The organism is Rubritalea spongiae, assembly GCF_042652385.1.
Lineage (GTDB): Bacteria > Verrucomicrobiota > Verrucomicrobiia > Verrucomicrobiales > Akkermansiaceae > Rubritalea > Rubritalea spongiae.
This window is the reverse complement of the sequence record NZ_JBHSJM010000001.1, coordinates 1,953,779-2,069,121: the sequence shown is the minus strand read 5'-3', so window position 1 is coordinate 2,069,121 and position 115,343 is coordinate 1,953,779. Positions and strand designations below refer to the sequence as shown.

General features: G+C 47.8%; 84 protein-coding genes and 2 pseudogenes (2 of these 86 running past the window's edge). 45 read left to right on the top strand and 41 right to left on the bottom strand.

Annotated features, from left to right (window positions below; all coding sequences use genetic code 11):
- A protein-coding gene (locus ACFPK9_RS09330) for a TonB-dependent receptor (RefSeq protein WP_377094598.1) crosses the window boundary here: on the top strand, positions 1-292 show its 3' end. The gene continues 1,775 nt to the left of window position 1, outside the view; 292 of the gene's 2,067 nt are visible here — the last part of the coding sequence; its start codon lies beyond the left edge, outside the window; the stop codon is at positions 290-292.
- Between the two features lie 72 nt (positions 293-364).
- Here the strand turns inward: ACFPK9_RS09330 and ACFPK9_RS09325 are convergent, their stop codons facing one another.
- Positions 365-526, bottom strand: a complete 162-nt coding sequence (locus tag ACFPK9_RS09325) for a hypothetical protein (protein ID WP_377096599.1) — start codon at positions 524-526, stop codon at positions 365-367.
- Between the two features lie 68 nt (positions 527-594).
- Here ACFPK9_RS09325 and ACFPK9_RS09320 point away from each other — a divergent pair.
- Both ACFPK9_RS09320 and ACFPK9_RS09315 read left to right on the top strand, forming a co-directional pair.
- Positions 595-1,040, top strand: a pseudogene (locus ACFPK9_RS09320) (RNA repair transcriptional activator RtcR family protein); the annotation flags it as partial.
- A 62-nt stretch (positions 1,041-1,102) separates the two neighbouring features.
- Positions 1,103-1,264 carry a hypothetical protein gene (locus ACFPK9_RS09315; protein WP_377096665.1) on the top strand — a complete coding sequence of 54 codons (162 nt, stop codon included), beginning with the start codon at positions 1,103-1,105 and terminating at the stop codon, positions 1,262-1,264.
- On the opposite strand, the gene ACFPK9_RS09310 is transcribed toward ACFPK9_RS09315, so the two are convergent.
- The 3 genes from ACFPK9_RS09310 to ACFPK9_RS09300 all read right to left on the bottom strand — a co-directional run bounded on the left by ACFPK9_RS09310 (position 1,261) and on the right by ACFPK9_RS09300 (position 4,032).
- Positions 1,261-2,235 carry an MDR family NADPH-dependent oxidoreductase gene (locus ACFPK9_RS09310; RefSeq protein ID WP_377094597.1) on the bottom strand — a complete coding sequence of 325 codons (975 nt, stop codon included), beginning with the start codon at positions 2,233-2,235 and terminating at the stop codon, positions 1,261-1,263. The genes ACFPK9_RS09315 and ACFPK9_RS09310 overlap by 4 nt on opposite strands.
- Positions 2,232-3,494, bottom strand: coding sequence for a Glu/Leu/Phe/Val family dehydrogenase (locus tag ACFPK9_RS09305; protein WP_377094596.1), 1,263 nt, complete (start codon positions 3,492-3,494; stop codon positions 2,232-2,234). Before ACFPK9_RS09305 ends, ACFPK9_RS09310 begins: the two co-directional genes overlap by 4 nt.
- A gap of 130 nt (positions 3,495-3,624) precedes the next feature.
- Complete coding sequence (locus ACFPK9_RS09300) at positions 3,625-4,032, bottom strand: DUF4259 domain-containing protein (protein WP_377094594.1); 408 nt, start codon at positions 4,030-4,032, stop codon at positions 3,625-3,627.
- Between the two features lie 159 nt (positions 4,033-4,191).
- On the opposite strand from ACFPK9_RS09300, the gene ACFPK9_RS09295 reads away from it, so the two are divergent.
- Positions 4,192-4,758, top strand: a complete 567-nt coding sequence (locus tag ACFPK9_RS09295; RefSeq protein ID WP_377094593.1) for a hypothetical protein — start codon at positions 4,192-4,194, stop codon at positions 4,756-4,758.
- Positions 4,759-4,875: 117 nt separating this feature from the next.
- On the opposite strand, the gene ACFPK9_RS09290 is transcribed toward ACFPK9_RS09295, so the two are convergent.
- The 4 genes from ACFPK9_RS09290 to pdhA form a co-directional block, all read right to left on the bottom strand.
- The gene (locus ACFPK9_RS09290; protein ID WP_377094592.1) at positions 4,876-6,159 is read right to left on the bottom strand and encodes a pyruvate dehydrogenase complex dihydrolipoamide acetyltransferase; all 1,284 of its coding nucleotides are present in this window, start codon (positions 6,157-6,159) and stop codon (positions 4,876-4,878) included.
- A gap of 188 nt (positions 6,160-6,347) precedes the next feature.
- A complete protein-coding gene (locus ACFPK9_RS09285; protein ID WP_377094591.1) occupies positions 6,348-6,689 on the bottom strand; it encodes a hypothetical protein in 342 nt (113 codons plus the stop codon).
- A 194-nt stretch (positions 6,690-6,883) separates the two neighbouring features.
- Entirely contained in the window at positions 6,884-7,867 is a 984-nt protein-coding gene (locus tag ACFPK9_RS09280) for an alpha-ketoacid dehydrogenase subunit beta (protein WP_377094590.1), read from the bottom strand.
- A 35-nt stretch (positions 7,868-7,902) separates the two neighbouring features.
- A complete protein-coding gene (gene pdhA, locus ACFPK9_RS09275; RefSeq protein ID WP_377094589.1) occupies positions 7,903-8,967 on the bottom strand; it encodes a pyruvate dehydrogenase (acetyl-transferring) E1 component subunit alpha in 1,065 nt (354 codons plus the stop codon).
- A gap of 256 nt (positions 8,968-9,223) precedes the next feature.
- Here pdhA and mnmG point away from each other — a divergent pair, with 256 nt between their 5' ends.
- A complete protein-coding gene (gene mnmG / locus ACFPK9_RS09270; RefSeq protein WP_377094587.1) occupies positions 9,224-11,095 on the top strand; it encodes a tRNA uridine-5-carboxymethylaminomethyl(34) synthesis enzyme MnmG in 1,872 nt (623 codons plus the stop codon).
- The gene (locus ACFPK9_RS09265) at positions 11,088-11,528 is read left to right on the top strand and encodes a DUF1499 domain-containing protein (protein WP_377094585.1); all 441 of its coding nucleotides are present in this window, start codon (positions 11,088-11,090) and stop codon (positions 11,526-11,528) included. The genes mnmG and ACFPK9_RS09265 overlap by 8 nt, the downstream gene beginning before the upstream one ends.
- Position 11,529: 1 nt before the next feature.
- Here the strand turns inward: ACFPK9_RS09265 and ACFPK9_RS09260 are convergent, their stop codons facing one another.
- A complete protein-coding gene (locus ACFPK9_RS09260) occupies positions 11,530-11,943 on the bottom strand; it encodes an acyl-CoA thioesterase (protein ID WP_377094584.1) in 414 nt (137 codons plus the stop codon).
- Between the two features lie 120 nt (positions 11,944-12,063).
- Between ACFPK9_RS09260 and ACFPK9_RS09255 the strand changes: the two genes are divergently transcribed.
- From ACFPK9_RS09255 to ACFPK9_RS09245, 3 genes are all read left to right on the top strand, one after another.
- On the top strand, positions 12,064-13,884 hold the full coding sequence (locus ACFPK9_RS09255; RefSeq protein ID WP_377094583.1) for a hypothetical protein: 1,821 nt from the start codon (positions 12,064-12,066) through the stop codon (positions 13,882-13,884).
- A 64-nt stretch (positions 13,885-13,948) separates the two neighbouring features.
- On the top strand, positions 13,949-15,451 hold the full coding sequence (locus tag ACFPK9_RS09250; RefSeq protein ID WP_377094582.1) for a trypsin-like peptidase domain-containing protein: 1,503 nt from the start codon (positions 13,949-13,951) through the stop codon (positions 15,449-15,451).
- Entirely contained in the window at positions 15,452-16,333 is an 882-nt protein-coding gene (locus ACFPK9_RS09245) for a hypothetical protein (RefSeq protein WP_377094581.1), read from the top strand.
- A gap of 5 nt (positions 16,334-16,338) precedes the next feature.
- Here ACFPK9_RS09245 and ACFPK9_RS09240 read toward each other — a convergent pair whose 3' ends face one another.
- The gene (locus ACFPK9_RS09240; protein WP_377094580.1) at positions 16,339-17,715 is read right to left on the bottom strand and encodes an FAD-binding oxidoreductase; all 1,377 of its coding nucleotides are present in this window, start codon (positions 17,713-17,715) and stop codon (positions 16,339-16,341) included.
- A 92-nt stretch (positions 17,716-17,807) separates the two neighbouring features.
- Positions 17,808-18,350: a hypothetical protein gene (locus tag ACFPK9_RS09235; RefSeq protein ID WP_377094579.1), complete on the bottom strand. Its 543-nt coding sequence runs from the start codon at positions 18,348-18,350 to the stop codon at positions 17,808-17,810.
- A gap of 412 nt (positions 18,351-18,762) precedes the next feature.
- On the opposite strand from ACFPK9_RS09235, the gene ribD reads away from it, so the two are divergent.
- Positions 18,763-19,851 carry a bifunctional diaminohydroxyphosphoribosylaminopyrimidine deaminase/5-amino-6-(5-phosphoribosylamino)uracil reductase RibD gene (gene ribD / locus ACFPK9_RS09230; protein ID WP_377094578.1) on the top strand — a complete coding sequence of 363 codons (1,089 nt, stop codon included), beginning with the start codon at positions 18,763-18,765 and terminating at the stop codon, positions 19,849-19,851.
- A 58-nt stretch (positions 19,852-19,909) separates the two neighbouring features.
- Here the strand turns inward: ribD and msrB are convergent, their stop codons facing one another.
- Positions 19,910-20,428 carry a peptide-methionine (R)-S-oxide reductase MsrB gene (gene msrB, locus ACFPK9_RS09225; protein WP_377094577.1) on the bottom strand — a complete coding sequence of 173 codons (519 nt, stop codon included), beginning with the start codon at positions 20,426-20,428 and terminating at the stop codon, positions 19,910-19,912.
- Between the two features lie 121 nt (positions 20,429-20,549).
- On the opposite strand from msrB, the gene ACFPK9_RS09220 reads away from it, so the two are divergent.
- On the top strand, positions 20,550-21,590 hold the full coding sequence (locus ACFPK9_RS09220; RefSeq protein WP_377094576.1) for a tRNA dihydrouridine synthase: 1,041 nt from the start codon (positions 20,550-20,552) through the stop codon (positions 21,588-21,590).
- Between the two features lie 21 nt (positions 21,591-21,611).
- Here the strand turns inward: ACFPK9_RS09220 and ACFPK9_RS09215 are convergent, their stop codons facing one another.
- A complete protein-coding gene (locus ACFPK9_RS09215; protein ID WP_377094575.1) occupies positions 21,612-22,175 on the bottom strand; it encodes a DNA-3-methyladenine glycosylase I in 564 nt (187 codons plus the stop codon).
- A 142-nt stretch (positions 22,176-22,317) separates the two neighbouring features.
- Here ACFPK9_RS09215 and ACFPK9_RS09210 point away from each other — a divergent pair, with 142 nt between their 5' ends.
- The 5 genes from ACFPK9_RS09210 (at position 22,318) to ACFPK9_RS09190 (ending at position 27,744) form a co-directional block, all read left to right on the top strand.
- Positions 22,318-24,363 (top strand): TonB-dependent receptor plug domain-containing protein, encoded by a 2,046-nt coding sequence (locus ACFPK9_RS09210; protein ID WP_377094574.1) that lies wholly within the window; start codon positions 22,318-22,320, stop codon positions 24,361-24,363.
- A 95-nt stretch (positions 24,364-24,458) separates the two neighbouring features.
- Positions 24,459-25,343: an NAD(P)-dependent oxidoreductase gene (locus ACFPK9_RS09205; protein ID WP_377094573.1), complete on the top strand. Its 885-nt coding sequence runs from the start codon at positions 24,459-24,461 to the stop codon at positions 25,341-25,343.
- Positions 25,340-26,056, top strand: a complete 717-nt coding sequence (locus ACFPK9_RS09200; RefSeq protein ID WP_377094572.1) for an alpha/beta hydrolase — start codon at positions 25,340-25,342, stop codon at positions 26,054-26,056. The genes ACFPK9_RS09205 and ACFPK9_RS09200 overlap by 4 nt, the downstream gene beginning before the upstream one ends.
- Before the next feature lie 66 nt (positions 26,057-26,122).
- Positions 26,123-26,494: a hypothetical protein gene (locus ACFPK9_RS09195; RefSeq protein ID WP_377094571.1), complete on the top strand. Its 372-nt coding sequence runs from the start codon at positions 26,123-26,125 to the stop codon at positions 26,492-26,494.
- Between the two features lie 80 nt (positions 26,495-26,574).
- Positions 26,575-27,744, top strand: a complete 1,170-nt coding sequence (locus ACFPK9_RS09190; RefSeq protein WP_377094570.1) for a S16 family serine protease — start codon at positions 26,575-26,577, stop codon at positions 27,742-27,744.
- 4 nt (positions 27,745-27,748) lie between these two features.
- Here the strand turns inward: ACFPK9_RS09190 and ACFPK9_RS09185 are convergent, their stop codons facing one another.
- Positions 27,749-28,126, bottom strand: a complete 378-nt coding sequence (locus tag ACFPK9_RS09185; RefSeq protein WP_377094569.1) for a hypothetical protein — start codon at positions 28,124-28,126, stop codon at positions 27,749-27,751.
- Positions 28,127-28,144: 18 nt separating this feature from the next.
- Complete coding sequence (locus ACFPK9_RS09180) at positions 28,145-28,561, bottom strand: RNA-binding S4 domain-containing protein (RefSeq protein ID WP_377094568.1); 417 nt, start codon at positions 28,559-28,561, stop codon at positions 28,145-28,147.
- 231 nt (positions 28,562-28,792) lie between these two features.
- On the opposite strand from ACFPK9_RS09180, the gene purE reads away from it, so the two are divergent.
- Both purE and ACFPK9_RS09170 read left to right on the top strand, forming a co-directional pair.
- Entirely contained in the window at positions 28,793-29,275 is a 483-nt protein-coding gene (gene purE, locus ACFPK9_RS09175; protein ID WP_377094567.1) for a 5-(carboxyamino)imidazole ribonucleotide mutase, read from the top strand.
- Between the two features lie 12 nt (positions 29,276-29,287).
- Positions 29,288-30,445: a 5-(carboxyamino)imidazole ribonucleotide synthase gene (locus ACFPK9_RS09170; protein WP_377094566.1), complete on the top strand. Its 1,158-nt coding sequence runs from the start codon at positions 29,288-29,290 to the stop codon at positions 30,443-30,445.
- Positions 30,446-30,449: 4 nt separating this feature from the next.
- Here the strand turns inward: ACFPK9_RS09170 and ACFPK9_RS09165 are convergent, their stop codons facing one another.
- Together ACFPK9_RS09165 and ACFPK9_RS09160 are read right to left on the bottom strand one after the other, a co-directional pair.
- A complete protein-coding gene (locus tag ACFPK9_RS09165; RefSeq protein ID WP_377094565.1) occupies positions 30,450-31,175 on the bottom strand; it encodes a substrate-binding periplasmic protein in 726 nt (241 codons plus the stop codon).
- A gap of 60 nt (positions 31,176-31,235) precedes the next feature.
- Positions 31,236-32,387 (bottom strand): BamA/TamA family outer membrane protein, encoded by a 1,152-nt coding sequence (locus ACFPK9_RS09160; protein ID WP_377094564.1) that lies wholly within the window; start codon positions 32,385-32,387, stop codon positions 31,236-31,238.
- A gap of 120 nt (positions 32,388-32,507) precedes the next feature.
- Here ACFPK9_RS09160 and ACFPK9_RS09155 point away from each other — a divergent pair, with 120 nt between their 5' ends.
- Entirely contained in the window at positions 32,508-33,563 is a 1,056-nt protein-coding gene (locus tag ACFPK9_RS09155) for a hypothetical protein (RefSeq protein WP_377094563.1), read from the top strand.
- 59 nt (positions 33,564-33,622) lie between these two features.
- On the opposite strand, the gene ACFPK9_RS09150 is transcribed toward ACFPK9_RS09155, so the two are convergent.
- Both ACFPK9_RS09150 and ACFPK9_RS09145 read right to left on the bottom strand, forming a co-directional pair.
- Positions 33,623-35,248: an esterase/lipase family protein gene (locus ACFPK9_RS09150; protein WP_377094562.1), complete on the bottom strand. Its 1,626-nt coding sequence runs from the start codon at positions 35,246-35,248 to the stop codon at positions 33,623-33,625.
- Positions 35,249-35,250: 2 nt separating this feature from the next.
- Positions 35,251-36,414, bottom strand: a complete 1,164-nt coding sequence (locus ACFPK9_RS09145; RefSeq protein WP_377094561.1) for a carbohydrate porin — start codon at positions 36,412-36,414, stop codon at positions 35,251-35,253.
- A 332-nt stretch (positions 36,415-36,746) separates the two neighbouring features.
- Between ACFPK9_RS09145 and ACFPK9_RS09140 the strand changes: the two genes are divergently transcribed.
- From ACFPK9_RS09140 to ACFPK9_RS09095, 10 genes are all read left to right on the top strand, one after another.
- Positions 36,747-38,378 (top strand): arylsulfatase, encoded by a 1,632-nt coding sequence (locus ACFPK9_RS09140; RefSeq protein ID WP_377094560.1) that lies wholly within the window; start codon positions 36,747-36,749, stop codon positions 38,376-38,378.
- A gap of 86 nt (positions 38,379-38,464) precedes the next feature.
- Positions 38,465-39,433, top strand: coding sequence for an AAA family ATPase (locus ACFPK9_RS09135; RefSeq protein ID WP_377094558.1), 969 nt, complete (start codon positions 38,465-38,467; stop codon positions 39,431-39,433).
- A gap of 25 nt (positions 39,434-39,458) precedes the next feature.
- Positions 39,459-40,421, top strand: coding sequence for a DUF58 domain-containing protein (locus tag ACFPK9_RS09130; RefSeq protein ID WP_377094557.1), 963 nt, complete (start codon positions 39,459-39,461; stop codon positions 40,419-40,421).
- A gap of 24 nt (positions 40,422-40,445) precedes the next feature.
- The gene (locus ACFPK9_RS09125; protein WP_377094555.1) at positions 40,446-40,862 is read left to right on the top strand and encodes a DUF4381 domain-containing protein; all 417 of its coding nucleotides are present in this window, start codon (positions 40,446-40,448) and stop codon (positions 40,860-40,862) included.
- 53 nt (positions 40,863-40,915) lie between these two features.
- A complete protein-coding gene (locus ACFPK9_RS09120; RefSeq protein WP_377094554.1) occupies positions 40,916-41,869 on the top strand; it encodes a VWA domain-containing protein in 954 nt (317 codons plus the stop codon).
- Positions 41,862-42,770 (top strand): vWA domain-containing protein, encoded by a 909-nt coding sequence (locus ACFPK9_RS09115; protein WP_377094553.1) that lies wholly within the window; start codon positions 41,862-41,864, stop codon positions 42,768-42,770. Before ACFPK9_RS09120 ends, ACFPK9_RS09115 begins: the two co-directional genes overlap by 8 nt.
- A complete protein-coding gene (locus ACFPK9_RS09110) occupies positions 42,767-43,423 on the top strand; it encodes a tetratricopeptide repeat protein (protein WP_377094552.1) in 657 nt (218 codons plus the stop codon). The genes ACFPK9_RS09115 and ACFPK9_RS09110 overlap by 4 nt, the downstream gene beginning before the upstream one ends.
- On the top strand, positions 43,416-44,663 hold the full coding sequence (locus ACFPK9_RS09105; protein WP_377094551.1) for a BatD family protein: 1,248 nt from the start codon (positions 43,416-43,418) through the stop codon (positions 44,661-44,663). The genes ACFPK9_RS09110 and ACFPK9_RS09105 overlap by 8 nt, the downstream gene beginning before the upstream one ends.
- Positions 44,664-44,695: 32 nt before the next feature.
- On the top strand, positions 44,696-47,458 hold the full coding sequence (locus ACFPK9_RS09100; protein WP_377094550.1) for a hypothetical protein: 2,763 nt from the start codon (positions 44,696-44,698) through the stop codon (positions 47,456-47,458).
- Between the two features lie 73 nt (positions 47,459-47,531).
- Positions 47,532-48,062 (top strand): NADPH-dependent FMN reductase, encoded by a 531-nt coding sequence (locus ACFPK9_RS09095; RefSeq protein WP_377094549.1) that lies wholly within the window; start codon positions 47,532-47,534, stop codon positions 48,060-48,062.
- 9 nt (positions 48,063-48,071) lie between these two features.
- Here ACFPK9_RS09095 and ACFPK9_RS09090 read toward each other — a convergent pair whose 3' ends face one another.
- From ACFPK9_RS09090 to ACFPK9_RS09065, 6 genes are all read right to left on the bottom strand, one after another.
- Positions 48,072-48,668: an HNH endonuclease gene (locus ACFPK9_RS09090; protein ID WP_377094548.1), complete on the bottom strand. Its 597-nt coding sequence runs from the start codon at positions 48,666-48,668 to the stop codon at positions 48,072-48,074.
- 150 nt (positions 48,669-48,818) lie between these two features.
- Positions 48,819-49,547 (bottom strand): DUF2071 domain-containing protein, encoded by a 729-nt coding sequence (locus ACFPK9_RS09085; protein ID WP_377094547.1) that lies wholly within the window; start codon positions 49,545-49,547, stop codon positions 48,819-48,821.
- Between the two features lie 10 nt (positions 49,548-49,557).
- The gene (locus ACFPK9_RS09080) at positions 49,558-50,292 is read right to left on the bottom strand and encodes a LamB/YcsF family protein (protein WP_377094546.1); all 735 of its coding nucleotides are present in this window, start codon (positions 50,290-50,292) and stop codon (positions 49,558-49,560) included.
- Between the two features lie 14 nt (positions 50,293-50,306).
- Positions 50,307-51,203: a 5-oxoprolinase subunit C family protein gene (locus tag ACFPK9_RS09075; RefSeq protein ID WP_377094545.1), complete on the bottom strand. Its 897-nt coding sequence runs from the start codon at positions 51,201-51,203 to the stop codon at positions 50,307-50,309.
- A complete protein-coding gene (locus ACFPK9_RS09070) occupies positions 51,200-51,832 on the bottom strand; it encodes a 5-oxoprolinase subunit B family protein (RefSeq protein WP_377094544.1) in 633 nt (210 codons plus the stop codon). Before ACFPK9_RS09070 ends, ACFPK9_RS09075 begins: the two co-directional genes overlap by 4 nt.
- Before the next feature lie 131 nt (positions 51,833-51,963).
- Positions 51,964-52,641 (bottom strand): DNRLRE domain-containing protein, encoded by a 678-nt coding sequence (locus tag ACFPK9_RS09065; protein WP_377094543.1) that lies wholly within the window; start codon positions 52,639-52,641, stop codon positions 51,964-51,966.
- A 222-nt stretch (positions 52,642-52,863) separates the two neighbouring features.
- On the opposite strand from ACFPK9_RS09065, the gene ACFPK9_RS09060 reads away from it, so the two are divergent.
- Both ACFPK9_RS09060 and ACFPK9_RS09055 read left to right on the top strand, forming a co-directional pair.
- A complete protein-coding gene (locus ACFPK9_RS09060) occupies positions 52,864-54,858 on the top strand; it encodes a hypothetical protein (RefSeq protein ID WP_377094542.1) in 1,995 nt (664 codons plus the stop codon).
- A gap of 1 nt (position 54,859) precedes the next feature.
- Positions 54,860-55,522 (top strand): response regulator, encoded by a 663-nt coding sequence (locus tag ACFPK9_RS09055; RefSeq protein WP_377094541.1) that lies wholly within the window; start codon positions 54,860-54,862, stop codon positions 55,520-55,522.
- A gap of 44 nt (positions 55,523-55,566) precedes the next feature.
- Here ACFPK9_RS09055 and ACFPK9_RS09050 read toward each other — a convergent pair whose 3' ends face one another.
- Positions 55,567-61,302: a tandem-95 repeat protein gene (locus ACFPK9_RS09050; RefSeq protein ID WP_377094539.1), complete on the bottom strand. Its 5,736-nt coding sequence runs from the start codon at positions 61,300-61,302 to the stop codon at positions 55,567-55,569.
- 452 nt (positions 61,303-61,754) lie between these two features.
- On the opposite strand from ACFPK9_RS09050, the gene ACFPK9_RS09045 reads away from it, so the two are divergent.
- The 4 genes from ACFPK9_RS09045 (at position 61,755) to ACFPK9_RS09030 (ending at position 72,229) form a co-directional block, all read left to right on the top strand.
- The gene (locus ACFPK9_RS09045; RefSeq protein WP_377094538.1) at positions 61,755-68,267 is read left to right on the top strand and encodes an Ig-like domain-containing protein; all 6,513 of its coding nucleotides are present in this window, start codon (positions 61,755-61,757) and stop codon (positions 68,265-68,267) included.
- Positions 68,268-68,442: 175 nt separating this feature from the next.
- Positions 68,443-70,557, top strand: a complete 2,115-nt coding sequence (locus ACFPK9_RS09040; protein WP_377094537.1) for a sensor histidine kinase — start codon at positions 68,443-68,445, stop codon at positions 70,555-70,557.
- 59 nt (positions 70,558-70,616) lie between these two features.
- Positions 70,617-71,252: a response regulator gene (locus tag ACFPK9_RS09035; protein WP_377094536.1), complete on the top strand. Its 636-nt coding sequence runs from the start codon at positions 70,617-70,619 to the stop codon at positions 71,250-71,252.
- A gap of 176 nt (positions 71,253-71,428) precedes the next feature.
- Positions 71,429-72,229: a PEP-CTERM sorting domain-containing protein gene (locus tag ACFPK9_RS09030; RefSeq protein WP_377094535.1), complete on the top strand. Its 801-nt coding sequence runs from the start codon at positions 71,429-71,431 to the stop codon at positions 72,227-72,229.
- Positions 72,230-72,519: 290 nt separating this feature from the next.
- Here the strand turns inward: ACFPK9_RS09030 and ACFPK9_RS09025 are convergent, their stop codons facing one another.
- Positions 72,520-77,379: an Ig-like domain-containing protein gene (locus tag ACFPK9_RS09025; protein WP_377094534.1), complete on the bottom strand. Its 4,860-nt coding sequence runs from the start codon at positions 77,377-77,379 to the stop codon at positions 72,520-72,522.
- A gap of 406 nt (positions 77,380-77,785) precedes the next feature.
- Here ACFPK9_RS09025 and ACFPK9_RS09020 point away from each other — a divergent pair, with 406 nt between their 5' ends.
- Positions 77,786-79,213, top strand: a complete 1,428-nt coding sequence (locus ACFPK9_RS09020) for a hypothetical protein (RefSeq protein ID WP_377094533.1) — start codon at positions 77,786-77,788, stop codon at positions 79,211-79,213.
- Between the two features lie 85 nt (positions 79,214-79,298).
- On the opposite strand, the gene ACFPK9_RS09015 is transcribed toward ACFPK9_RS09020, so the two are convergent.
- Entirely contained in the window at positions 79,299-80,897 is a 1,599-nt protein-coding gene (locus ACFPK9_RS09015; protein ID WP_377094532.1) for an RICIN domain-containing protein, read from the bottom strand.
- Between the two features lie 412 nt (positions 80,898-81,309).
- Between ACFPK9_RS09015 and ACFPK9_RS09010 the strand changes: the two genes are divergently transcribed.
- Positions 81,310-83,286, top strand: a complete 1,977-nt coding sequence (locus ACFPK9_RS09010) for an ATP-binding protein (protein ID WP_377094531.1) — start codon at positions 81,310-81,312, stop codon at positions 83,284-83,286.
- A 20-nt stretch (positions 83,287-83,306) separates the two neighbouring features.
- Positions 83,307-83,936, top strand: a complete 630-nt coding sequence (locus ACFPK9_RS09005; protein ID WP_377094530.1) for a response regulator — start codon at positions 83,307-83,309, stop codon at positions 83,934-83,936.
- Positions 83,937-84,006: 70 nt separating this feature from the next.
- On the opposite strand, the gene ACFPK9_RS09000 is transcribed toward ACFPK9_RS09005, so the two are convergent.
- The 5 genes and pseudogenes from ACFPK9_RS09000 to ACFPK9_RS08980 all read right to left on the bottom strand — a co-directional run.
- Positions 84,007-86,982 carry a carbohydrate-binding protein gene (locus ACFPK9_RS09000; RefSeq protein ID WP_377094528.1) on the bottom strand — a complete coding sequence of 992 codons (2,976 nt, stop codon included), beginning with the start codon at positions 86,980-86,982 and terminating at the stop codon, positions 84,007-84,009.
- Between the two features lie 349 nt (positions 86,983-87,331).
- Entirely contained in the window at positions 87,332-88,534 is a 1,203-nt protein-coding gene (locus ACFPK9_RS08995; protein ID WP_377094527.1) for a putative glycoside hydrolase, read from the bottom strand.
- Between the two features lie 170 nt (positions 88,535-88,704).
- Positions 88,705-89,817 (bottom strand): redoxin domain-containing protein, encoded by a 1,113-nt coding sequence (locus ACFPK9_RS08990; protein WP_377094526.1) that lies wholly within the window; start codon positions 89,815-89,817, stop codon positions 88,705-88,707.
- Between the two features lie 240 nt (positions 89,818-90,057).
- Positions 90,058-91,044 carry an HAD family hydrolase gene (locus ACFPK9_RS08985; protein ID WP_377094525.1) on the bottom strand — a complete coding sequence of 329 codons (987 nt, stop codon included), beginning with the start codon at positions 91,042-91,044 and terminating at the stop codon, positions 90,058-90,060.
- Positions 91,045-91,347: 303 nt separating this feature from the next.
- A pseudogene (locus ACFPK9_RS08980) lies at positions 91,348-91,692 on the bottom strand (sulfatase-like hydrolase/transferase); the annotation flags it as partial.
- Positions 91,693-92,472: 780 nt separating this feature from the next.
- Between ACFPK9_RS08980 and ACFPK9_RS08975 the strand changes: the two are divergent.
- Both ACFPK9_RS08975 and ACFPK9_RS08970 read left to right on the top strand, forming a co-directional pair.
- Positions 92,473-94,419, top strand: a complete 1,947-nt coding sequence (locus tag ACFPK9_RS08975; RefSeq protein ID WP_377094524.1) for a histidine kinase — start codon at positions 92,473-92,475, stop codon at positions 94,417-94,419.
- 4 nt (positions 94,420-94,423) lie between these two features.
- A complete protein-coding gene (locus ACFPK9_RS08970; protein ID WP_377094523.1) occupies positions 94,424-95,086 on the top strand; it encodes a response regulator in 663 nt (220 codons plus the stop codon).
- A gap of 207 nt (positions 95,087-95,293) precedes the next feature.
- Here the strand turns inward: ACFPK9_RS08970 and ACFPK9_RS08965 are convergent, their stop codons facing one another.
- Positions 95,294-96,655 (bottom strand): sulfatase family protein, encoded by a 1,362-nt coding sequence (locus ACFPK9_RS08965; RefSeq protein ID WP_377094522.1) that lies wholly within the window; start codon positions 96,653-96,655, stop codon positions 95,294-95,296.
- 251 nt (positions 96,656-96,906) lie between these two features.
- Here ACFPK9_RS08965 and ACFPK9_RS08960 point away from each other — a divergent pair, with 251 nt between their 5' ends.
- Positions 96,907-97,965: an IS4 family transposase gene (locus tag ACFPK9_RS08960; RefSeq protein ID WP_377092544.1), complete on the top strand. Its 1,059-nt coding sequence runs from the start codon at positions 96,907-96,909 to the stop codon at positions 97,963-97,965.
- 172 nt (positions 97,966-98,137) lie between these two features.
- Here ACFPK9_RS08960 and ACFPK9_RS08955 read toward each other — a convergent pair whose 3' ends face one another.
- Both ACFPK9_RS08955 and ACFPK9_RS08950 read right to left on the bottom strand, forming a co-directional pair.
- Entirely contained in the window at positions 98,138-98,986 is an 849-nt protein-coding gene (locus tag ACFPK9_RS08955; RefSeq protein ID WP_377094521.1) for a GH25 family lysozyme, read from the bottom strand.
- A gap of 208 nt (positions 98,987-99,194) precedes the next feature.
- Positions 99,195-99,902: a platelet-activating factor acetylhydrolase IB subunit gene (locus tag ACFPK9_RS08950; protein WP_377094520.1), complete on the bottom strand. Its 708-nt coding sequence runs from the start codon at positions 99,900-99,902 to the stop codon at positions 99,195-99,197.
- 259 nt (positions 99,903-100,161) lie between these two features.
- Between ACFPK9_RS08950 and ACFPK9_RS08945 the strand changes: the two genes are divergently transcribed.
- Positions 100,162-101,523: a mechanosensitive ion channel family protein gene (locus tag ACFPK9_RS08945; RefSeq protein ID WP_377094519.1), complete on the top strand. Its 1,362-nt coding sequence runs from the start codon at positions 100,162-100,164 to the stop codon at positions 101,521-101,523.
- Positions 101,524-101,578: 55 nt separating this feature from the next.
- On the opposite strand, the gene ACFPK9_RS08940 is transcribed toward ACFPK9_RS08945, so the two are convergent.
- Positions 101,579-103,129: a glycogen synthase gene (locus ACFPK9_RS08940; RefSeq protein ID WP_377094518.1), complete on the bottom strand. Its 1,551-nt coding sequence runs from the start codon at positions 103,127-103,129 to the stop codon at positions 101,579-101,581.
- 292 nt (positions 103,130-103,421) lie between these two features.
- On the opposite strand from ACFPK9_RS08940, the gene ACFPK9_RS08935 reads away from it, so the two are divergent.
- The 3 genes from ACFPK9_RS08935 to ACFPK9_RS08925 all read left to right on the top strand — a co-directional run bounded on the left by ACFPK9_RS08935 (position 103,422) and on the right by ACFPK9_RS08925 (position 109,775).
- Positions 103,422-105,503 carry a M3 family metallopeptidase gene (locus tag ACFPK9_RS08935; protein WP_377094517.1) on the top strand — a complete coding sequence of 694 codons (2,082 nt, stop codon included), beginning with the start codon at positions 103,422-103,424 and terminating at the stop codon, positions 105,501-105,503.
- Positions 105,504-105,901: 398 nt separating this feature from the next.
- Complete coding sequence (gene rnr / locus ACFPK9_RS08930; RefSeq protein ID WP_377094516.1) at positions 105,902-108,058, top strand: ribonuclease R; 2,157 nt, start codon at positions 105,902-105,904, stop codon at positions 108,056-108,058.
- Positions 108,059-108,455: 397 nt separating this feature from the next.
- Entirely contained in the window at positions 108,456-109,775 is a 1,320-nt protein-coding gene (locus ACFPK9_RS08925) for a hypothetical protein (RefSeq protein ID WP_377094515.1), read from the top strand.
- 341 nt (positions 109,776-110,116) lie between these two features.
- On the opposite strand, the gene alaS is transcribed toward ACFPK9_RS08925, so the two are convergent.
- From alaS to ACFPK9_RS08905, 4 genes are all read right to left on the bottom strand, one after another.
- Positions 110,117-112,945, bottom strand: coding sequence for an alanine--tRNA ligase (alaS, locus tag ACFPK9_RS08920; protein WP_377094514.1), 2,829 nt, complete (start codon positions 112,943-112,945; stop codon positions 110,117-110,119).
- Between the two features lie 140 nt (positions 112,946-113,085).
- A complete protein-coding gene (locus tag ACFPK9_RS08915; protein ID WP_377094513.1) occupies positions 113,086-113,520 on the bottom strand; it encodes a hypothetical protein in 435 nt (144 codons plus the stop codon).
- A gap of 27 nt (positions 113,521-113,547) precedes the next feature.
- Positions 113,548-114,279: a DUF4339 domain-containing protein gene (locus ACFPK9_RS08910; RefSeq protein ID WP_377094512.1), complete on the bottom strand. Its 732-nt coding sequence runs from the start codon at positions 114,277-114,279 to the stop codon at positions 113,548-113,550.
- Positions 114,280-114,378: 99 nt separating this feature from the next.
- Positions 114,379-115,343, bottom strand: the 3' portion of a protein-coding gene (locus tag ACFPK9_RS08905; protein WP_377094510.1) for a sodium:solute symporter family protein. 859 nt of this gene lie beyond the right edge of the window; the window shows 965 of its 1,824 coding nt (coding positions 860-1,824); its start codon lies off the right edge, out of view; its stop codon occupies positions 114,379-114,381.

Genomic DNA, 115,343 nt, shown 5'->3' with positions numbered 1-115,343 from the left:
CGACATCGGCTGGTTTGGAGCCCTCCGTGGTCGCTACTTCTCTGAGCGCCCACTCACCGCAGACAAATCCGTCGAAGCCCGAGCGTCCTTCCAAGTCAATGCCCGTGCCGGCTATCGCGCCGAACAATGGGAACTCGCACTCGATGTGCTCAACGTCCTCGACCGAAACGACAACGACATCGAATACTTCTACGAGTCACAACTCCCAGGTGAAGCTAGTAGCTCTGAAGACATCCACTTCCACCCCGCAGAGCCCATCACCGTCCGAGCCAACTTCACTTGGTGGTGGTAGGTACTACCTCTCCCTCCCCCACGACTTCCTAGTACGAAACCCTCACTTCACTGAAGTTGAGGGTTTTTTAGATCATACAGCTTCTGTCATTTGTATAGATAGCACCAGAGCATCACTTTCAGGGTTCTCGACCCTGACCTTCACCTTCAAAAACTGCTGAATCACCTCAATATTTGTACGCAAATGATTGGTAAATTTCACAGTGGTGAAACATCCTTCTCCCGCCAACGCCATAGGCAAGAGCAGCAGATCTGCCAAATGTTCTCCAAGTACCGCATTTGAATGGTTAAGGTAGTCTCGGTATGGCTAAAGAAAATGTCGTCTATGACTTCTTGAGCAGCCAAAGTTTCAAACTAACCGAATCCAACTACTATGCCCATATGACTACGGGCACGCACGTAGCACAGATCTGTTTGTTCCTTCTCACAGAAACTCATAAACTCCTAGGCAAACTCCTTCAAACCAGCCCAACAGGAAAAAAGATGCTAACCACACCTCAGGGAGCCACCAAATTATCGACCTCGATCTCTCGAAATACGATAAACTAGCTACCCGCTTCGAAGAAGAACAGTTAGAAGCGCAAGACTTCCTCAAATCAGGGATTAATACTCACAATATAGCCTTCAATAAACTGATAAAAGAAATCAAACTCGTCTCACTTCGCTCTACAGCACCCATACTACTCACCGGTCCAACAGGCGCAGGAAAAAGCCACCTCGCCGGACGCATTTTTGAACTTCGCCAACAACCCAACGCGCTCGGAGGTAACTTTATTGAAGTCAGTTGCGCAACCTTGCGGGGTGACATGCCATGGGAACTCTTTTCGGCCACAAGAAAGGTAGTTTCACGGGTGCAACCTCTGAACGCAAGCTCTTTGCTGTCTCCAGAGAAAAGCGTAAATCCACCAATGATAGTGACCGCCTTCGTAAATACCTCTCAAAGTTTGACCTGAGCTTTGATGACATCAACTAACGCCAATCAAGCAGCACCTTACCATTGCGCTCTCCTTGTTGGGCGTGTGTTAGAGCTTGGTGGATGTTTTCTGGTTTGTAGAGCGTGTCGATTGCTTGGGTCAGCTTGCCGTCGACCACGAGCTGGGCCAATTTTTGGTACACCTTTGCGACTTCTTCAGGTGGACTGTTAGCGATCCACTTGGTGACCCAGAGACCGCGTAGGCTAATCCCCTTGAATATAAGAAATTTGTTCGGGACTTTAAGAGAACGCATGCTCATGGCACCGAATGTGACTTGAGTCCCCTGCTCTGCGAGTGCATCCATTTGACGCAAGGCGCTATCGCCGCCGACGGCGTTCGAGGCGAGCTTTGGCAAGTTGTCTCCACAGATTTCGCGCACTTTGTCCACGAGATCTTTCTCGTCTAACAGCACATGGTCAGCACCGAGAGCTTTGAGTTGATCCGCCAGCCCTTCGCGGCGGACTGTATTGAGAGTCTTCAGACCCATCTGCTTGGCAATTTGAATGAGACACTGCCCGACTCCCGAGTTCGCCGCATTTTGAATCACCCAATCACCGACTTGTAAATCGACGTAGTGATGCAGTAGGCACCAGGCAGTGGCTGGGTTCACTTTGAGCATTGCGGCTTGTTCTGGGTCAATTTCAGAGGGTACACGCAAGGTTTTGCTAGCGTCACAGACAAGATGGCTTTGCCAAGTGCCAACGCGTTCGACAAAAATGACTTTATCACCCTTTTCGAACCCTTCTGCTCGGCTTTCTAACACCTCGGCACAACCCTCGATTCCAGGAGATTCGGGAAGCTCAGGTTTTACACCGTAGTTGCCTTGAATAAAATTAATGTCCGCCGGATTGATCGGCGCGACTAACATTTTCAATTTCAGCTGCCCCTCCCCCACTGCTAGGAGCTTGGCTGGTTCTATCTGGGTAACTTCTTCGGCCTTACCAAAACTATGGAATCTAACTGAAATCATGGGAATAGTCCTCGTTGTTCTTTGACATCGGCTACTTCTTTAATACCGAGTGCGAGTGCAGCAACACGATGCGGCAGTTTATTGTATTTGGAGAATGCGATGACGCGATCGAAAGCTTTCGCCATTTTAGTGTCGAGCTTAGTCAGCACTTCTTGCTCGCTCCACTGGAAGCGCTGGAGATTCTGCACCCATTCAAAGTAGGAACAAGTCACACCGCCAGCATTGCAAAGAATGTCAGGAATGAGGAAAATATCTCCACGCTCTTCGATGATCTGATCAGCTTTCGTTGTGGTCGGTCCATTTGCGGCTTCAGCTAAAACTCGACATTTCAGATGCGCCGCATTTTTCTCTGTAATTACACGCTCTAGGGCTGCAGGTATGAGTACATCGCATTCTTGCACAAGTAACACTTCAGGATCAATTGGGGCTGCACCAGCGTAATTTCTAACTCCACCAGTTTGCTCGACGTGTTCAGCAAGCTTTCTAATATTGATGCCTTCAACAGAAAAGATTGCTCCAGTTACATCTGAGATTCCAGTAATCTTCACGCCAAAGCGTTCTAGTGTTAAAGCTGCATGATAACCGACGTTGCCGAAACCTTGAATCACTGCAGTAGCGGTCTCGTGCTTGATTTTACATTTAGTTAATGCTCTCGCAGCGAGAAAGGCAACGCCATGTCCAGTAGCTGCGGTACGCCCTTCTGATCCCATTAGCTTCACTGGTTTCCCTGTGACAATACCTGGCACCATATGACCAGCATGGGTCGAGTAAACATCTAACATCCACGACATCGTTTGCTCATTAGTTCCCATGTCTGGTGCCATCACATCAGTTTCAGGACCAATAAATGGAAGCATTTCTGAGGTATAACGTCGTGTTAGATTTTCTAACTCCGCTTGGCTCATGCTGCGCGGATCACAAGCCACCCCCCCTTTTCCACCACCAAAAGGTAATTCCATAAGAGCACATTTCCAATTCATCCACATTGCAAGCGCTGCTACCTCTCCTAGCTCCACATTCGGGTGAAAGCGCAGGCCGCCCTTTACTGGCCCACGTGATAACTGATGCTGCACACGGTAGCCATAGAAGACCTCTGTCTCTCCATTGTCTAACTTGATCGGAATACTCACTGTGAGCAAGCGCATCGGCCACTTACAGCGTTTGCGTATTTCTACGGAAAGGTTTAAAAAGTCGGCTGTGCGATCAAATTGATCAGCCGCCATACGGAATACTGGATTAGCGAGGAGTTGCTCCTTCATACTCTATAATCAAACATGAGATAAGGTGAGGAGAAAGCAAAATCCGTTAGATTAAGGGCCTGAATCCGCAACAAAAATGCCCCAGCGGAAATCCGTCTGGAGCATTTTAAAAATTAATTAGGCAGTACTCTTACATTGTGCTGAGAGAAGAGAGAACTTCTCGCATCTGCTCGACGTTTTCTAACCATTCATCGAAGTCCTCAGCTTCAGACCAAATTTGGCGGATTTCGGATTCTTCACCAAGCACTCGATCAATAGACTCGACGGCTGTCTCAGGAAGGTCACTGACATCGTCGCACTCGTTGTCGCCAACCCAATCCACCAATTCACCTGGAACACCCACACGAGGCTCATCTAAGAGCGCTATGAGAGTTTCACTAGCTGCGAGTACAATGGAGCCTTGGTCAGCTTCGATAAAACCAGGTTCCGTACTAAGGGAGTCGATAAGAAATTCACGTGCGTCATCCGCATCGATCAGTTCTTGAATCCAATCGTTCGCGGTATCCTCTTCAAATGTTTTTGTTCCCCAAGCAGCCATAATCGTGTTCCTTTGTTCAGCGTGTTAACTGGGATTTAGTGTATCCATTTCGTGTGGTCAACCTCTCTTGCTGGTTTTTTTTCAAGGATTGAATAGGAATACAGTTCTCGCGCAATGTGTCATTGATTCTCTAGGACATAATGCACATAATTTCGCTTCATGGAAGCTGACAGCATCTATAAATCACCATCCAATGTGGCTCGAGATCTCGCTACACTCAGTGATAGTGAGCTCAGAAGTTACTACGCCCAAGACGAAGTCTGCGTTTTGGCTGTAGGCTGGTTCTATCTCTTTTTTGGCAGCCTCCTGTTCAGCGTTTCAAGTTTTGGCTTTGTCGTGAGCTACCTTCTTCAAAGCCTCGCACTAGGCTTCATCAGCTTCTGCTTCTTTATGGTTTCCTTTGCCTACATCTTACTCGGCTGGGGAATGCGCTACTTTGACCCCTGGTCACGGCTACCAGCACGATTCGCAGCCCTTGTAATGATGTTTATATTTCCCGTGGGAACCCCGACTGGGCTCATCTGCTATTATTTGCTCAAGACACGCTCTCACGAAGACGTTTTCAGCGTCAAATACCGTTCCCTGCTACTGGTAGACCCTTCACAAGACAAGTACCACGCTACTTGGATTCCAATCATCACGGGAACTATCTCCGGCTTGACGCTCCCTGCTTTTTTTTACCTATTTCATGAGACCTTAATCCAACTCTTAAACAACTGGATCTAGTGCAATATTTACTAACAAAAAAACGTGAATTCTTTTCCGAAGATAAAAAAAGCGTGCACCATATAGGGTACACGCTCTTGAAATAGAATTAATCTAACGAATCGTTAGAAGTCTTTGTTAGACGAGCATCAATGTTGGTTGCTCAACAAACTTCTTCACAGCGTTGAGGAAGGTTGCTGCCACAGCACCATCGATCACACGGTGATCGCAGCTAAGGCCAAGATTCATGCGCAGACCAGATTTGATCTCGCCATTCACTGAAACAGCTTTCTCAATAATGCCACCCACACTGACAATCGCAGCCTGCGGAGGATTCACAATCGCATCAAAGCCCTCTACGCCCCATGCACCGAGGTTTGAAATAGTGATAGTGCCACCGTCGAACTCAGATGGTTTAAGCTTCTTGTCGCGTGCACGTGCAGCCATATCCTTAATTTCTTGAGAAATAGTGAGAAGTGATTTGTTCTGTGCATCTTTAACTACTGGAGTCACGAGGCCGTCTTCAACCGCAATAGCTACAGATACTCCCACATTGGCGAACTCAACTATGCTGTCGCCATTGTATGCTGCATTTACTGCTGGAACTTCTTGCGCGGCATTGATCATCGCCTTCACGATGAAGTCATTTACAGTGTACTTATTACCGCCAGTATCAGCTGTCTGTGCGTTGATTTGCTTACGTAGAGCCATCAACGGTGCCGCATCACATTCAACATGAAGGTAGAAATGAGGAATGGTAACTTTCGAAGTCAGCAAGCGATCAGCAATAATCTTACGCATGCTTGAAAGTGGAACCACTTTGTCATCAGGTCCTACAGAAGGAAGAATTCCCTGTGGTGCAGGGCTTGCAGCTGGCGCAGACTCTGAACTTGCTGCAGGTGTCGAGCTTTTAGCCGGTGCAGCTTCCGCAGCTTCGACATCCTTAGCTACGATACGGCCACTTGGACCACTACCTGAAATGGTTTTGAGATCGACTCCTTTTTCTGCAGCGATCTTTCGTGCAAGTGGAGAAACGCGTAACCGTGTGCCATCATCCGCTACTGGTACTGGTGCTGGCGATTCTGAGGCACTGGACTCTTCTTTTTCAGACTCTTTCGCTGGCTTAGATTCTTCAGCGCTTTCATTTGATTTTTCAGCTGGGGCCGAATCAGAAACTTCTTCGTCTTCTTCAGCGAGAACGGCAAGCACTGCGCCTACAGGAGCTTTAGTCCCTTCTTCCACGCGAATTTCAGTGATAGTGCCTTCATCAAATGCTTCCATCTCCATGGTCGCTTTGTCTGTCTCGATCTCAGCAATGATATCGCCGATTTCAACTTCGTCTCCGACCTGCTTGCGCCAGTTGACGAGTGTACCCTCAGTCATCGTGTCCGAGAGCTTTGGCATTTCGATATTAATAGGCATAATTTTTTAAAATGGTGATTGAGGAAAGTGGACACACCTGTTTTCTCCATTCTCTTACGTTGAGCAAGTCGAATATGAAGTAATCCCACAACTTTTTAACTCAAATCTTTTTCATCATAAAAAAACCCGACTCGCAAGGGTGCTAGTCGGGTTTTCAAATTGTGTGAGTTTTTATAAAATTTCCTAAATTAAGGCGCGAGAGTCTTCATGGTTGGGATCAAACCGAGTTGCGGTTCACCAGTCCCACCTTGCATTGTAGCGCGTGAAAGTACATTTTCACCGACTGTTCCACAGCAACCAGGTTTAGGACAGAAGGAAGAAAGGCATTTCATACAGGATTGCTTCTCTTTTTTCTGCTTCTTTACAACAACCGGCTCAGGCGCAGGTTCTACAAATTTACCTTTAGAACTCATTTCCGACGAATGAGTCACAGAATTACCACTGGCATCATAGTAAATAGCTTCCTGTGAACAGGAAGAAAAGAGCATTGCCACCAATGCGAGCGATAGGATTTTTAGTGCGGATTTCATAGATAAGCTCAGATGTTAGTTTCCTCAATAAATCTTTCAAATAAATTTTAAAGAAATATCAAACAATACTTCTAAAAAACTAATACACACAACTTAAAGATAATATTTACTTAACATGTAAATATAAAAAGGGCACCCATAATGGGAGCCCTTTAACTATAAAATTAGATGATTAAAAGAACTTGCTTAATTTACTAAGCAATACTCATCACAGCTTTAACTACTTTTTTCACCGTCGGAAGTTGCTCAAGCTCTACTGCAGGAGAATAAATCGCTGGAGCATCAAGCGTACAGACACGCTTGATCGGTGCATCAAGATAATCGAAAGCATGTTCTTGAATCAAAGTCGTAATCTGTGCAGAAACACCACAAAATGGTTTAGACTCGTCCACGATCACTGCACGGTTCGTTTTCTTAACAGACTTAATAATCGCTTCCTGGTCAAGGGGACGAATAGAGCGAAGATCAACAACCTCAGCATCAATTCCATGCTCTTCTTTAAGCTTTTCAGCAGCTTCCAAAGCAATCAACACACTGCGGCCATGTGCAATCAATGACACATCCGAACCTTCGCGTTTAATGTCAGCTACGCCAAGAGGAATGATAAAATCACCTTCTTCTGGGTCAGGCACATGCCCTTTGTTGCCGTATAGAAGCGTGTTTTCCATCACGTAAACAGGATCGTTATCGCGAATAGCCGACTTCATAAGGCCTTTCGCATCCGCTGGAGTAGCAGGGGAGACAACTTTCAATCCTGGGAATGCAGCAAATAGACCTTCAGGAGTGTGCGAGTGCGTAGCACCTACATTGGTACCACCATTTGCCGGACCACGTACAACAATAGGGCAGTTACAGAGCCCACCAGACATGTACCGCACATTTGCGGCATTATTCACCAATTGATCAAATGCTACTGAGTGGAATGACCAAAACATAAGCTCCATCACTGGACGAATGCCGAGCATAGAAGCTCCAACCCCCATGCCGATGAATCCCGCTTCAGAGATAGGCATATCCATCACGCGCTTGTCGCCCCATTTGTCCCACAGTCCACGTGTGACCTTGTAAGCACCATTGTATTGGGCAACTTCTTCACCCATAAGTACGACGTTCTCATCACGTGCCAACTCTTCGTCAAAGGCTTCGTTGAGTGCGTTTCTATATTCGATTTCTCTCATTGTAAAAGAATGGTTATTAGTTAGGTGAAATTGGATTAATCGTTAAAGAAATGGCGGCCAGTCTTACCAGATTCGGTATCGTTATCGACCTCCCAGTACACATCATCGAAAACATCCTTTACGGTAGGATAATCTGACTCGTCTGCGAATTTTACAGAGGCTGCAGCTTCTTTCTTGGCGTCTTTATCAATCGCTGTCGCTTCTTCCTCCGTAATAATTCCTTCAGAAATAATCTGCTCTCTCCACAGAAGCACTGGATCGTGATTTTTCTTATAGTCTTCGATCTCTTCAGGCGTGCGGTACTTTTTGTGGTTCGCATCTGCCACTGAGTGTCCGTAATAACGATAAGTGACAATTTCTAGAACGGTCGGTTCGCTCTTTTCATGAGCACGTTCAAGCGCCTGCTGCGTCTTAGCACGGACTTCGTAAAGGTCTTCACCGTTCACCACATCCCATTCCATATCGTAGGCTTCAGCGCGCTGTGCGAGGCAATCCTTGTAGGCGGAAGAGCGTTTCTGGCTGGTACCCATGGAATATCCATTATTCTCAATGATGTAGACTACAGGTATACTGAAAAGTTGAGCAATGTTGAGAGATTCATGGAAAGCGCCTTGGTTGATCGCTCCATCTCCCATGTAACAGAGACATGCACCTTTATTTCCTTTGTACTTCTCACCAAAAGCGAGACCAAGACCGAGTGGAGTCTGACCACCAACGATCCCATGACCTCCCCAGAAGTTCTTATCCGGTGCAAAGAAGTGCATTGAACCACCTTTACCCTTAGAACAGCCAGTCGCTTTACCGAAAAGCTCAGCCATACACTCATTCATTTCCATTCCGCATGCCAAGGCGTGTGCGTGACAACGATAAGCAGTAATTACATGGTCATGTTCACCGCACAGCGAAACTGTCCCAACAGCCACCGATTCCTGACCGATGTAGAGGTGGAGGAATCCACCCATCTTGCCTTGCGAATATGGCTTCTGCGTAGCCTGCTCAAATCGACGAATGCGTGCTAGTTGCCTAAAGAGGCCTATCTTATCTTCCGCAGTGAGCTGCTGGTTAATAGGTGCCTGAGAATAATCAGTAGTCGTTGCCATAATTACTTATGAGTTAAAGTTGAATCTCATCCGAGATAGTCTTTGTCGCACTTGATTAGACCTTATAGACACTATTCGCAAGTACGAATCTAAACCTATCTACGCCTATTTCATACTATAGGATGAAATCTTTTCATCGTTCCACGTGGAACAAATTAAAACTAAGTAAATGGTTGGTAGAACGTTCCACGTGGAACACCTAACTACATGAATCCCTGCTTGCCTTCTAAAACCTCCAGAGTAAGTTTCTGCCGCTATGTTCCGCTATCCTAAAGAATACGACGTACTCGTCATTGGTGCTGGTCACGCAGGTGTAGAAGCTGCGCTGGCTGCTTCGCGTCTTGGTTGTTCCGTGGCTATGCTCACTCAGAACCTCGACACCATTGGAGCCATGTCTTGCAACCCAGCTATAGGCGGATTAGCGAAAGGGCACATGGTGCGAGAAATCGATGCACTAGGAGGCGCGATGGGATTGAATACAGACGCTACGGCGATCCAGTTCCGTATGCTGAACGCGAAAAAGGGTCCTAGCGTACGTGCACCACGTGCACAATGCGACAAGAAAGCTTACCAATTTCGGATGAAGCGCGTCATCGAGGGCCAAGAGAACCTCGACCTTCATCAAGGCAATGTCGCCGAAATCCTCGTCAAAAACGACAAAGTTTACGGAGTACGCACGAGCCTCCAGATGGAAATCATCGCAAAATCCGTCATCCTCTCAGCTGGAACATTCATGCGTGGGCTCATGCATGTCGGTCTCAAAAATGAAAAAGGTGGCAGAATGGGGGACTCAATCTCAACTGTTAGCGACAGCCTCAAGCATCTTGGATTTGATGTTGAGCGATTCAAAACAGGAACACCGTGTCGCATCAATGGTCGTTCGATCGACTATACCAAATGCGAGCGCCAAGACGGTGACACACCAGCTCCAAAATTTTCCTACATGGCACACACGATTACTCGCGAGCCAGATGATATTTTTACACTCAATCCGTGGGGTGACCCAGCGTTCCACGTGGAACAAGTTCCTTGTTGGATTACTTACACCAACCCTAAAACTCACGAAATCATCGGCGACAATCTCCATCAATCGCCAATGTATTCAGGAAAAATCGAGTCAGTAGGCCCACGCTATTGCCCATCTATTGAAGACAAAGTCGTCAAATTCGCAGAGAAAGAACGCCACCAGGTATTCATCGAGCCAGAGGGTCGTCACAGCCTCGAATGTTACATCAATGGTGTCTCTACATCCTTGCCATACGACGTCCAACTTGACTTCATTCATTCAATTGTTGGCATGGAAAACGCAGAGATTATCCGTCCAGGCTACGCGGTCGAATACGACTATTGTCCACCGACGCAACTGCTCCCAACACTCGAAACCAAGCGTATTGAAAACCTCTATTTTGCCGGTCAGATTAATGGAACCTCTGGTTATGAAGAAGCAGCAGCCCAAGGTCTGATGGCTGGAGCCAATGCCGCATTTAAAGTCCGTTGTGAGAACCCCTATATTCTCGGTCGCGATGAATCCTATATCGGAGTAATGATCGACGATCTAGTCACCAAAGGTTGTAATGAGCCTTACCGCATGTTCACCAGCCGAGCTGAATATCGACTTCTTCTACGCCAAGATAATTCCGATATCCGCCTCACTCCAAGAGCCGCTGAAAGGGGGTTAATAAACGAAGAACGTAAGGCATTCACTGAACAGAAAATCGCTAACATCGCAGAAGCTTCTGAGTTCGTTCGCCAGACAACGCACGAGCAAACACGACTCGATAAATGGTTCCGCCGCGCTGAAAATTCATGGGAGGATTTACCTCAAGAAATGCGCGATAAATGGTCTGATGACCTCTGGAGAATTGTCGAAACCGACTTTAAATACGCTGGTCATCTCGACCGCCAACAAAAGCAAGTCGAGCGTCTTTCCAAGATGGAAAACAAGAAGATTCCGGATAATCTCGAATACAGCAATATCGCAGGTTTAAAACGTGAGGCTAAGCAAAGTTTCTCAACTATCAAACCGCAAACTCTGGGCCAAGCTGGACGCATAGCAGGCATCACACCTGCCGACGTTGCCCTCCTATCCATCTGGCTCGATAAACAAAAGAAAGAGTCCAATGTCTAGTATTCTAGAGCTGCTTGCTGTCGCCACTGGTGGGGGAGTGCTATCACTCAAACTCCTCGCTGTGTGGTCGCATACCCGCAATGCCGCTCGCGGAATCATCGATGGCAAGCTTGCTCCTAATAACCCATCCCCGAATAGCGTCTGCAGTGAAGGTGAGACCGCTAACATCACTCCCTTAGAAGTAAAAGAGCACGATGCCTGGGAAAACCTTCAAGACGCCATAGAAAGCCTCTCAGGGCGCTTTATGAGCATTCAGCAAGATTATCTCCATGCTGTCTTCAAAACTGCTCTCTGGGGTTTTGAGGAAGATCTTGAAGCTCGCTTCGACCGCGATGCAAATGTGATTCACCTACGCTCTGCCAGTCGCGTGGGCTATTCTGACATGGGTACCAATAGAAAACGTGTTGAAACTCTCAAACGACTTCTTGAATAAACTAACCCCACTTCTCGCGCCATTCTTTGGGCAATCTTTGCGGTCGCCCCTCGGGCATTTTAACCATGGCAAGAGCTTGCCGGCAGGTGATAAGACAGCGTTCAATTCCCTCAGCATACACTTCAAAGCTCACCCAAAACTTCGCGCGATCTAGACGTTCGAGTTTCCCCTTAATTGTCAATTTATGACCCAATGTTGCTGGATATTTATAGTCAATTTCTGTACGCACAACGACAGGAAATAATTGGCTATCTGCCATCGTTTTGAGATCCATTCCCATAGCTTCTGTGGCCATCTTAGTTCGGCAGGTTTCGATCATTCTCAGATACGCCAAATTGTGAACCACACCTCCGATGTCCGTATCAAAAAACATCACCTCTTCCTCGGTTTCGTAGCTGGGTAAAAGATCTGGCATGTCCTATCCATAATCTCGAAGGAAGATGAGAGCAAGAGTCCTTCGAAACATCTTGTAACTATTCTTGCTTGATCCACGTAGTTCTCAGTAGGCTTGCTCAATCAAGGCTCAGAACACAAAATGAAATCCTTAGCTCTCACCATACTCATCAGTAGCACCCTTTACGCGAGTGCGGCAGAGACCGCTGTGTATGTGCCTCCATCGGACACTGTCTTTCTTAAGGTGGATCAAATTCCATTAGATGTCGAAAGAATGCATGAGCTCGCCTCAACTTTACTTGAAGTTGCTGCGTCACCTCGCGAGCGTACAGCTGAGGCACTCCAAGCATGTGCCAAGCTCGTAGCTATTGCTGCCCAATTGGATCCCAAAAATGAGAAGATCGAACCAGTCAACACGACTCTCCTCACCCTCAGCCCAAACCCTTCAGACGAGTCAAACCAGAGCTTCAATGACGCTCAACTTGCTCTAACCTTTCATTTTTTAAAACAAAAAGAACAGGGGTCTGAAGCTAAGCAACTCGCTGACCGACTCAATACTAGTTTGCATGTTTTATATCCAAATAACCCACACTTTAAAAACGACACAACAACATCAGTCTCCTGGGAAAATATCGTCGCTCCACTGGCTGAATTTACTGTCGATCCTGAACTCGACCTCATCAACACTCAACGGGTCAAGCATAGTGAAAAAGCCCCGCAAGAAGAACTGCTTTCCAATAGCTCAACGAGCGGCGACGAATTTATCAAAAAACTAGACAAAGTACCGAATCCTCCAGCGCTCAAAAAATGGAGAATACAAACACAAAACGTTCAAGCTCCCGTAACATTCCTTGAGAACAAACAAGCTCATCATTCCGTCAGTAAGGTGATGGTCTCAATGATACCCATATCTGGAGGCTCCGCTAATAAAATTACCATTTCCTCCGATAGTCTTAGTTCACTTTCTTCAGAAAGATCAAAGCTCGCTGAAAAATTATCCAAAATCTTCAAACAACAATGGCCAAAAGGCTTCCAAAGTGCGGAATTAAAAATATTTTATGCGAAACAAGTAAATAAGAACTTCGACTTTAGTGTCCTCACTGCTTTGAGTTCTATCGTATTAGATGCCTCATTGCTCAACCGAAAGCTCTCACCCGACCTCATCGTCGCCATGGGACAAAACGACTCTGGCGAATTTGTCCGCAATACACGCTTCTGGGACTACTTACCAAGTCTCACTCAATTATCAGACCAGCATCGTATTTTAGTAACCAGTGACTCTGAAGGCGATCTCCAACAGTTACTCGTGACAACCGATGCCGAGTTCTTCATTCGCCACGAAATATTCGCGGTCAATGATCTCGAAGACTCGCGCAACTATCGAACTATAGAATTAGAAGGGGACATCGCAAAAGCATCTGAACTATTTGCCACAGTCCAAGAAGTCTTAGAGGGAAAATCGATTCGCTCAATGGCATCGAATACCCACGTTAGGTCGAAGCTGAAAGAAATCTACACTCTCAATCCACATCACCTTTCTGCAAAAATGCTGCTTATTTTAGGTAGTGAGATGAAACCTAACACTATCGCAACTAAATATCTCGGCTATGAAATACAAAGTATCCTCAGAGAAGTAAAACCTTCGATCTCAACTGGTTTGAGCACTATTGATCAATCTAATAAGATCATTGCGAAAGGAGACATTCTTGCAGAAAGAATTAGAGAGCTAAACCGCCATACTTCTCCAGAAGATCGCGAGGTATTTGTAATGCTAAAAGACTTGGCTGACACACTGCAATCAGCTGGAAAGTCACATTTGAAAAGCTTAGACTATTATTCTAACAGGTCAGAATACCACGCAAAGTCATACAGTGACGACATGCTTCAACTCAAGCAAATCGAGGCGGACTTAACTACTAAGGCCAAAGAATTAATCGCTAACGATCCACCTAAAAAAGAGTAGAAATGGAGAGTCGTCGGAAGTGGCTTGCCCCTTGGCGTAATTAGCCACAGACTGCCATTGCGCTATGAAAGATGGATACAGACGCTTCCTCATTATTACTATTGTGATTTTGAGTTCATTTCTAATTGTAACGGTCGCCCGTAAACTTAATGAATCAACAGGACTGTTAGAATTCATCAACCATACTGGTCCTGACTTTACAGAGGAAAAAATTAAAAATGTCACACTCGCTGATGGACCAATCATCGAGCGCAAAGACATCGAACTTTTAGCTCAACTCAATAACGAATATTCGCGCATTAGTTCAGCGGTCATGCCGTCAGTGGTAAGTATTAACACAGCTGGTACTAAAAATGCCCACATCCGAGATAGATTTGGTAGAGTGCAGACTCAAACTTCTAACACTTCAGGCCAAGGTTCTGGAGTCATCGTCAGCGAGGAAGGTCACATCATCACAAATTACCATGTGATCAGTAACATGCAGGAAATCCATGTGCAGCTCGCAAATGGCATCACACACGAAGTCAGTATCATTGGAACTGATTCATCACTCGATATTGCCGTTTTAAAAATAAAAGCTGAAGGACCATTTCCTGCACTTCCATTTGGCGACTCTGACGAAGTAAGGGAAGGCAACATCGTCCTCGCATTTGGCAATCCGTTTGGCATCGGTAAATCCATTACTCAGGGGATGATCTCTGCGAGAGAGCGTTCCATATCTGATCTCCAGGGTGAACTATTCCAAAGCTCTGCTGCCATCAATCCTGGCTATTCAGGTGGGCCACTGGTCAATATTTACGGTGAAATTATAGGAATCAATTCGAACATTTATAAAAATGACGAAAAGAGTCCGAACTCCCAAGGGATCAGTTTTTCAATCCCATCAAACATTGTTCAACGCACCTTCATCAACATTTGCGAACGCGGAAAACCGATTCGGGGATTCCTGGGTGTAGCCTCTCAACCCTTGGTCGATGACATGCAAAAAAAGCTAGGCTACACCAAAGAATACGGGATCCTCGTCAGTAATGTGGGACCTGGAACTCCAGCCGCTAAAGCAGGTATCCAACCTGAAGACATTATTCTTAACTTTGATGGTCGAGCAGTGCGTGATGCCAAGCACCTTCGGGGGATCATCGAGCGTTCAGAAATTGGCAAACCATACAAAGTTCTCATCTGGCGTGATAAAGCCCAAAAAGAATTAGAAGTCACCATTGAAGAATTCAACAAAGAGCTCGCCATCATTCCTGCAGCATCTGAAATTAGTAAAACGGAGCGCATTCTGCTCAATGTAGGCATTGAAGTTACCTTTCTCAACAACACTCATCGTCGCCAAGGAATCATGGGCGTGCGTGTCACCCGCGTCTTCGACGACTCACTAGCATACGGCCTAATCCAACCTAACGATATCATCTATCAGGTGAATCAATACCGTATCAACCAGCCCAACGAGTTTTATAGTATCATCGAAATGTCTGCTCCCAAGCAAAGTACTGAATGCTTCGTTCTCAGAGCCGGACAGGTACTACCTGAGCCAATTATCATTCCTCAATTAAAAGAAGAATAGATGAAGAAATGTATCCTCACCTCTCTACTTATCGCTTTGCCTGCGCTTGCCATCCAAGCACAAGAAACACGCGACTGGACCAAAGCTGATTCAGCAAAATCAGTAGAGGGAAAATACATCTCACAAGATAGCTCCACAGTTACTGTCGAAATCCGTGGCACGTCCTATACCCTCAAAAAATCTGAACTCAGCACCGAGGACCAAAATTACTTGAAAAGCGTTTTCCAACAAGAGAACCAACCCAAAAAAGCGCAATTCAAGCAACATTTAGAACCAAAATGTAAAGTAGGAAAATGGTATTCCTACCTACCATCAAGCTATAGCTCAACTGGCGAAAAAGTGCCTGTCTGCTTCATCTTCTCAGCTGCTGGAAAAGCCAAAAAGCTCGTCGATAATTTCAAACCAACAGCAAATGAACTCGGCTGGGTACTTATTGGGATCGATGCCTACAGCAATACCCGTGTAAAAGGTAAAGGAGGTGCTGAAGCCATCACAAACGACTGCAAAATTATTTACGAAAAAGTACTGCAAGAATTCAACGTCGATCCAGAAAAGGTCGTTTTCTCAGGAAGTTCAGGCGGCGGTTGGTGGTCATTCCGATCTAGTAGAACCTATGCCAAAGACACAGCTGGAATCATTAGTCAAGGTGGCTGGATGAGCAATGAATACGATTATCGCTATCCACGCAATATGGCAGTGGCCATGGTAAATGGTGAGAAAGACGATGGCGCTATCCAGTTTGAAAAACCAGATGGTGACTTCTTGAGCAAAAAATACCGAGCCACCATTAAAGTCTTTAGATTCAATGGCGGCCACATGCCCTCACCACCAAAAGCTCTCGTCGAAGCCGCCCGCTGGGTGCACACGACCAAAGGCTTTTAAGCAGCTCACTCGTCTAAGAATTTCCCAGGATTGAGAATACCTTTCGGATCGAGCGCTGTCTTGATCTGCTGATGCATTGCATAACTAACAGGACCTAGCGCTTGTTTAATCCACGGCTTTTTCGCCAAACCCACACCGTGCTCACCCGTGATGGCTCCATCATGTTCTAACACCCAAGTAAAAAGCTTATCCACCGCTGCGTCAGCCTTCGCTTTAATCACCGGATCTGAATAATCTTCGACCATCAAATTCGTGTGAATATTACCATCGCCTGCGTGTCCAAAACAGGCCACGGAAATACCAGTATCCTGCTGCAGCTGACGCGCGAAATTCACCAGATCTACCAACTTACTACGCGGCACCACGATATCTTCATTGAGCTTAGTCAATCCTGTATGCTTGAGCGAATAGGAGAAATCCCGTCTAAGCTGCCAAATTTGCTCACAGGCGGCTTCGTCAGCAGCTTCGTTGATACGGAGTGCACCCAAGTCTTCCAAGAGCATTTTCAGGCCTTCTAGCTCGCTTTTGACAGAACCGACTCGACCATCGATCTCAACCATCAAATACGCATCACCAGGAGGTAGATTCTCTTCACCCAGATAATCACGCGCCGCAGCGAGTGTGAACGCATCAGTAATCTCCAGAGCGCTTGGCAAAATGCCCGCATCGAGTATCGCTTGTACTGCGGCCGCTGCCGCCGAGAAATCAATAAAAGACGCACCTAACATCGCCCTCGTTTCAGGGTGGGGGATAATGCGCAAGGTCCCTTCGGTTACGATCCCTAACATCCCTTCCGAACCACACATCAAAGTCGTCAAATCGAAGCCAGTCTTATTCTTATGGCAACGCCCACCGACACGCATAATTTCACCTGTTGCAGTCACCACTTCTAAACCTAACACATACTGCTTAGTCACACCGTATTTGAGACAACGCGGACCACCGGCATTCGTCGCTATATTACCTCCGATCGAACATTCTTTTAACGATGCCGGATCGGGTGGATAGTACCACCCCTTTTCTCTCGCTGCCTCCTGCAGGTGACCGGTAATCACACCTGGCTGAACCACTGCGACACCGTCACCCGTGTTCACTTCCAAAATCTTGTTCATTTGCGCCACAGAAAGGGCGATACCGCCTCGCACTGGTACACAACCGCCAACATAGCCAACACCTGCTCCACGCGTATATACGGGAACCTCGTGCTTGTTAGCATAGCACATCACTGCCGCCACTTGTTCAGTAGTCTGGGCAAAAACGACAACATCCGGATCCGCGGACGCATACCACTTATCGATACGGTGGACATCGATGTCATTTTCAGAAATAGAAACGTGCTCAACGGGCACTAGCTGACAGAGATCTTGGTAAAGTTTACTCACGCGACGCATCCTAGTGATTCTTATCAGAAAGTCAAAAGCCACTCACCCGAAGATGAATGGCTCTAAAAAATTCGCAATGTACAGAGCGCTACTTAATCCACTGGTCGAATTGTAATAGAATATTGATCATACTTCGCTCTCGCTCCGGCCATATTTAAAACATAGTCCAACACCACCGTAGCGGGCACTTGCTTCATGGTCAAAGTGATCTTCTTGTCTTTGATTGAATTATTCTTATCAATCAAAACTAGATTCGGCGTAACCACTCCATCAGTTGTTTGCTCAATCAAATCATTTAAGTCACGTAATGCATCTTCAAAGGCGAGCTCATTGAAATCAACTTCAGCCAAGATCACTTTTGCCAATTCTTTCTGACGCGCTTGAATTCCAAACTTCGAGCGATTCTGACGCGTCTTTATTGCTAGCGCATAGGATGGTCCATGTTGAGGATCGAGAGCTAATGAACGCTGGAGTGCCTGTTGAGTTTTCACCAGGTCACCATCGACATACGCTTTTTCAGCAATGCGATAATACTCTTCGACTTTTTGTACGCGTTCTTGAGTGCTTAGTTCTTCTTCTGCGATACTACTAAGTGGCAATCCTAAGACAGCCACCATGAGTGTGATGGTTTTCATAATATAACAATTTTTTGGGTTAGGTGTGTGCTACAGAAATGGATACCATAGCATCGAGAACACTAGCAGAACCTCGTGGTTCTCAAAATAGAAAAATGATTCCATGTTTAGACTTTTTCCCAAAGCAAGTTCACTAGAAAAAATGGCTCTTTGTTCACACGGTATATTATATTCTTTTTTATAGTATCAAAAATATCTTCTTCTTAAGCGTGTGAATAAGTCTCTGTGAGATGCGTAACTCATTTATTTTTATGTTCAAGGTGAGTGTTAAAACGATGTGAATAACTTTGGAGGTGTCTCAACAGTTAAAAAAAAGAACAAAAATGAACACTAAAACTTATTCACAGTTATTGCCAATTCACAGATTATTCACAACACTGAGAACTCTTACTAACACTTATTCACATCAAAAATGATGAGCCAATTTAGCCAAAATATAGCAAAACCTAACAACAATACTGAACTTTTTTCAGACCACGAAAAATGGATGGCAAGAGCGCTTGAAGAAGCTTGGAAAGGTGTTGGTCTAACGAGCCCGAATCCCGCTGTCGGTGCCGTAATTGTAAAAAATGGCGAGGAACTGGGGGCTGGCTATCATCGTAAAGCAGGCTTACCGCATGCGGAACGCGAAGCGATTGCTGATGTCGTAGCAAGACACCGCGAAGATGCACTGAAAGGAGCGACCATTTACGTAACGTTAGAGCCATGTTCTACGGCTGGTCGCACACCTGCATGTACTGACGGAATTTTAGAAAATGGCATTGTCAGAGTTGTTTACGGAGCAGTGGATCCAAATCCTGATCATGCTGGTGCAGCAGATACTGTCTTGAAAGCAAAAGGTGTTGAGGTTCATTCTGGAGTGTTAGAAAAAGAGTGTGAACGCTTGCTACGTCCCTTTGCCAAACGCATAACCACAGGTTTACCATGGGTTATTGCGAAAACTGCCATGAGCCTAGACGGCCGGATTACCCGACCACCGAGTGAGGGCCAGTGGCTCACAAGCCCTGAATCGCGTGAAATTGTACATCAGCTGCGTGCACGGGTGGATGCAATCATCGTTGGAGGTAAAACGGTGCGTCGCGATAACCCACGCTTAACACTGCGTAGTGAGCAGAGCTCAGCAGAGAAAGAACAACCTTGGCGCGTAGTACTTACCTATTCTGGGAGAGAGTCGCTTCCCCAAGACTTTCATTTGTTTACTGATGAGCACAAAGAGAGAACTCTAATTTATCAGGACAAGCCGCTAGATGAAGTTCTGCGAAACCTCGCTGAGAAAGGCTGTAACAGCGTCCTGTTAGAGTGCGGTGGAAAACTCATGCGTCAGTTCGCCGAAGCGGAATTGATCGATGAATACCAACTTTTCTACGCTCCTATCATTACTGGTGGAGAAGATTTTGGTTTCGGCCTCGGCGACCATTTTAAATCCAGCTTAAAGCTCAAAGAAGTCAGCAGCCAAAGCATCGGCCAAGACACCCTTATTCAGGGAGTGGTGGAACGCTGATGCATGAGATAGAGCGAACACGCTGCTGGACATGGGACGTCGTCGCTACTGAGTGCAATTATTTATCGGCTACAAACTTAAGTACGATTCCGTTGATGCAGTAGCGTTTGTCTGTGGGTGTATCGAAACCTTCACCTTTGAAAACGTGGCCGAGATGGGCATCGCAAACGGCGCATTTCACCTCTGTGCGCACCATACCTCCTGAGTAGTCGGCTTCAGTTTTTACATTCTTTGCATTGGCTGGATCGTAAAAAGATGGCCAGCCGCAGCGTGAATCGAATTTTTCGTTAGAGCTAAAGAGTTCAGCGTTACAGCCCACGCAGTAGTATGTGCCGGCACCTTGTTCCTTGAACTGCTTGTACACCTTGCCATTGGGCGCTTCGGTTCCAGCCTGGCGGGCGACTCTGTATTGTTCAGCGGTGAGTTCAGCCTTCCAAGCATCATCAGACTTTTCGACTTTTTCAGTAGGTTGGGCAGGTTTTTCGGAGGCAGTTTCCATGGGTTCTTTTGGTTTGGATTCGCAAGCTACAATCGTGAAGGCTAAGGTTGACAGGGTGATGAGGAGTTTGTGCTTCATAGAGGTAGGATGCTTGATGAGAGGAGTTTATTCGATTATTGCTTATAAATCGAGAGAACATCTGCAGTGTTTTGTGAGGCTTGCTTACCGTGGGGTTTTTGCTACAGGCTGAGGCAGAGCCATGCAGTCGCTAATTCCAGAGAATCGTCCCGCACTTATCCTCGCGCCTATGCAGGACATTACCGATCTCGCCTTCATGGGCGTGGTCGATAGTTATGGCGGTCCCGATTATTACGTGACGGAGTATTTTCGGGTGCATCGCGATTCGACCTTGGAAAAGAAAATCCTGCGTTCAATTAGCGAAAACCAGACTGGCAAGCCAGTATTCGCGCAGATGATTGGTGAAAATATCCCCGCGCTTGTGCGTTCTGCTACACAGCTGATGCATTATCCAGTGGCGGGAGTGGATCTTAATCTCGGTTGTCCAGCTCCTACAGTTTACAAGAAAAATGCGGGTGGTGGATTGCTGCGGTTGTTAGATCATGTAGATTCCATCCTTGGAGCCTTGCGCGATGCGATTGATGGTCGTTTTACTGTGAAGACTCGGGTGGGTTTCGAAACGCACGAAGAATTCGATGCAATCCTCGCGATTTTTAAAAAGCATGCAATCGACGCGCTTACGATTCACGGCCGAACTGTACGTGAGCAGTACAAAACGCCAGTGCATGCCAATTTGGTGAAACAGGCTGTGGAGACTATGAGCTGCCCGGTAATAGCTAATGGAAATGTAGTAAACGTGGCGACTGGAAAGGCGTATCATGCGCAGACAGGAGCTGCAGGGTTGATGGTCGGAAGGGGTGCGATTCGCAGTCCATGGCTCTTCCAACAATTAAAAGATGCTTATGAGAGAAAGCCTGTTGTTCAACCAACGCGCAAGGATCTTCATGGATATATTACCAAGCTTTATTTTGCTGTCGCTGAAAATGCTAAGGATTACGTTGAGCAAAGTCATGTGAACCGCATGAAGAAGTACATGGCTTATATCGCTCAGGGAATTGATGAAGAGTTTGAATATCAAATTCGTCGGGTGAAGACTCAAGTCGATTTCTTTGCTACTTGCGATCACTTTATGCTAGATGATCGTAAACTTCCAGATGCTCCACCAGTGGAATCAAAGCTTTTTTCAGGATTCAGTAAATTATTAGAAGACCAAAAGAACTAAGGTCCAGTAAATCGGCCGAGATTAACTTTTGTGCATTCTTATAAAACAATCTGTCGTGTGGTCGTCGACCATGCCGATGGACTGCATATAGGCGTAGATGATGGTGGAACCTACGAAGTTAAAGCCGCGTTTTTTTAGGTCTTTGCTGAGCTGGTCTGAGAGTTCGGTAGTGGCGGGGACTTCGCTGAGATCTTTCCACTGATTGATGATGGGATTATGGTCTATCCAGCCCCAGAAGTACGCATCGAGTGAGCCACATTCTTCGATGAGCTTAAGGGCTGCAATTGCATTGCGGCGGGCGGAATAGATTTTCAGGCGGTTGCGAATGATGGCTGGGTTGAGGAGGATTTTCTCGAGCTCAGCATCGCTCATGGCGGCCACTTTTTTGATGTCGAAGTTGTGAAAGAGTTCGCGGTATGCTGGGCGCTTTTTGAGGACGGTAATCCATGAGAGTCCAGCCTGGGCGCCTTCTAAGACTAGCATTTCGAAGAGTCGTCGGTCGTCGTGTAAGGGGACGCCCCATTCATTATCGTGGTAGTCAATGTATACTGGGTCATCAGAGCACCAAGCGCAGCGTGTTTTCATATGAGAACTTTGAGGGTTATTCATTTTTGTTAGATGATCTAAGTTTTTTCTGGATAGATGACAATCGAGCTTGTAGGCCTGCAGAAGCCCTCATTCATAAGTAAGAAAAAATCTAACAATGCGTCTAACTCTTTCTACCCATATGCCGTTCGTACTCTTAGTGAGTTCTCTCCATGCACAAGATTTCTTAGAGCCTACTGTTGTTACTGCCTCACGTGTAGAACAAAAACAACTGGATACACCTTATAGTATTTCTATAATTTCGGAGGATCAGATTATTGATGAACAGCTACGTACTGTGCCTGAATCATTAAAAAACACTTCGGGGGTGATGATTCAAAAAACTACCCATGGTCACGGTAGTCCATTTATTCGTGGTTTTACAGGTCGTCAGAACCTTTTGTTAGTCGATGGTGTGCGGATGAATAATTCGACTTGGCGCAGTGGGCCGATTCAATATTGGAATACTTTAGATGTGTATTCGGTGGATCGTATGGAGCTCGTCAAGGGGCCAGGATCGGTAATGTACGGATCTGATTCCTTAGGTGGAACGTTGAATCTTTTGAGTAAAGGTGCGGACTATTGGTTGGAACAAGGGTCATTCCAAAATGGTGGTGTTTACTACCGCTATGACACTAACAGCCAAAGCAATGTTGGGCATTTAGAGCAAAATATAGGAGAAGGTGGAAAGTGGGGGCTGCACTTGGGTGCAAGCGTGAAAAGCTTTGGAGACATTCGCGATAGTTTCTTTGGGCAGATGAACCGCACAGGATATCAAGAGCAAAATGTGGATGTAAAATACAGCCAAGCCCTAAGTGAGACCACTCAGATGGATTTGGCTTTTCAGTATTTAAATCAAGACAATGTTTGGAGGTGGCACAGTACGACATTAAGTGAAAGAGGGGGGAGTGGGCTGAGTTGGCAACACGGTGATCATGTCACTCAAGCTGGTACCCTAGATTACCGCATTTACGATCAAGAACGTTACCTGACTTATGCAAAGTTTTCTGGGTCGAATGGAGTTGGATTGTTAGAAGAATGGGCCAGTACGGTTTCGTATCAGAAGTCGCAAGACTCAGAAACACGCAGTGACCCACGCTGGGGAGTGACGAATGTGCAGACCTTTGGTGTGAGTTTTCAAGCAAGTGGCGAGACGGGTCCTGGGCGTTTGGTTTGGGGAGCTGACTTTTACCATGACAATGTAGATTCAGATGCTAGTGACCCGAGTCGTAGACCAGTGGCTGATGGTGCGCGCTATGATTCGTTAGGCGCATTTACTCAGTATAACTGGGATGTGGTGGAGAATTTCCAGTTAGAGCTGGGTGCTCGTGCTAGTTATTTCGATTCCGCGTGGGATAGCGTGTACAATCGCAACTTAGGACATGATGTTTCCGGTGACGGAAACTGGGGAGACATTTCGTTTAGTGTCCGAGGAACTTATGATTTAAGTGAAGATTGGGTGTTGTATGGAGGTGTTTCTGAAGGTTTCAGAGCACCGAACCTAGCCGATCTCACCGGTTCTACGGTATCGCGTTCGAGCGATGAAGTGATTGGTTCATCAGACTTGGATGCTGAGAAAGTGGTGAGCTTTGAGTTGGGGTCAAAAGCTGATTGGCGTGATTTATCGTTCAGTTTTGCTGGCTTTTACACTTGGATTCGCAATCCGATCACCAGTGCGCAGCAAACTATTAGTGGAGTGGATTACCTGCGTCTGACTAATGGTGAAGAAGGATACATTTGGGGGTTAGAAGCGGATGCTGCGTGGCGAATTGCTGCGCAATGGGAAATTTTAGGAAATCTAACGTATCAAGATGGTAAGCAGAAATCACAGGCAGTGATTGATGGTCCAGTGGTAGAAGATACGGTTTCGAGGTTGGCTCCATTTTCTGGCAATGTGCGTTTACGTTGGACTGAAGAAGGTGGAAAATACTGGATCGAAGGTCAGTTGCTCGGTGCGGTTACGCAGGATAACCTTTCTCAAAGTGATCTTGGCGACGATCAACGGATTCCTAGCAATGGGACTCCAGGTTACCTCGTTGGTTCTATCCGTGGTGGTTGGCAGGTACAGGAGAACTTGTTAGTGACTCTTGGGCTTGAGAACCTGACTGATGAAGATTACCGAGTGCATGGCTCTGGCGTAAACGAGCCTGGGATCAATGCATTGTTAGGAATCAATGTAGATTGGTAGACGCTACGAATAGGATTCAAAGTGTTTATTCGCTCTTCTGATTTGACTACTCTCCTCACCCTTTACATTGCCAATGGCTGTGCTTTAGTCAGCCTATGAAACCGAAAATTGGCATTGTTGGAGCGGGGAGAATGGGAGCGAATATGGCGCGTCACTTGAAGGACGAAGGGTATCAGATTTCTGCTATTTATGATGTCTATCAGCAGGTTGCGGAAGAGGTAGCTCAAGAACTTGGTGCACAATGTGCGTCAAATTTACCAACAGTGACGGCAAGTTCCGATGTGGTGATTACGGTTGTTACGGACGATGCCGCGATGCGTGACATTTTTAAAACTCAGGGAGATACTTTGTTAGCTGACGCGGAGGGCGTTACTTTTATCAATTGCGCGACATTGAGTCCAGAAGTGCATCAAGATGCAGCTCAGGCGGCGCAGGCGGTGGGTGCGAAGTCGCTGGAAGCAGCGATGGCTTCGAGCATCACGCAAGCGCGTAACGGCACGCTCTATCTGATGATCGGTGGAGAGAAAGCTGTCTTTGAAGAACATAAGGAATTGTTAGAATGTCTGTCGACTGCGCTGCGCTACGTCGGTCCGACAGGTTCTGCAGCTAAAGTGAAGGCACTGGTGAATATGGTGATGAACATCAACACGGCGGCTCTCGCAGAAGGTCTTGGACTTGGTGAGGCGCTTGGGTTGGATCTTGAACTGCTTCGCGAGGTGTTTGCGCAGACGGGGGCAAATTCGCGCGTGTTAGAGACGGATGCAGAAGACATGCAGATTCGTGACCACGAATGTTATTTCTCTGCGGCACACGCGGCTAAGGACAGTGGTATAGCTAATGAGCTTGCAAAGTCTACGGGCATTGCTGTTCCGCTTTCTGAGGCGACTGAAGCGCAGTATAAAAAGATGATCGATTTGGGACTCGGAGATTTAGATAAATCTGGAATCGCTGAACTCACCTTTAAAGGACGCGGAGTATGATTGTGAGAAATAAGCATGGAGAGAAAATTGATTACGTGCTGCATGATGCGGAGCGTGATGATGTCTTGGTCATTTTAGGTCATGGCGTGACTGGAAATAAAGACCGCCCCTTGTGTATCGGCGTGGCAGAACGCTTGGCTGCTGCTGGTTGGCCGACGATGCGGCTTTCATTTGCTGGCAATGGTGATTCAGATGGAAAATTTGAAGAGGCGACCATTCCCAAAGAAGTAGACGATCTCCATGCAGTGTTAGATCAAGTCAAAGGTTCGAAAAAGATCGTTTATATTGGGCACTCGATGGGGGGAGCTGTAGGGGCGCTGGCTGCGGCAAAAGATGACCGTATTAGCGTGTTGGTTTCTCTTGCGGGGATGGTCCGCACTAAAGCATTTTGTGAAGCAGAATTTGGCGATGTGACGCCAGGTGAGGGCTATATGTGGGACGATGAAGATTGCCCGCTTTCCCAAGAGTATGTGGATTCAATGCATTTGATAGATACCACACTCACTGCGGCGAGAGACATTCGTGCTCCGTGGTTGATTCTGCATGGCGATGCTGATGACGTGGTATTACCGCAGGATAGCGAAGACCTCTTTCGCACTCTCAGAGGAAAGAAAAAGCATGTGGTGATCGAAGGTGCGAATCACGTTTTCGAAGGCTGTTATGATCAATTAGCTGAAGAGATCGAGACGTGGTTACAGCTACATGTAAAATAAAATGCATTTCTTTGAATAGATTTGAAGAAGTGGACGTCGAAGTAAGCGAAGACAAAAATATTGCTTATGAAAACGTTCAAAAAAATCACACCAATAGCCGCTCTTGTGGCGGCAATGTTCGCCGTAGCTCCACAACAAGCTGAAGCTCGCGGAAAGGGCCATCATCACAGTCACACTTATGCCAGTGGTCGCACCAGCTGTGGTTGCGCTATTTACACTAAACGCGTGGTGAAAGGCCACGACCGTCATGGTCGTCCAGTATACGCGTATTATCGCCAGCCGGTAAAACATCACTGTAACAGTGTTCATTATCGTTCAGTTCCTCGTACCTATAGTAGTTGTGGGACACATCGTACCGCTTCTCGTTCTACATATCACCATAACTATCGAGGCAGTAGCCGGAGTGGGATTAGTGTGACATACCGAAGTGGTTGGTAGGTTTCAATAAGCGGATGCTAGAAATGGCATCCGCTTTTCCTATTTGCCAATGATCAGGATATTTGGCATCTGTGTACCTGATGAAGAAAAGTTTTGTGTGTTCGTGTTTGCTGGGAATTTACGTAGCAGTATTTTCGCCAACAAATAGTACTGCGGGAGAAATTGGCCGCAAGCAAGCAGAGGTCAAAGGCTTGCTGGTGATGGATCTAGGAAATGGTAAATTCGCGGGGACAGCATCTCAGATGAATGCGACTGCGATGAGCAAGACGGGTGTCAAAAACCTCGAGTTAGCATTTAATCAAGATGTCGGAGCTATGATGGATCAAGCCACCAGAGAAGTGGTGAAATTCATGAATGTGCGTCACGCTGATCTACCTGAAGGCTATCGCGTGGAATTTGCTTTCGCAGATAAGTATTCGCCAAAAGATGGGCCATCGGCTGCTGTGGCAACGGCACTATTGTTAGATTCTATTATTACTGGGAAGGAGCTCAATAATGACTTTGCGGTGACTGGCGACATGAATGCCACAGGTGAAGTTCGTCCTGTAGGTGGAGTGAGGGCTAAAGTGAGAGGAGCAGCCAAACGTTGTAAGTTGGTAGCTATTCCAGAGCAAAATGCGGACGCGATCTCCGATGCTTATGTCCTTGAAGGGATACCCTATCTCACCGCTGTGCAGATTTTTTCTATTGAGAATTTTGATCAAGCCTATGCCCTTGCGGCTGAACAAAGTCCAGAGACGCAGCAAGCAATAACTGATTTCGCTGCGGTACAGGGCGCTTTGGAGCGCAATGAGAAATTCGTCTATAATCCCAAGGTAAGAGAAAAGCTGAGGGAGGTGGTGGAGGCCTTACCAAATCATCTATCAGCTCATTTACTCTTACGTCACAGCTATAATAAAGGGCCTAAGTCTTTGTCACTGAATGGTTCTATTTCAGCGATCGATACTGCATCTTTTGAGTTTTCAAAAATGCTTCAAAATCAGTCATTTCTGGAGAGAGGTGGAGAAAACGATGTGCTTGCTGGTTACATCAGTGATATGCGCGATCTCAGGAAGATCGTTGATAATCGTGTGCGCAATTATTGCGATAGCTATATGGAGCTCGCTGAGTACATCAAATCTGTGCGACTCAAGCGAACCTGGTCGCAGCAAAACGCCTCTGAATTTGCGATGAAAGTGAATGCGATTAGAGCAGAGCGAGAGGCTCTCATTGGCAATCCAGAGGTTCAAGAAGAGCTAATGATGGATTAGCGGCCTAGCGGATAAAAAATCCTGCGACCTTGCCGTTGGCTATGGTCATTTCTGCGAGCATGTCAGGTGCTTGTTCGGTGTTGAAATCGATTTTCCAATAGTAGGTTGTGTGAGAGAGTTTATTGAGGTCTCCCATGAAGTCTGATTGGTAACCCGCTTTCAACAATGGACTCACTTGTTTTGAAACTTGTTCGAGTACCTGCGGAGTCATGGCTTCCTGCATTTTTGCATCGCAGACAGATTCAAATTTTTCGAGATCGTTTTCCTGAGTCGCTTCAATCAGAGTTTTAAACTGAGTGGCGACGTCTTTAGGAGCTTCTTCAGCGAAGGCTGTGAATGGGAGAGTGAGCGCGCTGAGCGTTGTGATGGTGGTGGTTTTCATGACTGTTAGGTTAAATGGTTAGAGGTCTCCGCGTTCACGTTTATAGGATTGGAGGCCTTTTTTCCAGTCGCGCATTTGTTTTTTTGTCATACGTCCTTGGTCGCCTTCTTTTCGGTGGAGGCGGTTTTCTCTTTTCTCTGCACGTTTTATTTTAGCGGCTTCGAGGACGTCATCGCTAGTGTGATCGACGTAGGCTGCTTGAGCGAGAGGCGCGCTGACGCGAGTGTCGTAGAGGCCAGTGACTTCGATGTGGCGCTTGTAGAGGCCATCGTGGGTGGGAACATCGAGGTGGTCGCCAATTTGGACTTTAGTTGCGGCTTTGATCGATGCGTTAGAGCGTTTTACTTTGCCAGAATTACAAGCGCGAGCTGCGAGGCTGCGGGTTTTGTAGAGGCGCACTGCCCAGAGCCATTTATCGATACGAACTGATTCCATTTCTTCCACGAACATTAATTTCTCTGAAATTTTTTCCAATGGCAAGGATACAAGGAGATGGGAGATTTCGTTTAGGATTTTTTACTAAATGAAAAGGGGCTAGTTTCTCAGATTTCGAGAGAAAAGCTCATTACTGAATGGCTTCAGCGGGCAGTGGAATGAGCCTACATAAAAGTCGTGCATTTCGTGGTTTGCTGGTTAGGGTGCCGAACTAAACAACGCATTTAGCAGATGAAAAAAGTAGCAATCGTGATGGGCAGTAATTCGGATTGGCCGACAATGAAGTTGGCAGCTGAGGCTTTGGATAAATTCGGCATCTCTTACGAAGCCAAGGTAATCAGTGCACACCGTACGCCGCTCGGCATGGTGAAGTTCGCGCAAGAAGCTGAGGAAAAAGGTTTTGAAGTAATCATTGCAGGTGCAGGTGGCGCGGCGCACCTTCCGGGAATGATCGCGGCGATCACCACTCTTCCAGTGCTTGGTTGTCCAGTGAAATCTAGCGCTCTCAATGGCCAGGACTCCCTTCTTTCGATTGTTCAAATGCCAAAGGGTATTCCAGTCGCTACTTTCGCGATCGGTCCAGCGGGAGCTGCGAATGCAGGTCTTTTTGCCGTGAGCATGCTTGCTGGCAATGACCCTGAGCTCAATGCGAAGCTCAAGGCCTACCGCCAAGAAATGGTGGAGATGGTAGCAGAAATGAAGCTCGAAGATTAATTTTTTTACCTCATGTCTGATCAGGTATTTCTTCCCGGTTCTACGATTGGCATTCTCGGCTCTGGCCAGTTGGCTCGTATGATGTCGCAGGCTGCATTACCGCTTGGATACAAGGTGGTGGCGTGGTCAGGTGGCGCAGATAGCTCAGCGGTTGATCGCGAGGTCGACTTGGTGATAGACGGCTCTTACGATGACGAAGCGGCGAAGGCCAGGTTCCTTGAAATGGTCGACGTCGTGACTGTGGAGACCGAGAGCTTGCCGCCTGCACTTCTCGAGGATGTAGAGGCTAAGGTCGAGCTTCGGCCGAATGCGAAGTCAGTACAGATCACTGGTAACCGCGAATTCGAACGCGGCTTTTTGAAATCGATCGATGCCGCTCAGACTGAGTTTAGGGTGGTAGATACTGCTGAACAGTTAGAGCAAGCATTTCACGACCTTGATGGGGATTGCGTAGCGAAGACAGCTACTGATGGATACGATGGCAAAGGCCAATGGCGTTTGAAGTCGGTGGATGATTTAGAAAACTGTAAAGCTGACTGGAATGGTTCCTGTCGTCTTGTGGTGGAGGGTTTCATTCCTTTTGTTATGGAATGCTCTGTCGTGGTGGCGCGCAACGCGGCTGGCGAGGTAAAGGCATTTCCTATTGTAGAAAATATTCATCGCCACCATGTGCTGGATGTTTCTATCTTGCCGGGTCGCGTCGATGAAGCTGTGGCTGAGCGTGCTAAAGTGGTCGCTGAAAGGGTGGTCTCAGGGCTTGATTATGTGGGGATTCTTGCGGTTGAGCTTTTCGTATTGGAAAATGGTGAGGTGCTTGTAAATGAGATTGCTCCTCGTCCTCACAACTCAGGTCACGCGACTAATGATGGTTGTGTGACCTCACAGTTCGAGCAACACGTACGCGCTATTTGTGGATTATCATTAGGCGACACGCGACCCCATGGAACTACAGTGATGGTTAACCTGCTGAGCGACATTTGGAAGAGTGATAAAGATGCTTTTGAGAATCCAGAGATTGCGGCGCTCAATTCTGCGAAATGGCACTTCTACGAAAAGGAATGGAAGGCTGGTCGTCGGAAGCTTGGCCACGTGAACTTCGTGGCACCTACGCTCGATGAGGCACTCGCTGAGAGTGAGAAACTGCGTTCTGTACTTTTTGAAAAGATTTAAAAGTCTAGTAATCTATTTTTGGAACGCGATCAGCGCAAAGATTATGTTTCAGGAAGAGCTTTTTTAGTTTTCCAGATTGATAAAGCTTTTTGTATTCGGCATCGAAACGGGCTTTGAGATCGTTTCGGCTCGTGGCGAAACCAAAGTAGACGAGCTCAGGAATGACTCCAGTGATGAGCACGTAGTCGTCGCCGAGTTGGCTGTCTTTCCATAGCGCTTGAATATCTTTTTCGTAATCTAGAACCGCATCGGTGCGACCACGTTTGAGCATGAGAAGCATGGATTTTACAGAGGGAACCTCAGTGTAGCTGGATGTTTTTGGCAGATATTTATCGAAGTTATATCCAAGTCGCGCTACGACACGTTTACCCGCTAGAGAATTCGTTCCTCGCCATTTTTCAGAGAGTCGTTTGCTCACTGCGGCGCTAATGTTGTCCGCTTCGACAGGGTGGGTGGATTGGTATTTTCTCGGGATATCTTCTGGGTAGGCGCCTAATAACATATCCACTTGGCCAGATGTGAGTAAGTGCACTGAGCGTTTAAAGGGGACAAAATGAACTGTTAGTGTGTACTCAGGACTGGGGTAGATCTTTTTAAGCAGGTCGTAGTAAAAGCCTTCTTCTTGCTTGTTGATGTAGCCTTCCCAAGCTTCGGTGGCGATGGTGATTTCTTCTGCTTGAATGAGTGAGCAAAAGACGAGGGGGCTGAGGAATTTTAAAAGAGCCTTCATGGCATCTGCTAGGATAACAGATCGTGGCGAAGATGCAGAATCAAATATGCGCGTGCGTGTTTATGGCCGAGACCAAGCGCTGCCGAATTGAATATAAACTGCGGGGCCTTCTTCACCATAGGCGAGGTCGACGCCGACATGCATGCTGTGATCTTTTGCTAGCAGATAGCGTAAGCCAGTGCCGCCAGTGAAGGTGGTATTGGCGTCATCGAATTGGGAATTTTTACCCCAGCTAGCGCCGACACCACCAAAGCCTAACACGCTCCAACGAGGATGAAATTGCCAGCGCAGTTCAGACTCGCTGTACGCTACGGTTGTTCCTTGGTACCTAGTACGTGGTGCGCCTCGAAGCTGGACTGAGGGGAGGGCGTAAAATGGAGAGTCTCCCATGTTATGTTTGGCCTCAGATTTGATGCCGAAGAAAAGGGTATTTTCGACGATAGGTTGATAAAAATAATAGCTCGTAGTGAGGCGTTGGAAACTTTCCGTTGCGCCAATGAGTTCATCATTCCAGAGCAAGGAAAGCTCGGCAAAATGCCCGTCGAGCGGAGTGAAGACATTGTCTCGGGTGTCATGGGTAAGCTCAAAGAGAATGGAGCTGAGTGTGTCTTGTCGGCCAATACCACGGAGAAAGGTTCCATTGGGAAGAAGGTGAAAGTCGTGTTGGTTTTGCAACTGGGCATCGACTTCTCCGTAGAGGTAGCGTGCCCCAATGTACCATTTGCTGTCTTTAATTCTCCATTCAGCACCGAGTAAACCTCCCACGATGTCGAGGTTGTAGTGTAGAGAGCGACCATCTAGCAGGTCGTAGGCGCCGAACCCATAAAAATCGAGATTGAGAGAAGTCGAAGTGGCGCCGGCAGTGATGCGGAGTTGTTCATCGAAAAAATAACCAGAATAGCCGCCGAAGAAACCTTTGGTGCCGTTATTGGTTTTCATGGCTCCGAGGGCGGTGAAGTTAGGCCTGTGCTGACCTTCGGGTCTCGATACGAACATAGGAATGAGCGCGAGTCCTTCGCCGATAGCTGGCTCGGTGATGGGATTGACGATCGGAATGAAGCCATAGGGGTGATCGAGGAAAGAGCTTACGTCGAAGTAGCCATCGCTCGGGTCGATGAAGCTGACGTCATCATTTTTAGCTACTTCTTTAGTGAAGTCTTGAGCCACTAATAGACTGCTAGAGATCAAGAGCGTGGAGAATATTCGGAACATGAGAGTAACACATCCTAACTGATTGAAGTGGCTAGGGGAATTGCTGTTTTAGGGGAATAACCAAAATCGTGCGTGATATTGAGATTGCACTCATAGGGTCTCTATGGTCATTTTATTTTTATGAATAAACTACCGATCCCATTTTCTATTCTAGCACTGAGCATCAGCCCTGTGATTGCTGAAGTGGCAGCGCCAGTATCCGCTGCTGCAACTGGTGAGGAAAAAGCGATACCAATGACCATCGAAGATCGTGAAGCGTCAGTGGTGTCGTTAGAAGCTTACATTGAAGAGCGCGATGCTCGCCTTGAAGAGGTTACCGAAGATGTTCTACGCATTGATAACCGAATGCAGGGGAAGATTGATACGGTGGTGAAAAAGCTAGCTTCTCTTAGCGATTCAAAGAATTCAAAGTACCGAGTCAGCCAAGAAAAAATCCGTGTGATGAAGGGTTTGGTGAAGAACCTGGAAGAGTATCAGTCGAAACGTGCTGGTTTGATTCGTGAATTGCGCAAGGATGATCCAAACGTACCGAAAGATGCGATTAAAAAGGACGTCGAAAGGAATAATGAGCTTACTGAAAAGCGCATTGAACAAGTCTTAATGCTTTCAAAGTCGTTTACGCAAGAAGACCCTAAAATTAAGAAGTATACCAATTCTGGTAGCGGTGGATGGGATCGCTGGGGGAACTGGAATACTAATGAAAGAATCTCTGATGCCTATAAGCAGAATCGTCGCGATAAGAGCATGGACAAGAAGCAGCGTGACGCGATTGAAAAAGCTCTGGACGAGGCGATTACGCGCAATGAGTCCCGAGTGAATGGTATGGTCGAGCGTCTGAAGGATCCGAATCTAACACCTGAGTCTAAAGAGCTGATGGAGTCTGAGCTCGCGCACTATCAAGAGGTGTTAGAGACTCGCAAGAGGCAGAAAGCGGATTTCGTGTTAGTTGATAAGCCAAAGACCAAGCCAATCAGCCAACATGCAGCGATGGATATTGAGAAAGCTCTCGATGATGCAATTCACGATCTGCGTGATGATATGTATCATGTGAAACAGAAATATGCTGAATTACGAGAGGAGCAAAAAGTCATCCAGAAGCTGACAGTACAACTTGAAGCTCGTAAAAAGTGGTTAGCGGATTATGAAGAAGGGAAAGTGAAGCTTCCTACTGAATAATCGCTAGAAGAAATATTAGATTTTATGAAAGGTCCAGCGTTCACCACGTTGGGCCCTTTTTATTGGAGGTGAAGCTTGAGAATGCGCGTCATCTCGCTGATGGCTTGGTCATTGTCTTGAGCATTATGCCAAGCTGGGACAACTTTTTCAGATTCGGCCTCGTCAATGTGGGAGCTAGAATACGTCACTACGCCGTCTGAGCTCTTCTCTAAATTCCCATTAATCCCACGGTTACCGATGATAGAGTGGTAGGTGACTTGGGGGAGCTTTGGGACGGATAAATTAAACTCTAAGGTGGGATTGTTGAATTTGAGAATTTGTATCCCATCAAAGCCGCCAGTTGGATTGAGGATACTTCGACCTAAGCTTGTTAGATCCTCGCGATAGTATTTGGGGTCAATATTGGCCAGTTGTTGAGGGATTTTAATAAAGTGCGATGTGAGCTGGCCAATCCAGTTATCAGCATATTCTGAGCCTCGGTGTGGAGTAGCTATAAAAATAGCACGTGTGACACAATTAAGAGGTGCTTGTTCAAATAATACCCGATGCGCTTTGATCGTGGGATTTGCGGAATGTAGATCTGATAAGTTTTTGGTGTAAATGTCTTTTTCTACTCCGCGATAGTCACGAGTGATGAGGCTTGTGAGTAGTCCTCCCATACTGTGTCCGATGACAACCATTTGTTCTGCCTTTTCCTGTGCGCCTTTTTTGCTGAGGTAATCGAAGAGTTGCTGGATTTGTAATTTAAGAATGCCAGCATTGCCTGCGAGCGGAAGACCAGTCGGATAGTAAAAGGCGTAGAACTGATAGTTATTTCTAACTATAGGATCTTGGAGGAGTTTATGGGTGGGTGAGACCCAGAGGTTTGGGCTGGCAGCGAGCCCGTGTACGAGGATGACGGGGATTCGGTTGGGGTCGATCGGTTCGTAGGCGTATAATCCTATTGATTCTAGTTCCTTTTCTGGTCGGAATACTCCTTCAATGCCTTCATAGATGAGTTCTGTAGTCATTCCCTCGATAATGGTATGAGGGATGGTGTAGTTATAGGAGGATTTGGGATGCTTAATTGACTTTTTAAGATGGATATTAAGCTGGTGAGAGCTTGTCCAAGTGGGGATGGCACTGACTGAAAAAACATAACCAATGTCAGGAATGAAGGGGTCTAGTGCGTGGTTTGTTGTATTGGGTTGTGGAAAGTGGGCAGTCATTGCGACGCCTTGTTGGTGTGAGGCTATAGTTGGTCTAAGATGCATACTGCGGTAGCGGCCGGCGTAATAGAGCTTCTCTATGGCATCTGCGTTGGTATAGCTGCTTTCGGAGCTGTGAGTGATGGAGTACTGCAGGTTTTTATAACGGAGCGGCCTATTCCATAGTTCGTATTCTTCAGTGAGTTCGATGGCGCATCCTAGAGCTTGTTGGTAGGCTTGCTGAGCCCATGAGTTATCATCACTTTCTAACAACTGTACTGCATAGAGGTAGCATGCAATGGCTTTCTCTGGCTGCTTGTGAAGAGTGCTGGCACGATAAATTGCGCTGCGTGCTGCGTGGTGCGAGCGCTCGCTGGAAGTAGAAGGACGCCCTAGTTCCTCAGTGAGAGTTCTGGCGGAAACCTTATTCATCATCGGAGCGCATGATATAACGCTGAGGACGAGTAGAATGAACAGTGAGAGGTGTACGAATTTCATTGTTAGAAATAAATGTGGCCACGTAAGCCTGCTACGAAATCAAAATCACCATCGAGACCGTCGCCTATTAGCAATTGAACATCGGGAGTGATTTGTAAGCCAAAGGGGGCTTGATAACGGTAGAAGGCTTCAAGAACCGCTTGAGTACGCCCTTTCTCTGAGGAGTGGCCGACTCCAGTTCCGATACCGATAAGGTCTTTTTCGCGCATGGTTTGACCGATGCCAACAACGCCCATCATATCGAGGTCTGTCTGCTGTCCTTGGCTGCTGGCGATACGAGCAAAAATTGAGCGATCAAGCCCAGTATAGTGTTGTTCGAAGGTGGCACTGAAGCCAAAATCTTCTTTGAGCTCGTCAGTGGCATCTGCACCCCAGAAGAGAAGCTGTAGGGAATTGCTCAGCTTTTCTTCATCTCCCCATTCGTAGTCAAATTGAAGACCGGTGAAGAGGTCGCTCGCGTTGAGATCGAAGTCTACTTGGGTTCCTGCTTTACTGGCCTGTACTTGAGTTAGTACACCAGTGAGGCTGAAGTGGTCGTTGACCTGCCAGCGAGTGGTTGCTCCAGCTCCAAAGCGAGGAAAGGCGACTGTTGGGTTTGTTGAAAAGACTCGGTTGAGGAAAGCGGTTTTAGCACTTCGAAGGGCATGCCCATCTATTCGGCTTTCCACGGTAATTTGACCGTAGCGTAGTTCGACTTTCCCTTGGTGAAAGACATGTTGAATGTAAAAGTCTGGAATTTCGAAACCACTGTTAGAGAAGCCGTCTGTGGTTCCTAGGATACTGCCGATGGGAAGGGCGAGCTCGGCGGCTGAAATGTCGAGAAGTTTATGACGTTGGCGGAAGCGAAACTTGAGAGAGAGAGAGCCATCGCTCTCCACACCCAATTTATTGAGTAAACGGCTAGGGTAAGTTTCGTCGACAAACACGTAGCGTCCAGAGAAAGCAGCTTCACCTGAACCACCACTTTCACCTTCGCCTAGAGCTCCTTGTACGAGGGCGCTGTAGCTTAGAGCAATGTCGAATCTATCTTTGCTAAAGATAGAACGAGAAGGGGTTTCGTTATTTTGGAGGCCACCAAGTGAGAGTGCGTCAGCTTCCCCCTTACTCGCAAGTAGTGGACTGGAAAGTAGAACGTATAGAATGGCGCTGTTTCGAAAAATTTGCACGCTAAAGTATTCTCTGAACGAGTGTCGCCACTTTGTCAATCTAGCTGTATCTAGAGTTCGTATAAACAATATTATTGAGATGTCTAAGATTGTGACATGTATTGTTTCAATTTCTCTCTAGTAATTCAGCTTATTCTACAGTATATCTTGAAATGACGTTAGCACACTTTTCTAACTAATTGTTAGTGTGTGTTATGACTATCGCTCTGGCTTTACTTATGCGCAAATTTTCACAGGTATTCTGTAGCTGTGTAATAGGTGTGTTCTGGTGACAGCACGAGTGAACAAAATGAATGGACGATAGATCCTAGTAATTTTTAATCCAAGAAAATATGAAAAAGACACTGAAAGCATTTAGCTTCCCTAAGTTGAGCGGAGCGAAATCCCTCGCCGGAGCAGTGCTCGCCGTCACCACTGTGATTATTAGCAGTGCTGATTACGCGGATGCACAGGATAAGAAGAAACCTAACATCCTAGTCATATGGGGTGATGATGTTGGACAGTCTAACATTTCGGCCTACACCAAAGGTGTGATGGGCTATACAACACCGAATATCGACCGTATTGCCAATGAGGGAATGATTTTTACTGATTATTACGGTGAACAATCGTGTACAGCTGGGCGTTCGTCATTCATCATGGGTCAGAGTGTGTTCCGCACAGGCTTATCTAAAGTGGGTTTACCAGGGGCAGATCTGGGGATGCAGGTGGAGGATATTACGATCGCCACAGCGTTAAAAGATCAAGGATATGCGACTGGCCAGTTTGGTAAGAACCACCTTGGTGATAAAGATGAGATGCTTCCTACCAATCATGGCTTCGACGAGTTCTACGGTAACCTTTACCACCTCAATGCGGAAGAAGAGCCTGAAAACGAAGATTACCCACGAGATTATAAACTTCCAGATGGTCGTACCTTCCTTGAAGCTTATGGCCCGCGCGGCGTAATCAAGTCCTCTGCAGATGGTAAGATCGAAGACACTGGCCCACTTACTAAGAAGCGTATGGAGACTGTGGACGATGACACCGTTGCACATGCGATCGATTTCATTAAGCGTGCTGAGAAAGCTGGAAAGCCATGGTTTGTCTGGTGGAGTGGAACTCGGATGCACTTCCGCACTCATGTCAGTGAAGAAAAAATGGCACAAATTAAGGAGCAATACCCTCACGCAGATGAGTACACTTGTGGTATGCTTGAGCATGATATGCACATCGGTGAGTTTCTCAAAGTGATCGATGAGTTAGGTATCGCGGATAACACCATCATCCATTATTCTACAGATAATGGTCCTCATTACAATACGTGGCCAGATGCAGCTTCTACCCCGTTTCGTGGTGAGAAGAATACCAACTGGGAAGGTGGCTGGCGTGTGCCATGTGTCGTAAAATGGCCTGGCGTGATTAAGCCAGGTTCTGTTTCTAACGGTATCGTTCATCACATGGATTGGCTCCCAACATTTGCAGCAGCAGCAGGCAATAAGACGATCAAAGAAGATCTCAAAAAGGGTTACAAATCCAAGGCGCTTGGTCGTGAGTACAAAAACCATCTCGACGGCTATGACCTTTCTGAGCACCTCGCTGATCCGCAAGCTGTGAAGTCTCCTCGTAAGGAAATTTTTTACTTCTCTGATGATGGCGACCTTACAGCTCTTCGATATGATGATTGGAAACTGATTTTCATGGAGCAAAAAGCAACTGGAACATTCCGCGTTTGGATGGAGCCATTTGTCCCACTCCGTGTCCCGCTTATTTTTAATCTTCGTCGCGACCCTTATGAGCGTGCGGAAGTAACATCGAACACTTACTATGACTGGTTGTTAGATCGTGCTTATCTTTTGGTGCCAGCTCAGGCTTATGTAGGTCAGTTCCTTGAGACATTTAAGGAGTTTCCACCACGTCAGAAGGCGGCTTCGTTCTCACTTGATCAAGTGATGGATAAGCTAACAACACCGGCTAAGAATTAATTCATTTTGTTTTATATATCGGGGTGCTTCTTTACTGTAGCATCCCGGTTTTTTATTTAGTTTCATACCTATACTTTATATTTTTTATGTCTTCACACGCGTCTATTAAGCAACTGCAAGAGTGCATGCAGTCTTCAATTATTGGACAGGAAGCAGTAGTTAAAAGCATTCTTCTTAGTCTTCTGTGCAATGGAAATATCTTGTTAGAAGGTCTTCCTGGATTAGCGAAAACGCGTGCGGTGAAGAGTCTTGCACAGCATCTCGTCGCAGACTTTAGTCGTATTCAGTTCACTCCAGATTTATTGCCATCTGACATTACAGGATCGGAAATGTATTTGGGAGAAGACTCAGCAGAGCGTTTTGCATTTAAGGCTGGCCCAATCTTTGCAAACATTGTGCTCGCAGATGAGGTCAACCGTGCACCTGCGAAGGTGCAAGCTGCCTTGTTAGAGGCAATGGAAGAACGCCAAGTGACAGTGGCAGGAGAGACGCATAAGATGCCACCGCTTTTTATGGTGATGGCTACTCAGAATCCGATCGAGCAAGAAGGCACGTATCCGCTGCCAGAAGCGCAGATGGATCGCTTTCTTATGCATATTTCGATCGATTACCCAAATGACGCAGATGAGAAGGCGGTGATGCGTTTGGTGCGTGGTGAATCTGCAGCCAATGCTCATGTGGCAGATAAGCTTGATGTGCCGCAGGAGGCTGTTTTTTCTGCACGTGCTGAAATTGATCAGATCGAGATTAACGATGCGATGGAGGAATACATTGTGTCGCTGGTGGCTGCGACGCGTAGGCCAGCAGATTTTGATGCTGACTTAAGCCGTTATATTCAAGTAGGCGTGAGTCCGCGTGGAACGATTGCACTCGATAAGGCATCGCGTGCGCACGCTTGGTTAGAAGGCCGTGCTAGTGTGACGCCTGACGACATCCGCGCAGTGGTTGGAGATTGTCTACGGCACCGTATTGGACTGAGTTATGAAGCACAGGCGGACGGTCTGACTAGCAATGATGTGATTGGTAAGATCGTCAAGTTGGTGGCAGTGGCATAGAAGAATTTAGTATTTAGCAAACGAGGTGGATTGGACGAAGATCAAGCGAGTGAGAGGTGAGAGCCCGGCGGATACGCAGGGGGTGTATGCGTCGCTTGAAGAGTTGATCCGTTTTCAGTTCTTGTCGCGTGATTTTTCATTTTTACCAAGTCAACCAGTGAATTCGATCCTGGCTGGTCGTTATGCATCGCGCTTGCGCGGGCGCGGCCTGAATTTCGAGGAATTAAGAAAATACCTCAGTGGCGATGATGTGAGGATGATCGACTGGAAGGTCACAGCGCGCACCCGTACACCATATGTGCGCGTGTACACTGAGGAAAAAGATCGCTCAGTTTTGGTCGTTTGCGATCAGCGCATGAACATGTTTTGGGGAACGCGTGAGAAACTGAAATCAGTGACGGCAGCACATGTGGCCGCGTTAGCAAGCTGGCGAGCCAACGCGGTGGGGGACCGTATCGGGGCAGTGGTTTTTAATGATGAAGAAATCATTGGGCATCATCCACGTCGCAGTCAGAAGAGTGTGATGACGGTGTTGAATTCGGTCGTAAAGATGAACCATCAGCTGCATGTCGACTCTGAGGTGGAGCCTAATGCATCGATGCTGAACGAAGCTTTAAAAAAGGCCGTCCAGCTCGCGACTCACGACATGTTAGTGGTGATTGTCAGTGACTTTGACGGGGTGGATCAGACGACCGAAAGGTTGACTAGCAAGTTGGCTCAGCACAATGACGTGATCGGTATTTTAGTGACCGATCCAGTGCGCGAAGCTCCTACGAGTCAGCGGGTGACTGCGAGTGATGGTAAGCTGCAGATTGAGCTACCATTTGATCGCAAAGCGATGCGTGAGAAGGTAGCTATGGACTATCGGGAAGAAAGTGAACAGATTGCCCATTTCCTACGGAAACTTTCAGCTCCATTGTTAGAAGTGAGTAATGAAGGTGATGTGGTCCAGCAGATCAGGAAGTTGTTAGGTATTGTTGTTAGGTGACACTGTGGAAGTGCTATTGGATAGATGAATGAATCACACGACATAAGCGATTTGCGAGATTTCGCCATGCCTTCGGCGCCGAGCTGGTGGCCCTTGGCTCCTGGCCTAAGTTTGCTCATCCTCGTGGTGTTATGGGTTTTACTGTGTGTGGCGTGGTGGTGGTACCAGAGGTGGAAAGCGAGTGCCTATCGACGTGCAGGGGCGCTGTTAGTGAAAGATGCGCAGAGTTTACGTGAGCTCTCGGTGGCGCTCAAGCGGGTGGCGATGGTGAGTTTTGGCCGTGAAGAGGTGGCATCACTCTATGGTGAGGAATGGGTGAAGTATTTGGAAGGACATTGCAGGGGTGTTAAGCTGACGCCATTAGTGAATGCTGGAAGTCAGCAAGTTAGTTCTGAGCTGCGTGCTCAGGCTAGTAAATGGATCAGGGGGCACCAATGTTAAGTTTTCTTTATCCGTGGGTCTTTGTGCTTGTTTTGCTTCCCCTAGTTTTGCGCATGGTTCTTCCAGTGTATCGTGAGCCGAGACAGGCAGTGCGTGTACCATGGTTCCAGCGCGTTGCTAAATTAGTTGGTGGCAAGCCTTCTGAGGGTGCAGTGATCATGCAGACGCGATGGTCCCAGCTGCTTTTTCGTTACGGTTTGTGGATTTTATTAGTAAGTGCGTTAGCGCGTCCGCAGTGGGTGGAGCCAGCTATTTCAAGGGTGACTCCAACGCGAGACTTGCTGCTGTTAGTGGATCTCTCGGGTTCGATGGAGACAAAAGATTTTACGAATAAAAAGGGTGAGCAGGTCGATCGATTGACGGCTGTTAAAGAGGTGTTAGACGACTTTTTGACGAGGCGTGACGGTGATAAGGTGGGTTTGATCGTTTTTGGTAACGCGGCTTTTGTGCAGGTGCCATTTACTCAGGATTTGAAAGTGTGCCGCCAGTTGCTGGATGAGACTGCGACACGGATGGCGGGGCCGCGTACGGCATTTGGAGATGCGATTGGGCTTGGTATCACTCTTTTTGAACGCAGTGAAAACGAGGACAAGCTGATGATAGCTCTCACGGATGGCAATGACACTGGGAGTAAAGTGCCGCCAGCGGAGGCAGCTTCGATTGCGAGTGATAAGGGGATTGTGATCCACGTAGTGGGAGTGGGTGATCCACAGGCGACGGGGGAAGAAAAGTTAGATGAAAAAGCTCTCGATGCTGTGGCGAAGAATACTGGTGGCCAATATTTTCACGCGAACAATCGCGAGGAGTTAGAAAACATTTATACGGAAATTGATCAGATGGGCACGCGGGAGGTCGAGAGTGAGTCGTACCGACCTAGACGCGACTTGTTTCATTGGCCGCTGGCTGCGTTTTTAATTCTTAGTGTTGGAGTGAGATGTTGGAAGTTGTTTGGTAGTTCTTTAAAGAGGCTAGAATCCTCTTCTACGGAAGGAGGGCAGCGTGGCTGATTTTCATTTTATACGGCCTTGGTTTTTATTGGCCTTGATTCCTGTTATTGGGATGCTGGTTCTCTTGTTTAGGCAGCAGAATGAGGGGGCAGCGTGGATGCGTATGATGGATCCGCGCTTGTTGAAACATTTGTTAGTCGATGAAAAGAAGCATAGCAGATGGAAACCGGTGCACTTGCTGGCAGCAGTTTGGGTGCTCTCCGTCTTGGCTCTCGCTGGTCCGAGCTGGCGCAAGCAAGCATCACCATTTGCTGATGACCAAGCGGGTTTGGTGATATTGCTTAAAATGAGCGGCTCAATGGAGGCAACAGACGTAGAGCCATCGCGTCTGGATCGCGCAAAGTTTAAAATGCGTGACTTGTTAGAATTGAGGAATGGCGCGGCAAGTGCACTGATCGTGTACAGCGGTAGTCCTCATTTGGTGATGCCTTTGACGAAAGATGATTCTATCATTTCGAGCATGGCGGAGGGATTGACACCCGATGTGATGCCGAGCGAGGGGGATGATCTAGGAGCTGCTATTTTGGCTGCTGAAACCTTGTTAAAGGATGCTGGGGTGCCTGGATCTGTTTTGGTGATTGCGGATGTGGTGGATCCTTCTCAAGCGGCAAGTCTCGCTAAAGTGGCTTCGAAATTGCCCGTGCAGTTTTTGACCATTCAGCCGGGTACATCGGCTGTCGACGCTGGACTGCAAGCTGCGGCAAAAGCGCGTGGAAGTGAAGTAATTAGCATGACGGAGGACGATGTGGATGTGCAGCGTGTAGCGAATTTAGCACAGAGTAAAATGCTCAATGTGGCCAGCGGAGATGGTAGTGAAGCGTGGAAAGATGCGGGTTATTGGTTCTTGCCAGTGATCTTACTAGGAGCGGGATTTTGGTGGAGAAAGGGGTGGCAGTTATGAGTGGCGATAGGAAAAAGTTCGCAGGAAAATGGTTCTCAATGGTTCTGCTGTTAGGTGTTGTTTTGTTGTGCCTTGGCAATGTGATTTTGGGGAATGGATTTGCGCTGAGGACGGCGGATCAAAAGGGCTACGCTGCATATAAAAAGGAGAATTTTAAGGGAGCGGCTGAGAAGTTTGCCGAGCCGATGTGGAAGGGGATTTCATGTGCGAAGGCGGGTGATTATGAGGAAGCTGCCAATGTTTTTTCAGGTATTCAGACAGCTGATGGCTTTTATAATTATGGCAACAGTTTGGTGATGTTAGGTAAGTATTCGGCCGCAATCGAAGTTTATGATAAGGCCATAGCACTGGGGCCAAATGAGGATGCGGAGGTGAATAGAAGGATCGCTGAGGCTAGGATGAAGGCTTTGGAGTTTGAGGGTGGAAACATGACGGGGGGAAAAATGGGGGCTGATGGAATTACTTTTGAAAAGGGCAAAGGGCCAGCGAGTGAAGACGCTGGTGAGGAGACTGTGCAGGGCGCAAAAATGGACGATGCGCAAATGCGAGAGGTCTGGTTACGGAAGGTTCAGACCAAGCCTGCAGACTTCTTAAAAGTGAAATTTATGTATCAAGACGCGGCAGCCGAACCGGAAGGAGATACGAATGAATAGCTGGATATCGCTTGTATTGTTGATTCCTGTATGCCTGCAGGCGGCTGATCCTATTGTTGTACGAACAAGTGTGAACCCGACTGAGGCGTGGCAAGGTCAACGCGTTGCATTAACCATCGAGGTTTTAGGGAAAGAAGGTTGGGCGCAGATACCTAACATACCAGCTCTGAAAGTGCAGGGGGCGTATGTGCTTCCTCCGCAGAGCCAAGGGGTACGGATGCAGGAGCAAATCGATGGCGCTGCGTATACGGGGCAGAGCTATGATCTCGCGGTCTACCCTCAAACGGGTGGGGCGATTCACATTCCAGAGACGAGCGTGCAAGTTTCTTTGAGTGCCTTTGGCAGTGGTTCAGCAAGCTCGACGAAGGAGGTGAAGTTACCTGCTCTCGAGTTCTCGAGTAAAGTTCCTCCCGGAGCAGAAGGAGTGCAGTGGTTAGTTAGTACAACTGAGTTTGAGGCGACCCAGAGTTGGTCTAGTGATGTTGAGCAAGTGAAGGTAGGGGGTGCATTGAAGCGCAAGATTACTCTGAGTGCGGCAGATGTTTCCGGGATGGCATTTCAGCCGATTGACTATCCTAAAATACAAGGTTTAGGCGTGTACCCAGCTGAGCCTACGGTTGAGGATGATTTTGATCGAGGGGTATTAAGTGGTAAACGAGAGGAAGAGGTGACCTACCTTTTTCAAGGAGCGGGAACAGCAGAGATCCCAGCCATCGAGCTGGTCTGGTGGGATGTGAAGAATGAGACGCTAGAGAAAGTAGTGTTAGAGGGGAGAAAAGTCACTGTGACGGGTGGTCCCTCAGCGAGCTATAAGGAGCTGCAGGAGGGAGGGCGTAACCAGAGGGTGCTTTGGTGGGCTCTGGCAGTTCTTCTAGGACTTGGGGGGACCTTTTTTTGGAAGAGGCAAAAGCTTCAAACTCTTTTTCAGAATTGGAAACGGCAAAGGGCTGAGCACGAGAAAGTGTATTTTGATCGATTTAGCCAAGCAGCAGGCAGTGGGGATATTCGCCATACGCAAGCTGCATTGATGCAGTGGTTAGACCGTATCAACACCAGCTCCACACCTGCCCAGTTAGAGCCATTTTTACAACGCTACACTGAGGGTGAGCACGATCTAGAAAGCCTGCTCCACCAGCCACGTGAACTCTATCAGCTGATGGTGCAGGCCAGAAAAACGTGGCTCAAAGCGGAGAAGAAGCGCGTGAAGGTGGAAGCACTTCTACCAGAGCTGAATGGTTGACAGTCTGTTAGGTAAAAGGCTAAAGACTAGACATGTCTCGTTTTAGTCGTTTGGGTAGCCTCGTATTTTACATTGTTTTCTTGTCCTTATTTCAAGGTCACTTGGTGGCTGCTGAGCAAGTACTCCAATTGCTCGGTCCAGAGGGTAAGCCTGCTATAGGTGTAGACGTGTTTGTGTATCGATCTGCATACGGTTCTACGACTCAAGAGAAAATCACAGCCGGTAAAAGTGATATACTTGGGAAATTTTCGTTTGATCGACCAGCTGCTCTAAAAGAGGAAAGGGATTGTTATACAATTTTGGTGGAGTCAGATGAATTCGGTCTTAATTTTTTCAAGCAATATAAATGGGAAGCTACAGAGGAACTAAGATTGAGAGAGAATAGTGAGACCCTGAGTCTTAGGTTTGTAGATTCTGATGGGAACCCTGTAAGAGGATTGAAATTCTCATTAGCGTACCTCTTTCTAGCAGAGACTCTCAACGCAAATTATCGTAATAGCCACTTCCTTATGATGGAAGATCACACATCTTCTTTATCGAAGGTTTCCGATAAGAATGGGGAGCTAAAGTACTCGGGTTTACCCAAGGGAAGCTTTGTGTACCTTAACCATAACGACCCACGATTTGCCAAGTTAGCGGGGCGAAAAAGCTACAAGTATATGTTGCAAACTAAAGCAGCCCTGCAGCAAGTGACATTGCTTCCGGCTGCAAAAATTGTGGGTAAAGTAATTGGTATGGATGGTAATCCAATTTCAGGAGTGGAAGTGAGTTGTCTGACTAATTACCAGCCAAAATATGATGGTTGTGGGGGAACGACTATAACTACCGAGGATGGTGTTTATGAAATTGGTCAATTGCGCTCGAATAGCTATTCATTGAAGGCTGAGTTGAGTGAGAAAATGCAGGTGAACTATGTGGCTCCATTGTTGAGCATTAGCCTCAATGAAGGTGAGATCTCTACAGGGCATGACATACGCCTTGAAGAAGGTACACTCGTGCAAGGCTGTGTGCGCGATAAAGCAAGTGGGAAAAAGTTATCTGTTCAAAATGCAGTAGTAAGTGTGGCCCCTATGCCACAACTTTCTCCAGTTCAGTTACGCAGAGTGGATTTTAAGACTGATGGGTCGTACGCAGTGCGAGTTCCAATGGGTAGGCATATACTCTATACTGGTGCAAGATTAGATAAGTACGACCATTCCTCAATAGAGCATCTTACAATGGATGCCAAATCAAGAGGTAGCATACTGCATGATTTTGAAATGGAACCCAAACTTGATTCACACTTTGTAACTGGAAAGGTGGTTGACCAAGAGGGGAATGCGGTTGCTGACGCTTTAGTCAAAGGAGCGGGAAGGGATTGGGGTCATAGTTTTCCTTCAACCAAGACGGATAGCTCTGGCTCGTTCCGTTTCTATGTAGGTAGTAGAAATGGTAAAGATTGGCTTGGAGTTTTCGCAATGACTGAAGATCTGATTTCTGCTGTGAAAAAGGTTGAGCGAGGACATGAGTATCAAATTGAAGTGAAGCCTAAGGCGAGCCTGACAGGACGACTTGTAGACGGAAAAGGGAAAGCACTATCAGATGTATTGATTAGATATAATCTAGTGGGTTACTATCAGGGTGACGAAGCTGCACCAGAAGCGAAGACAGATACTGAGGGGAAGTTCACATTACCAAGAGTATTTCCAGATTTGAAAGCACGAGTGGAATGCCAAAAGAATGGTTTTAAGCCAAATTGGTACACATTGCCGGTTTTGAGCGTTGGGCAGTCGTATGAGCTTGGTGATATTGTTATGCAAGGAGAAGGGAGCTTGAAGGTTTCAGGAAGGGTTATCGACCGCAATGGCAAACCACTTGCTGCTATTATTGAAAGCAGAGGTAAGAATCAACATGGTCACCACTTACGATCAGAGGTGGATGGTAGTTTTGAATTAGATAAATTTGTAGAAGGTAAGGTCTATGTTTCTGCTCGGGATACAAAGTACAAGTCATACCGAGAAATTGCAGGTAAATGGGTGAATGCAGGAGAGACTGATGTTGTATTGCAGTCGAAGCTGGATGCTCCGTCTGAATCAGTGAAAGGCAAAGTGGTGGATGCTGATGGGAGGCCGCTCAGTGGAATAGTTGTAGAAGTTTCTGAGATACACCAACCGAGGCTTGAAGTCACCACAGATAAGGAAGGATTGTTTCATATGAAAGGACTCTATCCAGGTTGGTTGGATATTAAGTTGAAACGTTCATTGAGTGATAAAGAGCCTCTGACAGTGAGGACAAAGACAGGTTTGGATGGAGAAGTCTTCGAGTTCATCAAGGAAGCTAGAGTTGATTATGAGAGCTTGCCTGAGAACCATAATTGGATTGGTAAAAAAGCACCTGAAGTCGAAGCCGAGCATTGGATCAACTCTCGGTCTTACGCTGCGACCAATCATGGGAAGGTTCGTATTATCGATTTTTGGAATATCTCTTGTGGGCCATGTGTGTCGAACCTTCCTAAAATCGAGAAATTCTGGAAGGAGAATAAGGGTCGAGACCTCGAGTTAATCCTCCTGCATAGCCATATCCGCCAGGATGAATTCTTGGATTTTTTAGCAAATCAGAAAAAGCGTAATCTGGAATATAACATGCCGATTGCTTTTGAGTCAAAATTGCACCCCACACGCTGCACTTTTCAACCGAGGGCGGCCCCGACGTATTGTGTAATCGACCAACATGGCGTCGTACAATATTTTGATTCAGGTGATTGGAATGGGGCAAAGAAGAAAGCTCTGGATCTTCTAGAAGCAATGGAGAACTAAGAAGTTTGGCTACTAATTAGTAGTAGTCGAGAGGCTCTTGTTAGGACTGCTGTTGCGTAGTTAGTGTATCCCCATGGAACACGTCACGATTATAGCCACGAGTTTGAATGGAGATTCTAAATCACAGCAACTCGCGCGTATTTTTCAGAGAGAATTGGGAACGGTGAGCTCCGAGTTGGTTGATTTGAGAGAGCTTTCTTTGCCGCTGGCTGGGACCGAGGAAGCGTGGAGTTCAGAGGAGGCTGCTCAGCTAAAGCAGGCAATCGAACGTGCGAGCCACGTGGTGTTTGCGGTGCCGATTTATTGCTATGATGTGAATGCGGCGGCTAAGAATGTGATCGAGCTGGTGGGGCGAGCGCTAAGCAAGAAAGTGGTGGGCTTCCTCTGCGCAGCGGGTGGCGAGAATAGCTACATGTCGGTGATGGGCTTCGCTAATCATCTGATGCTGGATTTCCGCTCGGTGATTTGTCCACGCTATGTCTACGCCTCTCCCTCAAGCTGGTTAGAAAACGGAGAGCTTGATACTGCACTGCTAGAACGCATCCAAACCTTGGTGGATGATTTGTCAGAAATTCAAGTGGGTTCCTCCGCGTCCGCTTGTTAGGATGCTGCCTTAGGCGGCGCTGGGGATGAGGAAGTGTTCCCAGTCGGGGATGTTGAGGTGGTTTTTGAGGGTGAGGGTGATCGGAACGGGCGGTGGAGTGATCGGGCGTTTGATGAGCTTAAGGCCGGCTTCGTCAGGAGTGCGGTCACCTTTGTCGGAGTTGAGCCGGCGTTCGGCGAGCACGCAGTTCTCCCAGGAGGTGGCGCCGCCGCGGGACTGGGGGATGACGTGATCGATGCTGGCTTCGCTCGGCCGGAGGACACGACCAGAATACTGGCAGCGGCCGCCGTCGCGCATCCAGAGGTTTTTGATGCAGAACTTTGGACGGAAGATGGGGACTTTGGAGAAGTCGCGTAAAACGATGACCGTAGGAACGCGAATGGCACCATTTGAGGTGCCAATCTTTCTGTCTCTGGGTCTAATGGGGAGCTTCATCCAATCGCTCAAGGGGGTGGGTTGCATTCGCTCAGAGTTCTCGATGTCGAGAGCATTAGCGTTGTCGGTGGCCAGGTGGGCGAAGGCGTCCGCGGGTGAGATAATCGAGATCGCCTGCCATTGACGGTTCAACACGAGGACGCATTTTTCGTGGATAGAGTTTATATTCATTGGATTACAACTATTTCACTTATCTAAACTAGTAGAGGGATCGTAAAAATTCTGCAATCTTGAAATGCGAAAAAGTGGTGAAAATATTGTAACTTAGCCAGATTACTGACTATTTACATTCAGTTTGTTACGTGTGGGTGGCCGTGATTGTTAGAGGTACATAGGTGCTTCAGAGTGCCATTCATGGTGGATGTTTTCCATCAGCAAGGCGTGGTCAAATTCTATGGATCCTTGGGGGAAGATAGACTGGTCGTTGTAATATGAGGATTCCAGATGGAGAGTTTCCAATGAAGAAACTTTCCAGTCGCGGATGTTGAGAAATAGGCCGTCGAGCTTTTTGCCATCGGGCCGAGCGGAGTAGCCGATGTTGCCAGCTTCGAAAAATTTTGATGCCTCAGTGATGGAGCGAAAGATTGAGGAGCGAGGAAATTGTTGGGATTTGGTGACATCCATTTTTACTAGGGGAGTGCTGGTGTCAGTTGGCTGAATCGTCAACTTGATGGTATTTTCTGTCGAGGAAACGTCGAAGCTGGAATGGTGGTGGACTCCTGGGAATAGGCGCCCACCCGCGAGTGAATTGAGCATCGAGTCGGTGTCTCTGCGGGGAACATAGACTCCTTCTTGGGTGTTTCCGTTGGGGTCTTGCCAGGTTACGGCGATGCGGTGGGCTGAGTTCTCACTCGAGATACCGATGAGGGCGGGGAGGCCTTTGGGGCGGATGTGTTCTAGGCGAATGAGGCAAATTCCGGCGATTGCTTTTCCATGAATGAGCTTTGGTGAAAAAGGCGGCGGGAGAAGGTTTTGTATGACATCTGGGTCGACTCGGTAATTGAGGAGGATGCGTCTGCGAATGCTCCCGGTGATAATGGGGATTTTCATGGTGGGAGTTCTATGGACGCTCTAGGTATTCTCTGGCGGCTTTGAGAATTTCAAGGCTGTTAGGTGAGTCGGAGTGGACGCAGGCGGTGAGGCAGTCGTAGTGATTCGGGAAGTGAATGATCGTGCCATCGTGGGCGGTGAGGGTATGGGTGTGCTTGAGTTGCTCGAGCCGGTCGACGATGAGGTTGGCATCGGTGATGAGCGCGTCTGGATGGGAGCGTTCTAGCAGCTGACCGTTGGCTTGGTAATGGCGGTCGAGAAAGATTTCTGGCAGGATGGGCATTCCGCGTTCTTCGGCAGCCTGGGCGACTTCTCCTCCTGCGAGGCAAACGATGGAGATGAGGCAGCGATTTCGGACAAACTCGAGAAAGGCTTGGCGGAAGGTTTCGTCTGATTCGGTGAGGTGGTAGAGGGCGCCGTGGAGTTTGATGTGGTTGAGGTCGGCAGCGTGGATGTAACGCTGAATTTGAATTTCTAACAGCGATGTGAAATTGTCGACGGAAAAATGGTCTGGGAGAGTGCGGCCGCGTGATCCGTCGGTATCAGCGACACCTGGGTGGGCGCCGGCGCTGACGGCAATGGGTTTCTGGGATTCGGCTAACTGCTGGCAATGGGCGATGGTGTCGGTGGAGCCGGCGTGGCCGCCGCAGGCGATGTTGGCCATGTGGAGGTAGGGCATGAGGGAGGCGGTTTGAGCGGGGGATTCCCACTCGCCGAGGTCACAGTTGAGGAAGATTTCGGGCATAGAAAAGTGTTTTGTTAGAGGTGTGAAATTTTAGGTGAAATTGAGTGACCGCGCCACTCGTTGAAATGGATCTTTTGGTGGGCGTGTTGTTGGACGAGCCATGAGAGGTCGTCTGGGTGAACGCGGGCTAGAATGGGGTAGCCGCCAACGGTGGGGCCATCGTTGAGGGTGACGATGGGTTCGCCATTGGGTGGAATCTGTACTGAGCCGACGAGTGTGGGAGTACTATAGATACTGTGGTTGTGAGATAAAGTGTTAGATCCTGTTAGGCGATAGCCAGTTCGGTCGGAGCGAGGGCTGACTATCCACTCGGTTCGCAGGAGATGGAGCCAGTCCTGTTCTTTAAAAAGATTGGCATGCGGACCTTTGATGAGACGAAGAGGTGGAGGACTGGAGTAGTCACGCTGTTTGGCAAGGGGGAGGAATCGGCTGTCAGCACATGAGCTTGCAGGGGGCTGGGAGGTGTTTGCTCTGAGTTCTGAGTCTACAGTGATGTCTTGTCCAAGGTCGGAGCGTTGGTGGCGCGAGCTGCTGCCAAAATATTGAGCTGCTTGCCAGCCGCCGGCGATGGCAAGGTAGGACCAGACGCCGTGAGGGTTGGGATTGAAACGGAGAGTTTCTCCTTTTTTAACAAAGCGGGCAGTGTTGCGAGGAAGCTCTGGACAGGCACAGCCGCCGGTGTGGGCGAGCCAGCAATTGGCGGTGATTTCGATTTCTGCACCTCCGAGTGCGATTTCAAGTACGGTATCGGTCGGGAGGTTGTGGACGAGGGTGTTGGCGGCTTGGGCTGCGTATGCATCCATGGTGCCAGCAGGTGCTACACCGTAGTTGAGCCAGCTATTTGCATCCACTCTCCCTTGATCTTGGAAGCTGATACCGGCTCCAATTTTCCTAACAATGGCAATTGTCATGCGCTGAGTGGGTTGAAGCGAAGCGTGTCTCCAGGGCGAAGGGTGAAGGCTGATGCGTCTGAGCCATGTTTATCAAAGAGTGAATGATCTGTGTTGCCAAGCCAGTTCCAGCCGCCTGGGCTTGGGATGCTGTAAATGCCTGCGTGGGCTGCGCCGATGGCAACGGCTCCTGCAGCCATTTTCGGGCGCGGTGAAGAGCGGCGTGGAAGATGGAGTTTGGGGTCGAGACCGTCGAGGTAGGCGAAGCCTGGGGAGAAGCCTAGAAAGCGCACGGTGTAGAGTGGTGCGCTGTGGAGTTCAATGATGTCCCGTTCACTGATATTGGTTAACTGAGCGACTTCTTGCAGGTCTGGGCCATTGTAGAGGACAGGGATGTCATGGTGTGTCGGTAGGAGAGTGGTGGAGCTGCTGCTAGATAGGCAGGTGTCGATTTGTTGTTTTAACGCGTGCTCTTCGATATTACCATCGGTACGGATGAGGAGGCTTTCGTAGCCTACTACCGTCTCGCAGATATGTGTTATACTGAGATTTTTTTGAAGGCAGGTTAGCGCTTGGACACAATCGGATGTGTCAAAGCTCAGTAGCCAATCACCGAGGCCGTAATGTAGGAGTTGGTAGCTCAGTTTCACTCTCCAACACTGTTCGGTCTCTGAGGAATTTCTCAAGCGAAAAGCAGAGGAGCTGGTAAGAAATAAAAAACCCGACACCGATGAAGGTGCCAGGTTTTAAAATGTTCTCTCTAGCTAAATGCTATTCGTCTTTACTTGCGGCGGCGCAAAATAAGAGTCATTCCAGCGAGGCCAAGAAGTGCTGTGGCACTTGGTTCTGGCACCGCAGTGGTGACTACTAGTTCGGGAGCGTTGGTACCTGTAGCTGAGTCAAATAGCTTAGCAGTATTTGATGACCCTTCAGCTGCTTGAATGGCGAAACCGAAGTGAGTCGATTGGTCATTTTTCCAGTTTTGAACGACCGAGGTTACGTCCACTTCGAACCATTGATTCGTGCCATCAGTGGAAAGGAGTATATCACCGATAACAGTACCTGTTAACTGAGCGTAGTCAGTTTGACTTCCAGAAGCTGGATCGAATGCTGCGTCTAAGGCGTAGAGTGTGGCCGAACCCCATTTATAAGCTCCGCCATTGCTATCAGTACGGTAGATGCGGAAGGTTGCATTACTTACATTATCAGGATCAGCGAAAACTGCGCTGAGATCAAACTGGAGAAAGCTACGGTAGCGTGCTGTGCCAGTTTTATTACCTGGAACACCAGCTTGGAGAGTAGCGGTGTCGATCAGGGTGTCTTGAGCATTGTTTGCAATGGTGAAATCTGAGTCGCTGGCAGTACCGATGCCTGTGGTGTCTACGTATGTCGTGATGACTGCCGCATGAGCAGCATTGGCGATCAATAGCGCGGCAGCAGTGGATAGTATTTTTTCCATGAATGTGATTTGTTGAGTTCAATGATGGGGAGTTCAACTTGGTGCTGAATGAATATGAGTTCCCAAAATTCAGATGATGGTACATGGTTCTAGTGAATCTGTCCCCACACAGGTGTGTAGTGTCAGCCGGTTTTTTTCTTAATGAATTTTCGATTTACCTACTCCTTGTGGATCTCAAAAGAAGAGTGGTGATATGGAGAGGCAGGCGGTAGATTCTGAGCCGTGAAGGGTATTCCGAGAGTATTTTTAGCACTAGTGCTAGTGGCAATTTATCAGCTTATTTGGGCTCCGATGCTATTCGGAGCTCAGTGGGATTCTTTTTCAATAGCAACTCTAGAAAAGAAGCTGGAGTTGATCGACAGAGAGCTTGAGCAGCTTGCGAGTTATAGTTTACGCAGTGGGACAGGCGCTGTTGGTTACAAGTCAGCTCCACATAATGAGCCGCAGAACCAAGAATGGGTGCGTGTTGATCTGGGCGGAGAATTTCGAATTGATCAGATTGTGTTGGTGCCAATGATATGGCGTAATACAAAGTTAGGTTTGAGAGCAGAGGGCTTTCCTAGCGATTTTACAGTTGCTGTGGGAGCTGAGGGTGGTGAAGTAGAAATCGCACGATTTTCTTCGAGGGGTAAACAATTACCACGCCTAGCGCCACTGGTGATCGATTTCGATCCAATTTGGGCTTCGTGGGTTAGGGTCGATGTTACTGGGCTGTCAGAACGCGGGTGGGATGGTCGATATGCCTTCCAGCTTTCGGAACTTATGATTTTCAGTGGTTTGGAAAATGTGGCACTTCATCAGGAGGTTAGCTTTGAGACATCTTTACGTAGAAATGAATCTCGTCATGAACGATTTCTCGTAGATTCTTTTGTTCCATACCTCATGGATTCCTCGCATGGTGACAAAAGTCAGGCACTTATTTTACGTAGTGATGACGAGGATCAACAGGCCGCCATGCTGATTGATCTCGGGGAGGCTCAAGCTATTAATCAGATCAATTTACATACTGTAGATCTCAGTCACACAGTTCCTGAGGCTGTACCGAGTGATCATTCGACTCCGCCTCATATACGTGTGGTTGCGGCAAATTCAGCTGATTTTAGTGATGGAGTTGAGCTGTTCGAATACGAGCAAAAATCGATTTACGATGTTGGGCCCATTATTAGCCGACGTTTCCCTCTAACTAGATGCCGTTATTTGCGGTTTGATCTTTTAAAATTTCAGCCTAATGCCGCATTCAATAACAGAAAATTTAACGCAGGGTTTGCCGAAATCGAAGTTCTCTCATTTGGTAAAAATGTGGCTCTTGGAAAATCTGTAGATGTTACAGGATTTCCAATACGTGCATCTCGATTGGGGCAAGTCACCGATGGTAGGAATTACTATGGAGATATATTACCATTGAGAGAGTGGATGGGGCAATTGGCTCGGAGGCATGAATTAGAGGTGGAGCGTCCCTTAGTTCTCGCGGAGCTGAACCGTCGATACATTCGACAGCGGAAGAACTTGAATCTGATGTACTGGATTGTGGCGTTCTTGATCGCTGGCACCATTATATTGGTGCTGATAGGGAAGAATATTAGACAACGTGCAGCGTATCAGATGCGTGAACGTATAGCCGCAAATTTACATGATGAGTTGGGGGCAAACCTGCATGCAATAGGTCTCCTTGGTGATCTCGCTAATGATGAAATCGAAGAAGTCGAATCTCGCGAAGAATTTAAAGAATTATCTGAAATAGTGGGTGAAATTCGTGACGTATCTCAGAAAACAAGTGATTCAGTACGTTATTGTATGAATATACTAGGAGAGTCTGGAGAAGATGAGAACGTGCTGAGTGAGATGAAATTAGTAGCTCAGCATGTGTTGGTAGACTTGGAACATGTAGCATATATTGATGAAAGTATTTCACTGAAGAACTTACCACGGAGAATAAAAATGGATGTGTACCTTTTTTACAAAGAATGCTTGATAAATATCATTCGACATTCTGGGGCAAGTAGAGTCACTACTCGCCTTAGTAGCCTTCGGAATGGGATTCAATTGAGTGTAGCAGATAATGGGAAAGGGGGGCTTTCTCAAGTTCCTCCTTCACTCAGACGGCGCGCACGTTTATTGGGCGAGAAAGTATCGATAGAAGAGACTGATGGAGGCGGTACAACAGTGATACTGAAGTACCAATCCAAGTTGTTAGGTTTAATTAAGCTAGGAAAATAATATGGGCGAAGAAATTTCAATTATACTTATCGAAGATAATGAAAGTTATCGCAATGTGATTAAGCGTGCTCTGAATCGAGCTTCGGTAATGAAGCTATTGTGTCAGTTTGGTACTGCCGAAATTGCATTACGCACGCTACGGGACGACCCTCCTTCACCTACTGTTGATGTGGTATTACTCGATTTGAACTTACCTGGGATGAGCGGCTTGGAAGCTTTGCCTTATTTCCGGCAGTCTTTACCTGATGCAAAGGTCATCATTCTTACGCAATCAGATAAAGAAGCTGATGTGCTAGGGTCTATAGCGTTAGGAGCGTCTGGTTACTTATTAAAATCAGCTTCGAATAAAGAAATTAAAGAGGCTATCCATACGGTTATGGGCGGTGGAGCCTCGCTAGATCCTAAAGTGGCTCAATTTATATTGAAAACCCTAGAGCATAAGCCATTAAAAAAAGAGGAAACAAGTTTCCTAACAGATAAGGAACTTCAGGTTCTTACACTTATCAGTGAAGGGTTAGAGCAAAAAGAGATTGCTGCAGAGTTAAGTGTGAGTCGCAATACGGTAGCGTTTCACATCAAGCATATATACGAAAAACTTGATGTGCAAAACGCTCCTTCAGCCGTTGCCCAAGCATTTAAAAAGGGTATTTTTAACCTCGATTGAGCATGTGATTTACTAGATGGAATTGTGTGTGGGACGGGTACAAATTATTCATCTACTACAGTTCCGTGGGCGGTGACTTTGTCGATGGCGGCAATGGTGTTTGAAGTCTTTGTCGTGCCGCGCCCCCATGCGTAGATACGTATTTCGGTGGCGGTAGTGATATTTTCCAGAGTACTGTCTGTTAGGTCGACTATTACTCCATCAAATGCACCTTCGAGTGGGCTGTAAACGCTGGTTACTTGGAATTCTCCACCGATAAGGTTCCCGGCCGCGTCAGTGACTGCGTATTCGTCAACGCTAGTCGTTTTTTTCTTTGCAGCTAGGAATGTTAGTGTGGTGAGTTGTAAATATTTTCCTGGATCAGGAGTCAGGGTGAAGCTCACATAATCAGCCCCAGCGTAGGCATTGGAAAAGCTAGTAGTGGTGGCGTCAATGACCTGAATCCCGACAGAGCCTAGTGTAGATGGACTTCCAAATTCTACATCGTGTGCATTCAACCCAGTGTTGTCTCCTGATGCCGTTGGTAAAGAAATGTCCATTGGCGAGGTGAAGGTGCTGGCACTGAGACCAGATGCAACGACTGTCGCAGTACTGGAGCCAGCGTCGAAATCATAGCCGGCGAGTATTTCAGGAATGACTGTGATGGTGAGGTTTATGGAATCTGTTCCGCCATTACCATCAGAGACTTGAATATTCCAGATGTTTTCCCCTTTGTCAGCGAAGGTAGGTGTGCCGCTGAGTGAGCCGTCTGTTGCGACTGTGAGCCAGCTCGGGCCACTGAGAGCGGTGTAGTTGAGTGTGTCACCGTCGATGTCACTAGCGGTGCCGCTGAGTGAGCTATTGAAGACATTGTTGGCTAGAATGATTTCATCGAGTGGTAGGCTGTCGAAGAGGGGGGCATCGTTCACTGCATTTACGGTGATACTTACAGTAGCAGTGGTTTGCTCGGTTCCGTCGTCTACAATGTAGCTAAAGGAGTCAGAACCATTGAAGTTGGCAGATGGTGTGTACGTTAAATGTGGGATAGTGCCTGTTAAGGTGCCACTGATGGGGTTGGAGGAAAGAGAGAAGCTTATGCTGTCACCTTCTATATCAGAACCGCTAAGGGTGATCGATACAGAGCTGTCTTCATTGACACTTGCTGTTGAAGTGCTAGCAACTGGAGGGTCATTCACCGCATTGATAGTGATACTGACGGTAGCGTTTACGCTATCTGTTAGTCCGTCATTAGCAGTGTAATTGAAGGAATCAGATCCATGGAAATTTTCATTCGGCGTATAGATCAAATGGGGTGCAGTTCCGCTGAGAGTGCCATGTGCTGGGTTAGAAATGACGAGGAAGCTAAGGTTATCTCCATCGAGATCATCGCCAGTGAGTTCTACCGCTAATGTCGTATCTTCATCCATCGACGCAGATTGTGAATTGGCCACAGGGGCGTCATTCACGGGATGGACTGTGAGGTTTACAGTTGCTGGGTAGCTTTCAGAAGTGCCATCATTGACTGTGTAGGTGAATGAATCTGAACCGTGGAAGTTCGCATTTGGTGTGTAGCTCAGGTTAGGGAATGTGCCACTGAGCGAGCCGTTATATGGCTGAGTTTGAACCGTATAGCTGAGGCTGTCACCTTCGGGATCAGTTCCTAAGAGTGTGACCATGGTCGAGTTATCCTCGTCGAGTGACTGACTTACTTCATTGGCCTCAGGGGCGGCATTGTATTCTAAACTCATGTGCTGGATCGCTTTTCCACCGCCATTATCGTCTCGAGCATAGGCAACGACATGGTAAGATTTGCTGAGATCAAAGCCGCCAGCGATGACGCCGGATGCTTCTTCAATGCCATTGATGGAATAACTCCATACGCCATTGGGCTCGATTTCGATTTCTACTATGTGGGACTCACGCGTTTCGAATTGGCTGCTTTCATCAAATTGCACATTGTCACCAGACTTATCTAATACTGTGAGTGCTGAGCCATCGGTGAAGTTGAGGCCTTGGGCTGCGCCACCTCCATTAGCAACGATGTTTACGCCTAGGCTGTAGACATTACTTTGATTAAAAAATGGGTTTCCACCCGAGTATGTGGTCGGATCAGTGTCGTCGCTGACGAGACCAAAACTAAGCATATGGGCATTGTCTGAAGCAATGGATCCAGTGGTATATCCAACAGTGAGTTTAAAGCCTCCATTCGAACGATATGCGTTAGTAGAGTATATAATGGCACTATTGGAGTGGCTAGTACCGCTGTTGTTATAACCTATTGGATTATTTGTAGCTGCTTGTGACCAATTGGCTCCACCTGAAATTGTGCGGTTTGCCCAAGCTAGATGTTCACGAGCGATCATGGTGGTAAACGACCAGACATCGCCTGTGACAACGGAACTGTCTTCTAGGACTGTGTCTACGCGCCAATAATAAGTAGTATTATCCTCAACTGTGACAAATTCTGAGAGAGTCACGATGTTTTCTGCTGCGACTTTATTAGTCAGAAACTGGAGCGCATTTGGATCAGTCCCGAAATAAATATTCGCGCTGACACCATTGAGGCCGATGAGATACATCAAGTCGGTATCAAGAACTACGTATTGGCCGTTAGCACGTGGAACAGGCACGGAGGCCTGTTCATCTTGGCGCCCTGGGAGCCAGTAATGATTGTCACCATATTCATATGCACCGATGTCTGGAGCGCTGCCGAGGTAGCCTGCAGTGACATCAATAGTCTCTAATAAGGTAGTGTTTGTGAGATCTCCAAAACTGGAAATGGATTCTCTAGTGAGGTTCACAGTCGCCCCTTTATCAATGAGGTATTCGTCGCCATTGGCATCTAACTGACCTGCGCGTGGTCTGAAGTCATGGTTATCAGGGTCGCGTAAAAGCGCGCGCATACTGGTTGGGTTTTCTGAGCCAGCAAAGTTGTTGGACTCGATTCCTGTGGGGAGCCCTCCTGCGTCGTTATAGAGGTCGGCAGCATTATTTTTACTGATGGTATTCGCATTGCCACCATTGCCTGCTCCAATTGCCAGACCAGACCAATTGTATATAGCTGTGTTGTTGTAGTTCTCGTGGTAGTCTCCTTTGAGATGTGCTCCATCGGAAACCGCGACTGTCTTTATACGGTTTGACATGAGTACGTTACGATAAAAGTTAGCATAGACTCCTCTAAGTGGGTTGTTATCTCCATCCCAGCGGAAGTCACGCTGCCAGTTATCTAGCATCCAGTTATTGCGTGCGACACAGCCAATGACTTGTTCGAGTGGTGTCTGGAATGCAGCACCATCTTGTTCGCGGCGTGCACAATCGGTGTGGTAGTTGTATTCGTAAGTAGTGGGGCGACCTTCAAACTCGTTGTAGAGTGTGGTGATGATACCTTGGCCACTACCGGCAGTAATGATTGAATTTCGGCGATACATTAAATCGCGAGCTCCTGTGATAGTTAGAACGGCTTGAGTCTGGGTGAATGGCACATTCGGATCGCCTTTATCTGGTGATACACACGCGTAATCGATTTCCTGGAAGAGGTTATTTTCGATGAGCATGTTTTCCATGTTATCTCCCCAGAGCGCCGCTCCATCTGCTTTTTCAAAGGTGCAGTTATAGATTGTCACATTTTCACATAGGTCTGCGGTGGAGCCATTAAAGTGCGCGGTGAGTGGTCTAACGACATCGCCGAGTGAGCGACGTGATGATACGTGGTATTTGGAGTCGCTATTCTGAATGGTGATATGATCGGAAGATTCGAAGTGAAACGTGGAGGCGAAGAAGTCGATGCCATCGATCACTAGATGCTTCGTGTCGGCATCTCCTGTGAGGGAGTAGACTTTATCTTTGATGAAAAACTGGCGGCCTGTAGGGTCTTGGCCATCGTCAGCCCAGAGGTAAAGTGTATCGGTTGATTCGTCATAAGACCATTCTTGTGCTGTATCTAGCAGCTTACGGTCAGCATTGTTGAGCCCTCCTTCGAAGAAATATGGGCTGGTATCTTGCTTATAGATACTCACATTGTCGTAAGAAAAAGTATCTGTTCCAGCTGTGTGATTTTCTACCAGTCGAGCGTAGGTAATATGCGCACCTAGTGTCATCACGGCTACACAGTCATCGTAGGAAATCCCAGTACTCGAGAGAGCTGAGTCGATCAGATTACCATTGGTCGATCCCGCATCTTGCGCAAGTAGGCTACCGCGCCAAACGGAATCAGAAAATGAGAGTGCGTTAGGATAACGAGCGAGTGTCATTAATTCACCATCGACAAACAGTTGGGTTACGTCTTGAGAGACAGTTGCCTTGTAGACATTTCCTACATCCTGTTGCCAAGTTGGTGTGATTTTTACGGTTCCGTCGAGCACTACTTGCTCACCATCTTTTGCTTTGATAGTGATCGGGAAGCCTTTTTCTCCTGCGATTCCAGCAAGGTTGATCGTTTCATGATAAGTGCCACCTCCAATATACAATGTGCTGTTAGGCTTTAGTTGGTCTACGGCGTGTTGAATACTGGCAAATGGTTCAGCTTCGGTGCCCGGGTTTGTATCGTCGCCATTGACAGATACATGATAGTTCGAACCGACAGTGAGGGTACGGCCGTGTAGTGTGATGTTGTCAATGGCGGCTAGGGTATTGGCAGTAGTTGAGGTCTCACGTCCCCATGCGTAGATGCGGAATTCTGTGGGCTCGGTGAGGTACTCGTAGTCAGTGCCAGTAAGGTCAGCAGTCACTGCATCGTAACTACCGGTGAGTCCTACTACATTAGTGATCGACGAGGGGCTACCGATGAGATTGCCAGCTGCGTCGGTGATAGCGTACTCATCTACTGAGGTGGAGGCTTTTTTGGTTGCTTTAAATGCGATACCAGAGAGCTGCATCCCCACACCAGCATCTGGTGTGACGGTGAAGGTAACATAATCATTTCCAGCTACCGCATTTTCGAAGGAATTCGTAGTAGCATCGTTCACCCCTATGCCGACGCAACCGAGTGTGCTCGCATTGGTGAATGCAACACCGAAGCCATCGTCACCCGTGTTATCACCTACATTTGTTGGAAAAGAAATAGCCATTGGTGATGAGAGTTGGCTCGCGCTGAGACCTGGGACAACTTCTGTGGCAGCACTTGTGCCAGCGTCGAAATCATAGGCGACAAGCACCGTGTCTCCGATGGATCCATTTAAGACGACCTTATCTAGCATGGCTAGCGTGCCACTTGTGTTACTGGTTCCTCGACCCCATGCGTAAATGCGCAATTCAGTGGGCTCGGTGAGGTTTTGAAATTGAGCATCTGTTAGGTCGACATTGATGCCCTCGTAGGTAGTTGTGTCGCCGATGGAGGTAATCGTAGCTGTTGAGCCGATTGGATTTCCCAGAGCATCAGTCACAGCATATTCATCTACCGAGTTTCCATTTTTTTTAATTGCCTTGAATGAAAGGCTGCTGAGATTGAGTGTTTGGCCAAAATTGGGAGTGACGGTGAATGAAAGGTAATCATTGCCAGATACTGCGCTTTCAAAGCTATTAGTGGTGGCATCGTCGACACTGATACCAATGGTTCCTAATGTGCTTGTGTCGCCAAGAGCATTTCCATCAGCATCGAGCCCACTGTTGTCGCCAAGCGTGGTGACGAAATCGATATTCATTGGTGAACTTAAGGTACTCACTGTGACCTTTGAAGATGCAATGGTTACTTCGCTCAAGTCGGAAGTATTGGCATTAAAATCATAAGCGGCAAGCACCTCCGCTTGTGCTGTGACTGTAACGAATAGGGTAGTGCATAGAATGCACGAACTGACTGATATCATGTGTGTAGAGTGAGTGGATTTCTTATATTTATCGCAAATATAAATAAGACGAGTCGGATCTGCGATTCTAGCGAAGGTAGAGAATTGTATAGTTGAGTCAAGAAGACTCGGATGTTTCGGCCATATGTTAGAAGTGAAAGAATGACAAGAGTAGCAGAAAATATTGCATCTTTGGTAAGTGCTGGATGATGCCTATATGCGTGCCAAGCGTGGCACTGGCGAGAGTTCAATTAGCATTATCGTGGAGCTTGGAGTGAACCTAAGTAAAGTGTACCTTGATGGTTTGATAAACGTTTTAGAAAGAAAAGGTTCTACTTAAATTATCTAAGGTTTTTTGAAATAAAGAGGGGATATTACTGGCCATTTGGCCAGTAGACGCGCGCGGCATTTTTTCTGTTACATGAGAAGATACCCAATGCTCCCCACATTGCTCAACTAACCCAAAAAACCTAATGATAAAAACTTCTTACCTCTCTGGGGTTTGCTTGATGGCTGTGTCTGCCATGGCGAATTCGGAGATATTAGTCGGTTATGATTTCGACGCGATTGCGTCAGATTATAGAGACGCTACGGTGCAAAGTGCGAATGTGATCGTGAGTCAACTGACGTCACCGATGGACATTTCTCTGTATGGCGCTGGCGGCGATAATTCTGGCTTAGATGCCAGCGGCCAAACGCTTGGGAGCGCTGGAAGCCTCGGAGCTGTGGCTATTCAGATCTATGACGCGACTACCAGTAGTTTCGCCGACGCGATTGAGGGAAACGATTACCTCACCTTCACGGTTTCTCCTGGCGATCAGCACCAACTCCATCTTTCAAGCCTCACTTTTAAGGTGAGTAAGCAGTCCGCGATCTCGGTCGACGAATATGCCGTCACGGATAGCGCTGGTAATCTGATAGGAAGCACTGCAGCCATTACCAATGTGTTGGGATTAAGTGGCACGCTTGATGGGGTATCGATCGATCTATCTGACTCACAGTTTCAGAATTTGACTGAGGCGACGACCTTCCGCATCTATGCATGGGGGCGCGGGGCTGCTAGCGGTTCTAGTTCATTGGCAATGCTTGATAAAGTCGTGCTTAACGGAACTGCGGAGCCAGCGAGATTGGTGGCTTATGATTTTGATGCTGACGCACCAGATCCAAGTGTTCCAACGCTGGCCGATGCTTCTCTATCTGCAAGTGCGTTGGAGTCGCCGATGGCGATTTCGTTCGATAGCGGCAATGGGGACAATACAGGTCTTGATGCTAGTGGATTTGAATTGGGTAGTTCTGCCACGCTCGGAGCGGTTGGTATTCAGGTAACAGATGCTGTTAGGCAAACCTTTGAACTGGCGAAAGAAAGTGATAATTACATGGCGTTTACTATCACTCCGGATGCTGGGAAAGGAGCCCACTTGACAGGTATTTCCTTTAAGGCAATCAAGCAGAATGGAGATTCAGTAGACGAATACGCAGTCACCGATGCTGATGGAAATTTGATTGGAAGCACTGTTGCCATTGAGACGATCGATGGCTTGGTTGCTTCCTATGATGGTGTGACGATCGACCTCGAGCATAGCGACTTAGAATACATCACTGAAGCGACCGAAATTCGCATTTATGTTTGGGGGCGTGGTTCGAAGAGAACATCAGGATCACTTGCTGGGTTCGATAAAGTCACCTTGTATGGATCTGCGTTCGACGTGGGGAATGATTACTATGTCGATGAGACGGGGAATGACAGTAATAGCGGGAGTGCCAATCAGCCTTTCGCTAGTGTGCAGCACGCTGTTAATCAGGCGGGAATAGGAAGTACCATTTATATTGGAGGTGGAAGCTATCATGAGACAGTTGATCTATCAGGTGTCATTGGAGTCACCTTGCGACCAAATGGTAATGAGCAAGTGACCTTCAACGGTACGCAAGCGATTACTACGAACTGGACGCTTGAGGATACGGATTCCATCGTCTTACCGGATGGAAATGATACTCCAAGCGAGAACCTTCCAGGGCGTGGTATGGTGTACGTTACCACGCTGGATGATAGTATCGATGATGTGACGCAACTGTTTGTCGATGATAAGATCATGACCTTAGCGCGTTTTCCCAATGCACTTGTCTGGTCAGATGATTTTTGGGAGCAGCGAACACAGAAACAATCAGGCTCGTCACGCGGGTATATTGTCGGAACAGATGCAATCGCTGAGGCGGGAGTTTCTTTCAAGGGGTGCATGATGCTTCATAACTTTGAGAACTATGGATCTCACGTTTCGCATGTCACTTCGCACACAGCAGGGAATAATATTTTCGAGTACAATAGCATCGGCGGGTGGAGGCACTCGAGTGCTTACTTCTTTGAGGGAGGCAAGGGGAATGCCGAACGTGTGCTGCTGGATATGGCACAGGAATGGGCCTATGACGAAAATACTCGCCAGCTCTATCTCTGGGCTGACGATGGACAAAATCCAACGGGACGCACCATCGCTGGAAAAGTGCAGACCTTTGCCATCATAGGCGATGCAACAACGAAAAATATCACACTTGATGGCCTTAACTTTTTTGCGACCACTTGGAGTTTTACTTCATCAGACGGTATTACCATCCAGAATTGTAACAATGAATATCCTTCTTGCTCTGACCGAGCAAAGGGAGTCGGAGGGCAACCGAAGACGGCTTATATACAAGGCTCAAAAACTGATTTTTGTGAGAATGTGACGCTTTATAATAACATCTTTCGCCGAGCGGATGGTGCAGGGCTGATGACTGCCTACACAGGCAATATGTTAGTCGAAAACAACTTATTTGAGCAGATCAACTATACCTGTGTGGCTGGTAAGGCCGTGCAGTTGGCGGGCAGCCGAAATTTAGTAGCGCGTCACAATACTCTTAGAGATTCTGGGACATCGGCAGGATTTTCGATTGGTCGTTGGTATATGGATCCTACGGGCATTAACCCTTATGTATTCGAGAATAATGTGGCCGAAGGGTGTTCGCGTATGCAGATCGATGGAACCGCTTTTTATGCGGTGGGAGGAAATGCCCAGGAATCAATCACGCGTTATAACTGGGGCTATAATAACCGACAGCGAGATTTCCGATGGGATGGGAACAACACACCGCTCATCGGCATCTATTGCAATATCTACCGTAATGTTTGCATGAACTCGGTAAATAAAACGAGCAACCTGATCGGTGGAGCCTATAAGTTGAAAGGCGATTTCCACGAAATTTACAACAACATCGCGATTGATGTGGATGGCAGAGTGAAAGGGCAGTTTGAAATTTCTATCGGTGCAGGTGGAAATGCGAATTCCGAGTCATTTAACAATGCTGGAGATTATCTTTCAGGCAATAACACGGACGGTGATATCCCAGGTGTTACCGGCAATAATTACCTAGCTCAGAGAGCGTCGCGTGACATGTCACTCTTACTGCGTGATCCTTACGGATTTGATTTCCGTCCTCGTTGGGATGCTGTTGAGCTTATTGATCAGGCAAAAGAAGTCAGCTGTACCTACTATAATGGTGAACAGGTCGTCGATGTTACCGCTGGGTACACTGGGAATGCTCCTGACATTGGTGCCTATGAGTTTGGTGATGATAATTACATTATTCCAGGCTATCGGACGCCTCAGGCATCCACACCTATCCCTGCCGATGGGAACTCTCATGCGCTCTATGATTGTGATTTGATGTGGCTCGGTGGATTGAATGCAGTTTCCTATAACATTTATCTGGGCACTACTGCGAACGGCCTTTCGTTCCAAGGCAATCAGACGAACAACATCTTTAATCCAGGTGGGTGGACGAACGATCAGACCTACTTCTGGCGTATCGATAGCGTGCTGGAAGACGGTTCTGTGGTCACGGGTGATGTTTGGACATTCACCATCAATGACCATACGCCTCGGGCTTTTTCAAGCAGACAGGCTGTAGACGAAGACCAATCTGTCTCGTTTGAATTGTCTGGCCATGACCCTGACGGCAATGCCTTGACTTACACGGTTTCAAGTAACCCCGTGAATGGTACCATCACTGGGACTGCACCGCATTTGGTCTACACGCCCAATGCAAATTTTCACGGCACGGATTCGATTCTCTATACTGTGAATAATGGTAGCTCTAACAGCACCAATGCGATTGTGATCTTTGAAGTGGCTGATGACAATGCAGATGCGCCGTCTTTCACGGCGACTTCGTTCACCGAAAGCGCTGCAGTCATTGGAAGTGTCTACTCCGGTTCTATTGCTGCTGCGGCAACCGATGTGGATGAACAAGCCTTGAGTTACTCGATCGTGAGTGGCCCAGCATGGTTGGAGCTTGCTACTGACGGAGCGCTTAGTGGCTCTCCTGCACTCGCTGATTTTGGTATCAATACGTGGGTCGTACGCGCCACTGACCCGACGGGGCTAAGTGCAACAGCGACACTTAAAATCAAAGTCATCGAGGATGCCATCGCCGTACTTGGCTTTGAAGGGTTCGGAACGGATATCGCTGCAAACCCTCTCACTATTGGGGGCAATGCCGATAATCTAACAGTTGTAGGTGTAGAGGATGGAAATGATTACCTCTATTCGGTCGTGTATTCAAATGTAGATGTCGATGGTGACAGTCAAAACGACACGCTGACCTTTGATCTACGTGTCAAAGGCTGGACGGGGAGCACGACGGATGCCGCCCTCGATACAGACGGTAGCACAGACGCTGCTTCTGCAATGATCGGCACCACGGTCGCCAATGTTGTCTTGTCGAGTGAGAAGTTTACCATTGGAGACTCTAAGATGGCCAATGGCCAAAGCTTGGAATTCCTGTTGGAGAATTTGTCAGTCAATTTGACCAACCCAGCCATTTACGGAAGTGCTGCTTCAGCTGGATTCACTTCTGCTCTGTTGAAGCAAACATCAACTACAGGAAATTCCCATCAAGCTATCTTTGGTGAGGGAACAGGGCTGTTAGGGATTCAATTTGCTACCAACGTGAACTCAGGCCAATTGGATGTTGGGCGTGGATCTCTCTATATCTCATCGGATGCTGGAAACGGCACTCGATCGACCAGTTGGGGCGTGGCCAATGTCGACTTCACTATTGAAATCGAGACAGCTGCCTATGGTAGCTATACGGAATGGGCCGCCAATTACGGTTTGAATGATGCGCTTGCTTCAGCGGATTCTGATGGCGATGGCATATCGAACTTGGAAGAATACCAAAACGGTACAAACCCACTGGTCAATGTTGCTCCGGTAGCAGACCCGATTAGTCTAACAGTCGATGAAGATGACTCAGTGTCCATCACCCTCAGCGGTTCTGACCAAGAAGGCAACAGCCTCAGCTATCAAGTGATCACACCACCGGCTAACGGCACATTGAGTGGTTCGGCTCCCAATCTAAGCTATATGCCTGAGGCTGATTACTACGGCTCAGACTCTTTTAGTTACATTGCGAATGACGGCTCCAGCCAGAGCTCTGTCGCTACGGTTTCGATTACGATTCTTCCGATCAATGATTTGCCAAATGTGGGAAGTTCAGCAATTGTAGCGGCTGCGTTAGTCAATGCGCCGTTCACTGGGACATTGGCAGATGCCGTCTCTGATCCCGATGGAGACAGCCTCAGCTTTGCCGTTCTTTCAGGCCCGAGTTGGTTGAATATAGCTGCGAATGGCTCACTTAGTGGCACAGCAAGTCTCGAGGATAAAGGGCTCAACACTTGGCTCGTTCAGGTAGATGACGGAAATGGCGGAAGTTCCACCATTGATCTAGAAATCACCGTGGAGCTCCCCATCCTCGTTGGTTATGACTTTGACGAAGGTGATCCGGCTTCGCCAACGCTAGTTTCTGAACATCTGACTGCGAGCGTGATGACCTCTCCGATGCCTATCTCTTATGATTCCTCCTTCGGTGATAACAGTGGTGTAAGCGCCTCAGGTCTGGAGTTTGGCAGTGCCGAGACTCTTGGAGCTCTCGCCATTCAAGTGATTGATGCGACGACATCGAGCTTCGCCAATGCGCTTGCTGGTGACGACTACATCGCCTTCACCGTGACACCTGCACTCGGTACTGGACTTCAGCTCTCTAGCCTAAGCTTCAAAGCGACGAAGAAGCATATCCATTCAGTAGATGAATACGCAGTGACGGATGCCGCTGGAAACATCCTCGGAAGCCCAGCTTCCATTACCAATGTGCTCGGTCTAACAACTTCCTATGATGGTGTCACAGTAGACCTCGCAGGCTCTGACCTCGAGTTCATCACAGCACCTACGGAGCTACGCATCTATGCCTGGGGACGCGGCACAAGTAATGCGAGCAACACACTGGCAGCAATCGATAAAGTGACGCTCCACGGCAGTAACTACCTTGCTCCCGTTGCCTATTGGGAATTAGATGATGCTAGTACAAGCATCGGCCAGGACAGCAGTGGAAACGGCTTCGATGGTACTATTGCCAATGCCACTTCAGTGACCGGCAAAGTGGGCAGCGCATTGGACTTCAATGGATCTGATGCGGATGTCACTCTCCCTGCGAGCGTTTTTGCTTCCATCGACCAAGAGATCACCATCTCGTTGTGGGCCTACGGAGCAACAGACCAAGCGAGAAGCGACACTATCTTCTCAGCCAAAGATGCATCAGGTAATCGTGTGTTGAACATCCATCTTCCGTGGGGCAACTCTAACGTCTACTGGGATGCAGGCTGGAATGCCGGCTACGATCGGATCTTCAAAGCTGCCACAGCTGATCAGTTTAAAGGAAGCTGGAGCCACTGGGTGTTTGTAAAAAATGCGACCACAGGCAGCATGGCGATCTATCACAATGGGACTCTCTTCCACAGTGGAATAGGCACGACGAAGAGCATGGCGGGCATCACTGCTGCCACACTTGGTTCTGAACTCGGTGTCAGTAACTACGCGGGCGCAATCGATGAGGTGATCATCTATGACTCCGCTCTATCAGCGGAAGAAATCGCCGAACTCTACACTAGTTACGAGTAAGCAGACAGAGAGATAAATCAGCCAAACCAGCATGTTTCGGCGTGCTGGTTTTTGTCTTCACAGAGGAGGCTTGTGAATGAATATCCTTTCTCATGATGCGCATAAATTGTTACTTCAATAAACGATGAGGAAGCGCGATAGAAAAGCTCAGCTTCGGGCACCTTGGATATCTAGGGTGAGCGACGCTCTGTGCTTTGGTTGGTGCTGTGGCGTCTGGGGCTTCGCAGCTCTTGCTGCTCACGCGGTAGCAGCGGAAGCGTCGTACTCAGACCCGCTGAACCCCTCAGAAGAGACTGAGATCACTCGCTCGCGCAATGTTCCTTTTTATCAAATCCCTGAGCGTATCGAGAAATTAGCGAGTCTGATCACCGCAGAGAATGAGGTGCTCAAGGGATTGGCTCCGTTGAAGCCAGCTAAGCAATTTGACCAATTTGGCTATCACAGCGATTACCTTCCAGCGGTGGAAGGTGTGCCTGAGAATCCTTTGTGGACACTTGATTTTGACAGTCGTGTGATGACACGCCGCATTCTAGGCATTGTTTTAGTGCCTGCGATTGATGAACGTTCCGCTGAGCTTCAGGGCTATGCTTTTCCCAAACGATTTCGTATTTCTTCTGTCAATTCTAGGGGGAAGATCGAAAGGGTGTATGTCGATTGGACGGCTCGGGATTTTCCAGATCCGGGGATGCGGCCTGTGGTGTTCAAGTTTCCTTCCCAGTATGCCCAAGTTGCGACAGATGGTCTGCGATCAGGGTTGCGTCTCGAAGTGTTTTCAGCGGAAGAGGACAATGGACTCGAGTTTTTCTCGCTTGCGAGGGTGCACTTGATCCGCACCAACGCGCTGCATTCACCTAGAGCCGTCAATGTCTCTTCCAGTTTTGAGTCTGCTCCCTATTGGAGTGCTGAGTATCTGTCCTCGCCGCGTCACACCTTGGGCATGCCTTTGTCTTCGAAGCTGGGTTCTGAGGGCAACTTGGTCTGGCCACTTTCGGTATCTCGCTTTGAAAAACCCATCGTTCTCAGAATAGAGATGCATCATAAGCCTGAGCAGCTGGGGTGGATCAGTCTCTTTCCTGGAAAAAGCCCAGATGGGATCGATGTGCCTGGATACGGATTTCCTCAGTCGATTCGTTTTTTCCGCCTCCAAAAAAAGTACGACAGAAATAATTACCGTCGCCTGCCTATAGAGGAGCATGCGCTCTTAGGGAACCCGGGCAACAATATGGTTAGAGTGACGGACTTAGGCCGGAGGCTCGATGCTCTCGAAGTCGAACTCAATGACTTTCCAGTCTATCAAGGGCAAGCAGTGTTAGCGCTCGGTGAAATTGGACTTTCCTTTAATGGTCGCAATATCTCGAAAGGTTGCACAGTGAGTCTGCGTCATGGTGATGTGGAGCATATTCCTGACCTCTCAGCTCTGGTCGATGGCAAGGTTGATGGTCGAGAGGTGCTGCCTTTGCCCGAATGGATTGACCAACTTGCTGCAGGCAAACCGCACGATGCCCGACTCGCGGCTTTTGAGGCCGAGCACTTGCGGTTGAGTGAACGATGGAAGCACATCCGCGAACGCTCCTTGATGAGTCTGGGGGTGTTGCTTTCGTTAGGAATTCTCATCTTCGTCTATTGGATGCGCCGGAGTAAGAAAATGGCGCAACTGCGCCTGCGTCGGCAGATTCATTCTGACTTGCACGATGAAGTGGGAAGTAACCTTGGCAGCATTTCTCTTATGGCTGAGCAACTGGAGAGTCTTGCGAAAGATCAGCAAATCAAAGAAGGCTTAGAAGATTTATCACTGCTCGGGCGCGAGGCTTACGCTTCCTTGCGAGAAGTCCTTTGGCTCGTCGACCAACGCACGATCCGTCTGCCGGTTCTCATCCAAAAACTCGCGGAGCGTGCCGAGCGAGTCCTCAACCACGCGGAGCTCAGCATAGAAATTCCAGAACATTGCCCGGACCAGGTTGTTTCACTCAACTTCAAGCGACATCTCATCATGTTCTTCAAAGAAGTGGTGCACAACTGCGCACGTCACGCTCATGCGAGCAAAGTCCACATCGCAGTCTCGATTATGGATACGCAGCTTCAGCTCACTGTGAGTGACAATGGTTGCGGCTTTGACTCCTCTGTGCCGTCTTCGGGATGGGGGCTGTCGAATCTCAAGCAGCGTGCTAAAGAAATGGGGGGAGAGATGCAGCTGAGCTCTCAGCCGGGTAAAGGGACGACGACCGTGTTGCAGTTTCCTCTCTCAGCTCTCACAGATGCGTCGAGCCATTCTTACCGAACCTCTAATTGAAAAAGCGAACTTCTTACTGGTAGTCACTCATTGACTCTCATAGCTTCGCCGAAACACACATGCGACCAATCAACATATGGGTGGTGGAGGATGACGCTGGTTTCCGCCGCACCTTGCGCAGTCTGCTCGATATGCATGAGCGGATGCATTGTAGCCGGGTGTTCCCCTCATGTATTGAAATGTTTGACGCTCTCAAGTCTGAAGAGCACCCCAACCTCATCTTGATGGACCTCGGACTTCCTGGCATGGATGGAGTCGAAGGGATTCGTAAATTGACTCAAATCGCTCCAGACGTGGCCGTGGTGGTGATCACTGTCTTTAGAGAAAAAGTAAAGGTTCTAGAAGCGCTCGACGCTGGAGCTACTGGCTATTTATTGAAAACTGCGACTGGTGCTGAAATTGTTGATGGAATAGAACAGGTCTTCGCCGGCGGCGCGGCACTCAGTCCTGATGTTGCTAAAATTGTGCTCGATGAAATGCGCAAGGCTCCCACTCGCGATAGTTTTAAGCTCTCTGCTCGCGAGATCGAAGTGCTCGAGCATTTAGCGATGGATCTTTCGGTTAAAGAAATCGCCGATCGACTCGGGATCAGCCGCCGCACGGCCGCTTTCCATCTCGAAAACATCTATCGTAAACTCCAGGTGCAGTCACAATCTGGAGCCGTCGCCAAAGCCCTGCGTTCGGGCATTATTTAGTTCTCACCTAGATCTGTGGGGGCTGCCGGCGAGTGGTCATGACTGTGTGATCCTAACTGGCTATTTGGCCAGTAGACTTAGGAGTCGAGAATTCGATAGAGATACGATGAAGCTCACCCCTCGGGGATTCACTTAAGATCATGTGAGCTCATTCTTGAGATAAAACCTCAACTACTATGAAAAAAATTACGACGACATTACTCGCTAGCTCATTAGTACTCATCTCCTCTGCGAATGCGGCGGTTCACATTTCAACCGTTGGCGGCACTGGATATGATATCACAGGTGTGGAGGCTACCGCATATTATACATCAAGTGTGCTCAAAACTTACGATGTCAATGGTGACAATAAATACGGTACCGATGGTTACTATGTGTTTGGCGGCTCTGGAACCAATAACAATGCGGAATACAATACGGCAGGTGCATTTGCTTCTTTAACGCCTAGCTTCGTCACATCAATTACTGCGGATAGTTCTGTGACACTTTCGCGTTATAATTCTAGCCAGACTGCAATGGATAATCCTGTGGCAGCTATGGAAGGAACAGACTTTGGCAATGCGGGCTATCTCATGAACAATGGAACAGCTGGCACAACTGACCTTCCCATGCTTTCTTTCGCTGTAACAAACTCGGATGCTATGACTTTCCGTTTTGGGGTCCTTGCTGGTGGGGAACAAGCCGCCGATGGTAGATATGATCCCACAGCATTGAGTTTAACATTTATTGGCGACGGAACTACAGCAAGTGTCTCAACGCTGCCAGTTATTGCCGCCGATGATTTAGGAATGGTGTTCTTCGATGTCACACTCGATGCAGGTACTACAGGGACATTCACCCTTGCTGCTAATGAGCGTTCGCAAAATGCTACGATTAACGGCATTACTTTTGATGTTGCAGCAGTACCAGAGCCATCCTCAGCTGTGATGCTTTTCGGTGGATTGGGTGGCCTTATCTTGCGTCGCCGCAGAGCTTAATTTTTCTATCTTAGAGTGACTCTTTAACTGCCGGGTGACCGCTGACATTCCGGCAGTTATTCTTTAACGGTGCACCTGTTCATTCGCATCACGATGTCGAGTCTTGCTCCATGCGCCCTTCGGTTTGTACGTAATTCTATGATAAAGAATTTATCGTGTTCGCCGGTGCGATGAAAATATCCCAATCAGTTTAAGCAGCAGTTGCCATCTCGGCTGTGGCGAAGGGCTACTATAGAAAAAAGCCAGCACCCGGGAGGCACTGGCTTTGAATGATTACTTGTCGTGCAATTCTATTCGTAACTCGAGTAGAGCTCTGCGACTTCTTGAGCGGTTAGAGCGACGTTGTAGAGGATGACATCATCGATCGCGCCTGCGTAGTGGCTGGTGCCTAACTGCGCTCCAAGTGTGGCGCTGGCGATACCTGCTATGCTTTTTGATTTGCTCGCTCCGCTGTGGAAGAGAGTGCCATTGTGGTAGATTTCCATCGTCCCTGTTGTCGCATTTTTTACGAATACCCAGTGGCTCCAGCTGTCTTTGAACTGCGCAGCGGTGGCGACTTTGTAGATCCGATCATAGCCCGCGTTCCAGCCTGCATCCCAATAGACATTGGAGTTGCTCCAAGGGAGGTGGATGTTGAGCACGCGGTTACCAGAGCTGTCTTCAGCTGCAAATAATGTATCGTTTCTCGCCTGGTTCGATGCTCCATAGGCCCAGAATGAGAGGGTGATCTCTTGGTCGATGGAAGCAAAGGCGCTCGCGGGGAGGGTGACCTCGGCATTGCTGCCATTGAAGTCGAGTGCTGTCCCATCCACACCGGCTACCGAGCTGGCATTCGCGATCGCAGCATCAAAGCCATTACCACTGTAGTCGAGAGCAACCGCCGAGCCGCCATCGTCGAGAGTCCAGTTCGCAAGTGGGTGGATCTGGACACTCCCGTGCAGGGTCACTTTATCAATAGCAGCAAGGGTGTTGCCAGTGCTTGTGGTATTGCGTCCCCATGCGTAGATGCGGAACTCGGTAGCTTGGCTGATTTCAGCATAGGCTGTACCAGAGAGGTCGACGAGCACGCCATCGTAGTCACCAGTGAGCGGGAACACGCTGGTAATGTTGACAGTGCTGCCAATAAGATTACCGCTAGCATCGGTGACAGCGTATTCATCCACTGAGCTATTCGCTTTCTTGACGCCAAGGAAGCTGATTCCCTCAAGCTGAAGTGCTCTGCCTGGTTCAGGTGTGACGGTGAAGCTCATGTAATCATCGCCATTCACCGCATTGGCAAAGCTGGCGGTGGTAGCATCGTCGACGCCGATACCGACGGCTCCCAAGGTGCTCGCATTGCCGAAGCTCGCTCCTGTAGCATCTTTGCCCGTGTTGTCTCCAATCGTAGTAGTGTAGGAAATATCCATGGGCGAGCTGAAGTCGCTGGCACTGAATTCACTGGCAAAAAGGGTTGCCGCTGGCGATCCCGCGTCAAAGTCATAGCCCATGAGAATCTGAGAAGTGACTTCGATGTCGTAGTTGATTAGAGCGGATCCACCTTGGCCATCAGTTACCTGAATGACCCAGCTGTTCGTTCCTGCATCAGTGAATCCTGGGGAGCCGCTGAGTGTCCCATCGCTTGCGACGTTGAGCCAGCTAGGTCCAGAAACCACGGAGTAGCTGAGGCTGTCGCCATCAATGTCACTCGCTGAACCCGCGATGGAAAGATCGTAGGCTCCGCGAACGGAGATCGCGCCACTCGCAGGTGGGTTATCGATGCTCGGGGCGTCATTGACGGGGTGAACCGTGATATGAACTACCGTTACTTCACTCTCTGCTAGCCCGTCATTGGCGAGGTAGGAGAATGAGTCACTACCTTCATAGTTAGGGTTAGGTGTGTATGTTAGATTCGGTGCGGTGCCGGAGATGCTGCCGTGGCTCGGAGCAGAAGTCAGAGCATAACTCAAGTCATCACCCTCCAGATCAGTGGCGGTGAGCGAGAAGTTGACCGAGCTGTCTTCGTCCACCGACACTTGTGTTAGGCTACCAGTCGGTGCATTGTTGAGGTCGAGAACCATCGATTGGACTGACTTTCCGCCACCATCGTCATCTTGGCCGTAAAAGGCGACATGATAACTTTTCGTGAGGTCAAACCCTTCAGGAATCACACCCGACGCCTCTTCGACACCATTGATGAAATAGCGCCATAGGCCGTCGGTACCAACTTCGATCTGAATCTCATTCACGCTCCCAGCCACAAATTGTGCATGAGTTCCCGATTGGTCGAGTGTGGTGACGGTTGATCCATTGGTGTAGTTGAGTCCTTGGGCTGCAGCACCAGCATTGGTGGTGAGATTGACCCCTAAACTGTAGATGCTTGTGTCTGTCTGGAAGGGGTTAAAGCCTGCGTAGCTCGAAAGGTCGGTGTCCGCGCTGATCAAACCGAAGGAGAAATTGTGCGCTAATGGATTACCGATGCTTCCTGTAGTGGCGTTGACGGTGAGTCTGAAGCCTGCATCAGACTGAAATGACTGAGAGGTGTACATCAACGAGCGGTAATTAAAGTTATTACTTTTATTGTGATAGCTTAACTCATCGGTGAGACCTTGTTCGTAGGCTGCTGTGGACCAATACGCGCCACCATTGATCGAGTTGGTCTCCATCGCGAGGAACTGAGGGTTCGTGACGTTGATTTCGATCGTTGCCTGCGTGGTGGCGTTGCCGTCATGCAGGTTGAGTGTCATGGTGTTGAGGCCATCGTCGTGACTCGCTGGGGTGCCATTGAGCTGCCACAGGTTTGGAGCAATTTCCACTAAGCTGAGCCAAGAGGGACCACTCGCTTTCGTGATGGTGAGAGCGTCGCCATCAAAGTCTTCGAAGTCGACACCGCGCACGAGCGTGTGGCTGAATGTCTCAAAGGTATGAGCGTCTGGCAATGTGAGGGTGTTGGAAATCCACACGGGAGCGCCTCCGCTGGTGTCAGCGAAGTTGAAGTCATTGGCATTGACTTGCAGTTCGATGGAGCGAGATCTCGCGTCCAAGTTCACATCGCGTGCTCTGATGTTGAATGCGTATTGTACCGCTGCATTTTCTGTAGGAGTACCGCTCAAAATCCAATGACCAGGGTTATTGGCGTCTTCTGCAATACTCAGCCACGCTGGAGCTCCATCTTGAAACCACACCGCATCAATAGCGTCCCCTTCCGGATCCCAGAAATCGACCTCTTCAACCAGCACGTGGTAGTAGGCTTGGCCGATGGTTGCTTCAGGAAGAATGGTGTAGGCTCTTGCCCAGTTGGGTGCGCCAGGGAATTGCACTGCGGCCAAATGGTCGTCATTGGCTTTGAGAAGGTCGTACGCCCATCCTCTCAGTTTTTTGACGCCTTGAGAGGATTCTGTTGAGCCTCCCCATGTCATTGAGCCTCCAGCAATGAGGGCTTCTTCGTTCCACTTCAGGAAGTCCGCTTCCTCCCACGCTTGAAAGGGGCCATCTGACCAAGAAGTGGTCGCGAGCTTGGAATGGAAATTACCAACAATTAGGTCGTCCCAAGTCCAGTTACCGCCATTGTGCACGTAGCCATTCGTCTCCATCATGCGGATGACGTGGTTGTAGTTACGGTCATAGGCTCCGTTTTCTTTACTGCCGTGGTCGGTATTTCCGCCATAGGCGTGACCGAAGGTGAAGTCTTCAAATTGCACGGCAATGTGGAATGGGAAGCCATCATAGTGGATGTTGCTGCGTCCTAAGTTGTAGGCAACTGGGATATCGGGATTACCAGCGCGCACGGCATTGGTGAATGCCTGGAAGAGTCGTTGCTCCTCGATCAAGCCGCTGGTGCCGTTGTCTCCGACGCGTGGGATGTCGTCTCCAGAGTCAAAAATCCATCTATCAAAGTGGTGGCCGTAACGCAGCGAGTAGTCTTTCAACACGAACTCTGCGTAGCAGAACATGTACTTTCGGTCTGGGTAGATGCTGTCCGCATCCTCGTATTGTTGCGTTGTCCGGTTCCATATTCCTGTGTGGAATGGTTGGCTCTGGATGAATGCTTGCGCAGTCGGATCGGTGTCACACCATTCTTTCCAGCGTTCGACAAAGACCGTGTAAGAATCACCGAGGTCACCGACGAAGTTTTTACAGTTCGTGTAGGATTGGACCTGAAAGCCTGCCGCTTTGATTTCTAGGATTTCTTCGAGGAAAGTATCATTCTCCGGCTCGTCCAGCGTCAAATCTCCCCAAGGTGGCACCACTAAATTGATGCGTTCCCCATTTTCATCCACGTCTCCCTCGGACAGGCTTTCTAGTAGCTTGTGAGGAACGAAATGCAGCGCTGACTGAGTGGCGCCGGAATTGAATCCAACACCTGCGAAGTCCATGGTTCTGAAATCTTTCAGTTCCTCGACTCCCGCTTCTCCTCCTGCAGCCCAGGTGCCTCGGATATGTGCTGCGCGTTCGCCCGCCGCTGGTGCGGCTTCTAAGCTAAGCGATTCAATGGTTTTTCCGCCACCATGGTCGTCTTGCCCATAGACCACGACATGGTAGCTCTTGCTCAGGTCAAAGCCTTCCAGAAGGACTCCAGATGCTTCGTACTCTCCATCGATGCGATAGCACCAGTAGCCTCCGATTCCGATTTCTAGAGTCACTTCACAGGACTCGCCCGCCTTGAACTGTGCTCTGGTTCCGGATTGGTCGAGCGTGGTCGTTGTCGAGCCGTCGGTGAAATTGAGACCGCGAGACGCTTCTCCAATGTCAGCTGTTACATTCGCTCCCACACTGTAAACACTCGTGTCAGTGAGAAAGGGGTTGAAGCCCGTGTAGGATGATAAATCGGTGTCAGTGCTCACTAAACCAAAGGACAAATTATGCGCTGCTAGATCGCCAATCGACCCTGTCGTGAAATTGACAGTGAGCCTAAAGCCAGTGTCGGACTGGAAGCTGTTCTCGGAGTAGAGAATGGCTCTACGGGTGTAGCTAGTGCCAGCCGTATTGAAGGTGGCATCGCCGTCGTCGGTCCAAGAATGGCCTTGGATGGTTTTGTTGACTGCTCCGCCGCCAACGCCTGTATTTGAGCTTAGTCCGTCATTATCAAATGTGTCTTCGTAAAGCAGGTTTGCATGTGCCATGGAGCAAAGTGTGGCTATGCAAACACTGGCGAGACCCTGTGTTTTATTCATTGTGTAGTTGAGTGGGTTTATTCGTACACCTCATAGGTTCGTAGGTGCGCGTTTGGAGACCCTATGGATTTGATAATTAGAGGTCAATGAGTTCGTTGATTTTTGGATGAATTGCGTAATGGTGTTGTGTATTATGCGTGATCAATCATTTCATGCATAGGTTAAATGAATGATTTTAATAGTCTGTGTTAGAGTGCCAAAAAAGGATCAAGGAAAGGTTGGAAAGATTAGATCTAATGATTAATTTTTCAGACAGCCCTAACGTTCATCACGTGAATACGTGTATGTGAGTGAGTTTACATAGGTGAAAAAGTTATATAGAAGAGTGGCTCGCGTATAGTGATGGAGGGAGTGTTCTATTTTTAATGAGATGCTCTTTCTTTCTCTAGGGAGTCACGACCAGAGGTTGTTAAATTGGAAAATAGAAGGGCACTTCGAGAATATGAAAAATAAATTGCTTAGCCCCCTAGTTATGCGTTCTGCCGGGACATTTTTGTTAGGTGTTGTTGTGGGACACATCACAGGAATTGAGGGAACGGAATCAGGTGAGGCTGAGATAGAGAATCGAGAGTCGAGTGAGAGGACGTCTATTAAGCATCGAAGCAGCGTAGGAGCTAGCGCTTCAGTATTTGGCGGTTTTGCTTCGCGGAATCCTAGAGGTTGGCAGCATGCGGCAGTTAAGGCACAAGATTCAGGAGATGTGGTAGAAAGTGATGCCTTACTTTTAGTATTAGTTTCTGAATGGGCGAAAAGAGATGCCTATGCGGCATTAGCATATGCAGGCACGGTACCTAATCGCAGTGATCTTGTTTATGAGGCATTACGTCAGATGGCAAAACAAGATCCGAATGAAGCATTAGAGTGGTTAGCTGGGGGGGCTATCAGTGTGGATCAGAAAAATTATTTTATGAGGGCCGTGTATGCTGGGATGGCTAGTAGTGATCCAGAGGGAGCACTAGGATTATTGGAGCAAATGCCAAAGGGTGCACAGCGCGATCAACTTGTATCTTTGACACTAAATGAGTGGGCGAAGCATGATATTCACGCTGCTTTTGATTGGCTAGAGACTGCGGAAATGACGCCACAATTTAGTCAGATTTATCAAGAGGTAATGGGACGTTATGTAGAGCAAGATCCAGAGCAGGCAGCTGGACTGGTTTCTCAAATGGAATCAGGTGATATGAAGCTAAATCTGGCTTCACAAGTTGCGACGAAATTAGCCGATCAGGATGTACATTTTGCGCTTGAGTGGCTTCAGTCTCTTGGTGATTTGGAGAAAAAATATGCCTTGTTAGGTGTGATGGATCGTTGGTCAGCAGGGGAAAATGGGGATGACGCTCTTAATTATTTGTTAGAAAATTATAGAGACTCAAATAATGATGAATTATTTACTGTCGTGGCGATGAATTTGTCACGTACGAGCCCGGAAACGCTGATGAAGTCATTTAGTTCACTGAATGAGTTTGAGCGAGTGACTGCAGCGCAGCAATTGGCGAACAACTTGGTACGATCTGATCCTGAACGCGGTCTACAGTGGATTGGTTCGCTTGAGTCAGGAGCTGCGAAGGACCAAGCCCTGAAGAGTAGTTTAGCATTTTATCAATACAGCAATGTTTCGCATGCATTTGGTCTGGCAGAGACTATTACTAGTCCAGCATTAAGACAGGGACAAATGCGCGAGGTGATGGAAACATGGATGTCAGTCAATCCTGCTGCCGCGGAGCAAGCCTTAGCGATATCATCAGTTCTTAGTGTGGATGAGAAGGAGGAGATGATGCGACAAGTGTACGCTAATCATCGAGTTAACGACTATGTGCTCCCTGCAAAGCAGTGAGACGTTATAGAGTAACTTAAAAACAAAAATGCTCCGTAGCAATGACACATAGGTCAGCTACGGAGCATGGGTTGAGTGGGTTTATTTATTTGTACTCAATGAACCAGTGTAAGTTTTGGCTAGGGTGGCTCGAATTCCAGAGGTGGACATTTTGATTATTGGCCCCACCGCCGCCGCCATTGATCCCGAAGCCGGAGGCATTACGTTTGACCAATTTATAACAACCATCGTCCATAGGTATTTTTTTCCATTGCTGGTTGTAGTTATTTGCGTCTTCGAGCCATAAGTAGACATTTTGATTTAAGGCTCCGCCATTTCCACCATCTAAGCAGTAGTTGGTACCTCTCTTTTTGTAGGAAAAATATCCGTCGCCACGGTCGATTTCTTCCCACATCAAGTTTGGGTTAGTGGGCTTATACCCATAGAGTCGGACGTTATTGCCATTTTCAGCACCAATACCATTGATGCAGTAATCTAGGGCATTACGTTTACGTAACTGCACATATTTTTCACGGCTGACTGTGAGATTAGCCTCTAAATACTGTAGCTGCTCGAAGGCCCAAGGCTTTGCTTCAAGCTGAGGCTTGGAGGTTGGTCTGTTAGCGTTGGGTTGCTTGAGTGGAACTCCCCAGCTGATTGCCCCACCACTGAGTCCGACTTCATTCCATTCAAGGAATTGCTCATTGGTGAGAGCTGGAACAGTCCCGTTATTCCACCGAGTAGTACTCATTTTAGGATAATAATGTCCCATCACTTTACTATTCCAGCCCTTATTCTCGTTTGAGTATACGTGTCCATCGGTGTTTGCCATGGTTTCACAGAAACTGAAATTTCTGTCGTATAGGCTTTGAGTTCCTGTCGGGTTATTGAGTCCACCAAAGGGATGACCAAAGGTGTAGTCAGCATGAATCGTGGAATTGTTAAACGGCTTGGCCGCCCATCCCACTCCATGGTTAAATGAAACCGCTCCATTGGGGTTTCCTGAACGACACGCATTCGCCCAGGCTTCGTAAATCCTGAGTGAATCCAAGTCGGCACCTGAGTTGGCATCTCCTCCGCTGATTTCTATCTGAACTGCATGGTCAAAACACCAAGCATCGATCAAGTCTCCATAGCGTTGGGAATAATCCTTCAACACAAATTCGGCATAACAAAACATGTATGCTCGATCTGGGTATGCGGCATCTGTGTGATAAGACTGACTGTTGATGTATTGTTGTACTGCTGGAGTTGTATCGCAGTATTCTTTCCAGCGTTCCGCGATGGTCGCATCCCCATTAATTAGGTTTCGGCAGTTCACATAAGCCATGGTCCGCAGACCCCTATCTTTACAAGCTCTCAGCCAGTCTCCAAATGGGTCGACTCCTGATGCTGCTCGAGGACAGACCAATACATCTCCCATGAAGCTTTCAATCACGGGGCTAGGTGAAGTGTGTGAAGAGGATTTTGCTGCAGCATCAGTAAGATTTATCTGAATATAATCTACCGCTGTAATTTCTTCCATTTGATCTAAAAATGGCTCTATCGACATCCAGTCTTCGTTCTGCTCGATGAGCTCGATATCGTAACTTGTTGGATGCCACATTAGACCCAGTGCTCCTCGCATCCAGCTGGCTCTGTCACCGAGTTCGGCGTTCCCTATTCCGCTGGACACTGCCATCACAGCTGCCAGTAGTGCAGCCATACGTGTATTGTGTATTTTTCGTAGTTTCATGTTCGTTGTGTTTTTTGGGGATTGAAGCGCTCAAGACACAGCGAGGGAAAATGGCCTGAACTCTTGATAAAAAATCTGAGCGCTGAGGTGGAGCTATGAATGATCAGCTCAAGAGAAATGGCGGGGGGGAAGCATTTATGTTCCGAACCCAATACGCTTGGTATTCGAATAAACTACTTTAGTAACAGAAAGTAGGATAGACACGTAAATACGTTGTTGTGTGATGTAGTTTTTATATTATAGATTATATTTTTAATCGATGACTTAGTGGATGAATGTATTTTTATGGATCTGATAGTTATGAGCTTATGCTTGAATTGGAATATCCTGTAAGTATGTACTCTTGATGATGGAAATGAGTGAAATGAGGAAGGATCACAGTATGTGGATTTATCTAGTGTGTTTCATTTCACTGTTTTTCTTGGGCACAGCAGGGAAGCTGAGAGCACGATCCGATGTGGGATTGAATAGTTCGTCACTGACTGAGCTGGAAAATAAGAAGCGGTTGTTAGAGGAAGAGTTAGGGCAGCTCGCTAGTATTAGTTTACAGGGAGGAATGGGTAGTGTGGGTTTTCGTTCGCCACAATTTGATAGAGCTGATGAGACATACTGGGTGCGGATTCATCTAGGAAAGTTGCGGAAAATCGATCAGATCGTACTTTCTCCGGTGCTATGGCGTGACAGTCATGCGGATGAAGTGATTGCTAATGCGTTTCCTAAAGGTTTCAGGGTGGTGGTTGGTAGAGGGAATATGAAGCATGTGGTGGCAGAGTATACGGAAGAGGATGGTCTATTGCCGCGTGTGGCACCTTTAGTCATTAGTTTTCCTCAGATAGCAGCTTCATGGGTGAGGATTGAAACAACGAAGATGTCACCTCGAATTGAGAACGGGAAGTATGTCATGCAGCTTGCAGAAATTCAGGTGTTTAGCGGTTCTGAGAATGTAGCTTTACGTCGACGTATTACGACATCTCATAAAAACATGCCCAATCGGGCGACGCCTTATAAAACGCGTTTTCTTAACGATGGTTATGTGCCTTATGTGATGAACTCTGCTGATTCTGAGAGGTGTTTTCCTTTTTTGGGCCCGGTGCGGCAGCAACCAGATTTGGTCATTGATTTAGGAGAAAAAATGAAATTCTCACGGATACGTCTGCATGCAGTGGAGCAGAGTAATAACATTCCTCAGGGGACAGCAGGAGATATGGGGATTCCCCGTCGTTTTAAAATTTATGGTGCTGATTCTGAGGATTTTTCAGATGCACTGGAATTGTTAGATTATTCTTGGAATACCCTGTTTGATGTAGGTCCGATTATGGAATGGCCAATCGGTGAGGTATCGTGCCGCTATGTGAAGTTGAGTGTGCTAGAGCCCAATCCTGCCATTGGTCTTACGCCCATGGTGTCGCGAGTTGGGTTTGCGGAAATTGAGCTTTTAGATATGGGCGTAAATGTGGCTTTAGGTCAAAGGGCGTACGATGTCAGAAAAAGTAATCGCAGTCATCAGATTTATGGTAATCCGTTGGCGCTAACTGATGGTCACACCATTTATGGTAAGATACTGCCGCTACGCGAGTGGATGAACCAGATGGCGAGGCGTCACGATCTTATGCGTGAGTTAAGTGAGGTCGAACAAATGCTGGCTGAGGGCTATGCTCGACAAAAGGAGAAGATTTCTCAGATGCGAGTGACGACTGTAGTGTTAGTGGTGGTTATTATTTTGATGATGGGACTAGCCTATGTCATGAGGATTCACAATGAGGTGAAAGTGCGGGAGCGTATTGCCGCGAATTTGCATGATGAGCTTGGTGCGAATTTACATGCCATAGGGATTTTAGGAGATTTGGCTACTGATGCCGTAGATGACAGAGATGACTTGCTCGATACTCTTTCTAGAATCCGCAGATTAACGGAAAGCACTGGCTTAGCTGCGTATCGTTGTGCGAATATGATGAACGCGAAGAGTACGAGCGAAGATTTTGTCAATGATGTAAAGCAAGAGGCGAGTCGGCTTTTGGGAGACAAAAAATACACATTGAGTTTTGAGGGTGAGGAATTGCTCAATCAGTTATCGAGGAGGAGGCGAGTCGATCTTATGTTGTTTTTTAAGGAATGCATTGTGAATGCAATTCGTCATGCTAAGGCGACTCACGTTGAGATTACTTTCGTAGCGGAAGGTAAGGAGGTTCTACTTATTGTGAGAGATAATGGTATAGGTATAGAGCAGCATCAACCGAAAGCTCTCGCACGGCGCGCGAAATTGCTTAGAGGTACTCTTAGTTTTGAACCAGCAAGCGAAAACGCTGGTCTCTGTGTTACGTTAAAGTTTAGAAGTAAGAAATGGAATACTCTGTGGTAAAGGAAACTCTTCACATAGCGGTGATCGAGGATAATCATGAATACCGCGAGGCAGTTTGCTTGGTGATTAACCGAGATAAGTCTCTCAAGCTAGTGGGTGCTTATGAGAGTGTTGAAGAAGCATTGGAGCAGTTGAAAGTGGGTACAGAGACCCCTGATATTATTCTTTTAGATTTACATTTACCTATGATGTACGGTCTTGATGGCTTATCGCAATTCTTAGAACTGGCGCCAGATAGTGACGTGATTATTCTTACTCAATCGAGTGAGCAAGAGGATGTGCTGCGTGCAATTTCGCTTGGTGCGTCTGGTTATTTACTAAAATCGGCATCTGTGACAGAAATCAAAGCGTGTATTCATAAGGTTGCAGCAGGGGGAGCGATTCTCGCTCCAGAGGTTGCTAAATATGTGATGCAGACACTACAGAAGAAATCTTCGAAGGCAGGTAATGAATGTAATTTGACTAAACGAGAATTACAGGTTTTAGAGTTGCTCGCAGAGGGGATGATTAAAAAGGAAATTTCTGAGGCTCTTTCTATTGCTTACGATACTGTTGATATGCATGTGCGCAGAATCTATCAGAAATTAGAAGTAAGCAATGCACCTGCTGCGGTGACTAAAGCATTTCGCTCAGGTTTGTTAGATGCATAATCCGAGCTTGTATGGATGTATGAAAAACCAGCATTCGGAATGAATGCTGGTTTAAGGAGATTAGCTAAGACTATTCGATTTTGAATGATTGAATATCGAGGAGGTAGTCATTGCCTCCTTGGAAGACAAAATAGAGGTCATGTAATCCTGTGGGTGGATTTGTTATTTGTGCTGTGAAGGTTATGAAATTACTCCAGCCTGAAGTGTTTGTTATATCTATAGAAGTGATGAGCGTACCAGTAGGAGAACCGAGTCTGACTTCCACGGTTCCACCGCTTGTATTGGAGGCTGCAAAGACTTCCACCTGAGTGCTGGGGAGTGCAAAGTTAAACTCTTTATAAGCGACCCAAGATCCAGAGGTAATATAACCAATATGGCTTTCGAGGTTTCTAATTTCGTTGGCATTATTAGGAGCGGATTCTTCATCGTATCCGACAGCATTAAAATGGACACCTAGGTCGCTAGGCGGGCCCGCATTCACGATGAAGTCCGCTACATTGTACAGATATCCAGCAGTGCCAACGAAGACGAAGTAGAGGTCATGTATCCCCGTCACGTAGTTTGAGATATTTCCAGAAAAGAGCTGATAGTTATCGTAGCTTTGCGTGTTATCTATATCGATGGAGGATATCAGTTCTCCAGTGGGTGAGCCTATACGTATTTCGATGGTTCCTCCAGTGCTAGTTGAACTGACGGACATTTCGATACTTTGTGCACCAATATCAAAATCAAAGTCATGATAGGCAACCCATGTGTTGTTTTGGATGAAGCCAATGTTTGTACCTTCGTCTTTAACTTTGGAATCTGAGCTTGGGTGGGATTCGTCATCAAAATGTGCTGCATTATAGACAACGTTTAAGTCTCCATCACCATTAAGATCTTCACCAACACGGAGTTCGACACTACGCGAGCGAGCATCGATATTTACATCGCGAGCACGGATAGCGAAGCTATAGTCGGTTGTCTCAGTTTCGGTGGGGGTTCCGCTGAGTATCCAGTGTCCGTCATTCACTGTATCTTCGGTGATGGTGAGCCAGGATGGCACATTTTCGAGTAACCAGACGATATCAATTTCATCGCCTTCAGGGTCCCAGAGGTCGATGCCTTCGACTAGCACATGGCGATAGGGTTCCCCCATGACAGCATCGGGCAAGATGGTGTAGGCGCGCGCCCAGTTCGGTGCCCCAGGATTTTGGAATTGTGCTAGATGTTCATCAAGACCTTGGAGGAGAGTGAGAGCCCAGGGTTGGAGGGTTGGGTTGCTTCTCCAGATTGAGCCACTCCAGGTCATATGTCCTCCAGCTTGCATGGCTTCAAGGTTCCATTGGAAAAAATCTGCTTCTTCCCATGCTTGCACAGTGCCGTAATTCCAAGCTGTGGTACTGAGTTTAGAATGGAAATTTCCAACGATGAGATCATCCCAGGCCCAGTTTCCACCATCGTGTACGTAGCCATTAGTGGCGGTCATGCGTGTGATGTGGTTATAGTTGTTGTTAAACTGTGAGCCAGTTTTGCTTGCGTGATCATTATTTCCTCCAAAGGCATGGCCGAAGGTGAAATCTTCAAATCGGACGGGGTGGGCGTAGGGAAAAGCGTCGTAGTTGACATTGCTGCGACCATTATTGAAAGCAATAGGACATTCGGGGTTTCCAGCACGAACGGCATTGGCGAATGCTTGATAGAGACGTTGTTCTTCGACGAGACCGCTGGTGGCATTATCTCCATTTTGTCCCATTGTGCTACCGTCATCGAAGATCCACGAGCCAATGTGGGGGCCATAGCGTAGCGCGTAGTCTTTTAGTATAAACTCTGCGTAGCAGAAAAGGTATTTACGATCAGGATAGGTTGCTGAGGCGTCTTCGTATTGTTGCGTCGTCCTATTCCATATTCCCGTATGAAAGGGTTGGCTATTAATGAACGCCTGCATCGTTGGATCGTTGTCACAGTAGTCTTTCCAGCGATCGACAAATTCTTGGAGTGTGTCTCCATTAGTACCAACGAAGGTTTCACAATTCGTGTAAGCTTTGACTTTAAATCCAGCGGCTTTGATATCTAGGATTTTGTCTAAGAGCTCGTCTGTTTCCGGGGAGTCTTGGGTGAGATCCCCCCAGCTAGGAGCGACGACATAATCGATCGCTGGTCCTTGGCCGTTGACTCCTTCGAGTGCGATTGTTTCTAACAATTTATGAGGAGCAAAGTGTAATGCTGATTGGGAGGCTCCCGAGGTAAATCCAACGCTGAGAGTGTCGAGTGTTTTAAAGTTTTTGACATTTTCGAGATCGTTTTCACCTCCACACCATGAGCCTCTCATGCTTGCAGCGCGTTCACCAGCAGCATAGGCGGTTTCTAATTGGATCGATTGGATCGATTTCCCTCCGCCGTGGTCGTCTTGGCCGTAGACCGCAACGTGGTAATTTTTACTCAGGTCAAAGCCTTCGACCAGCACACCTGATGCTTCATAGACGCCATTGATTCGGTAGCACCAATAGCCTCCGATTCCGATTTCGATGGTGACTTCACAGCTCTCGCCAGCCTGGAATTGTGCTCTTGTTCCGGACTGGTCGAGAGTGGTTCGGCTAGAGCCATTGGTAAAATTGAGACCGCGGCTTGCGACTTCTCCATCGCTTGTGACGTTGGCGCCGATGCTGTAGACGGAAGTGTCGGTTCGAAACGGGTTGTAGCCTGAATAGTTAGAGAGATTTGTATCATTACTGATGAGCCCAAAGGAGAGATTATGGGCTGCTAAGTCGCTTATCGATCCTGTTGTGAAGCTGAGTGTGAGCTTGAAGCCTGTATCGGACTGAAAGGTGTTTTCAGAATAGAGGAGAGCCCTGCGGGTGTAGCTGGTTCCAGCTGTATGGAAGGTGGCGTCGCCATCATCGTCCCATGAGTGGGCATGGATGGTGTTATTGATAGCTCCGCCTCCGATACCGGTGTTGGTGGAGAGTCCGTCATTATCGAAGTTGTCTTGATAGAGAACTTCTGCGTTCGCAGCAAGACCTAGCGCCGCCATGCAGGCACTGATCCAGTATGTTGTTTTGTTCATTGTTAGTTTGAGTGGATTTCATGCGGAATCCGAATTAAGACATGGGGGAGATACGCGCATTTTTGTAACCTATTTATCTACAATGGTGAGTCAAGATCGCTTGGGGTCTTTGGATGTTTTACGAAAACTATTTTTTGCTTGTTTCGTTTTCTAGCAGTTCTCACGGGCGTGTGAATTCCGCTCCCAAAACAACACAATTACCTCTAATGTGATTTAGGTGGATCGGGAGAAATAAAAAACCAGCACCCCAAAGAGTGCTGGTTTGGATGGTATTGAAATTGTTAGAAGCTCATCGAAAAGGACTGAAAAACGAGACTAGCTTTCGAGCTACGGCTTATACTGTGAGCCGTTAGTTGAGCCACTCAATATTCGCTTTACGATTTTCTAGGTCGACAGTGACTTTGGCGTGTTTGAACTCGCGCTTGAAGATCCATCCATCGCGGGTGGCTTTACTTATAGGGGCGCCGAGTTTTTTAGAATACTCGGGGTATTCGACCAGTTGGCCATCTTTGATGTTGTAGCCCCAACCGTAACAAAAATAGGAATTTTCATGTGCGCCAATGAGGAAGCAGGCGAGCGGGTACACTAGATTTTCACGGGCGATGCGTTCTTTTTCAGCTGCGTCTAAGGCCATGAATTCTTTGTTAAGCCAGTTGATATCTTGGTCTGGCCATCCTTTGTAGATCACGATCTTGCCGTCCTTCGCAGCTTCGGCTCCCATTTTCCAATAAGCCACCATGTCTTCTTTTTCTTTGGAGGAAATGGAGTCGAAATGCTCGATCATGGCTCCGTCAGTGTAGGGTAGGAATTCGCCACCACCTGCGGTGAATCCGTCAAACTCCGTGGCGTGGGTGCGGAAGCCATTGTAGATGAGAAGTTTGTCTTCACCCATGACTTCTTTCGAACGTTTCATGATGTTGGCCGCGGCTTGGTCGAGTTCTTTTTCTTTACCCATTCCCCAGCCTTGGCGTAACCAGATTGGGCGTTTGGATTGGGAAACAGCATCGAGGAAATAGCCATCGAAGCCGAATTCTTTCACCGCACTACCGATCGTTTTGGCACACCATTCTTGTACTTCTGGGTTGAGCAGGTTGTATTGTACCACCCCGCCATTGTTTTTTGTCTTATACAAGGGCTCACCCGTCTTCATGTTGCGCAGCGTCCAATCCTTTGGTTTTGATTCTGCGAAATCTCGGTTATATGAGGTGAATGGCCAGGCGATGAGAGTGTTCCAATACATCAAGACTTTGGAATTTGGGTTCGCTGCTTTGATGCGTCGGGCGTCTTCGCCGGCTACTTTTTCGGCGTTTTGTTTATTTGTCCGAACGCCATGGTTTTTTTCTAAACATACAAAGTTAGAAAGCTTTGCGGTGAGTTGGACTTGTTCATCCGTCATTTGCGTTTGGCTTCCGAAATGTAACATCACAGGTACACGATCCCATGAGAATTTGGGGAAATAGTCCTTGGATTGGACGGAGGTAATCCCCCCACAAGCGAGGAGTGTGAGCGCTATCTGGCGCAGGCGCGAAGGGCTGGAACGATGAATTTTCATGGGTAATAATAGGAAAAATCTGAGAGTGGATTCTAGTATGGCTTCTCCATTATCGAATAAGCCATACCTCGAGATCATCCTGTTAGCTAAGCGCTAGACACCTATCTGAGTAAATAAATTTTCAACCCAATTTTTAGGGGGTAGGCGGATTTTGTCTTGTGCCTGATTATTTATTCCTCGGATTGTAGTTGCTGGTAGAGTTCGTATGCTGAGCGTTCGACCCAGTTGTGGGCGAGTTTACCGTCTTTGATTTTCCAAATGGCGATGCCAGTAAACTCGATTGCTTGAAGGTCAGCGGGAGTGCCGAGCACACCACCATTGCGAGCTCTGGCGATCCAGCGACTGACGACGCGTGAGCCATCCGCGCTGGCGAAGATCTCTCGGTTTTCTAAGCGGATGCCTTTGGCTTTTTCTTGAAATTTGCTGACCCACTCTTTGAATGCATCGCGACCTGAGATATCTTTCCCAGCGCTGGTGATGACGAAGTCTTCGGTCATTAGTTGGTCTATCAGATCGAGATCATAGGGCGGGTTCCAGACGTTTTCCCAGAATTGTAAAACGAGATGGTTGCCAGTGGGTCCGTCGCGTAATGCTTTGAGTGCATCGATGATCCGAGAGGGCTCCGCGCGTCGGCGGTAGTCGGCATCTGCAAAGGCGTAGCGGATGATACCATCACTGGAAATGACATAGGTCGCGGGGAGTGGGAGTCGGTCGGCAGCTTGTGCTCCACTGCGTTTGACGAGTTGAAACTTTTTCTCGTAGCGTGCTGCAGTGTCAGAATTGAGTTTGAACATGAGGCCGAATTTTTCTGCGACTTGGTGGTTTATGTCGCTGAGGACTTCAAAGGGTAGTCCCATTTTTCTGCTGGTCTCAGCATGGATATCTGGCAACTCAGGAGTGAGCGCAACGAGAGTAGCTCCGAGCTCTTTGATCTCTGGATTCTTTTCTGCCAGTGCTGTGAGTGTGATATTGCAGTACGGGCACCATCCTCCACGATACCAAGTAAGTACGACGGGACCTTTTTTTGTTAATTGAGAGAGTTGAATATTTTCGCCCTTGGCATTGTTTAAGCTGAAGTCGGGAGCTCGATCACCCACTTTGAGAACTTTGTTATAAATGCCTGACTCTTCTAACTCTAACAGTGCATTATTTTGACTTTCTAACAATGCAGCAGGAGCACGCTCTGCAAACTTTTGCTTTCTAGCAACGAGCGTGTCATTGAGGCTCTGAGCCCCGAGCTGGGAAACGAGCAAGCTAAAAGGAAGGAGAAGGTTTTTAAGCATGTGAGAAAGTCGTTGTCTCTATGAAAATAGCAAGTGGCAGTATGTTAATTCTGACAATAGATGTCATGCTCTTAGCTCAAGCATCGAGGATTACGGAAAACATGCGTTTAGTCCGGCCATATTCTAACGCCTATAGAGTTTTGACGTCCTTAATGAGAAGTGGGTTAGAAGGGTATTCAAAAAGCCCGCGGCCTGTGATGAGGTGCGGGCTGAGAGAGGTGTTTGTCTGATGATACGAGCTTATTGGGATGGTGTGGACTCGATGTATTCAGGGTAGATGATTTTCCAATCTTTTTTCATGTCTACGATCGTCCAGTTTTGTGTTTTGGAATCGTCTAACGCTTTGTTGAGTTGTCCGACGTGGGAGTCGCGGTCATATGCGAACTCGCGGTCAGCATCTGTGTGGTGGACGATTAAGCCGAAGCGCGGTCCTTCGCCAGCGGAGGTGTATTGCAGCATTTGGTAGTCACCATCAGAATTACCTGCGGCAAAGATGGGGCGGCTTCCGATGTAGCGATGGATGCCAACTGGCTTGCCTACTTTGTCATCGATGAGGTCGATCTCTGGGGTTTTGATGACGACCGGTTTACCGTCACGGATTTCAAATTTGGCTTTAATGCTGGAACCGATGACGCGCTCGGGAGGAATGCCGTAGGCGCTTTCTGAAAAGACTCGCACGAAGTCGATACCGCCACCAGAAACGATGAAGACTTTGAAGTCGTTGAGACGAAGGTAATTGATGAGTTCGAGCATGGGTTGGAAAACCATGTCGGTGTATGCTATGCCAGTTTTTGGATGTTTAGTGGTGGCGAGCCAATCTGCGACTGATTTTGAGAACTCGTCTTCAGTTATGTTTGCATGGGTGGCCATGGCCATTTCTAGCAAGGCTTTCTCGCCACCAGCGAGGGCGGAATTGAGGTCACCTTTCAAGACGGAAGCAAAGGGCTCTTTTTCTTTCCATTCGGGATGTTCAGGAGCGAGCTGTTTAATGCGGTCAAAGATGTAGTAAGCTTGGAAATACATCGGTTGCTCAGACCAGAGTGTGCCATCGTTATCGAAGGTTGCGATGCGATGAGCCGGAGCGACGTAATCAGGCGAGCCTGCATCTGTGACTTTATCGACGAAGGAAATGATCGATTGCTTAGAATCACTTTTGTTCCAAGATGGGAGTGGATCGGCATGGAGAAAGCCGATGGTGGCAGCGAGTGCTAGTGTTAGGTTTTTCATGTGTACTTTTAAATAAATTGAGGCACCCGCGAGCAGATGCCCCAAAGAGTTTGAGTGTTTGTTAACTAATGGATGTGAGTTCTATTTACCGGCGCCAGCAGCGTCTGAAAGTTTCTTCATGACGTCGTCGAGGTTAAAAGTCGCAGGTTTCTGTGCTGGCGGGAACTCCTTGAAGGTTTCGAGGAAGTCTGCAGCATATTTCTGAGCTGGCACGAACATGTATGCGTGTTGAAGAACCCAGTCCCAGTATGTGTTAGAGGTGATGTCAGCTTGTTCAAATGGATCGGCACGAAGGTCAAAGATCTTCGGTAGACGCAATGGAGTGAATGGCTCGGCCCAGATACCGTCAGCGCCGGGGAGACCGACTTTTGACATGCCTGTACGATAGGTGCTTTGGCCGGTGATGAACGTGGATCGGCCGGCTGTGCAGCTTTGTTCCGCGTAGTAGTCGGTGAAAATCATGCCTTTTTTACCGATGCTATCGATATTGGGCGTTTGATAGCCAACGATGCCTAAGTCGTAAGCCGAGACTTGAGTAGGACCAATGTCATCAGCCATGATGACGAGGATATTTGGTTTTTCGGCAGCATTGGCTATCTGTATGGATAGTGTGGAAATGAAGGCTAGCGCTAGATGTTTGAGTTTCATGGTTCTTTATTTTTCTAGTTTGAGGGTATAGCCAAAGTCATACATTGTATGTAGTTTACATTGTGTGGGTTTTTATTAGCAAGAATTTAACAGCAGATTTTTTGTTAGGAAATATGGATTGAGTCGTTGTTTGAGTACGTCGATAAGGTGAGGACTGGAGCAGTATGCTTATACGGAAAGCATATGTGATTTAAAAGAAACAGGGCCTTCCGAAGAAGGCCCTGCATTGTGAGATTTGGAATAAGTGTCTTAGGAATACTCCACGTATAGTATACGAACAACCTCTATATTAGATAAAGCAGAACCACTCAGATCTGCTCTATGTGATTTGAATCCTACACAAATTTGAAAAACTGTCTGTCTACAGTTCGGTAGACAGTTTTTGGGGCTACCAAGACGGTTTAGTAAAAAACTCAAAGAGTGGATAGGCGAAACGTCATTTCGGATTGAGGGGAAATTGCGATTGAAGGCCTACTCTAATTTGGGACAAAAAAACAGGGCCCTCCGGGGAAGGCCCTGCGTTGTGAGATTTGGAATAAGTGTCTTAGGAATACTCCACGTATAAATACGAAAATCTCTGGTACATAGTGCAGAACCACTCAGATCTGCCTTATGTGATTTGAACCTTACACGAATTTGAAAAGCTGTCTGTCTACAGTTTAGTAGACAAGCTTTCTGAGCTTCGAGCTGACTTTCGGAGGTGTGCGTGATAGAAAACAGTTCATGCGCACAACGATGACCCTGCTATTTTTTGTTTTTTTTGTGGGGGTTAGTTGCGTAGTGGCTGATAGCAAGTCTCTGGGGGAGATGTCGCTCTCCCAGCTAGAACAACGCGTAGAAGCTATTGATGAGGAGCTGGATAAGCTGTCGAAGTGCAGTATGCGAGGGAGTATGGGGCCATTGGGCTGGCGTTCGCATTCGCATCATGATCCATATCAAAATGAATGGGTAAGGGTTGATTTAGGGAGGCGTGTGTTGATTGATCAAGTGGCTTTAGTTCCCACAATCTGGCGAGATTCCAATTTTGGTTTAATGTCAGATGGTTTTCCTGAAGAGTTTAAAATTATTGTAGGTAACGATAATGACCCCCAAGGTCGAGTGGTGGCATCTTTTACTGCTGAAGATAAGTTATTGCCACGGATCGAACCTTTAGTGGTAAATTTTCCTGAGACATCGGTGTCGTGGGTGAGGTTTCAAGCTACTAAACTGGCACCGCGCGCGTGGGATGGTTACTACCAGCTACAGCTCTCAGAGTTGATGGTGTTTAGTGGGGAAGAGAATGTGGCGTTGCGCAAGCCGATTAGAGTGTCTTCTCAAGAGCCATTTACTTTACGCGCTAGGGTGAAGGAAACGATGGTTGATGGATCTTTGCCTTATTTAATGGATGCAGCTGGGGGGGTCGATAGTAAGTCGTTTGTGAGTGTGGTGGATGATGGTTCTCAGCCATCATTGACGATTGATTTGGGTAAACAAAGCCTAGTGAGTCAGGTGCATCTACACACTGTGGATTTGAGCGATAATATTCCCGAAGTGATTCACCCGACCTTCGGTATCCCAGAGCATTTTATTGTTGAGGGAGCGAATAGTGCTGACTTTTCAGATGCAGTTCAGCTCTGCGAATACCGAGTAGAAACGGTGTTTGATGCGGATCCTATTATTATGTTGAATTTTGAGGAGAGAGAGATGCGCTACATCCGCGTCACTGCGCTGCGCCCTCACATTGATGCATTTGGGTCACGAGTGAGATCTGTTGTAGGGTTTTCAGAAATCGTCGTATTATCGAAGGGTATAAACCTAGCCAAAGGGTTGGATGTGGATCTGAATTTTGAGGTGAGAGGATATGTTAGACCGCTTGAAAATCTTACTGACGGTAAAAATTTCTATGGAGAAATTTTGCCTATTCGCACTTGGATCAATCAATTAGCGAGGAGGCATGACTTAGAGAATGAGCGTCCACTTGTAGTTCAGGAGGCAGCTAAACGTTATGCTATACAGGAGCGGAATTTGAGAAGGATGTATTGGCTTGCTGCATTACTTGTGGTGGCGATTGGATTCGTGGTGTTAGTTGGAAGGATAGTGAGGATGCAACACGTGAATGAGATTCGCGAGCGGTTTGCTGCGGACTTGCATGATGAGCTCGGAGCGGACATTCATTGTATCGGTTTATTGAGTGATTTGGCGCAAGATGCGCGCGAGGAACCTGAGAAGCTGGAAGGGGTTTTGCGCAATATTCGAGAGGCAACTGAGGAAACGGGAAATGCCGTGCGTCACTACAGCAACCTGCAAGAAGGAAGATTGTCGAATGGCGGTGTGCGTGGAGACATCGAGCGTATCGCAGAACGCGTGGTGGTGCATCTTACTCACAACATCAAGGTGGAGGGTGAGGAATTTCTTGAGCAATTAAAGCCGCGCACGTGCTCCGATTTGTTACTTTTTTATAAAGAGTGCTTGATCAACATTTGTCGTCATTCTGGGGCAACGAGTCTGTCTACGCATTTAACTGCGGATGCTAAGAGCATTCAGTTGCGCGTAGAAGACAACGGGATGGGGATCGCGAGTATGGATGAAAATGGAGTTCCTCAGTCGCTCAAACGTCGAGCTCGTTTGATGGGAGCCCGGGTGACCATTAGCTCACTCGCTGGACGAGGAACGTGTATCCGTCTCACAGTGCGGAATCACATGCGTTGGTTTTATAAGCTGTTAGGAATTTTCCATTCGAAGAAATAAGTATATGAAAGAAACCATACAAATCATGCTCGTTGAAGACCATCCGAAGTATAGGTCGATTATCGAAATGGCTCTGAAGCACGAGTCGGATATGGCGATTTGCGGCACATTTGGAGCTGCGGAGGTGGCTCTGCGTAGTCTACAAGATGTACAGAATAAGGTGATGCCGAATGTGATTTTGCTCGATCTTAATCTTCCTGGGATTAGCGGCTTGGAAAGCTTACCATGGTTTAGGCAATATCTGCCAAATACGCATATCATTGTGCTCTCGCAGTCGGACGTGCCAGAGGATGTTTTCTCTGCGATTCAGCAAGGAGCTGCTGGCTATTTGTTAAAATCTTCTAGTTTGAATCAGATTAAGGATGGGATTCGCACGGTGATTAATGGTGGGGCATCACTTGATCCGAAAGTGGCGGTGTACATTTTAGAGCAATGGAAGCGGCAGCCAGCGGTGAAGAAGTCTGAGAAGGCTCTTTCGGAGCGCGAATTAGAAATTCTCAAGTTGTTAGGTCAGGGCTTGGTGAAGAAGGAGATCGGAGACAAACTGGGGATTGGCTATGGCAGTGTGGCTACTTATATCCGTAGGATTTACGAAAAACTGGGTGTGGTGAATGCGCCAGCAGCGATCGATATGGCCTATCGCAAGGGGATCTTGCCGTTTGATTAGAGCTCTACCTTTGAGTTAAGATGAGTTGCCGGTGTAGTTCTTTCACTGGGCGAAGTGGCTAAGGTCTGAAGGTCGAGAATTAGAGATGGCATCGCGTGGTTGCGACAGAGGTGTTGATTCAGCCGGAATTCCTGTTAGTTGAGATTGATCAATAAAAAAACCAGCACCCGGTGAGTGCTGGTTTCAAAAGTTACTAGGGTAGTTGGTTTAGTAGCTGAGTTTACCTCCTTTTGATGGCTTTTGGCGTTCGGCTTCCCACCACTCGTTCGGTCCTTCTTTTTCGATATCTTTCCAGAGGGCGATGATTTGTGCTTTTAGTTCATCGGTCTTCTCAGGCATTTTTTTTGCGAGATCGTTTTCCTCGTTTCTGTCTTCCTTGATATTGAAGAGTTGGAATTTAGTGAGGGTTTCGTCGCCGACGATTTTCCAATCACCGACTCGCATGGCGACTCGGTCTTTAGGTGAGGAGACGTGGGTGCGCCAGAAGAGTGGGGTCTTGCGCTCGACTGGTTTGCCTTCGAATGCTGGGAGCAAGCTGGCTCCGTCGATAGTTCGGTCAGTAGGAACTGGGACGTCGGCGAGTTCAAGTGCGGTGGTAAAGATGTCGGTAGCGATGACTGGAACGTCGCTGACTGTGCCTGGTTTGATCTTAGCTGGCCAACGGACGAGACCAGGGACGCGAATACCGCCTTCATAGCCACTGCGTTTGTTGCCGCGCAGACCGCCTGATGAGCCACCGTAGGCTGGAACTGGGCCGTTGTCTGAGGTGAAGATGACGAGTGTGTTGTCGCTTACGCCTTCTTTGTCTAAGGCGTCGAGTACCATGCCGATGCCGTTGTCCATTTGAGTGATGTTGCCCATGTACTTGCTGTTTTCATGGCCTTCGTAGAGGTCTTGGAAACGTGGGTCAGTGGCAATGGGGGAGTGTGGTTCGTGGAACCAGACAGAGAGAACGAATGGTTTTTCTTTATCGCGCACGTCCTTGAGCCAGTGTACTGCTTCGCCAGCAACGAGCTGCGCAGAGTAGCCTTCAGTGTTGCCGACTTCTTCACCGTTGCGGAAGAAATTGTTCGGGTTTTTGTGGCTCTCGATGGCGTTGTTTTGGGTGTACATCCAGTAGTTATAACCATGCTCACCTGGCTGTGGGTACTCTGGGTTGTTGAATTGCTTTTTGGAGAGCAGGTGCCATTTGCCGACGTGGCAGGTGTCGTAACCGACGCCTTTGAGGAGTTTCGGGTAAGTGATTTCACTGGCGCGAAGGTGCGCCTCGTGGTTACCAGAGAGGTGTCGCCAAACTCCATTGCGGTAGGGTGTACGGCCTGTGAGAATGGCAGAACGCGAGGGCGAGCAGACACCGGCAGGTGAGTAGAATGCTGTGAATTTAACGCCTTCTTTGGCGAGTCGGTTCATGTTTGGCGTTTTGATCAAGTCATTGCCATAGGTTTCGGAATCGCCGTAGCCCATGTCATCGGCCATGATGACAACGATGTTAGGTTTGTCTGGGGCGGCATGGAGAGTGGCCGCGCCAAAGAGGCAAAAGCCGAGTAGGTTGAGTGTTTTGGATCTCATATGTCTGAATTTACTGAGTTTAAATAAGGTTTCTTTCGCAGAGTTAGGGGTAAATGATATTTAGTGAGCCAGCAAGGTAGATCTCGAAATGTGAGAGCCGTTTGATAGACAGATTCTTCTAATAATAAAGTATGGTTGGGGGGATTTTTTTGATTAATGATCTCTTGATCCGCCCTCACACTACACGACAAAAAATCACAACTGCTTGTTAGATAAAACCTTGACTACAAGTGCCATGCCGCAAAATAGGCATGTCTTTACACATTTCTATACTAACAACTCTGAGACAGCAGGTTGGAGGGAATCTTTCACGTCTCAAGTGTCTCGCTGACATTATTTTTGCGATCACAAAGTCTCGATCTGTCAATTTGGTGAAGCTGGCCACGGATAGCCAAATGGAGTGCTCACAAAGTAGTCGTTACCGTCGGTTCCAAAGGTTCTTTGCCACATGGGAACTGCCCATGCTCGCTATCACGCAACTCATTTTGGGAAAAATCCCTAAACCTAAGGATGGCTATATTTTGAGTATTGATCGAACCAATTGGCAGTTCGGTAAAACTCACATCAACATCCTAACTATCGGAGTGATTGTGGGAAAAATAGCTGTTCCTCTCGTTTGGCAAACCTTACCACAGACTTCCAAACGAGGGAACTCCAACACAAAGCTACGCATTGGGCTAATGAGTAAACTTCTCGAAGTTCTGCCTGCCAAGGACATTTACTTCATTGCTATGGATCGCGAATTCCACGGGAAGAGGTGGCTTGCTTGGTTAGACAAGAAGGAAGTTACTTTTGTGTTGCGAATCAAAGCAAATACCATTGTTGGTGATCTACTCGCTATGGAGTGTAAACGCTCGCGGGTAGAACGCCAAAGTATCTGGGGAATGAATCTCTATTTTGGTAAAAAAGAAGTTCGAACACAACGTACCCAAACGCTTTACGTCGTGAGTAACCGTTTCAAAAGTAAGAAAGCTCTGAACGCCTATCAGCGTCGCTGGGGTATTGAAGTACTCTTTGGTCACTTCAAAAAGAAAGGGCTCAACATAGAAGACACTCATCTAAGGGAAGCAAAAAGAGTCGACACACTAGTAGCCGTGGTCACCCTAAGCTTCTTCTTCTGTTTTAGTTGGGGAGTCATTTTGAAGCATAACAAAACCCTGCCTGCTTATATAAAACGCAAGAGTTACTTCAGGGCTGGCCTCGAGCATGTGATTGAAATGCTCAATCACCCCAAACGCTTAGAGCAACTGTGGAATCAGTTTTTAGGATGGATTGATAATGGAGCTTTTCCCAAAAAAATTGTCGTGTAGTGTGATCCGCCCTTTAAGTTTTATGATAGAATGAGGGTCACTACCGAGTTCATTTACGATTTATTCGGTACTTCGCTGTTGAGGAATTCTCCTGAGGGTTGAAGTGGATAGATAAGTAATGAATGATGAAATGGTTGTATGAGGGAATGAGCTAGAGAGGAGCGGTAGAAGATCACCAAGCCCATGAATGTTTATTCCAGAAGGCGTAGAGTTGGCGGGTGGTTCCGTTGAAGCCGTTACGCTCCATTGGGCGATCGATACTGCCAAAGTACTTAGGGGTATTCCAACTGCCGCCATTGTAGTTGTAAATTTTCGATCGTCCATTTTCCCAGAAGACGCCACTATATTGCCACATGCACCAATCGCTCCAGACTCCAGAGGCTAGGGCGAGTTTGCGCGGGGTTTCAAAGCGGTTGTAGCCATTAGTATAGAGCGCGAGCCAGTAAGGGCATAGGCGCAAGCGGCTGCGCTGTGCATATGTGGCTCGATTTAGGGTGTTACGGATTTGCGGGCCGTTTTCTAGATAGACGACGGGATGGATGCCAGTGTGGCGGTAGATCTCGTCTACAAAGCCGACCATGAGGTTAGCGCTGCATTTGGTGTCGAAATCGGCGACAAGTAAGATGCGCTGCGTTTGTAGGCTGTAGTTTTTCTTGATTGAGCTAAGTCGGCGAAGAAAGCGACTGGCTTGGTATGTTGCGGATTGGCTAGGAACGACATAACAGTAGGAGCCTAACAACATACCTTGGCGTTCGGCTCCTGATAGGAAATCGCCACATTTGCTGTCGTGGCGACCTGCTTTAGTTCCGCGAGCGATGAGCCCTAGGGCTCCATTGTCTTTCAGTGCTTTTTGGTTCAGAGGAGTGTATCCGTGACCCGCACGTTGCCGTTCTTTTGGATCATATTCGGAGACATTGATTATCTGAGGGGCCGAGTTGAAGCTGACTCGGCCGTATGGGCTAGCGCACGAAACGACTGTCAGTGCAGCCGTCAAGAGTAGGGGGAAGTATCGGGGGGACATAGCAACTTCGTAGCCTACATGATGTTAGAAGTAGGTGGAAGAAGTTAGGTTAAAATAGCTGTATATTGCACAGTTCTAGTTTTTGATCAAAAATAAGTAATGCTTGTTCCTGTATGGTCTTCGACAATGAATCTAGCAGATCAGTAGATCTAGACATTTTCCGCATCAAAATGGCTTATGAAGCTAAAATGATTTGTAAGAGCTTCGTTTACTCCATGAGTTTTTGAAGCAGGGGGCGGATGGCGTCTGCCCAAACTTGGTATTGGTCTGGGTTCGGGTGAAGGAGGTCCTTCATGACTTGTTTAGAAAGCGTGCCGTCTTCTTCGAGGAAAACGTTGTTAATATTGAGGTAGAAGACGCGTTTGTTGTCGGCGTAGGTTTCGATGATTTTGTTAGTGCCATCGATGAGTTTGCGTTTTGGATCTTCTGGTGTGGTGCCGCGTGGGAAAATGCCGAGTAGGAGGATCTTGGTTTCGGGTTGTTTCTTTTCTAACAAATCAAGAATCGCTTTAATGCCGTCAGCGGTTTGTTCGGAAGGTTCGTCGCGGTGTCCGGCATTGTTGGTACCGATCATCATGACGATAGCTTTGGGAGAGATGCCGTCGACTTCGCCGTTTTCGATACGCCAGAGAACATTTTCTGTGCGATCACCTGAGTAACCGAGGTTGAGTGCTTTGTAGGGAGCATACTCTTTCGCCCAAACTTCTTTGCCTTTGTTCTCCCATGCGTGAGTGATGGAGTCGCCGATGAAGACGAGCTGGACGTCGCCGAGATTTTTCTTTTGTTCGAGCTTTTCTTGGTGTCTGGGCATCCACCATTTTTGGGTGCGGCTTTCTGGAGTGGTGGAGAGCGAGCTGTCAGTTTCTGCACAGAGTGGGAGAGAAAGGAGGCTAAGAGCAATAGCGAGATATTTCATAATTATTGTACTCTTAATGAACTGATCGTCTATCAGCCAGCTTTTAGTTGGCTGAGCTGAGTGTGGCAGGGAGTTTAGAAGATATGGATAAATTGCTTCACCGCCTCGCTAAAATTGAAATGGGCTCGCATCGTGCAGCAAGTCAATTTGTCCTCACGATCTAAGAAGGAGCATTATCCTTGTCGATGGGGTGGCAGCGATCATCATAAGTGTAGCGCTTTCGGAGGCTCGGAAGTGGAATGATACAATAAGGGAAACGATGAAGTTAGTTATTCTACTTACTATGCTGTTAGGTGGCTACGGTTTAGTCATAGCTGAAGAAGTGCCAAACGAGAGACTTGTAGAGCCTCTTCACCGTGCAGTGATCGCAGAGGAGGAGGTGGATCCGAATTCACTGCACTATGCTCTGAGCGCGGATCAGAGAGGAGTCGATTTGCCGACGAGTGAGCTGAAGATGATGTTGCGGCCGCTGACAAAAGAGGAGCTGGAGCTGGAGCTGCAAGAGTGGATGAATTTGTTGAAGCAATTAATAGCGAACTCATCGGGAGTGAATCTTGAGGTGGCGAGGCTGAAGGAGGAGGATTTGGAGAGTGAGCATGCAGTTGCATTACGAGAAAAGCAGTTAGAAAATCGCCGCCATGAGTTAATTCTAGTGAAGCACATCAATACCGTACTTAGTGCATTAGAGCAGAAAGGGGGAGAAGTCGAAACTGAGCGTCTTTATGTGAATGCAGTTGTGGAGACGAAGGATGCCACGACGAAAAGCGCTACGGACCAAGTGACGGCGTTGGCGGCCGATTTTGGTGTGTGGTTTGCTAGTCATGAAGGGGGAGAGAAGTTCATGCAGAATGCTCTACGATTCATAGTTATATTGATCGTGTTTGCAGTCTTGGGGAGGTTGATAGCTGGGATTACGCGGCGAGTGATGCGACGGCAGCATCGAGGTTCGGTGATGCTGCGTCAGTTCATTCAGAAGTCGATCGGGCTGGTAATTTTTTTCATCGGCTTTCTTGTTGCTTTAGCCGCTGTGGGTGTACACGTCGCATCAATGTTAACAGCAGTGGGAGCAGGTGGTGTGATTATTGGTTTTGCTTTACAGGACAGTATTGCGAACTTTTGGAGTGGGATTATGATAATGGTGTATAAGCCCTTTGATGCTGATGATTTTATATCTATTGACGGAGTAAAAGGGAAGGTTGAGCGGATGAGTTTTTTAAACACGACTCTGGTGACAATAGATAATAAGGAATTGGTAATTCCGAACAGAAATGCATGGGGGAATACTATAACCAACTACACGGCACGGGCTGTGAGGCGTGTCGATCTGGTGTTTCGTATAAGTTATGGAGATGATATTCAGCGTGCATTGAACTTACTGAAAGAGGTGGCCGAGTCGCACAAGTTAGTGCTCGCGAAACCAGAGGTGACTACTGGAGTGCAGAGTTTGTCTGAGTCTGCGGTAGAGATTTTTGTACGCCCTTGGACAAAAACTGAGGATTACTGGCCAGTGCATTGGGACCTCACGAAAGAGGTGAAGGAACGCTTTGCGCGGGAGGGCATTTCTATTCCGAAACCGCAACAGGAAATCGTGATGCATCAGGCCGAAAACCTGCCGGGATAAGGGTCTAAAGGTGGCCTGTTTGTTTCAGTCCTTCGTTAGGAATAGGAAAAGTCTGTTAGTGGTCTGCCGCGTGGGTGACGACATCACGCCCAAGGATAGATTCATAGCGTTGAATGTAAGCTGCGGCCGTGTTCTCGTGGTTGAACATTTGAGCACTTTCACGCATGATGCGGCGGATAGTTTTGTGCTTAGCTTCGGGTTCCCATTGGTAGAATTTAATAGCTTCATCAATGGCCCAACGCAGGCCTGAAGGGCTGTAGTGCTCGAAGCGGAATCCGTTACCAAGTTTGCCATCATAGTGCATATGCCAGACTGTGTCATGGATGCCGCCAGTGTCGTGTACTACTGGAATACAGCCATATTTAGGTGCTACCATTTGAGGAAGGCCGCATGGTTCGAAGCGTGAGGGCATGAGCATGAAGTCGGAGCCGGCGTAGGCGAGACGCGAGAGGCTCTCATCGAAGTCACATACGGCGACTTTGCCATCGAGTTCGTGTAGTGCGACGATGTCTCTAAAATGTTGAGAGAATGAACCACTAGCGACAATGACGATTTGTAGGTCGAGCTGAGCGTAGTCTGCTACAGTGTTGTACATGATGTCGGCTAGGAGCTGACAGCCTTTTTGCATGGGGTCGAGGCGTGAAGGCCAGAAAAAAATAGGCGCGTCAGGATTGAGGTTTAGGCCAGTGGCTTGTTGGAGTTGGGCCTTATTTAAAGCTTTTCCTTCTACAAAGGTGTCTGGGCTAAAATGGTGTTCTAGTGCAAGGTCAGTCTCTGGGTGGAGCGATTCGTCAGGAGCATTGAGGATACCGCTGGCGCAGCCTGCGTAGAGTTTATTGGCTAGTTCGTTTCGAATGGCATCTGGCACGAACTCGTGTTTTCCCTCAACCACTTCATAGAGAAAAGTAGTGCTCACAGAGTTGACGTGGTCTGCTGCAAAAATCCCTGTGGCTAAAAGGTCCACAGGGATGTCATTGCGAGCATGGTCGTAGCTATCGGGTCGCTCGGTGAAATAGAGGTGCTCCCAAAAGTCTGCGGCATCGATTCCTTTGTCTTCCATATAAGCCATAGTTAGACGTTCGGAGTGAATGTTATGGCAGGTGAAAAGGCAAGGGATGCCCAAGCGTTTAGCTGCTGCGGGAATGAGGCCTGTCATCCAGTCATTGCAGTGGATGAGATCGGGTTTGACTGAGGGTATGATATTGTTGATAACTTCGCGTTGGAACGCTAGTGCGGTATTATGGTTTTCGGCAATGTCGTAGACCTTGCTGCGGCGATAAAACACACGATCCTCTGCAAGGTGGATGCGTTTGTCAGGGAGAGCATCGGTAACGCGTTCGTATTGGCGCTCGAAAATTTCCTTCATGTCCGTTTGGAACATGTGGCGGTAGTTTGGTAGGGCTACGTGAACGTCTGCGCCTTGATCGTAAAGAGCTTTGACGAGAGAGGCTGAGACGTCTGCCATACCTCCAGCTTTGGCATGGAGACGCTGGGCGAGATTGCCCATGCCTGATGGTAAATACGTAATCTCCGGAGTAACGACAAGAATGCGGGATTGGTTAGGTTCAGCCTGCGGTGTCTTGTCGTTCGTTGGGGATTTACTCATGGTCGTTACTTATGGGTAGCAAATGTGTGAAGCAGATTCAAATAGAGATGTAGCTATTTTCATTCGGCGAAGCCAAGGAGGAGGCTTTTTAGGTAAGGCTTGTAGCTTATGGTGTAGAGCAGCATTTGCTGACAGCTCTGACACAATCATGAGCTTAGTTCATGATTAGAGAGAGTAGAGCAGCTCTTATGCCAAGTGAATCTAGGTCTAGTTTGCTTTTTTAGGAGAAATAATATTTCTCGGTGACAAATATGCTGTAGTGGCTTTAGTGAAGCTAAAGCAAATTTCATTTATGCAGTATCCTTTTCTTACAGACGCCTACCACATCCCTTGGTCATTTTTGACTCCTGATCATATCGAATCTGATATTACTAAAGCATTAGAGCTAGCTGAACAGCGCCTTGACGCTATCCGTAAATTGGATGTTTCTGCAGTTACTTATGAAAATACCTTCGGAGCTCTTGAAAATGCCGCGCAAGAGCTTGAGCGTGGTTGGGGGAGATTAAGTCACTTAGATTCTGTTAATGACAACCCCGAACAGCGCGCTGGTATGAATGCGATGCTGCCTAAGGTTTCTGCGTTTTATTCACAGATCTCACTCGATGCAGATATCTGGAAAGCATTAAAAGCCTTTTCAGAGAGTCCATCTATGACGGAGCTAAGTTCTGTCAAAAAGCGATTCGTTGAAGAAACCTGTGCGGATTTCATTCAAGCGGGTGCAGACCTTCCAGATGAAAAGAAAAAGGAAGTGGCGGACATTGATGCCGAGCTCTCACAAAAGACGAAAAAGTTTTCAGAAAATGTGTTAGATTCGACCAATGCGTGGGAGTTGATCATCCACGACGAATCGCGTTTGAGTGGGCTTCCAGAAATGGCCAAGGAATCGGCGAGGTTAGATGCGCTACAGCATGGTCATGGCTCTGAGGACGCTCCGAAATATCGTTTTACTCTGCAGTATCCATCGATGGGTCCAGTGCTGCAGTACGCTGATGATGATGCGCTGCGTAAGGAAATCTGGGCGGCAAATGGAACGATTGGACGCGATGGCGAATATGATAACACTGAGCTGATTTGGGAAATTCTCGAGCTACGTCAGCGCAAGGCAGAAATCCTTGGTCACGCGTCATTTCCCGATCTCATCCTGCAGCGCCGGATGGCTAAGAGCGGGAATGCCGCGCTCGAATTTACAGAAGATTTACACCAGCGAATCAAAGGGCAATTTCTGAAGGACACTCAGGAGTTACAAGAGTATAAGGCTGAGAAAACTGGCAGCGATTCTGGACCGCTCGAGCCGTGGGAAACGGGGTATTGGGCAGAGAAACGCCGTAAGGAGCAATACGACTTCGATGACGAAGCTCTGCGTCCTTATTTTCCAGTCGATCAAGTGATGGATGGTATGTTCTCGATCACTTCCAAGCTTTTTGGAATTCGCATTGAGCAATGTGCCGTGGTGCATGGGCGAGAGGAAGAAGGGAAAGTACAGGTGTGGCACGAAGATTGTAAATTTTATGATGTTTTCGATGCAGAATCTAACGAGCTGTTAGGTTCCTTCTACGCTGACTGGCATCCGCGATCCACTAAGCGTGGTGGGGCGTGGATGAACTCACTCAAAACGGGTGGGCCGTTAGATAATGGGAAACGTGAACCACACTTGGGGCTGATGATTGGCAACATGACTAAGCCAGTGGGCAACAAGCCCGCATTGTTAGATCACCGAGAGGTGGAAACTATTTTCCACGAGTTTGGTCATCTGCTTCATCATTTGTTAGGAGATGTCGAAGTGCGTTCTCTTTCTGGCACCAACGTTCCATGGGACTTTGTCGAGTTGCCATCGCAGATCATGGAGAATTTCTGTTGGGACCGTGAGTCACTGGATATGTTTGCCAAGCATTATGAGACGGGTGAAACCATTCCTGAAGAGCTGTTCCAGAAAATGGTGGCAGCGAAGAACTACATGAGCGCCAGCGGCTTCATGCGCCAGCTCTCACTCGGCAAGCTCGATCTCGAACTGCACCAGAACTTCAAAAACTATAAGGGACGCGATTTGGATGAAGTTGATGCCGCGATTCTCAAGGACTACAAGGCGCCGCTCGCTACTGAGTCACCCACCATTGCCCGCCGTTTCTCGCACCTGTTCTCTGGTCCAGTAGCCTACGCGTCTGGGTATTATTCCTACAAATGGGCAGAGGTGTTAGATGCCGATGCGTTTACCCGTTTTCAAGAAGAAGGAATTCTGAATACGGAAACGGGGATGAGCTTCCGCCGCGAGGTGCTTTCGCGCGGGAATTCGCGGCCGGTGGATGAATCCTACCGAGCCTTCATGTCACGCGACCCAGAGCTGACACCGCTGTTAGAGCGAGCTGGTTTGGCGTAGCAGATCGAGTGGGGTTGGGTGTTGCCGTCACAGGTGATACTTAACCTGCTCATTGAGTGTCCTCATTTATGAGGCAACAAGGACAGAATGGGCTGTAGCAAATAAGCCTTGTGCTATGAGTAAGTTCTGACATAGTGACTCCGTCGTCGGCAACAAAACGACATACTTTTTAGTTTTTCTTTCACGGTTATTTGCTCTGATTTTTTAGTTTAAGGAGTACCCAATATCGCTGATTTTTCAGCCCTTTGCGCGAGATAAAGTTGCTAGAGCGCATTGCTAACTAGTTGAATCTATTTCGACTCGTACCGGGCTGAATTCAAGCCAGAGCACTAGATCTCTGCACCCAACTTTTCTTGGAGCTACATCAGCTAGGCTTCCAAGATCAAATCACCCAATCAATGAAACATTCCATCATGACTGTGTTGAATAAACGCAGCCACAAGCCCTCCCATTTTAATCAATTACTTACGACTTTAGGCCTCAGACAAACAGCTGAACCTCAGCTCAAAGCACCAACTGCGAAGCTTGGGAAAGCGCACGGATCCAGAGCAATCAAGCAAAATACTTCGACCAACGCTCAGGACAAAAACCGAGTCACCGGACGAATTCAAATCACGGCCCAAGGGCGTGGATTCGTTCAGCCAGATAATCCAGATGCAGAGGAAATCGTCATTTCAGCGTGCCAAACAGGCACGGCATTCAATGGAGATCGTGTACAGGTGAAGCTGAGCGCTCATTCTCAAGGTTCCCGTTCTAACAGTAGACCTACAGGGGCTGTGGTTGCTGTGCTCGAGCGCAAGCGCACGAAATTTGTTGGCACATTAGAGCGTAGGGATTCCTCGTATTTCGTGGTTCTTGATGATTCACGCATATCCCAGCCATTCCAAGTCGCTCCTCCTAAAAAAGGTCGCGCTAAACTCGGTGATAAGGTCCTTGTAGCACTTAAAAAGTGGAGCTCTGCTCGTGATATTCCACAGGGAGAAATTATGGAAACACTTGGGCCAGCCAATGGCAAAGGTGTGGACATGGTAGGCGTGCTTCGTCAGTATGATCTTTCGGCTGAGTTTCCACCGGAAGTTCTCAAAGAGGTAAAGCGACTGGGTTCTACAGTCACGAAGAAGGACCTCACAGACCGTACAGATTGCCGTTCGCATCCAGTCATCACCATTGATCCTGCTGATGCAAAGGACTTCGATGACGCCTTCTCGCTCACTCGCGCAGGAAAAGGCCGTTGGAAATTGTGCGTGCACATTGCAGATGTTTCTCACTACGTAAAAGCTGGTTCAGCAATTGATAAAGAAGCGCAACTGCGAGCGAACTCGACCTACCTGGTAGACCGCGTGATTCCGATGCTACCAGAGGCTCTGAGCAACCATCTTTGCTCCTTGATGCCGCATGTAGATCGCTTAACGAAGTGTGTGGAGTTTCTGATTACGGACGAAGGGAAAGTACTTCGTTCAAGCTTTTATGCGGCAGTCATTCATTCAAAACAGCGCTACAGCTATGAGCAAGCGATGGATGTCATCGAGAATGATCCAAGTAATCCGTTAGAGCAGATGCTGCATAGTGCAAATACATTGGCTGCAAAAATTAGACGGCGTCGTATTCAAGCGGGCTCGTTAGATATGGATTTTCCTGAAACGAAGATCCATTTAGATGCTGAAGGAAAAATTAAAAAACTTGAAGCTGTCGATTACGATGCTTCACACCAATTGATTGAAGAATTCATGCTTTTGGCCAATGAATCTGTTGCGAGACATTTGCAAAAATTGAAACGTCCCAGTTTGCATCGCGTGCATGAAGAACCTGATTGTGAAAGGCTCGCAGAGTATCGCACGGAAGTACGCAAGCATGGTATCCAATGCGGAGATCTCACGAAGACAAGCGAAGTGCAAAAACTCTTCAAGAGATTGCACGAGCACCCTATTGGTCCAGTATTAAAAATTGGCTTCCTGAGGTCGCTGATGAAAGCTCGTTACGCTGCAAAACCAGAAGGGCATTACGGCTTAGCCAAAACATTCTACACACATTTCACATCGCCGATCCGTCGTTATGCGGATCTTGTGGTCCATCGTAGTTTGTTCGGTGAAACACAAGAAATCAACATGGAGGACATCGCTCTTCACATTACGGACAAAGAGAGCAATTCCACGGATGCTGAGCGCGATAGCAAAAACTTGAAGCTCTATTCCTTCTTGAGTGCACAGTTAGAAACTAAAGAGCGTCAAGCTTACACCGCGCTAGTCACGGAAGTGAGAAACATCGGGATTTCAATCAGTGTTTCCGAGCTGGGACTCAAAGGAATGATTCCTTTCTCACAGCTCAAAGACGATTTCTATCAATTTGATCCAGCCAAAAATATTGCGAGAGGGCAGCGCCAAGGACGTCTCTTTAAGCTTGGAGATGAAGTGCAGGTTGTGATCGCCAAAGTAGACTCTGACAAGCAACGCCTCGACTTCACACTGTCGTCTAACAAGCGTCGTTCAGAGAGAGCTCCACGAAAGCGCCGAGCCCGAAAGCGTGGAGCAAAGCGAGCAGCCCTCGCTCCTGCATAAGGTTTTAAAGGAAAAGCCTCTTTGATCATTAGAATCAAAGAGGCTTTTTTTGAAGTATGGGGGCGGTTATCGAGGCCGCCCAAGGTTGCTAGCCGAGCTTATCCTTCACGGCTGCGAGGAGGTCGATGGCTTTGTCGATCAGAGTCTAGCGTTTAATTATTAGGGTGTTATCTCTTAGCCTTTATCACGCGTTTATTTTCATATCGATTTTATCGACGAAAGATCGACTTCCTCATTTGTCGGATCGAAATTCACGAGAAGAATGCAGTTCAGTTTGAGGAGAGGTATTTGTGGGATTAAATGTAGATTGGCCATGCAGCAATACTTTCAGTGTTGGGAAAGACTGAGGATGTGGTGACTTCATGTGACATGGGGCTAGGAGCGGTAAGCTTTCTACTTGTTAGTTTATGTTGCAAAACATTTAATCTTCAGAGTGATCTTATCGAGACAGTTTTTTGAAGGTTTGGTGGTAGGCTTATCCACCATGTTCATTTATGTAATTTGTACTGCGGAGGATAAGGGTGTTGCTTCGATGCCAGAGGAGAAAGTGAGGAATGTACGTATAAATAGGAGCGATAAGAAGTTTGGCTCTGATCCGAGTGTAATGGCGAGACGCGTCAAAGATATGCGTACTTTGCGACCCAATCAGAGTTCTAAAATGATTGATAGCATGACAGAGCAAGACATCAAAAATGGGATAAGGGCACTTATGGCAAATGTGAGTATCGTAGATGGATTGGATAGTGAGTCAGAATGGCTTTTTATGGCGTTGCTTTCTGAATTTGCTGAGAGAGATGAGAAGGGAATGATGGAGTGGGTAACAAGAGAGTGTAATAGTATGACTGCTGACTCAATTATAGTAGATCGGCTCCGTAGAAAATTTCAGAAAAAACAGCCTGACAATAGGCAAGAGTTTTTTGAGAAAGGTGGTGAACTTCTGAGCTCCGACGGAAGGGCTGCTTTGGCTGGATCAATGATGTTGAATACGAAAGATATTTCAACAGAAGACGCGTTGTTTTTTTTAGGGCACCTTAGTGTAGGCCGCTCTGCTATATCAGGAAATATGGGCTTTGCTGATCAGTTTGATTTCCGAACTTTCGCAGGGTCATTAGTTAGCATGGTTTCAAATATTGAAAACTCTCAGAATACTTTAAGTGCTATACCTAATAATTTATTAACGGAATGGGTCAAGAGAGATCCAGAAGAGGCGTTTGAGTTCTATCAAGAGTACTTGTACAAAAAACCATATTCGATTCTAGGGAATGGGTATCCAGAAATGATTCAAGGCTATGTCAATTCAGCAACTGAGGAACAAGCATCCTCCTGGCTAAATGATGTGTTAGAATCTACAGATCTTACTGATAATGAGTACAGCGAGGTCATAGATAAGTTGACTAGACAAGAATTCGGTGGAGTTGGATTCAACGAAGCTTTATTAAACAAATCATCCAACCGTGATGTATTGATGGCTGAAATTGCTGGAGCTGCACTTAGATATAGTGATGCTGCGGATCGACTGGGTAAGAGTATTCAGAGTTTTACAAGTTTTGATCACTACTTAGAATCTGCTATGAAAGCAATTCTCGGTGATTCGCCTATATATTCAAGTGAGGGCCGATTGATTAATGTTCTCCGAGAGATGGGGCGCAAAGAAGCTGAGATTGAGTACGTAAAATCGATCTATCAGGAGGCGAAAGAAATTAAGCTTGGCCGTTAATGCATAGCGATAGGTGAATCAATCGCTCCTCCATGTCCGGTGACCCATAGTTCACTTTCTTTGTTAGAGATGCTGGGGGATGGTTCTATGCCGCAACGCTTTCAGAGTTGTTGCTAAATTACGCATTGAGCCCTCATGTTGTAAGCTTTGCCAATTTTATGGGGCTGGGAGAGAGAAGTCCGTTGGGTTTCGATCAAGCTAGGATAGTGCTTGAGCTGTGGGAATGATGCAATGACTTTATTAGATTACACAAAAAGGGTTGATAGAAAAATCTATCAACCTTTTTTTGTGATTGAGATGGTTTGTGGAAGTGACGTCTTCGGCGAAGCCGTCCTACCCATTTAGCCGAGTTTGGTTTTCGCGGCTGCGAGGAGGTCGCCGGCTTTGTCGCGTTCTGGTGCGGCACCGCGTGCTTGATCGGGTTTGCCGCCGCCTTTGCCGCCAGCGATGGGGCCGAGTTCTTGGATGAGTTTACCGGCTTGGAGGCCTGCAGCTTGTGCGTCTGGACCACAGAAGGCACCGAGGTGAAGGCGTGAACCGTCATCGACGATCATGAAGCCTGCACCGGTGAATTGTTTTTTCTTAAGGCCGTTGAGCAGTTCCTGTAGCATGTTTGCTGGGCCTTCGAAGATCTCTGCGATATTGCCTCCTTTTTCTAATAGCTCCACGAGAGCGGCATCTGCCATGGCGGCTGCGGCACCAGCCTGTGCCTTTTTGAGCTTCTTATCGGCTGCGGTGACAGTGTCGCGCAGGCCCTGGGTGTAGGCTAGCGACTTGTTAAAGGTGTTGTTGACTGTCTCAAAGGAGGCTTCTGCTAGCATTGCTGGCATGAGGTGCGCTTCGAGAGGGTAGTGTACTTCTTCTGAGCCGATAGTCTTGAGGCCTTCGTTAATTTTTTCGAGTTTGGAGCGGAGTTCGTCTTCTTCGTGGCCGTTTTTCTCTATAATGCTCCGAGCCCAATCGTAAGCTGCGATTCCGCAAGCGGCTTCGATGCGACGTACGCCTGAGGCGATGGCGCTTTCGGATTTAATTTTGAAAATGCCAATGTCAGCGGTGTTATCGAGATGAGTACCGCCGCAGAGTTCCATAGCGTAGCCGTCGAGCCCGAGCTCGTTGCCGCCGATTTGGACCACGCGGACTATTTCGCCATACTTATCCCCGAAGAACTGCATGATGTCTTCGCGGTCTTTGACGTCGGCGTGTGGTACTTCATTGTAGAATACGCCAGAGTTCTCGGCGATTTTTTCATTCACCTTGACTTCGATTTCGGTAATTTGCTCAGGGGTGAGCGCTCCGGAGGTGAAGTCGAAGCGGAGGCGGTCAGTGGTCACGAGTGAGCCTTGTTGAGTAGCGTCTGTCGAGACGACTTCGTGAAGTGCCCAGTGCAGCAGGTGTGTTGCGGTGTGGTGGGTTTCGATACGGCGGCGGCGCTTAGCGTCGACAGTGAGAGCAATGGTGTCACCGATGGAGATCTTGGCATCTTTCGCCACTTCATGCGCGATGGCTTGGCCTATTTTCTGGACTGAAGGCACCTCGATAGCATCGCCAAACTCACCGTCTTTGAAGGGGGTGAGGATACCGGTGTCACCGAGCTGGCCACCCATTTCAACGTAGAATGGGGAGCGATCGGTAATGACTAGGAGGGCATCGTCGCTTTCGTGAATTTCGAGAATTTTTGCCTCGCTGGAGTCTTCATCGTAGCCGGTGAATTTGGTTTCGACGTCTGAGGAGATGTCGAGGGCGCGGACGATCGTTTTCTTCTGTGATGCTTGGGAAAGGGTGCGCGCTTCGTCCATGCGTTTCTCGAATCCATCCATGTCGATTTCAAGTTTACGCTCCTGGCAGAGGAGCTCGGTGAGATCGATCGGGAAACCGTAGGTGTCGTAGAGTTCGAAGGCGAAGTCGCCAGAGATTTTTCCTTTTTCAGCTTCGGCGTCGAACATGCCGAGCCCGCGGTCGAGGGTGCGGTTGAAGGATTCTTCTTCGCGCGTCAGAGTTTCTTTAATGGCGTCGCGGCGGGTTTCCATTTCTGGGAAAACATGTTTCATCTGGTCGACGAGGGTGTCGACAAGTTGTGGCAGGAATGGAGTTTCGCCCGTGAACCCGAGTGTGCGTCCGTAGCGAACGGCGCGGCGGAGAATGCGGCGGAGGACGTAGTTGCGGCCAGTGTTGCCAGGTAGGATGCCGTCGGCAATGGAGAAGGAAAGGGTGCGGATGTGGTCGGCGATCACGCGGAAGGCGACTGCTTCTTTCATTTCCACAGAGAGGGTCGATTTATCTACTTCTACGGACTCAGGGTAGATGTCTTGGTACTTCTTGTTAGAAATCTTTTCGAGGGCTTTGAAGAGCGGGGTGAAGAGGTCTGTGGAGTAGTTGGTTGGCTTTTTTGAGAAGTCGGTGAAACCTTTAGTGCCTTGGTAGATCGAGCATGCGCGTTCGAAGCCCATGCCGGTGTCGACGTGCTTGGACGGGAGGTCGCGGAATGTGCCGTCGGCTTCAGCATTGTACTGAATGAACACGAGGTTCCAGATCTCGATACAGAGGTCGGAGTCCATGTTGACGAGCTTGCCCTCGCTGTCGCCATTCGGTGTGAGATCGACATGGAGCTCGGAGCATGGACCACATGGGCCGGTGTCACCCATCATCCAGAAGTTGTCTGCCTTGTTGCCATCGACGACGTGTTTGACTGGGTCGAGCCCTTTGGATTCGAAGAGTTTCGCCCACAGGTCGTAGGCTTCTTGGTCGAATTCGGATGGATCGCCGAGTGATTTGTCTGGACGATAGACGGTGGCGTAGAGGCGCTCAGGAGGGAAGCCCCAGCGCTCGACAATCAGGTCCCAGCCCCACTGGATGGCTTCTGGTTTGAAATAATCACCAAACGACCAGTTACCGAGCATTTCGAACATGGTGTGGTGGTAGGTATCGTAGCCTACATCATCGAGGTCGTTGTGCTTACCGCCGGCGCGGATACACTTTTGGGTATCGGTCGCACGTGGCGGGCTGTAGGGAGCTTTTTCGGTACCGAGGAAATAGGGGACGAACTGGTTCATTCCCGCATTGGTGAAGAGCAGGCCAGGGGACTGTGGAAGCAAGGAAGCGGAAGGCACGAGGGTGTGCTGACGCTCCTTGAAGAAGTCGAAAAATGATTGGCGGATTTCGTTAGCGGTCATGAGATTGATTGTCCCTTATCTATTTATAAAAATTGGCGAGCGGCCGAGCGGTGGCTCGAAAGTCGATTTGATGACCGAGGGAGTAGGTGTTCAGCGGCTGAGTTTCAAGGGTTTTCTGGGGCTGGTGTTTACCTAGAAAACTAGTAGACGCTCTGGCCGACGAGGTCATCGGCTGCTTTTAGGAAATCGTTGACCGGCTTCTCGAGAATCTGAGTCATTTCGGGATTGTGTTCAATGCGATCAATGGACTGCTGAATGCTGATGTAAGCTCGGTCAAGTTTACTCCATTGGGTTTGGAGTTTTTCCTTGGCTTCATCATTAGAAATAGGGGAGAGCCTCATGGTCTTTTTCATTTCTCTCAACTCGTCGGAGAGACTCCGTAATTCTTCAGCAGTGCTGTGAGCTGATGTCACGCCAGTGGCTTTTTCCATGCTGGATGCTCCGCGTTTGACAATTTCAGCATATTTGTCGGCTTGAATTACATAGTCACGCAGACCGTCATATTTTACGTAAAAGCAGAATAGAGCGATTCCTATTAGAAAGATGCTGAGAAATATTTTTGATAGAGTATTCACTGAATTTTCTGAGTTTTGTAGTGGTGTCTACCATCTACTACGAGTTGAGAGCTCGAATAATAGTGAGTAGAAGCTCCCTAACCATAGAAATGGTAAGAAGAAGGTTAGTAGAATTGTGCAGGTTTGCATTCCATCCAGGGATTGGAACATATGGATAAAATAGGAGTAGATATGATTAATATGTGAGCTCAGCCAGAGGTTTTCACCTACTACAGCACCGAAGTTAGTTAGGTAACCAAGATAACTGGCATAAAGGTAGCTGCCGATAGAAGCGCTAGCTACGAGGAGGCGCTCACCGGTCGTGCACTCTTCTTTTGGACCCGCGAATAGAAGTATGACAAAGATTGTAGGTAGTGCACAGTATAGGTAGTGAGGTTGAGCATATTGATTCAACCATGCCCATGTGTATGCCAAGAGGATTGCTGCTGTAAGTATTCGGAAAGTGAGCCAAAAGTGAGCGTGTTTTGAAAAAAGAGAGGTCTTATGTTGGGATCTGCGGGTTTCTAAGGCTCTCGTTAAAATTTGGCCATCTTTTGAGGAAGATACATGCTGTTTTTGGTCCATTCGCTGAATAAGGTCGAGTGAAGCCTGAAATTCATCGATATCTTTTATCGGAATCCAAGAGTGCATTCCCTCTTGCCAGAGCAAGCAAGTGTCTGGTTGAATTTTACGCTCAATGATGAGTTTTCGGATTTGATCATTAGATACGGGACCATGACGTTTGCCAGTGTGAGTGTAATACCATGGGTAGATTTGCATCAGAAAAAACGATCTTGAATGAACGAGGCCGTTTTAAAGAACGTTCTGTTAGTCTGCCAATTGAAAAATCAAGTTTATCAACGATTTCTGATAGAGGTGTTAGTGGTGGCTGGCTTCGCCGGAGCCGCTTGGGATGTGGATGCTTTCGACCATTTCTTGGATTTCTTTTGGTGGTGGTGGGGTGAGGGATGAGACGATGAAGGTCACGGCGAAGTTAATGAGCATGCCGAGGCAGCCGATGCCTTCGGGGGTGATTCCCCAGAGGTATTGATCGGTGGTACCGCCCCAGAACTGGAAGTAGAGGATGTAGCCGAGGGTGAAGGCGATGCCTGAGATCATGCCTGCGATGGCTCCTTGTTTGTTGACCCGTTTAGAGAAAATGCCCATGAGTAGCGTCGGGAAGAAGGAGGATGCGGCGAGGCCGAAGGCGAATGCTACGGTCTTGGCGATGAACTCGGATGGAGGGTTGATACCGAAGAAGGACGCTACTGCGAGTGCGGCAAAGGAGGCCAAGCGCGCGTACATGACTTCTTCTTTGTCGCTGAGGTCAGGTTTGACGATTTTTTTCATCAAGTCGTGTGAGATCGAGGTTGAGAGGACGAGGAGGAGTCCGGCAGCAGTGGAGAGTGCCGCGGCGATGCAGCCAGCCATGAGCAGCGCGATGACCCACATAGGTAAGCTGGCCATGGATGGGTTTGCCATGACCATGATGTCATTGCCGAACCAGAGTTCATTTGGGTTAGAGGTGTCTGCTTTGTTCGCTAAGAGACGTTCGCCGTGGATGCCAACTTTCTGATCTTCGGGCGACTCCGCGGTTGGATAGGCCGGCTTTGAGCCTTGGAAGACGGAATTGCTGTTAGAGTCGGATTTGGCGGGGCCGTAGTATTGGATTTTTCCGTCGTCATTTTTATCGATCCATGCCATTTGGCCAGTGGCTTCAAATTCAGCGAGCCAGCTCGGGGCTTCGGTGTAGGAAGTGTTGTGGAGTTTTTCGATGAGGTTGACCCGAGAAAATGCTCCGATGGTAGGAGCGGTAAGGTAGATGACGGCAATGAAGAGCAGTG

Bases quoted from the DNA above. Each gene is read 5' to 3' on its own strand.
- ACFPK9_RS08940 (WP_377094518.1), bottom strand. From the start codon at position 103,129: ATGAGTAAATCCCCAACGAACGACAAGACACCGCAGGCTGAACCTAAC.
- ACFPK9_RS09185 (WP_377094569.1), bottom strand. From the start codon at position 28,126: ATGAAAACCACCACCATCACAACGCTCAGCGCGCTCACTCTCCCATTC.
- ACFPK9_RS09250 (WP_377094582.1), top strand. From the start codon at position 13,949: ATGAAAGATGGATACAGACGCTTCCTCATTATTACTATTGTGATTTTG.
- ACFPK9_RS09000 (WP_377094528.1), bottom strand. From the start codon at position 86,982: ATGAACAAAACAACATACTGGATCAGTGCCTGCATGGCGGCGCTAGGT.
- ACFPK9_RS09325 (WP_377096599.1), bottom strand. From the start codon at position 526: ATGGCGTTGGCGGGAGAAGGATGTTTCACCACTGTGAAATTTACCAAT.
- ACFPK9_RS09065 (WP_377094543.1), bottom strand. From the start codon at position 52,641: ATGGAAAAAATACTATCCACTGCTGCCGCGCTATTGATCGCCAATGCT.
- ACFPK9_RS09125 (WP_377094555.1), top strand. From the start codon at position 40,446: ATGAATGAATCACACGACATAAGCGATTTGCGAGATTTCGCCATGCCT.
- ACFPK9_RS09285 (WP_377094591.1), bottom strand. From the start codon at position 6,689: ATGAAATCCGCACTAAAAATCCTATCGCTCGCATTGGTGGCAATGCTC.
- ACFPK9_RS09120 (WP_377094554.1), top strand. From the start codon at position 40,916: ATGGTTCTTCCAGTGTATCGTGAGCCGAGACAGGCAGTGCGTGTACCA.
- ACFPK9_RS09075 (WP_377094545.1), bottom strand. From the start codon at position 51,203: ATGACAATTGCCATTGTTAGGAAAATTGGAGCCGGTATCAGCTTCCAA.
- ACFPK9_RS08965 (WP_377094522.1), bottom strand. From the start codon at position 96,655: ATGAGATCCAAAACACTCAACCTACTCGGCTTTTGCCTCTTTGGCGCG.
- ACFPK9_RS08950 (WP_377094520.1), bottom strand. From the start codon at position 99,902: ATGAAATATCTCGCTATTGCTCTTAGCCTCCTTTCTCTCCCACTCTGT.
- ACFPK9_RS09310 (WP_377094597.1), bottom strand. From the start codon at position 2,235: ATGATTTCAGTTAGATTCCATAGTTTTGGTAAGGCCGAAGAAGTTACC.
- mnmG (WP_377094587.1), top strand. From the start codon at position 9,224: ATGTTCCGCTATCCTAAAGAATACGACGTACTCGTCATTGGTGCTGGT.
- ACFPK9_RS09300 (WP_377094594.1), bottom strand. From the start codon at position 4,032: ATGGCTGCTTGGGGAACAAAAACATTTGAAGAGGATACCGCGAACGAT.
- ACFPK9_RS09100 (WP_377094550.1), top strand. From the start codon at position 44,696: ATGTCTCGTTTTAGTCGTTTGGGTAGCCTCGTATTTTACATTGTTTTC.
- purE (WP_377094567.1), top strand. From the start codon at position 28,793: ATGAAAAAAGTAGCAATCGTGATGGGCAGTAATTCGGATTGGCCGACA.
- ACFPK9_RS09085 (WP_377094547.1), bottom strand. From the start codon at position 49,547: ATGAAAATCCCCATTATCACCGGGAGCATTCGCAGACGCATCCTCCTC.
- ACFPK9_RS09195 (WP_377094571.1), top strand. From the start codon at position 26,123: ATGAAAACGTTCAAAAAAATCACACCAATAGCCGCTCTTGTGGCGGCA.
- ACFPK9_RS09140 (WP_377094560.1), top strand. From the start codon at position 36,747: ATGAAAAAGACACTGAAAGCATTTAGCTTCCCTAAGTTGAGCGGAGCG.
- ACFPK9_RS09305 (WP_377094596.1), bottom strand. From the start codon at position 3,494: ATGAAGGAGCAACTCCTCGCTAATCCAGTATTCCGTATGGCGGCTGAT.
- ACFPK9_RS08945 (WP_377094519.1), top strand. From the start codon at position 100,162: ATGAAGTTAGTTATTCTACTTACTATGCTGTTAGGTGGCTACGGTTTA.
- alaS (WP_377094514.1), bottom strand. From the start codon at position 112,945: ATGACCGCTAACGAAATCCGCCAATCATTTTTCGACTTCTTCAAGGAG.
- ACFPK9_RS08935 (WP_377094517.1), top strand. From the start codon at position 103,422: ATGCAGTATCCTTTTCTTACAGACGCCTACCACATCCCTTGGTCATTT.
- ACFPK9_RS09015 (WP_377094532.1), bottom strand. From the start codon at position 80,897: ATGGCTGCACTACTGGCAGCTGTGATGGCAGTGTCCAGCGGAATAGGG.
- ACFPK9_RS08960 (WP_377092544.1), top strand. From the start codon at position 96,907: ATGTCTTTACACATTTCTATACTAACAACTCTGAGACAGCAGGTTGGA.
- ACFPK9_RS09190 (WP_377094570.1), top strand. From the start codon at position 26,575: ATGAAGAAAAGTTTTGTGTGTTCGTGTTTGCTGGGAATTTACGTAGCA.
- ACFPK9_RS09110 (WP_377094552.1), top strand. From the start codon at position 42,767: ATGAGTGGCGATAGGAAAAAGTTCGCAGGAAAATGGTTCTCAATGGTT.
- msrB (WP_377094577.1), bottom strand. From the start codon at position 20,428: ATGAAGCACAAACTCCTCATCACCCTGTCAACCTTAGCCTTCACGATT.
- ACFPK9_RS08995 (WP_377094527.1), bottom strand. From the start codon at position 88,534: ATGAAAATTCATCGTTCCAGCCCTTCGCGCCTGCGCCAGATAGCGCTC.
- ACFPK9_RS08985 (WP_377094525.1), bottom strand. From the start codon at position 91,044: ATGAAAAACCTAACACTAGCACTCGCTGCCACCATCGGCTTTCTCCAT.
- ACFPK9_RS09135 (WP_377094558.1), top strand. From the start codon at position 38,465: ATGTCTTCACACGCGTCTATTAAGCAACTGCAAGAGTGCATGCAGTCT.
- ACFPK9_RS09235 (WP_377094579.1), bottom strand. From the start codon at position 18,350: ATGAAAACCATCACACTCATGGTGGCTGTCTTAGGATTGCCACTTAGT.
- ACFPK9_RS09045 (WP_377094538.1), top strand. From the start codon at position 61,755: ATGATAAAAACTTCTTACCTCTCTGGGGTTTGCTTGATGGCTGTGTCT.
- pdhA (WP_377094589.1), bottom strand. From the start codon at position 8,967: ATGGCAACGACTACTGATTATTCTCAGGCACCTATTAACCAGCAGCTC.
- ACFPK9_RS09200 (WP_377094572.1), top strand. From the start codon at position 25,340: ATGATTGTGAGAAATAAGCATGGAGAGAAAATTGATTACGTGCTGCAT.
- ACFPK9_RS09280 (WP_377094590.1), bottom strand. From the start codon at position 7,867: ATGAGAGAAATCGAATATAGAAACGCACTCAACGAAGCCTTTGACGAA.
- ACFPK9_RS09010 (WP_377094531.1), top strand. From the start codon at position 81,310: ATGTGGATTTATCTAGTGTGTTTCATTTCACTGTTTTTCTTGGGCACA.
- ACFPK9_RS09155 (WP_377094563.1), top strand. From the start codon at position 32,508: ATGAATAAACTACCGATCCCATTTTCTATTCTAGCACTGAGCATCAGC.
- ACFPK9_RS09160 (WP_377094564.1), bottom strand. From the start codon at position 32,387: ATGTTCCGAATATTCTCCACGCTCTTGATCTCTAGCAGTCTATTAGTG.
- ACFPK9_RS09220 (WP_377094576.1), top strand. From the start codon at position 20,550: ATGCAGTCGCTAATTCCAGAGAATCGTCCCGCACTTATCCTCGCGCCT.
- ACFPK9_RS08970 (WP_377094523.1), top strand. From the start codon at position 94,424: ATGAAAGAAACCATACAAATCATGCTCGTTGAAGACCATCCGAAGTAT.
- ACFPK9_RS09245 (WP_377094581.1), top strand. From the start codon at position 15,452: ATGAAGAAATGTATCCTCACCTCTCTACTTATCGCTTTGCCTGCGCTT.
- ACFPK9_RS09055 (WP_377094541.1), top strand. From the start codon at position 54,860: ATGGGCGAAGAAATTTCAATTATACTTATCGAAGATAATGAAAGTTAT.
- ACFPK9_RS09035 (WP_377094536.1), top strand. From the start codon at position 70,617: ATGCGACCAATCAACATATGGGTGGTGGAGGATGACGCTGGTTTCCGC.
- ACFPK9_RS09265 (WP_377094585.1), top strand. From the start codon at position 11,088: ATGTCTAGTATTCTAGAGCTGCTTGCTGTCGCCACTGGTGGGGGAGTG.
- ACFPK9_RS08990 (WP_377094526.1), bottom strand. From the start codon at position 89,817: ATGCTTAAAAACCTTCTCCTTCCTTTTAGCTTGCTCGTTTCCCAGCTC.
- rnr (WP_377094516.1), top strand. From the start codon at position 105,902: ATGAAACATTCCATCATGACTGTGTTGAATAAACGCAGCCACAAGCCC.
- ACFPK9_RS09150 (WP_377094562.1), bottom strand. From the start codon at position 35,248: ATGAAATTCGTACACCTCTCACTGTTCATTCTACTCGTCCTCAGCGTT.
- ACFPK9_RS09260 (WP_377094584.1), bottom strand. From the start codon at position 11,943: ATGCCAGATCTTTTACCCAGCTACGAAACCGAGGAAGAGGTGATGTTT.
- ACFPK9_RS09095 (WP_377094549.1), top strand. From the start codon at position 47,532: ATGGAACACGTCACGATTATAGCCACGAGTTTGAATGGAGATTCTAAA.
- ACFPK9_RS09170 (WP_377094566.1), top strand. From the start codon at position 29,288: ATGTCTGATCAGGTATTTCTTCCCGGTTCTACGATTGGCATTCTCGGC.
- ACFPK9_RS09165 (WP_377094565.1), bottom strand. From the start codon at position 31,175: ATGAAGGCTCTTTTAAAATTCCTCAGCCCCCTCGTCTTTTGCTCACTC.
- ACFPK9_RS09315 (WP_377096665.1), top strand. From the start codon at position 1,103: ATGGGAACTCTTTTCGGCCACAAGAAAGGTAGTTTCACGGGTGCAACC.
- ACFPK9_RS09025 (WP_377094534.1), bottom strand. From the start codon at position 77,379: ATGAATAAAACACAGGGTCTCGCCAGTGTTTGCATAGCCACACTTTGC.
- ACFPK9_RS09030 (WP_377094535.1), top strand. From the start codon at position 71,429: ATGAAAAAAATTACGACGACATTACTCGCTAGCTCATTAGTACTCATC.
- ACFPK9_RS09295 (WP_377094593.1), top strand. From the start codon at position 4,192: ATGGAAGCTGACAGCATCTATAAATCACCATCCAATGTGGCTCGAGAT.
- ACFPK9_RS09105 (WP_377094551.1), top strand. From the start codon at position 43,416: ATGAATAGCTGGATATCGCTTGTATTGTTGATTCCTGTATGCCTGCAG.
- ACFPK9_RS09205 (WP_377094573.1), top strand. From the start codon at position 24,459: ATGAAACCGAAAATTGGCATTGTTGGAGCGGGGAGAATGGGAGCGAAT.
- ACFPK9_RS09090 (WP_377094548.1), bottom strand. From the start codon at position 48,668: ATGAATATAAACTCTATCCACGAAAAATGCGTCCTCGTGTTGAACCGT.
- ACFPK9_RS09215 (WP_377094575.1), bottom strand. From the start codon at position 22,175: ATGAAAACACGCTGCGCTTGGTGCTCTGATGACCCAGTATACATTGAC.
- ACFPK9_RS08910 (WP_377094512.1), bottom strand. From the start codon at position 114,279: ATGCAAATCTACCCATGGTATTACACTCACACTGGCAAACGTCATGGT.
- ACFPK9_RS08955 (WP_377094521.1), bottom strand. From the start codon at position 98,986: ATGTCCCCCCGATACTTCCCCCTACTCTTGACGGCTGCACTGACAGTC.
- ribD (WP_377094578.1), top strand. From the start codon at position 18,763: ATGATGAGCCAATTTAGCCAAAATATAGCAAAACCTAACAACAATACT.
- ACFPK9_RS09080 (WP_377094546.1), bottom strand. From the start codon at position 50,292: ATGCCCGAAATCTTCCTCAACTGTGACCTCGGCGAGTGGGAATCCCCC.
- ACFPK9_RS09210 (WP_377094574.1), top strand. From the start codon at position 22,318: ATGCCGTTCGTACTCTTAGTGAGTTCTCTCCATGCACAAGATTTCTTA.
- ACFPK9_RS09290 (WP_377094592.1), bottom strand. From the start codon at position 6,159: ATGCCTATTAATATCGAAATGCCAAAGCTCTCGGACACGATGACTGAG.
- ACFPK9_RS09180 (WP_377094568.1), bottom strand. From the start codon at position 28,561: ATGGAATCAGTTCGTATCGATAAATGGCTCTGGGCAGTGCGCCTCTAC.
- ACFPK9_RS09050 (WP_377094539.1), bottom strand. From the start codon at position 61,302: ATGATATCAGTCAGTTCGTGCATTCTATGCACTACCCTATTCGTTACA.
- ACFPK9_RS09255 (WP_377094583.1), top strand. From the start codon at position 12,064: ATGAAATCCTTAGCTCTCACCATACTCATCAGTAGCACCCTTTACGCG.